Origin of the sequence: Brevibacillus antibioticus, assembly GCF_005217615.1 — a bacterium.
Classification (GTDB): Bacteria; Bacillota; Bacilli; order Brevibacillales; family Brevibacillaceae; genus Brevibacillus; species Brevibacillus antibioticus.
On record NZ_SZNK01000001.1, the window covers coordinates 5,752,501 to 5,867,843 of the forward strand.

106 protein-coding genes and 1 pseudogene (2 of these 107 only partly in view) are annotated in these 115,343 nt (G+C 49.4%); 84 read left to right on the plus strand and 23 right to left on the minus strand.

Features of this window, described 5'->3' with window-relative positions; translation table 11 throughout:
• Positions 1 to 33, plus strand: partial view of a hypothetical protein gene (locus tag E8L90_RS27630; protein ID WP_137032529.1) — the final stretch only. 546 nt of this gene lie to the left of the window's left edge; 33 of the gene's 579 nt are visible here — the last part of the coding sequence; its start codon lies off the left edge, out of view; its stop codon occupies positions 31 to 33.
• Positions 34 to 117: 84 nt separating this feature from the next.
• Here E8L90_RS27630 and E8L90_RS27635 read toward each other — a convergent pair whose 3' ends face one another.
• The 4 genes from E8L90_RS27635 to E8L90_RS27650 form a co-directional block, all read right to left on the minus strand.
• Positions 118 to 1,038 (minus strand): IS3 family transposase, encoded by a 921-nt coding sequence (locus E8L90_RS27635; RefSeq protein ID WP_137032530.1) that lies wholly within the window; start codon positions 1,036 to 1,038, stop codon positions 118 to 120.
• Entirely contained in the window at positions 996 to 1,673 is a 678-nt protein-coding gene (locus E8L90_RS27640) for a helix-turn-helix domain-containing protein (RefSeq protein ID WP_137032532.1), read from the minus strand. The genes E8L90_RS27635 and E8L90_RS27640 overlap by 43 nt, the downstream gene beginning before the upstream one ends.
• Positions 1,674 to 1,784: 111 nt before the next feature.
• Entirely contained in the window at positions 1,785 to 3,062 is a 1,278-nt protein-coding gene (locus E8L90_RS27645) for an erythromycin esterase family protein (RefSeq protein WP_137032534.1), read from the minus strand.
• A 175-nt stretch (positions 3,063 to 3,237) separates the two neighbouring features.
• Positions 3,238 to 3,816: a GNAT family N-acetyltransferase gene (locus E8L90_RS27650; RefSeq protein WP_137032536.1), complete on the minus strand. Its 579-nt coding sequence runs from the start codon at positions 3,814 to 3,816 to the stop codon at positions 3,238 to 3,240.
• Positions 3,817 to 3,931: 115 nt separating this feature from the next.
• Between E8L90_RS27650 and pdxR the strand changes: the two genes are divergently transcribed.
• From pdxR to E8L90_RS27730, 16 genes are all read left to right on the plus strand, one after another.
• Positions 3,932 to 5,353 carry a MocR-like pyridoxine biosynthesis transcription factor PdxR gene (gene pdxR / locus E8L90_RS27655; protein ID WP_137032538.1) on the plus strand — a complete coding sequence of 474 codons (1,422 nt, stop codon included), beginning with the start codon at positions 3,932 to 3,934 and terminating at the stop codon, positions 5,351 to 5,353.
• An 89-nt stretch (positions 5,354 to 5,442) separates the two neighbouring features.
• The gene (locus E8L90_RS27660; RefSeq protein WP_137032540.1) at positions 5,443 to 6,012 is read left to right on the plus strand and encodes a TetR/AcrR family transcriptional regulator; all 570 of its coding nucleotides are present in this window, start codon (positions 5,443 to 5,445) and stop codon (positions 6,010 to 6,012) included.
• 14 nt (positions 6,013 to 6,026) lie between these two features.
• Positions 6,027 to 6,389 (plus strand): DMT family transporter, encoded by a 363-nt coding sequence (locus tag E8L90_RS27665; RefSeq protein WP_137032542.1) that lies wholly within the window; start codon positions 6,027 to 6,029, stop codon positions 6,387 to 6,389.
• Complete coding sequence (locus tag E8L90_RS27670; protein WP_137032544.1) at positions 6,386 to 6,808, plus strand: YvaD family protein; 423 nt, start codon at positions 6,386 to 6,388, stop codon at positions 6,806 to 6,808. The genes E8L90_RS27665 and E8L90_RS27670 overlap by 4 nt, the downstream gene beginning before the upstream one ends.
• A gap of 216 nt (positions 6,809 to 7,024) precedes the next feature.
• Positions 7,025 to 7,855, plus strand: a complete 831-nt coding sequence (locus E8L90_RS27675; protein WP_137032545.1) for an MIP/aquaporin family protein — start codon at positions 7,025 to 7,027, stop codon at positions 7,853 to 7,855.
• A gap of 54 nt (positions 7,856 to 7,909) precedes the next feature.
• Positions 7,910 to 9,409 (plus strand): glycerol kinase GlpK, encoded by a 1,500-nt coding sequence (glpK, locus tag E8L90_RS27680; protein WP_137032547.1) that lies wholly within the window; start codon positions 7,910 to 7,912, stop codon positions 9,407 to 9,409.
• Positions 9,410 to 9,556: 147 nt separating this feature from the next.
• A complete protein-coding gene (locus tag E8L90_RS27685; protein ID WP_137032549.1) occupies positions 9,557 to 11,227 on the plus strand; it encodes a glycerol-3-phosphate dehydrogenase/oxidase in 1,671 nt (556 codons plus the stop codon).
• 13 nt (positions 11,228 to 11,240) lie between these two features.
• Positions 11,241 to 11,795, plus strand: coding sequence for a glycerol-3-phosphate responsive antiterminator (locus E8L90_RS27690; RefSeq protein WP_137032551.1), 555 nt, complete (start codon positions 11,241 to 11,243; stop codon positions 11,793 to 11,795).
• Between the two features lie 570 nt (positions 11,796 to 12,365).
• Positions 12,366 to 14,741, plus strand: a complete 2,376-nt coding sequence (locus E8L90_RS27695) for a DUF7408 domain-containing protein (RefSeq protein WP_244297425.1) — start codon at positions 12,366 to 12,368, stop codon at positions 14,739 to 14,741.
• Positions 14,738 to 15,664 (plus strand): ABC transporter ATP-binding protein, encoded by a 927-nt coding sequence (locus tag E8L90_RS27700; protein WP_047073364.1) that lies wholly within the window; start codon positions 14,738 to 14,740, stop codon positions 15,662 to 15,664. The genes E8L90_RS27695 and E8L90_RS27700 overlap by 4 nt, the downstream gene beginning before the upstream one ends.
• Positions 15,661 to 16,521: an ABC transporter permease gene (locus tag E8L90_RS27705; RefSeq protein WP_137032555.1), complete on the plus strand. Its 861-nt coding sequence runs from the start codon at positions 15,661 to 15,663 to the stop codon at positions 16,519 to 16,521. The genes E8L90_RS27700 and E8L90_RS27705 overlap by 4 nt, the downstream gene beginning before the upstream one ends.
• Positions 16,522 to 16,524: 3 nt before the next feature.
• Positions 16,525 to 18,252: a hypothetical protein gene (locus E8L90_RS27710; protein ID WP_137032557.1), complete on the plus strand. Its 1,728-nt coding sequence runs from the start codon at positions 16,525 to 16,527 to the stop codon at positions 18,250 to 18,252.
• Positions 18,253 to 18,282: 30 nt separating this feature from the next.
• Positions 18,283 to 19,266 (plus strand): AAA family ATPase, encoded by a 984-nt coding sequence (locus tag E8L90_RS27715; protein WP_137032559.1) that lies wholly within the window; start codon positions 18,283 to 18,285, stop codon positions 19,264 to 19,266.
• Positions 19,263 to 20,144 carry a DUF58 domain-containing protein gene (locus E8L90_RS27720; RefSeq protein WP_137032561.1) on the plus strand — a complete coding sequence of 294 codons (882 nt, stop codon included), beginning with the start codon at positions 19,263 to 19,265 and terminating at the stop codon, positions 20,142 to 20,144. Before E8L90_RS27715 ends, E8L90_RS27720 begins: the two co-directional genes overlap by 4 nt.
• Before the next feature lie 16 nt (positions 20,145 to 20,160).
• Positions 20,161 to 22,035, plus strand: coding sequence for a vWA domain-containing protein (locus E8L90_RS27725; protein ID WP_137032563.1), 1,875 nt, complete (start codon positions 20,161 to 20,163; stop codon positions 22,033 to 22,035).
• Positions 22,025 to 24,865 carry a VWA domain-containing protein gene (locus E8L90_RS27730; RefSeq protein WP_137032565.1) on the plus strand — a complete coding sequence of 947 codons (2,841 nt, stop codon included), beginning with the start codon at positions 22,025 to 22,027 and terminating at the stop codon, positions 24,863 to 24,865. Before E8L90_RS27725 ends, E8L90_RS27730 begins: the two co-directional genes overlap by 11 nt.
• Before the next feature lie 36 nt (positions 24,866 to 24,901).
• On the opposite strand, the gene E8L90_RS27735 is transcribed toward E8L90_RS27730, so the two are convergent.
• Positions 24,902 to 27,052, minus strand: coding sequence for a multicopper oxidase family protein (locus tag E8L90_RS27735; RefSeq protein ID WP_137032567.1), 2,151 nt, complete (start codon positions 27,050 to 27,052; stop codon positions 24,902 to 24,904).
• 292 nt (positions 27,053 to 27,344) lie between these two features.
• On the opposite strand from E8L90_RS27735, the gene E8L90_RS27740 reads away from it, so the two are divergent.
• On the plus strand, positions 27,345 to 28,109 hold the full coding sequence (locus tag E8L90_RS27740; RefSeq protein ID WP_137032568.1) for a class I SAM-dependent methyltransferase: 765 nt from the start codon (positions 27,345 to 27,347) through the stop codon (positions 28,107 to 28,109).
• Between the two features lie 209 nt (positions 28,110 to 28,318).
• On the plus strand, positions 28,319 to 30,043 hold the full coding sequence (locus E8L90_RS27745) for a methyl-accepting chemotaxis protein (protein ID WP_137032570.1): 1,725 nt from the start codon (positions 28,319 to 28,321) through the stop codon (positions 30,041 to 30,043).
• Positions 30,044 to 30,366: 323 nt separating this feature from the next.
• Here the strand turns inward: E8L90_RS27745 and E8L90_RS27755 are convergent, their stop codons facing one another.
• Together E8L90_RS27755 and E8L90_RS27760 are read right to left on the minus strand one after the other, a co-directional pair.
• On the minus strand, positions 30,367 to 31,506 hold the full coding sequence (locus E8L90_RS27755) for an ABC transporter permease (protein WP_137032572.1): 1,140 nt from the start codon (positions 31,504 to 31,506) through the stop codon (positions 30,367 to 30,369).
• The gene (locus E8L90_RS27760) at positions 31,503 to 32,246 is read right to left on the minus strand and encodes an ABC transporter ATP-binding protein (RefSeq protein WP_137032574.1); all 744 of its coding nucleotides are present in this window, start codon (positions 32,244 to 32,246) and stop codon (positions 31,503 to 31,505) included. The genes E8L90_RS27755 and E8L90_RS27760 overlap by 4 nt, the downstream gene beginning before the upstream one ends.
• Before the next feature lie 216 nt (positions 32,247 to 32,462).
• Between E8L90_RS27760 and E8L90_RS27765 the strand changes: the two genes are divergently transcribed.
• From E8L90_RS27765 to E8L90_RS27785, 4 genes are all read left to right on the plus strand, one after another.
• The gene (locus E8L90_RS27765) at positions 32,463 to 32,882 is read left to right on the plus strand and encodes a hypothetical protein (RefSeq protein WP_137032576.1); all 420 of its coding nucleotides are present in this window, start codon (positions 32,463 to 32,465) and stop codon (positions 32,880 to 32,882) included.
• A 109-nt stretch (positions 32,883 to 32,991) separates the two neighbouring features.
• A complete protein-coding gene (locus E8L90_RS27770; RefSeq protein WP_137032577.1) occupies positions 32,992 to 33,636 on the plus strand; it encodes a SurA N-terminal domain-containing protein in 645 nt (214 codons plus the stop codon).
• A gap of 416 nt (positions 33,637 to 34,052) precedes the next feature.
• Positions 34,053 to 34,142 carry a Ger(x)C family spore germination C-terminal domain-containing protein gene (locus tag E8L90_RS31025; RefSeq protein ID WP_244297428.1) on the plus strand — a complete coding sequence of 30 codons (90 nt, stop codon included), beginning with the start codon at positions 34,053 to 34,055 and terminating at the stop codon, positions 34,140 to 34,142.
• 275 nt (positions 34,143 to 34,417) lie between these two features.
• Positions 34,418 to 34,768, plus strand: a complete 351-nt coding sequence (locus tag E8L90_RS27785; RefSeq protein ID WP_088909412.1) for a DUF2512 family protein — start codon at positions 34,418 to 34,420, stop codon at positions 34,766 to 34,768.
• A 62-nt stretch (positions 34,769 to 34,830) separates the two neighbouring features.
• Here E8L90_RS27785 and E8L90_RS27790 read toward each other — a convergent pair whose 3' ends face one another.
• On the minus strand, positions 34,831 to 35,667 hold the full coding sequence (locus E8L90_RS27790) for an oxidoreductase (RefSeq protein ID WP_137032581.1): 837 nt from the start codon (positions 35,665 to 35,667) through the stop codon (positions 34,831 to 34,833).
• Positions 35,668 to 36,003: 336 nt separating this feature from the next.
• On the opposite strand from E8L90_RS27790, the gene coxB reads away from it, so the two are divergent.
• The 33 genes from coxB (at position 36,004) to E8L90_RS29995 (ending at position 65,633) form a co-directional block, all read left to right on the plus strand.
• Positions 36,004 to 37,032 carry a cytochrome c oxidase subunit II gene (gene coxB, locus E8L90_RS27795; RefSeq protein WP_137032583.1) on the plus strand — a complete coding sequence of 343 codons (1,029 nt, stop codon included), beginning with the start codon at positions 36,004 to 36,006 and terminating at the stop codon, positions 37,030 to 37,032.
• 71 nt (positions 37,033 to 37,103) lie between these two features.
• Positions 37,104 to 38,948, plus strand: coding sequence for a cytochrome c oxidase subunit I (ctaD, locus tag E8L90_RS27800; protein WP_137032585.1), 1,845 nt, complete (start codon positions 37,104 to 37,106; stop codon positions 38,946 to 38,948).
• Entirely contained in the window at positions 38,948 to 39,574 is a 627-nt protein-coding gene (locus E8L90_RS27805; protein WP_137032587.1) for a cytochrome c oxidase subunit 3, read from the plus strand. Before ctaD ends, E8L90_RS27805 begins: the two co-directional genes overlap by 1 nt.
• 3 nt (positions 39,575 to 39,577) lie before the next feature.
• The gene (locus E8L90_RS27810) at positions 39,578 to 39,895 is read left to right on the plus strand and encodes a cytochrome C oxidase subunit IV family protein (protein WP_137032588.1); all 318 of its coding nucleotides are present in this window, start codon (positions 39,578 to 39,580) and stop codon (positions 39,893 to 39,895) included.
• Positions 39,896 to 40,578: 683 nt separating this feature from the next.
• Positions 40,579 to 40,878 carry an EthD family reductase gene (locus E8L90_RS27820; RefSeq protein WP_137032592.1) on the plus strand — a complete coding sequence of 100 codons (300 nt, stop codon included), beginning with the start codon at positions 40,579 to 40,581 and terminating at the stop codon, positions 40,876 to 40,878.
• A gap of 6 nt (positions 40,879 to 40,884) precedes the next feature.
• A complete protein-coding gene (locus tag E8L90_RS27825; RefSeq protein ID WP_137032594.1) occupies positions 40,885 to 41,346 on the plus strand; it encodes a PaaI family thioesterase in 462 nt (153 codons plus the stop codon).
• 93 nt (positions 41,347 to 41,439) lie between these two features.
• Positions 41,440 to 41,841 (plus strand): PaaI family thioesterase, encoded by a 402-nt coding sequence (locus tag E8L90_RS27830; protein ID WP_016741459.1) that lies wholly within the window; start codon positions 41,440 to 41,442, stop codon positions 41,839 to 41,841.
• Positions 41,841 to 42,626: an enoyl-CoA hydratase-related protein gene (locus tag E8L90_RS27835; RefSeq protein WP_208759448.1), complete on the plus strand. Its 786-nt coding sequence runs from the start codon at positions 41,841 to 41,843 to the stop codon at positions 42,624 to 42,626. The genes E8L90_RS27830 and E8L90_RS27835 overlap by 1 nt, the downstream gene beginning before the upstream one ends.
• A gap of 56 nt (positions 42,627 to 42,682) precedes the next feature.
• On the plus strand, positions 42,683 to 44,011 hold the full coding sequence (paaK, locus tag E8L90_RS27840) for a phenylacetate--CoA ligase PaaK (protein ID WP_137032598.1): 1,329 nt from the start codon (positions 42,683 to 42,685) through the stop codon (positions 44,009 to 44,011).
• A gap of 33 nt (positions 44,012 to 44,044) precedes the next feature.
• Positions 44,045 to 44,818: an enoyl-CoA hydratase-related protein gene (locus tag E8L90_RS27845; RefSeq protein ID WP_137032600.1), complete on the plus strand. Its 774-nt coding sequence runs from the start codon at positions 44,045 to 44,047 to the stop codon at positions 44,816 to 44,818.
• A 9-nt stretch (positions 44,819 to 44,827) separates the two neighbouring features.
• A complete protein-coding gene (locus E8L90_RS27850; protein ID WP_137032602.1) occupies positions 44,828 to 45,604 on the plus strand; it encodes an enoyl-CoA hydratase-related protein in 777 nt (258 codons plus the stop codon).
• Between the two features lie 22 nt (positions 45,605 to 45,626).
• Complete coding sequence (locus tag E8L90_RS27855) at positions 45,627 to 46,484, plus strand: 3-hydroxyacyl-CoA dehydrogenase family protein (RefSeq protein WP_137032603.1); 858 nt, start codon at positions 45,627 to 45,629, stop codon at positions 46,482 to 46,484.
• Positions 46,468 to 47,223 carry a 3-hydroxyacyl-CoA dehydrogenase family protein gene (locus E8L90_RS27860; RefSeq protein ID WP_137032605.1) on the plus strand — a complete coding sequence of 252 codons (756 nt, stop codon included), beginning with the start codon at positions 46,468 to 46,470 and terminating at the stop codon, positions 47,221 to 47,223. The genes E8L90_RS27855 and E8L90_RS27860 overlap by 17 nt, the downstream gene beginning before the upstream one ends.
• Positions 47,220 to 48,419, plus strand: coding sequence for a thiolase family protein (locus E8L90_RS27865; RefSeq protein WP_137032607.1), 1,200 nt, complete (start codon positions 47,220 to 47,222; stop codon positions 48,417 to 48,419). The genes E8L90_RS27860 and E8L90_RS27865 overlap by 4 nt, the downstream gene beginning before the upstream one ends.
• Before the next feature lie 33 nt (positions 48,420 to 48,452).
• On the plus strand, positions 48,453 to 49,652 hold the full coding sequence (locus tag E8L90_RS27870; RefSeq protein WP_137032609.1) for a thiolase family protein: 1,200 nt from the start codon (positions 48,453 to 48,455) through the stop codon (positions 49,650 to 49,652).
• A 27-nt stretch (positions 49,653 to 49,679) separates the two neighbouring features.
• A complete protein-coding gene (locus E8L90_RS27875) occupies positions 49,680 to 50,105 on the plus strand; it encodes a thioesterase family protein (protein WP_137032611.1) in 426 nt (141 codons plus the stop codon).
• A gap of 169 nt (positions 50,106 to 50,274) precedes the next feature.
• Positions 50,275 to 51,102, plus strand: a complete 828-nt coding sequence (paaX, locus tag E8L90_RS27880; RefSeq protein ID WP_137032612.1) for a phenylacetic acid degradation operon negative regulatory protein PaaX — start codon at positions 50,275 to 50,277, stop codon at positions 51,100 to 51,102.
• Positions 51,103 to 51,236: 134 nt separating this feature from the next.
• Positions 51,237 to 52,115, plus strand: coding sequence for a branched-chain amino acid ABC transporter permease (locus E8L90_RS27885; RefSeq protein ID WP_137032614.1), 879 nt, complete (start codon positions 51,237 to 51,239; stop codon positions 52,113 to 52,115).
• Positions 52,115 to 53,143 carry a branched-chain amino acid ABC transporter permease gene (locus E8L90_RS27890; RefSeq protein ID WP_137032616.1) on the plus strand — a complete coding sequence of 343 codons (1,029 nt, stop codon included), beginning with the start codon at positions 52,115 to 52,117 and terminating at the stop codon, positions 53,141 to 53,143. The genes E8L90_RS27885 and E8L90_RS27890 overlap by 1 nt, the downstream gene beginning before the upstream one ends.
• Complete coding sequence (locus E8L90_RS27895) at positions 53,140 to 53,901, plus strand: ABC transporter ATP-binding protein (RefSeq protein ID WP_137032618.1); 762 nt, start codon at positions 53,140 to 53,142, stop codon at positions 53,899 to 53,901. The genes E8L90_RS27890 and E8L90_RS27895 overlap by 4 nt, the downstream gene beginning before the upstream one ends.
• Positions 53,902 to 53,923: 22 nt before the next feature.
• A complete protein-coding gene (locus E8L90_RS27900) occupies positions 53,924 to 54,667 on the plus strand; it encodes an ABC transporter ATP-binding protein (protein WP_137032620.1) in 744 nt (247 codons plus the stop codon).
• Positions 54,668 to 54,718: 51 nt separating this feature from the next.
• Positions 54,719 to 55,906: an ABC transporter substrate-binding protein gene (locus E8L90_RS27905; protein WP_137032622.1), complete on the plus strand. Its 1,188-nt coding sequence runs from the start codon at positions 54,719 to 54,721 to the stop codon at positions 55,904 to 55,906.
• Positions 55,907 to 55,990: 84 nt separating this feature from the next.
• The gene (locus tag E8L90_RS27910; RefSeq protein WP_137032624.1) at positions 55,991 to 56,818 is read left to right on the plus strand and encodes a methyl-accepting chemotaxis protein; all 828 of its coding nucleotides are present in this window, start codon (positions 55,991 to 55,993) and stop codon (positions 56,816 to 56,818) included.
• A gap of 115 nt (positions 56,819 to 56,933) precedes the next feature.
• Entirely contained in the window at positions 56,934 to 57,902 is a 969-nt protein-coding gene (gene paaA, locus E8L90_RS27915; protein ID WP_137032626.1) for a 1,2-phenylacetyl-CoA epoxidase subunit PaaA, read from the plus strand.
• Positions 57,903 to 57,912: 10 nt separating this feature from the next.
• A complete protein-coding gene (gene paaB / locus E8L90_RS27920) occupies positions 57,913 to 58,245 on the plus strand; it encodes a 1,2-phenylacetyl-CoA epoxidase subunit PaaB (protein ID WP_137032628.1) in 333 nt (110 codons plus the stop codon).
• 17 nt (positions 58,246 to 58,262) lie between these two features.
• Positions 58,263 to 59,096 carry a 1,2-phenylacetyl-CoA epoxidase subunit PaaC gene (paaC, locus tag E8L90_RS27925; protein ID WP_137032630.1) on the plus strand — a complete coding sequence of 278 codons (834 nt, stop codon included), beginning with the start codon at positions 58,263 to 58,265 and terminating at the stop codon, positions 59,094 to 59,096.
• Between the two features lie 17 nt (positions 59,097 to 59,113).
• Positions 59,114 to 59,617, plus strand: coding sequence for a 1,2-phenylacetyl-CoA epoxidase subunit PaaD (gene paaD, locus E8L90_RS27930; RefSeq protein WP_137032632.1), 504 nt, complete (start codon positions 59,114 to 59,116; stop codon positions 59,615 to 59,617).
• Between the two features lie 24 nt (positions 59,618 to 59,641).
• Positions 59,642 to 61,084 carry an NAD-dependent succinate-semialdehyde dehydrogenase gene (locus tag E8L90_RS27935; protein WP_137032634.1) on the plus strand — a complete coding sequence of 481 codons (1,443 nt, stop codon included), beginning with the start codon at positions 59,642 to 59,644 and terminating at the stop codon, positions 61,082 to 61,084.
• Positions 61,085 to 61,625: 541 nt separating this feature from the next.
• Entirely contained in the window at positions 61,626 to 62,498 is an 873-nt protein-coding gene (locus E8L90_RS27945) for a cytochrome c oxidase assembly protein (RefSeq protein ID WP_137032635.1), read from the plus strand.
• A gap of 43 nt (positions 62,499 to 62,541) precedes the next feature.
• Positions 62,542 to 63,000, plus strand: a complete 459-nt coding sequence (locus tag E8L90_RS27950) for a DUF420 domain-containing protein (RefSeq protein ID WP_137032637.1) — start codon at positions 62,542 to 62,544, stop codon at positions 62,998 to 63,000.
• Positions 63,001 to 63,087: 87 nt separating this feature from the next.
• Complete coding sequence (gene cyoE, locus E8L90_RS27955) at positions 63,088 to 64,023, plus strand: heme o synthase (RefSeq protein WP_137032639.1); 936 nt, start codon at positions 63,088 to 63,090, stop codon at positions 64,021 to 64,023.
• Positions 64,024 to 64,145: 122 nt separating this feature from the next.
• Positions 64,146 to 65,060, plus strand: a complete 915-nt coding sequence (locus E8L90_RS27960; RefSeq protein WP_137032641.1) for a COX15/CtaA family protein — start codon at positions 64,146 to 64,148, stop codon at positions 65,058 to 65,060.
• 402 nt (positions 65,061 to 65,462) lie between these two features.
• On the plus strand, positions 65,463 to 65,633 hold the full coding sequence (locus tag E8L90_RS29995; protein ID WP_162309020.1) for a hypothetical protein: 171 nt from the start codon (positions 65,463 to 65,465) through the stop codon (positions 65,631 to 65,633).
• Between the two features lie 32 nt (positions 65,634 to 65,665).
• Here E8L90_RS29995 and E8L90_RS27970 read toward each other — a convergent pair whose 3' ends face one another.
• On the minus strand, positions 65,666 to 66,277 hold the full coding sequence (locus E8L90_RS27970) for a hypothetical protein (protein ID WP_244297431.1): 612 nt from the start codon (positions 66,275 to 66,277) through the stop codon (positions 65,666 to 65,668).
• 172 nt (positions 66,278 to 66,449) lie between these two features.
• Between E8L90_RS27970 and E8L90_RS27975 the strand changes: the two genes are divergently transcribed.
• The 8 genes from E8L90_RS27975 (at position 66,450) to pyrH (ending at position 82,746) form a co-directional block, all read left to right on the plus strand.
• On the plus strand, positions 66,450 to 67,691 hold the full coding sequence (locus E8L90_RS27975) for an exonuclease SbcCD subunit D (protein WP_137032643.1): 1,242 nt from the start codon (positions 66,450 to 66,452) through the stop codon (positions 67,689 to 67,691).
• The gene (locus tag E8L90_RS27980; protein WP_137032645.1) at positions 67,688 to 71,338 is read left to right on the plus strand and encodes an AAA family ATPase; all 3,651 of its coding nucleotides are present in this window, start codon (positions 67,688 to 67,690) and stop codon (positions 71,336 to 71,338) included. Before E8L90_RS27975 ends, E8L90_RS27980 begins: the two co-directional genes overlap by 4 nt.
• A 15-nt stretch (positions 71,339 to 71,353) precedes the next feature.
• On the plus strand, positions 71,354 to 74,851 hold the full coding sequence (gene addB / locus E8L90_RS27985; protein WP_137032647.1) for a helicase-exonuclease AddAB subunit AddB: 3,498 nt from the start codon (positions 71,354 to 71,356) through the stop codon (positions 74,849 to 74,851).
• Complete coding sequence (addA, locus tag E8L90_RS27990) at positions 74,820 to 78,647, plus strand: helicase-exonuclease AddAB subunit AddA (protein ID WP_137032649.1); 3,828 nt, start codon at positions 74,820 to 74,822, stop codon at positions 78,645 to 78,647. The genes addB and addA overlap by 32 nt, the downstream gene beginning before the upstream one ends.
• Positions 78,648 to 79,197: 550 nt before the next feature.
• Positions 79,198 to 79,665, plus strand: coding sequence for a DinB family protein (locus tag E8L90_RS27995; protein ID WP_137032651.1), 468 nt, complete (start codon positions 79,198 to 79,200; stop codon positions 79,663 to 79,665).
• Positions 79,666 to 79,782: 117 nt separating this feature from the next.
• Positions 79,783 to 81,204 carry a branched-chain amino acid transporter BcaP gene (gene bcaP / locus E8L90_RS28000; protein ID WP_137032653.1) on the plus strand — a complete coding sequence of 474 codons (1,422 nt, stop codon included), beginning with the start codon at positions 79,783 to 79,785 and terminating at the stop codon, positions 81,202 to 81,204.
• Positions 81,205 to 81,320: 116 nt separating this feature from the next.
• Positions 81,321 to 81,839 (plus strand): ribonuclease FAU-1 family protein, encoded by a 519-nt coding sequence (locus E8L90_RS28005; protein ID WP_137032655.1) that lies wholly within the window; start codon positions 81,321 to 81,323, stop codon positions 81,837 to 81,839.
• Between the two features lie 172 nt (positions 81,840 to 82,011).
• A complete protein-coding gene (gene pyrH / locus E8L90_RS28010; protein WP_137032657.1) occupies positions 82,012 to 82,746 on the plus strand; it encodes a UMP kinase in 735 nt (244 codons plus the stop codon).
• Positions 82,747 to 82,821: 75 nt separating this feature from the next.
• On the opposite strand, the gene E8L90_RS28015 is transcribed toward pyrH, so the two are convergent.
• Entirely contained in the window at positions 82,822 to 83,232 is a 411-nt protein-coding gene (locus tag E8L90_RS28015; RefSeq protein WP_137032659.1) for a hypothetical protein, read from the minus strand.
• A 36-nt stretch (positions 83,233 to 83,268) separates the two neighbouring features.
• On the opposite strand from E8L90_RS28015, the gene E8L90_RS28020 reads away from it, so the two are divergent.
• Positions 83,269 to 83,418 carry a hypothetical protein gene (locus E8L90_RS28020; RefSeq protein ID WP_425267122.1) on the plus strand — a complete coding sequence of 50 codons (150 nt, stop codon included), beginning with the start codon at positions 83,269 to 83,271 and terminating at the stop codon, positions 83,416 to 83,418.
• A gap of 133 nt (positions 83,419 to 83,551) precedes the next feature.
• Here the strand turns inward: E8L90_RS28020 and E8L90_RS28025 are convergent, their stop codons facing one another.
• From E8L90_RS28025 to E8L90_RS28035, 3 genes are read right to left on the minus strand one after another with little or no spacing between them, the layout of a single operon-like run.
• Complete coding sequence (locus E8L90_RS28025; protein WP_137032660.1) at positions 83,552 to 85,099, minus strand: MFS transporter; 1,548 nt, start codon at positions 85,097 to 85,099, stop codon at positions 83,552 to 83,554.
• On the minus strand, positions 85,096 to 85,536 hold the full coding sequence (locus tag E8L90_RS28030; protein WP_137032662.1) for an SRPBCC family protein: 441 nt from the start codon (positions 85,534 to 85,536) through the stop codon (positions 85,096 to 85,098). The genes E8L90_RS28025 and E8L90_RS28030 overlap by 4 nt, the downstream gene beginning before the upstream one ends.
• Before the next feature lie 13 nt (positions 85,537 to 85,549).
• Positions 85,550 to 86,038, minus strand: coding sequence for a MerR family transcriptional regulator (locus E8L90_RS28035; RefSeq protein ID WP_137032664.1), 489 nt, complete (start codon positions 86,036 to 86,038; stop codon positions 85,550 to 85,552).
• A gap of 215 nt (positions 86,039 to 86,253) precedes the next feature.
• Between E8L90_RS28035 and E8L90_RS28040 the strand changes: the two genes are divergently transcribed.
• Entirely contained in the window at positions 86,254 to 88,452 is a 2,199-nt protein-coding gene (locus tag E8L90_RS28040; protein ID WP_137032666.1) for a DNA topoisomerase III, read from the plus strand.
• Positions 88,453 to 88,506: 54 nt separating this feature from the next.
• On the opposite strand, the gene E8L90_RS28045 is transcribed toward E8L90_RS28040, so the two are convergent.
• Positions 88,507 to 88,884: a VOC family protein gene (locus E8L90_RS28045; protein ID WP_208759488.1), complete on the minus strand. Its 378-nt coding sequence runs from the start codon at positions 88,882 to 88,884 to the stop codon at positions 88,507 to 88,509.
• A 327-nt stretch (positions 88,885 to 89,211) separates the two neighbouring features.
• Between E8L90_RS28045 and E8L90_RS28050 the strand changes: the two genes are divergently transcribed.
• The 8 genes and pseudogenes from E8L90_RS28050 (at position 89,212) to E8L90_RS28080 (ending at position 96,484) form a co-directional block, all read left to right on the plus strand.
• Complete coding sequence (locus E8L90_RS28050; RefSeq protein WP_137032667.1) at positions 89,212 to 90,402, plus strand: HlyD family secretion protein; 1,191 nt, start codon at positions 89,212 to 89,214, stop codon at positions 90,400 to 90,402.
• A complete protein-coding gene (locus tag E8L90_RS28055) occupies positions 90,399 to 91,157 on the plus strand; it encodes an ABC transporter ATP-binding protein (RefSeq protein WP_137032669.1) in 759 nt (252 codons plus the stop codon). The genes E8L90_RS28050 and E8L90_RS28055 overlap by 4 nt, the downstream gene beginning before the upstream one ends.
• Positions 91,154 to 92,293 (plus strand): ABC transporter permease, encoded by a 1,140-nt coding sequence (locus E8L90_RS28060; protein WP_137032671.1) that lies wholly within the window; start codon positions 91,154 to 91,156, stop codon positions 92,291 to 92,293. Before E8L90_RS28055 ends, E8L90_RS28060 begins: the two co-directional genes overlap by 4 nt.
• A gap of 17 nt (positions 92,294 to 92,310) precedes the next feature.
• Positions 92,311 to 92,991: a TetR/AcrR family transcriptional regulator gene (locus E8L90_RS28065; protein ID WP_016742878.1), complete on the plus strand. Its 681-nt coding sequence runs from the start codon at positions 92,311 to 92,313 to the stop codon at positions 92,989 to 92,991.
• Between the two features lie 111 nt (positions 92,992 to 93,102).
• Positions 93,103 to 93,999 carry a formyltetrahydrofolate deformylase gene (purU, locus tag E8L90_RS28070; protein ID WP_015893190.1) on the plus strand — a complete coding sequence of 299 codons (897 nt, stop codon included), beginning with the start codon at positions 93,103 to 93,105 and terminating at the stop codon, positions 93,997 to 93,999.
• 161 nt (positions 94,000 to 94,160) lie between these two features.
• Positions 94,161 to 94,706: an RNA polymerase sigma factor gene (locus E8L90_RS28075; protein ID WP_137033642.1), complete on the plus strand. Its 546-nt coding sequence runs from the start codon at positions 94,161 to 94,163 to the stop codon at positions 94,704 to 94,706.
• A 5-nt stretch (positions 94,707 to 94,711) separates the two neighbouring features.
• Positions 94,712 to 94,807, plus strand: a pseudogene (locus E8L90_RS31455) (zf-HC2 domain-containing protein); the annotation flags it as partial.
• Between the two features lie 48 nt (positions 94,808 to 94,855).
• A complete protein-coding gene (locus E8L90_RS28080) occupies positions 94,856 to 96,484 on the plus strand; it encodes a DUF4179 domain-containing protein (RefSeq protein ID WP_162309124.1) in 1,629 nt (542 codons plus the stop codon).
• Positions 96,485 to 96,571: 87 nt separating this feature from the next.
• On the opposite strand, the gene E8L90_RS28085 is transcribed toward E8L90_RS28080, so the two are convergent.
• Complete coding sequence (locus E8L90_RS28085) at positions 96,572 to 97,465, minus strand: LysR family transcriptional regulator (protein ID WP_137032675.1); 894 nt, start codon at positions 97,463 to 97,465, stop codon at positions 96,572 to 96,574.
• A gap of 125 nt (positions 97,466 to 97,590) precedes the next feature.
• Here E8L90_RS28085 and E8L90_RS28090 point away from each other — a divergent pair, with 125 nt between their 5' ends.
• Positions 97,591 to 98,805: an MFS transporter gene (locus E8L90_RS28090; RefSeq protein ID WP_137032677.1), complete on the plus strand. Its 1,215-nt coding sequence runs from the start codon at positions 97,591 to 97,593 to the stop codon at positions 98,803 to 98,805.
• On the opposite strand, the gene E8L90_RS28095 is transcribed toward E8L90_RS28090, so the two are convergent.
• From E8L90_RS28095 to E8L90_RS28105, 3 genes are all read right to left on the minus strand, one after another.
• On the minus strand, positions 98,783 to 99,463 hold the full coding sequence (locus E8L90_RS28095) for an alpha/beta hydrolase (protein WP_167497626.1): 681 nt from the start codon (positions 99,461 to 99,463) through the stop codon (positions 98,783 to 98,785). The two genes, E8L90_RS28090 and E8L90_RS28095, sit on opposite strands and share 23 nt — an antisense overlap.
• A 185-nt stretch (positions 99,464 to 99,648) precedes the next feature.
• Positions 99,649 to 100,305, minus strand: coding sequence for a CoA transferase subunit B (locus E8L90_RS28100; protein WP_137032678.1), 657 nt, complete (start codon positions 100,303 to 100,305; stop codon positions 99,649 to 99,651).
• Between the two features lie 46 nt (positions 100,306 to 100,351).
• On the minus strand, positions 100,352 to 101,044 hold the full coding sequence (locus E8L90_RS28105) for a CoA transferase subunit A (protein ID WP_137032680.1): 693 nt from the start codon (positions 101,042 to 101,044) through the stop codon (positions 100,352 to 100,354).
• Between the two features lie 265 nt (positions 101,045 to 101,309).
• Here E8L90_RS28105 and E8L90_RS28110 point away from each other — a divergent pair, with 265 nt between their 5' ends.
• The 5 genes from E8L90_RS28110 (at position 101,310) to E8L90_RS28130 (ending at position 108,134) form a co-directional block, all read left to right on the plus strand.
• Entirely contained in the window at positions 101,310 to 102,557 is a 1,248-nt protein-coding gene (locus tag E8L90_RS28110) for an efflux RND transporter periplasmic adaptor subunit (protein WP_137032682.1), read from the plus strand.
• A complete protein-coding gene (locus tag E8L90_RS28115; RefSeq protein ID WP_137032684.1) occupies positions 102,550 to 105,798 on the plus strand; it encodes an efflux RND transporter permease subunit in 3,249 nt (1,082 codons plus the stop codon). The genes E8L90_RS28110 and E8L90_RS28115 overlap by 8 nt, the downstream gene beginning before the upstream one ends.
• A gap of 110 nt (positions 105,799 to 105,908) precedes the next feature.
• Entirely contained in the window at positions 105,909 to 106,412 is a 504-nt protein-coding gene (locus tag E8L90_RS28120) for a VanZ family protein (protein ID WP_137032686.1), read from the plus strand.
• A 62-nt stretch (positions 106,413 to 106,474) separates the two neighbouring features.
• Positions 106,475 to 107,611 (plus strand): acetate/propionate family kinase, encoded by a 1,137-nt coding sequence (locus tag E8L90_RS28125; protein WP_137032688.1) that lies wholly within the window; start codon positions 106,475 to 106,477, stop codon positions 107,609 to 107,611.
• A 109-nt stretch (positions 107,612 to 107,720) separates the two neighbouring features.
• On the plus strand, positions 107,721 to 108,134 hold the full coding sequence (locus tag E8L90_RS28130; protein ID WP_048034671.1) for a S1 RNA-binding domain-containing protein: 414 nt from the start codon (positions 107,721 to 107,723) through the stop codon (positions 108,132 to 108,134).
• A gap of 27 nt (positions 108,135 to 108,161) precedes the next feature.
• Here the strand turns inward: E8L90_RS28130 and E8L90_RS28135 are convergent, their stop codons facing one another.
• A complete protein-coding gene (locus E8L90_RS28135; RefSeq protein WP_137032690.1) occupies positions 108,162 to 108,575 on the minus strand; it encodes a rhodanese-like domain-containing protein in 414 nt (137 codons plus the stop codon).
• Positions 108,576 to 108,695: 120 nt separating this feature from the next.
• Between E8L90_RS28135 and E8L90_RS28140 the strand changes: the two genes are divergently transcribed.
• Positions 108,696 to 109,583: a LysR family transcriptional regulator gene (locus E8L90_RS28140; protein ID WP_137032692.1), complete on the plus strand. Its 888-nt coding sequence runs from the start codon at positions 108,696 to 108,698 to the stop codon at positions 109,581 to 109,583.
• 5 nt (positions 109,584 to 109,588) lie between these two features.
• Positions 109,589 to 110,389, plus strand: coding sequence for an alpha/beta hydrolase family protein (locus E8L90_RS28145; protein ID WP_137033646.1), 801 nt, complete (start codon positions 109,589 to 109,591; stop codon positions 110,387 to 110,389).
• On the opposite strand, the gene E8L90_RS28150 is transcribed toward E8L90_RS28145, so the two are convergent.
• Together E8L90_RS28150 and E8L90_RS28155 are read right to left on the minus strand one after the other, a co-directional pair.
• Positions 110,386 to 112,206, minus strand: coding sequence for an ATP-binding protein (locus E8L90_RS28150; RefSeq protein WP_137032694.1), 1,821 nt, complete (start codon positions 112,204 to 112,206; stop codon positions 110,386 to 110,388). The genes E8L90_RS28145 and E8L90_RS28150 overlap by 4 nt on opposite strands.
• 5 nt (positions 112,207 to 112,211) lie before the next feature.
• Positions 112,212 to 113,222 (minus strand): BMP family ABC transporter substrate-binding protein, encoded by a 1,011-nt coding sequence (locus E8L90_RS28155; protein ID WP_137032696.1) that lies wholly within the window; start codon positions 113,220 to 113,222, stop codon positions 112,212 to 112,214.
• 173 nt (positions 113,223 to 113,395) lie between these two features.
• Between E8L90_RS28155 and E8L90_RS28160 the strand changes: the two genes are divergently transcribed.
• Together E8L90_RS28160 and E8L90_RS28165 are read left to right on the plus strand one after the other, a co-directional pair.
• Positions 113,396 to 113,587: a hypothetical protein gene (locus tag E8L90_RS28160; RefSeq protein ID WP_137033648.1), complete on the plus strand. Its 192-nt coding sequence runs from the start codon at positions 113,396 to 113,398 to the stop codon at positions 113,585 to 113,587.
• 116 nt (positions 113,588 to 113,703) lie between these two features.
• Positions 113,704 to 114,057 carry a response regulator gene (locus E8L90_RS28165; protein ID WP_137032698.1) on the plus strand — a complete coding sequence of 118 codons (354 nt, stop codon included), beginning with the start codon at positions 113,704 to 113,706 and terminating at the stop codon, positions 114,055 to 114,057.
• Between the two features lie 66 nt (positions 114,058 to 114,123).
• Here the strand turns inward: E8L90_RS28165 and E8L90_RS28170 are convergent, their stop codons facing one another.
• Positions 114,124 to 115,110 carry an ornithine cyclodeaminase family protein gene (locus E8L90_RS28170; protein WP_137032700.1) on the minus strand — a complete coding sequence of 329 codons (987 nt, stop codon included), beginning with the start codon at positions 115,108 to 115,110 and terminating at the stop codon, positions 114,124 to 114,126.
• 17 nt (positions 115,111 to 115,127) lie between these two features.
• On the minus strand, positions 115,128 to 115,343 hold the end of the coding sequence (locus tag E8L90_RS28175; protein ID WP_137032702.1) for an MFS transporter. The gene runs 1,086 nt beyond the window's last position; the window shows 216 of its 1,302 coding nt (coding positions 1,087-1,302); its start codon lies beyond the right edge, outside the window; the stop codon is at positions 115,128 to 115,130.

Consider the following 115,343-nt stretch of genomic DNA (forward strand, 5'->3'; position numbering starts at 1 on the left):
ATAATAAAAGTATCGGAACTAAAAGCCCAATAGAGCAAAACGTAACGATAGGGACACAAAACGGCAGTCAATTTATGAACTGCACCCCGTCAAGTAGACAGTACAAATAATAAAAATTTAGGCGGCCTTGGTCCTGAACTCCATCGGACTGAGGTCGTTTAGTTTTGCTTGTAATCGTTCGTAATTGTAAAAGTGGATATAGGCCTCAATATCTCTCTCAAGTTCCTCAAAAGTATGGTACGTGTGCAAATAGTACTTCTCACATTTGAGGGTCCCCCAAAAAGATTCCATTGGGCCGTTATCGATACATCGTCCCACACGGGACATGCTCTGGATTATGTTGTTGTCATCCAAAAGTTTCTTAAAGCCAAAGGAGGTGTATTGGTAGCCTCGGTCGCTATGAAGCATGGGGCTACTTCCTGGTGCTGCCTGCAAGGCCCGTTTCAATGTCTGGAATACAAGTGGATTGTTATTGGAACGCCCTAATACATAGGCGACGATGGATTTATCATGAAGGTCGAGAATAGCACTTAAATACGCTTTCTGGCCGTTACCGTACTTGAATTCCGTTACATCGGTGAGCCACTTTTCATTCGGTGCATCGGCATGGAATTTACGGTTTAGTAGGTTTTCCGCCACCTGCTGCGGCGTGGCGTTTGTGTACTTCTTTTTCTTTCTCCGGATAACAGACTGGATTCCCATTACCTTCATTAACCGTTCTACGCGCTTATGGTTAATGGTTTTTCTGGTTTGTTTTCGCATATGGAGGGTTAATTGACGGTATCCAAAGGTGTGCTCCACTTTCTCATAGATGGTCATCATCACCTGGGTAAACTTCTCATTCTCCATCTCTCGAGGACTGGGTTTGCGATTTAGCCACTTGTAATAGCTTGAGCGTGCAATTCCTGCAATTTTACATAGGAGTTGAACGCTAATTGATGCATCCTTTTGAAGCGCTTGGATGGCAAGGTAAATTGTTTCCTGCCGTGTCTGATTTAGCGTCGCCTTCTTTCTAGCTCCTCTAACTTTTTTAAGAATGCATTTTCCGCCCGAAGTCGCTCAATTTCGTACTCCATCTTCTTCATCTTGAGTTTCTGTTGATCGGCCTCTGTTAACTCCTCCGGAGTTTTCTTTCTCCCTCGGCTATCCTTTAACGCATCCTGACCGCCATCTCCGAACTTCTTCACCCATTGGTATACTTGCTGGTAGGAGACCTGAAAATGTTCAGCTGTCTTTTGGTAATTATGTTCATGTGCCAGACAATACTGGACAATCTCAATCCGTTCTTGCCAAGTCGTAGAGCGACTCTTTGTCATAGCTTTTGCTTCCCCTTTATAGGCTTTTAAGCTGCTATGACCATTATACTTGTTGATCCAATTAAAAAGCTGTCTCGTGCTAGCAATCTTGTATTTATCGATGATCTGGTACTGAGACAATCCCCCCTCAAGGTAATCCATTACCGCTCGGAGCTTAAGCTCAGCACTATAGCGTTGAAGATGCGTACGACGCTCTAACCCTTCATATCCATACATCTTGTACCGACGCTGCCATTTCATTAAAGTCGTCTTGTTAATCTCATATTTCTTCGCAGCTGCCAGGAAACCAATTTCCCCATTTGATACTTCTTCGAGAATGGCGAGTTTCTCGAAAGCATTATATTTACCTCTAGACATGAAAAAGCTCCCCTCACAATAGCAAGCTTTTTATTATTTCGCCTGTCTACCGTATGGGGAGCATATCATTAATCGGCTGCCGTTTCTCTATGCCAGGCAAATGTCCACCCGTTAATTCGTTATCATAACCGAAGGAGTAGCAGTTCGCACGAAGATGATTGCATCAAAAGCTTTTGCCGGAATCATCTGCAACGTATACATCTTCTCCATTTTTCCATACCATCCACTAAAAACATCACCAATTGCACTGATGGACTGGGCTTTATTCAGATAGGTGTAAAAATCCGCATGATGCTTTGCCTTGGAAAAATCAAGGAATGCATCCGCCATCCCTGTCTGTGCAAACAAAACAGCTAGCCGATCTTTGCCACTATTCTTCACAGTAAACGCTTTGCGCTCATTGGTAGAGGCGTCATTCGCAAGGAAGGTGCTTTCGTAGAATTCACTTCCGATGGCGTAATACTGGTCTCCCAAAGCTTTTGCGAGATGTGCCCCCATGCAGGTCGTCATTCCTGCGGTAGTGGAGGTCTTTTCTATGTGTCCATTATGTCCGGCGATGAACAGGTTATTGTGACCGTACTGTTTCTTTTCAAACGATAAAATCCACATCACTTTTTCCGCCATATAGCGATCACGGGTGTTGCCATAGTTCGTATTTGTTCCGCGCAGTGTAGCGTTTTGCTTGATGGATTCTGCGAAGGCGAAAGCCAGCTCATATTCTTTCATAGAGCTTTTCGCGATGTAAACAGATTGGTGTTGTTTCATCTGCTCCATCAAGCTTCTTATGTGGGAGAGCGCTTCCTGTACGAGGGCGGTCTTTTGATCATACACCGTCTTATCATTCAGATTCGTAAGCAACTTCTCATACTTGGTTGCGAGTGTCGGATCAACTTTTTTCAAAAAGGAGAATAGCCCGTTTTTGTTATGGTCATAGCGTTGCATGTCAAAGCCATAGAAATGAATTTGATCTTTGGCATCTCGCTTCTCATTAAAGGAGCGCATCCAAGAGAGAAGGGCGGCCATTTCTTCTGTTTGGTAAATCGTAAATCCGATGGCTTTTGCGGCATCCTGCGCAGTTCCGCTGCCGCCTAAAATGTATTCATTGACCTTTTGGCCACCGCCAAAATCGCCTTCAATGGCAAATACGCGATATCCTTGTTTTTCTACCAGATGCTTAAAAATATCTAACTTCAGCGTAGTAAATTGCTTGTTGCCATGCGTGGCTTCTCCAAACCCGATGATGGTTTTGGCAGGAAGCTCCATTTTTGAAACTGGGACAAGGTTAGATTGCAATGACTGCTGCAAGGTGTTGGCTGATGCAGATTGGAAACCCGTCAGTACACTCAGCACGATGAACAAGCTTAGGGTGATCAGGAGTTTTCTTTTCATATCAATCTCTCTTTCTTGAAGGGATTACTGTGAAACGGGTGGATTTTCTTACCATTTACACAATTATACTCCTTCTTGATAGAATTTACCTACAGTGAATTCTTTTCTGTGGAGTCTCAGCCGAAATGTAAAAACGCACCTGGATTGAATTATCCCCCGGTGCGTTTTCCATTTGCTATTTCAAATACTTCGCTCGATACTCGTTTGCCAGCATGGACATGAGAATGGAGTCGTGATAGGCGTGGTTGTAATAAAGCGCTTGTCGCTGTACACCTTCACGCTGGAAGCCGAGCTTTTCATACGTATGGATGGCGCGTTCGTTAAAGGCGAATACGTTTAGCTCGATGCGGTGTAGATTGAGGATGCCAAAACCATAATCGAGCATCAGCAGAAGGGCTTCGCTTCCGTAGCCTTTGCCTTGATAGGCATTTTGATCAATCGAAATTCGAATGAAGGCGTTGCGATTTTTCGAATCGATATCCCCGATTTGGACGTCGCCAATCACCTGATCATTTTCACACAGGCAGATCAATAAGAGGACACTGGAAGAGTCCTGGCCTTTGTTCGCGATGTACTGGTGGATTTGCTCACGCGTGAAATGTTTTTGTGTACCAGTCAGCATCCGCGTTTCCTTGTTGAACAAGGAGCGGAAGTATAATTCGGTATCTTCTGTGCCAATTGGTCGCAAAAAGACACGTTCTCCTTCTAAAAAGCGAACCGCTGCACTTTTATCCTCATGTTGTGTCATAGACATAGTCGTTGTCCTCCTGTTCGTTAAAAACTTCTTTTTCTTAGGATAACGAGCAAGTGTATACTTGAAAATGTGCAGTTTTGTAAAAATGAAAAGGACAGATGGAGGGGGAATCGAGATGCTCTTGACCCCAAACTGGCAGGAAAATGACAACGAGCCGCAGTACGTACAGCTTTATGCTTATTTGAAAAAGGAAATCGTTGCAGGACGCTTGGCGGTGAGTAGCAAGCTGCCGTCCGTTCGCAAGCTGGCTGACCTGCTGGGCTTAAGCACAACGCCCGTGGAGATGGCATACCAGCAGTTGCTTTCGGAAGGTTTTATTCAAAGCAAACCGCGCAGTGGATACTATGTAGAGAAACTGCCTGATCCAGAGGTGAAGCCGGGAGCTGGTGCGAGCATACAAACCATCCAGCGGCCTATGCTGCGTGACGAGCGGGAATACGTCTATGACTTTCATCTCTCCCGCAATGATTTTTCGCTATTTCCAACCATGATTTGGCGGCGTTTGTACAATGAGACGCTTCACATAGAGCAGCAGGAGAATCTCTTTTATGGAGATCCGCAAGGGGAGGCTGGACTCAGGAAGCAAATCGCTGACTACTTGCACAGGTACAGGGGTGTCGCCTGTTCGCCGAATCAAGTGGTGATTGGGGCGGGCCAGTTTGGCTTGCTGTCCTTGATCTGTTTGATGGTAAAGCCACAATTCCACCGCATCGGTGTAGAAAATCCGGGGTATTTGTTGTTTGCCAATACGTTTCGCCAGCATGGATACGACGTGTTGCCGATTTCACTGACAGAGGACGGAATAAGCGTCAGTGAGCTATATGAGTCAGGGGTTAGCTTGGCTGCCGTTTCGTCGGCTCATCAATACCCACGTGGGATGATCATGCCCATATCCAAGCGATTGCAATTGCTCGAATGGGCCAAAAGTGTGGGAGGGTACATCATCGAAGACGATTATGACGGAGAATTTCGTTACCATGGCAGACCGATTCCGTCTATGCAAGGCTTGCTCCCGCATGCGAATGTCATTTATATGGGGAGTTTTGCGCAGGTGTTGGCGCCTGCAGTAGGTATTTGGTACATGGTCTTGCCAGAATCTCTGCTGGATACGTACTACAACCTGCTGCGCGAGACACTGCTGGAACCATCCTCATCCCGACTGCATCAACGGACGATGGAAGCCTTTATGGAAAAAGGATATTTCGAAAAGCATGTCCGCAAAATGCGCAAGCTGTACCGTAAAAAGCATGATGCGCTTCTGCTGGCTGTGCACAAGCATTTTGGCGAAAGAGCGACAGTTATCGGAGCCGATGCGGGCTTTCACGTCCTGCTGCGGGTAAACAGCGAGCGAAGCGAAGAGGAGCTGAAAAAGCTGGCGATTCAGGCAGGTGTGAGAGCCTCGTCCGCATCGTTTACATGGCTGGTGCCACCCAATCCCTTGCCAAAAGAGTTTTTCCTCGGCTTCGCGGGCATTCCTTTGGAAAAAATCGATCCTGGTATCGAGGCACTGAGACAAGCGTGGTTTGGAGATTGTTGACAAGGCATGCGTACGCCGTTATGCTAAAAGTACGTTTTGGAAAATATGAAAAACATAATATTTTCCTTGTTTTCCGAGGGGGCAAGAACATGCAGGAGAGAATCCTACAATGCGCTTATCATGAGATTGAGACTAAGGGCGTCCGTTTTACCATGTCTGATTTAGCTCGGCGCGCGGGTGTTAGCACCAAGACGTTGTATGCGAGCTTTCCATCGAAAGAGGCCTTGATCACCAAAGTCATTGAAGAAAACATCGAGGATTTGCGTAAAGAGGAAGATCGGATTTTGCATGATCCTGACCTCGATTTGGTAGAAAAGATGCGACAGCTTCTGGCACTGATTCCGAACAACTTCTCACGAACCGACCTGCGCGTGTGGTACGAGCTGAAGCGCTACTATCCTGAGCAATGGAAGCTAATCGACGAGTTCAATCAACAGGAATGGGAGCATGTTCGGATCATTCTGGAGCAAGGGATGGAGGAGGGCGTGTTTCGTTGTATCCAGCTTCCGATCTTGATTCAGATGTATACCGGGACACTCAACCAACTGATTGATCAGCAGTTGGCGAACCAGCATCATGTGACGATTGGCGAAGCACTGGATGCGGTCATCGATATTTTACTAGGCGGCATCATAGATTCTTCGTCTTCAAACAAGTAAGTAGGGGGAACATAATGAGTTGGATCTATCTATTAATGGCCATTTTGCTAGAGGTGGCTGGAACAACATCGATGAAGCTGTCTGACGGGCTGAGCAAGCCTGTCCCCAGTGTGATGATGTTTATCTTTTATATTTTGTGCTTCTCGTCGCTGAGTCTGGCGCTCAAGGAAATGGAGGTCGGGACTGCCTATGCCATCTGGTCGGGTCTCGGCACGGCGATCATCGCGGTCATTGGTGTGGTGGTCTTCAAGGACGCCTTCACTGTCAAAAAATTGATTGCTGTCGGACTGATCATCGTGGGCTGTGTGCTGTTGAATCTGGGAGACACTTCTCATGCGCAATCTTCTAAAGATACAGGAGTAGCTGAGGCAAAATGAGTGAGAAAAATGTAAGAGCATTACTAGTGTTCTTCTGGGTTACCGATGTGGTTTTTGTCGTATACTGGCTCGTTACATTTTTGGAGCTTCTCCCTGTGGAATATCTGTATCAGGATTACTATGACCCCAATTTGCTCGCATGGAACCTGTCCTTTTTTCCATTGGATATTTTCATTTCCATCACGGGCTTTGCCAGTCTGTACGCCTACCGCAGAGGACGGCACATCTGGAAGCCGCTGGCCATGCTGTCGCTCGTTTTGACGTCCTGTTCGGGTTTGCAGGCAATCGCTTTTTGGGCGTTCAAGGCAGATTTTGATTGGTCCTGGTGGATTCCGAACCTGTACCTGTTGATTTACCCGTTATTCTTTTTGCCGGGCTTGATGCGAGAACTGGCAAAAGTGAAGGAAAGGGATTATTGACAAATTTTGAAAAGTGGCTATATAGTAGGTCTTAAGTTAATAGTGCTGTGGAGATTGGGAGATCAGCTAATATTTGCAAAATGAGGGCATAGGCTCTTGGTTTGCGAGTATTAGCTTTTTTATTTTCTCTCCAGACAAACCACAAAGGAGTTGGCGGATTGTAAGCGCTTTACGGGAGTAGGTTTACAATTTTTTCAAAAAGGGGGAGGATGGGGCATGTCTATCTATGTAGGGGAACTGATCGGGACAATGATCTTGATCATTTTGGGGGCAGGTGTTTGCGCCGGACAGAACTTGAAAAAGGCGTATTCCCAGAACGGCGGTTGGATTGTGATTACGCTGGGCTGGGGGCTGGCAGTTGCGTGCGGAGCGTATGCAGTCGGAAGCATTAGCGGAGCGCATTTGAATCCGGCACTTACGATTGCACTGGCCAGCATCGGTCAATTTCCGTGGGAGCATGTGCCGGGCTACATAGCGGCTCAACTGATTGGGGCATTTATGGGAGCGACATTTGTCTGGATCTTTTATTACCCGCATTGGCGAGAGACGAATGATGCAGGAGCCAAATTGGGGGTATTTGCAACAGGTCCCGCGATTCCCCATACAGTTGCAAATCTCTTCAGCGAAATTTTAGGTACGTTTTTCTTGGTGCTCGGTCTACTGGCGATCGGAGCGAATAAATTTGCAGAAGGACTCAATCCGTTTATCGTTGGCTTCCTGATTGTCGCAATCGGTTTGTCTCTTGGAGGTACTACCGGCTATGCGATCAATCCAGCCCGTGACCTTGGCCCTCGCCTCGCCCATGCTCTCTTGCCCATCCACGGTAAAGGAAAGTCCAATTGGCGCTATGCATGGATTCCTGTTGTTGGACCAATCATTGGAGCAGTAAGTGGAGCGTTTTTTTACAAATCAACGTTTACAGACCATTCGTTGACAGGTGTAATAGCATTAGCGGCTTTCATGGTGATTGCCATCGTGGTCGGCATGACAACCAAAAAATCAATCGGTAGCAAGGAGCGACTCGCATCCGAAAGTGCGCGTTCCTAGACATAAAGGTAAGAATGAAGGCGATTCCATATGAGTGAAGGAGGAACAGTTGTCATGGACAATAAATATATGCTTTCCCTCGATCAAGGAACCACGAGCTCTCGCGCTATTTTATTCGATAAATCAGGGGCCATTATCGGTGTGGCCCAGAAGGAATTCACGCAAATTTATCCGAAGCCGGGTTGGGTGGAGCACAATGCCGAGGAAATCTGGGAATCACAGCTGGAGGTTTTGAAAGCGGTTTTACTGGAGAATCATGTGAAACCAGAAGAAATCGCAGGGATCGGGATTACCAATCAGCGGGAAACAACCGTGGTATGGGATAAGCACACGGGCAAGCCGATTCACAATGCGATTGTATGGCAAAGCAGACAGTCCATCGATGTTTGCAACCAGTTGAAAGAGCAAGGCCATGAACAAACCGTTCGTGAAAAGACAGGATTGTTGATTGACGCCTATTTTTCTGGCACAAAAGTAAAATGGCTGCTCGATCATGTGGAGGGAGCACGGGATCGAGCCGAGAAAGGCGACCTCTTGTTTGGAACTATTGATACGTGGCTGATTTGGAAGCTGACCAATGGCCTTGTGCATGTGACCGACTATTCCAATGCTTCCCGCACATTGATGTTTAATATTCATTCCCTAGAGTGGGACGACGAGCTGTTGAACATGCTGCAAATCCCGAAAAGCATGCTGCCAGCTGTCCGTCCTTCCAGCGAATTGTACGGCTACACAGACGAGAAGCTCTTCGAATTCCAGATTCCGATTGCCGGGATTGCTGGAGACCAGCAGGCCGCTTTGTTTGGGCAGGCTTGCTTTGCGGAAGGGCAGGCCAAAAACACTTACGGAACAGGTTGCTTCATGCTGATGAATACCGGAGAAAAGGCAGTTGCATCCAAAAACGGGTTGCTTACGACCATTGCCTGGGGAGTGGATGGCAAGGTAGAGTACGCCCTGGAAGGCAGTATTTTTGTAGCTGGTGCGGCGATTCAATGGTTGCGTGACGGGCTCAAGCTGATCGAAAAATCATCGGATTCGGAAAAGCACGCACTCACTGTTGACAGTACAGATGGTGTCTATATGGTTCCAGCCTTTGTTGGACTGGGAGCGCCGTATTGGGATATGGAAGCTAGAGGCGCGATCTTCGGCTTGACCCGCGGAACGACGGAAGATCATTTGATTCGGGCAGCGCTGGAGTCTCTGGCTTATCAGACACGGGATGTGCTTGAAGCGATGGAGGCTGATTCTGGCATCCGGCTGCAAAAGCTGGCGGTAGACGGTGGAGCTGTGGCGAATAACTTTTTAATGCAGTTCCAGTCCGACATCCTGAATACAGAGGTTGAGCGTCCGCGTGTCAATGAAACGACTGCGCTGGGAGCTGCTTACCTCGCAGGGCTTGCCGTCGGGTATTGGGGCAGTAAGGAAGATATTGTGAATAACAAAGTGGTGGAGCGCTCCTTCTCACCGGATATGGCGGAGGAAGTGCGCCTGGGGCTGTACGCAGGTTGGCAGCAAGCAGTTACGGCAACGATGGGTTACAAGATTAGGCATTGATTTTTGTGTAAAAGAGGTCTAAAGTTAAAGATAAGTTAATCATGCTGTGGAGACTACGGAGACAGCCAGTATCAGAAGAGCAATGACATTGCATTGCGTCTTTTGGATATTGGCTGTCTTTTTCTTTTAGAGAGGATGAGAAGAACGATGAACAATCAACATGCATTATCATCAAGTCAACGCCAGGCTTGTCTGGATAAAATGGCAACCAAACAACTCGATCTTTTGGTAATTGGCGGTGGGGTGACGGGAGCAGGTATTGCCCTCGACGCAGCCGCGAGAGGTCTGAGTGTCGGACTCGTGGAAAAACAAGACTTTGCTGCGGGTACCAGCAGTCGTTCTACCAAGCTCGTTCATGGAGGATTGCGCTATTTGAAGCAGGGCGATGTGCAGCTGGTGCGGGAAGTAGGCCGGGAGCGAGCTATTTTGTATCGCAATGCGCCACATATCGTTATCCCGGAAAAAATGATTTTACCCATTGTGAAAAATGGTACTTATGGCAAGCTGGCAACCTCTGTTGGTTTGTATGTTTACGATGTGTTGGCTGGAGTTGAAAGAAAAGAACGACGCATCATGCTGAACAAAGAGAGAACGGTGGAGGCAGAACCGCTTTTGCGCCGAGACATTCTCAAGGGCGGCGGGCTTTATTTCGAATATCGGACAGATGATGCTAGACTTACGGTTGAGGTCATGAAAACAGCAAGCTCGCACGGAGCGCTCTGCGTGAACTATACCGAAGCCACTGGTTTTATTTATGAAAACGGTAAAGTCATCGGGATTAGCGCGAAGGATTTGCTTACGGGCACGGAGTACGCCCTCCATGCCAAAAAAATCGTAAACGCAGCAGGTCCTTGGGTGGATCAGCTTAGAGAAAAGGACCAATCCCTGTACGGCAAGCGCCTCCACCTGACAAAAGGTGTCCACCTGGTCGTGCCATATAACAGACTGCCATTGAAGCAGGCCGTTTATTTCGATGTATCTGATGGGCGTATGCTGTTTGCCATTCCGCGCAATAACAGTACGTATATCGGTACCACTGACACGAATTACAAAGGTGTGCTGGAGCGCCCAACGGTGACGAGAGAAGACATGGAGTATGTATTGAATGCGGCGAACGAGATGTTCCCTTCTGTGAAACTGACGGAACAGGATGTCAGCTCCAGCTGGGCAGGACTCAGACCGCTGATCCATGAAGATGGCAAGTCCCCATCCGAATTGTCACGCAAGGACGAGATTTTTTATTCCAAAAGCGGGCTGATTACAATCGCAGGTGGAAAATTGACGGGCTTCCGCAAAATGGCCGAGCGCATTGTTGATGTGGTGGCCAAGCAGTTGACCGAAGAAGAGGGCAGAGCATTTGGAGCTTGTCGGACAGACAAAATCGTCCTCGCTGGTGGAAAATTTGATTCCGCAGCCAAGATTCCTGTATATGTGAAAGCACAGGCAGAGCGACTTAGCCAATGGGGAATCACCGAGGAACAAATCCGCGTTCTTGTTGGAAAATATGGAAGCAACAGTGAGCAAATCGTAACGATGTGCCAAGAGCTTTTGACACAAAATGCTCAAAATGTGTCTCCGATTGAAGCACTGCTGAAAGCAGAACTGCGCTACGCTGTAAAAGAAGAAATGGTCATGACCTTGAGTGATTTTCTGATTCGTCGCAGTGGCAGACTATTCTTCGAGAGAGATACACTGGAGCCTGTGTATCGAATGGTGGGAGAAGAGCTCGCTCATGAGCTGCAATGGTCAGATGAGAGGAAAGAACATGAAATAAAAGTGTTTGAAGAGGAATATCATCTTGCGAAAACATTTCAATAGGGGTGATTCGTGATTGGCAAACCAGATCAATCAAAAAATACTTCCTGCGGCCCGGACATTAAAAGAATTTGATGAACTCATGGAAAGCGGCTACGAGCGCATTATTTTGCTGAATGCCCATGTAGCGCAAGTAAAGCCACTGGGAAAACGGGCCAGAGCATTCGGGAAAAAACTGCTGATCCATGCTGATCTTATTGACGGCTTGAAGTCTGATGAATATGCGATGGAGTTTCTTGCGCAAGAAGCTCAGCCCGAAGGAATCATCACCACACGGAACAGTGCGGTTCTTGCCGCCAAGAAAAAAGGGCTCATTTCCATCCAAAGACTGTTTCTCATTGATACGATGGCATTAGACAGCAGCCTTACCCAGCTTGCGAGAACCAAACCGGATTACGTCGAGGTTTTGCCAGGAATCATTCCCCACCTGATCGAAGAAATCACTGTACGAACTCAAATTCCGGTTATCGCTGGAGGATTTATTCGTACAAAGGAAGATGTGGATCGCGCTATTCTTGCCGGTGCTATATCTGTAACCACTTCTCGCAGAGAGCTGTGGACGAAATCATAAGGGCATATCAGGGTAGTCAAAAGCCGGTCATTCCTGTTCGTAGGAATACCGGTTTTTTTGATAGGTAGATACCCTTTTACTTGTAGAAAGGTCAGTAGTCTATGCGGATGAACGTCACCATGCATATACACATATAGTCAGCAAAAATAAGAGGAAAGAAGGCGGTTGCGTGAATTTTCAAAGCTCTCAATGGCAATCATCGTATTCTTCACGGGAAGGACATTCTTCTTATTACCCTTGGCAAAGAGATCGGGAACGGCCACCGGGATGGGATCGTGGAGGAGGAGGCTGGCAGAGACCTTTCCGGAGTTGGGAGTTTGATCATAGACGGAGATGCCCGGATCACTGTCGTTGGTGCCCTCCTGGCTGCTGCGGACGCTTTCGCTAACAGATAAATAAGTAGTAGAACGAGAGCCAAATCTTGAGATGGATTCAAGAGATTTGGCTCTGTCTTTTGGGCAATGATTTCATTTTGAAAAAAATGTAGCGATTTGTCTGGAAATAACGTCAATAACTGTATGAGTAGAAAGATAGGAAGAAAAAAGAATGGTCCGTGGAGGTTTTGAACGAATGAAAACGGCGCAGTGCAACCGGTGGCTCCTGGCCTTTTGTGCGTTCCTCCTGTTGGTAGCAAGTGTTCCGTTAGGATTAACGGAAACAGCCTTGGCAGAGGGAAACATTCAGCTAGGAGTAACAGCCGGAATTGAAGGAAAGTACAGGGAGACGGGGATGGTTCCCGTTGTCGTCACGGTGAAAAATGGAGGGGCGGATATCGAAGGGGAGCTGTTTGTCGCCACTGGGGAGCAGGGAGGCGGACGTTTTGAATTTGCCAATTATCAGCCGCTTTCGATTGCAAGCGGAGTGACCAAGCAGGTAACGATTCTTGTTCCTGGATCAGAGCTGCATCGCAGTTCTTTTGTGGCTTTGATGCAAAATGATAAGGTGATCGCGCAAACTCCGATAACAGGTTTTTCATACGACGAGGATACGTTGATGATCGGTGTGTTGGCAGAAAATCCCGACACAGCTAACTTCCTTGGTGTACTGCCGAAAGGCTCTATTCATAACCCTGTCCAGCTCTTGACAATGAAGGCAGACAATATGCCAGTGACAGGTACACAGCTCCAGATGATTAATATGCTCGTCATCAACAATTTTGCTTTGGACTCATTGAATGAACAGCAGATCAAAGCGATTCAGGATTGGACGAAAGCTGGCGGGATGCTGATTTTAGCTGGAGGAGCACAGTACAAGAAATCTGGAGGCGTTTTGGGTGACTTGTCACCAGTAGAAGTGACAGGGGTGACGAGTGTACAGACATTCTCTAGTTTAAAAGTGGATAAGACCAATCCGATTGCACTGACGTCTCCCTTTACTGTAAGCAATGGGACAGTGAAGGCAGGGAAAGTCCTGTACAGCGAAGGAAATATTCCGCTGATGGTTGTACATAACGTGGGAGCAGGAAAAGTATTGTACGTCGCCTATGATTTGGCGGCGGAACCAGTAGCCAGCTGGGCAGGAAACAGCCGCTTTTGGGCAGATACATTTGTAAAGGCTTTTGGTTCTTCCATCAACGCTTCAAATAGTAGCATGATCGACAACGTATGGCCACTTCGCGATGCTGCTGATCGCGTCCCATCCTTGAAAATTCCAGAGGTTGGCTGGTTCGCAGTATTTTTCGGAATTTATGCCCTGGTTGTCGGGCCAGTTCTTTTCTATATGTTGCGGAGAGGCCGCAAGCAAAGCTACATGTGGGTGATTGTCCCCGCCCTTTCGGTGTTGGCGGGAATCGGAATCTTCTCGATTGGTGCCATCCAGCGGGGTGTAGGTGTAAAGCTGCACCAAGTAGGTTATGTTGAACTGCAAAACAACGGACAGGCGAATGCGGTGAGCGTAACCGCATTATTCGTACCGAGTAATGACGACTATCGTTTGACGATAAAGGGAGAGGGCATAACCCAACCCGTTACCGAAAGAGACTATATCGATCAAATTCCGCAAACGTGGATTTCCATACAGCCCGATCAGACTCATATTGATTTCCGAGATGTAGAATTCTGGTCGATGCGCAAGGTTGCGACGGAACAAACCTTATCGGACGTAGGAAAAATAGAATCGAACCTTTCGTATGAGAACGGCGCCCTGAAAGGAACCGTGACGAACCATACGAAGTACTCGCTAAGAGACGTAACGATCTCGACAGGTATGCAGGTACAAGAGTTTCCACAGTTGGCGGCTGGCAGCAGTATCGAAGTGAACCTGCCGTTTGCTCCTCAACAACAAGCAAGACGGAACCAACATCGGATGAATATGGGGCATGCACTGCCGCAGTATATGCAATCGAATGGCTATGATAGTCAAACGCGTGAGCAAGTCATCGTGGACATGCTGGACATGATAGACAGACGTGGGGGGCAGTCTGAAGTGATAAAACTCGTGGGCTGGACCGATGAGCAAGTTGCTGAGGCTGTCGTACCAAACGAAAATACGGAGAACAGCAGCATTGCGATGGTCACTTCGACGCTGCAAGTGAATCCATCCAAGGACGGACACATTTATTATCCGACGGGATCATTTGATGTGACGATGTCGGGCAGCTCTGTTCCGGTAGATGACTACGGAGATGGCTTTAGACTTCCTGCCGGGAATATTACCTTTGACATTAATCTGAATCAGGAAGGACAGGATCTTGCCATCAGCAATTTGTATCTGTACACCTGGTCAGAGGACAATACAACATTTGAAAAAGAGGTTTACAACTGGAAGACAAAAGCTTTCGAACCATTTGAAAAAGCATTCATGAACAACGTCATGACAAGTGAGAAAACCACTACTTATGTTTCGGGCGACGGCATTGTCCGCATCAAATTTGCCCACCAGTTTGAGGATGATCGCCACATTGGGGTTCCAAGTGTCAGTGTGGAAGGGAAGGTGAGAAAGAAGTGATCCAGATCCAAAATTTGCGCAAGCGCTACGGCAAAATGGAAGCGTTAAAAGGACTTTCGCTCGAAATTGACAAGGGTACTGTTTTTGGGTTCGTCGGTCCGAACGGGGCAGGAAAATCGACGACGATGTCCATTTTGGCGACTTTATTGGAGCCGACCAGTGGGAAAGCATACGTAGGCGGCTACGAAGTGACCAAGCATCCAAAGGAAGTACGCAAGCTGATCGGCTACATGCCAGATTTTTTTGGTGTGTACGACAATTTGACAGCAGAAGAGTACCTCGATTTTTACGGTGCGAACTACGATATTCCGGCAGCTGAGCGAAAACAAATCATTCCACAGTTGTTAGAGCTGGTGAATCTTACGCATAAGCGGGATGCCTACGTCGACTCGTTGTCGCGGGGGATGAAGCAGCGCCTTGGACTGGCCCGCTCGTTGGTCCACAATCCGGAAGTGCTCATTTTGGACGAACCGGCTTCTGGTTTGGACCCTCGTGCACGCATAGAGCTGCGGGAGATTTTGAAGGAACTGCGGGACATGGGCAAGACGATTATCATTAGCTCGCATATATTGCCCGAACTGGCGGAGATGTGTGATGTCATCGGGATTGTGGAGGAAGGCAATCTGGTTGCCTTTGGACGAGTCGATGAGATTTACTCGAAAATGCAAGAGCAGCGGGTATTGCGTATCCGCCTGTTAGATCGGGTTGAGGAAGCAATGACGCGCTTGCGTGAGATGCCCGTCATTACAAGAGTGACACGCGAAGGGAACTGGGTCGTTGCAGGCTTTTCAGGTAATGACGAAGAACAGGTTGAGCTGCTGCGGGAGCTTGCGGTGTCAGGTTATCCTGTTGCTGCGTTTAATGAGGCCGTTGGTGATTTGGAAGAAATCTTTCTGGAAATTACGAAAGGGGTGGGCTCATGAGCGACTTGAGACGATTTAGCAACCCTGTCTTGTTCAATGAATGGAAAATGCGGATGCGGACCAATCGGTCACCGTGGATCATCCTGCTCTATTTGCTTGTTTTGGGCGTAATGACGCTCACGATGATTTTCTTTATGACAAACGGAGGGAGCTACTACAATCCGAATGATACACGCCAACTGTTCATGATACTGTCTGTGTTTCAGCTTGGGATGATCGGCTTCGTCGTGCCTGGAATAACGTCAGGTGTGATTTCCGGTGAGCGCGAACGCCAGACGTTGAGTGTGTTGTTGACCACGAATGTCAGCGCCACACGATTGATTTTAGGCAAATGGCTGGCATCGCTCAGCTTCATGACTTTCCTGGTCATTGCGACCATCCCGCTCTATGCCATCGTCTTTTTGTATGGAGGAATTTCACCAGCACAAGTGATCAAGGTGTTTGGCTTTTACGTCATTACGATGTTTGGCATCGGCAGCATTGGTGTGCTCATGTCAACACTGATCAAACGGACTGGTATCGCTACGGTCGTCACTTATGCCGTGGTGTTTGGATTTGCGATCGGGTCGAGTGTACTGGCGGAAATTATCAAAGAGTTCATTCGGTACCAGCGCCGTTCGGGTGCCATGTCATCCGCGACTATGCCAGACTGGCCAGATCTCCTGCATAATTTCAACCCATTGTATGCGATGTTAAACATTTTTGATGAAGGACCGCAGCTCAGGATTGGGAATGTGGACCCGTACGCGGTGTACTGCCTGTTTTTCGGGATCATTACACTGTTCTGCCTGTCACTCTCCATCTATCTCATTCAGCCAGTGAAACCGAGATTTCGCAAAGCAAAAGAGGAGCAATAAGCCATGTTTACCTCTAGAGCAAACGACGAGCTGAAGTCACTGCTTGCACCCATTCGAAAGCAACTGGACTTGCGTGTATGGATACAGCAGCTAACGGTCTATGGTTTGTGGGGAATGGGGGCGAGCCTGGTGCTCCTCCTCCTCGCCCGCATCTGGCCGATTCCGTTTTACCATTGGATCGCGGTTGTGCTGCCAGTGCTTGTTGTTATCACAGGTTTGGTGCGTGCGCTTTGGATGCGCCCTACTTGGCTCCAATGTGCACAAGTGGCAGACGGTAATGGTTTGGCTCAGCGAGTCGTCACAGCATGGGAGAATCAAGAGAATCAGTCGATGGTAGCGAGTATGCAGAGGGAAGACGCCCTGCAGCATTTGCGAAAAAATTTGCCGCAAATTGTTGAGAGCGTCCGCATCTGGTCGCTAGTCCAAAAAAAGGTGTATGTCACAAGTAGCTTGCTAGTGGTGTGCCTGATGCTGTTTCTTTGGCCGAATCCGCAAGACTTGCGACTGGCCCAGATGGCAGAGGAAAAGAAAGCAATCGTGCAGGTTGAGGAAGAAGTAGAGGCAATCAAGCAGGACGTGAAAAAGAATACAGGCTTAACCGACGCGCAGAAAAAGCAGCTGGAGGAAATGCTGGAGCAGGCAAAAAAGGCTCTGGCGAAAGCAGACGACCCAGCAGAACGTCAAAATGCACTGCGCGCTGCGGAAAAACAATTGGAAAAGGTCAGAGATGCAGAGCAGCACAAAGAAAAAGCGCTGCAAGCACTCCAGCGCAGCTTGGGTAATCAAGAAGGGACAAAAGCCTTGGCTGGAGCAATGGAAGCGAAAGATCGACAAGCGATGACCGAGGCCCTGGCACAAATGGCAAAAGCCATGGAAAGCATGCCGCAAAAAGAGCGGGAAGAGATTGCCCGCGAACTCGCTAGTGCAGCAGAGCAATTGAAAAAAGAGGCAGAGTCTGCCGACTCGAAGGAGCTGGAGGATATCGCCAAACAAATGGCGGAGGCAGCCCAGCAAACAGGCCAAGGTCAAGTGCCTCAAGCGATGACTGCGCTTGAGAACAGCTTGATGCAAGCCATGACGGGCATCCAGCAATCTCAGCAAGCCATGCTCGCAGCTATTCATGCCGCTGCTTCGCTCAATCAGTCGCAAATGACGCTTGCCAGTGCAGGAGCACAAGCAGGAAATGCAGGAGCGAGTGAAGCTGGGGCAGGAGCAGCAGCAACTGGACAGGCGACTCCAGCATCTGGATCACCCGGGAATCAGCCAACTGCGGCCACACCGGGAGCAGGTGCCAATCCGAATCAAGGGACGAACCCAGCAAACCAGCCAGGGAATGGAAGTAATGGCTCGGGGCAAGGGAATGGAAACGGCAACGGAAACGGAAACGGCGGTCAAGGAAGCGGACAAGGAAGCGGACAAGGAAGTGGTCAAGGAAGTGGTCAAGGTGGCGGGGCCGGGTTAGGAAAAGGCAAACACGAGCTCGTTACCGTCCCGGAAGAGCGCATAGGTGGAGACAAAGGACCTGCTGATACAGTCGGAGGCACACTCGGGTCAGGACCTTCCCAGTCGCAGCAAAGTGGAAACACACAAGTTTCCTCAGGTGGAACGCTGCCATATGAGGAAGTGTACGGCCAATATGAGCAATTTGCCCGTGAAAGTATGGAAAAGGGCAGCATTCCTGGCGATTATCAACAGATCGTGAAAGATTATTTCAGCAAAATAGAGCCTTAGATCATTCAACAACAGGAAGGAGACACGGCGATGGCGCAGCAAACGCTAGAGGATTGCTTGCAGCGAGTAGAGCTTGTCAGGCAGGAGATTGGAAAGGTATTGGTAGGACAAAAAGACGTGGTAGAGCAACTTCTGTGGGCCGTGTTTGCAGGAGGACATGCGCTTTTGGAAGGCGTACCCGGATTGGGCAAAACGCTGCTTGTTCGGACACTGTCCCAAGCCTTCGAGCTGTCGTTTCAGCGGATACAGTTCACACCGGATCTGATGCCGACAGACATTACTGGAACGAACATCCTGCTGGTTGACGAGAAGGGACAGCAGTCCTTCCAATTCCAACACGGGCCGATCTTCGCTCATGTTGTGTTGGCTGACGAAATTAACCGGGCGACGCCAAAGACGCAAAGCGCCCTATTAGAGGCCATGCAGGAGCGAACAGTTTCAGCTGGAGGAGTGACTCGTCGGCTGCCAGAGCCGTTCTTCGTTCTCGCGACACAGAACCCGCTCGAGCAGGAAGGGACATACCCATTGCCAGAAGCCCAAATGGACCGCTTCTTATTGAAGATCGACGTGCCGTATCCGACAGAAGAAGAACTGAAAATGATTGTGCGCCAAACGACCACGAGCCAGGTGATCACCGTGGAAAAAGTGGCTTCAGCTGAGCAAATTGCCGAGATTCAGCAGGCAGCGCGTGAAGTACTGGTAGCTGATGCGGTACTGGATTACGCCGTGAAGCTGCTTTTAGCGACGCATCCGGGGGAGTTGGCAATTGCTTCGGTAAACAAATATGTGCGCAATGGCGCAGGTCCGCGTGGCGTGCAGTCGATTGTCTCCTTGGCAAAGGTACGTGCGTTATTAGCTGGCCGATACAATCTGGCGTACGAGGACGTGACAGCAGTTGCTCTGCCAGCGTTGCGCCACCGTATTTTCCTCAATTTTGAAGGAGAGGCAAACGGCATCCGACCAGACCGCGTCATTATGGATATTTTGGACGAACTGGGGACGCAGAAGGTATGAATCAACACCTGCTTGATCCGTCATGGCTCGCCAGACTGGAGCGAATGCAGATGGCTAGTCGCAAAGCGGTCAGCGGCAGCCAGGCAGGAAAGCGAAGGGCGAGACAGCTGGGCAGCTCCATGGAGTTCGCAGACTTTCGGGCGTATGTTCCCGGCGATGATTTGCGGCAGCTCGATTGGAACGCGTATGCCCGTTCAGGCAAGCTGTTTTTGAAAAAGTACTTGGATGAAACAGAGCTTCATGTGAACTTGTATATCGATTGCAGTCGTTCGATGAGCTACGGGCAACCGAATAAAATGGCTCGTGCTGTCGAGATTGCCGCGGCCCTTGGCTATTTGTCCCTGTGCCACCTCGATCATGTATCGGTCTATGCATTTGACAGCCGCATTACGGCAGCACTTACCGGGCTGCAAGGAAAGAACCAGGCGCATCGCTTGCTCAGCTTCTTATCTTCCCTGCAAGAAGGGGGAACAGGTGATGTGCAAACGGCAATGCGCCAGCCCGGGGCTGTCAGCGGCAAAGCTGGCACATCCATCGTGCTGTCGGACTTTTTGTTCGAGTCAGGCTATACGGAAGGCATCGCGTATTTGCAGGCGGCCAAACAAGAGGTCACGCTGGTCCAGGTGCTTTCCAAAGAAGAGCTTGCGCCCGAGTATGCGGGAGAGCTGCGATTGATCGATTCAGAGACCGGGCAAGCAAAAGAAGTATCCCTGACCAGCCCGTTGATGGAAGAGTACCACAAGAGTTTGCGAGATTATCAACAAGAACTGTCCGCGTTTGCTTATGGAAGAGGGATCGCCTTCGTGTCTGTAGAGGCGGAACAATCCCTGGAATCGATTGTCTTCCATGTCTTTCGTCAGGCCGGCTTGATTCGCTAGAGAGGAGAGAGACAACATGCAATGGATGGGTTTGGGCAACTTGTGGTTTGCGCTGATTATCCCGGCCATCATCGTCCTCTACCTGCTCAAGCGAAAAGTAGAGGATCGTGTCATACCAAGTACACTCCTGTGGCAGCGTACGATGCAAAACTGGGAAGCGGTGAAACCGTGGGAAAGGCTACGGCGCAACCTGTTGTTGCTGCTGCAACTGCTCGCTGCCTGCTTGCTCGTGCTGGCTTTGATACGTCCAGCTGTTCCCACTGAGGGAATCACAACCGACCATACGATTTTGGTCGTGGATACATCAGGGAGCATGATGACGAAGGAAGGGAACGAGACGCGGCTGGAACGAGCAGTGTCACAGGCAAAAGCCCTCGTAGAGAAGCTGGGAAGCGGCCAGACGATGACGCTCATCGAGGCAGGGCGTGAGCCGAATGTTTTAGTTTCCAAAAGTGCAGACAAAGAGCCACTCTTGCAAGCCATCGAAAAGCTTGCGCCTTTTTCCGGGACATCTGATCAAATCGCAGCCCTGTCTTTGGCAGGAGCCATTGCAGAGAATGAACCAGGCAGTGGAGTGGTTTGGATGGGGGACGGAAGCGGGGAACGCAAGCTGGATGGAGGCTCAGTCCCTGCTTTTTCCGGGAGCTTTCAGTTCATGCAGATGGGAAGCACCCGCGAGAATACCGCAATTGGTGTTTTTGTGACCCAGCCTACGGAAAAAGGGGTAGAGGGACTACTGCGGGTGGACAATCACGGCAGCATGCCTGCGAAAGGAAAAGTCACTGTTTTTGATGAGCATGACAAGCTGCTGGATACCGATTCTTTTGAGATGGGAGCAGGCAGCTCCCAGACATTTTCGTTTCAGAAGCTGGCGATGTCTAGTGTCTATCGTGCCGTCATCGAACCGGAGCAGGACGGACTTTCCCAGGATAATGTCATGTGGAGTGTTCCATTCGCTGCCGGTAGAGGAAAAGCAGCGTTGTATTCGCCAGAGGGGAACCGCTTCCTCCATCAAGTATTGCAGACAGTCGGAAGTCTTGAGGTGGAAACGATTCAGCAGGCACCAGATGCTGTGGCGGCTGCGCGTGACCTGTGGGTTTTTGACGGAGTCGTGCCAGACCAGCTGCCAAAAGGAAACATTCTGTTGATTGCTCCGAACAAGAAAACAGAGTGGTTGCCGCTTGCTGGAGAAAAAGAACTGGATCAACAGCCAAGGCCAGTTTCCCCGGATGACCCGCTGCTCAAGCACGTAGATTGGCGGGATGTGCACGTCGCCAAAGGATACGCATTGGACGAGATGCCTGGTATGAAGCCATTGGTACGCGCCGGTGATGTCGATCTGGTCAGAGCCGGGATCATAGATGGTCGACGAATGGTCATCATCGGATTTGATTTGCATGCATCGGATTTCCCGCTGCGTCCTGCTTTTCCGATTTTTATGCAAAATGTCGTCAACTGGCTGTCACCTGGTCAAACAGCCCCAATCCCCACGGCACATCCGGGAGAGGTCTTGACGATCCCACTCTCACCGGGAGCAACAACACGTACCTTGACGTATCCGAATGGACACCAGGAGTCTCTTACGGAGGACTCCACGTCCAAAACGATGCAGCTACCGGAGCTGACTGGATTGTATCGCCTTGACGAAGGAGTAGATACAGGCACGAAAAGTACGTATTTTACTGTCCAAATGAATGAGGAAGAATCGAATATTACACCAAAGTCTGTGAGCGTTGCCCGGAAAAATGCCGAAGAGCAAAAGGAGAGTGAGGAAGCAACAGCGACTGACACAACAGGAGCACTGGGAACGAAGGAGTTGACCTATTGGTTGGCGGCGTTTGCTCTCTTGGTGTTATTGGTGGAATGGAGGGTGTATCAGCGTGGGTATTAACTTTATACAGCCGCTATTCCTGTTGCTATTGCTTCCCGTTGTGTACGTCATCATCAGCTGGTGGCAACATCAAAAGCAAATGCCAATCGGCAGAAAGGCGACAATTGCAACTATTCGCTCGCTCTTGTTCCTTCTTCTGGTTTTGGCGTTGGCAGGGACACAGCTACTGACACCTGTTCAGGCGAAAACGATTGTGTTTGTTGTAGATCGATCCGCTTCCATGAAGGACGATCCGCGGGTTCTCTCTTTTTTGCGGGAGGCGATCGGGCAAAAGCAAGCAGCGGATAAGTATGCTGTCATTGCAGTAGGTGCGGAGGCGGCGGTCGATCAACCGTTGACGATCCGCCAAGAGTTACAGCCCCTTGGCGTGGATGTCAACCGGAATGCAACCAATTTGGCAGAAGGAATCCGATTGGCGTCTGCCATGATCGCTACCAATGCCAGAGGAAAAGTTGTCTTGCTGACAGATGGTCAGGAAACAAACGGAGATGCGGCACGGCAGACGAGACTGGCGAGGGAGCGAGGAATCGCTGTAGAGGCTGTCTCCTTGCAGCAACCATACGGGGATGAAGTCGTTCTTACATCTGTACAGGTACCGCAAAGACTATATGCGGGAGAGGAATACGGCATCACGGTTGATGTGGAGAGTACAGTAGCAACCGAGGCAACCCTGCGCCTGTATGAAGGCAATCGCGAGGCGGGCCAGCAAACGGTACAAATCAGCAAGGGCAACAACCGCTTCGTTTTTTCGCAAAAAGCGATGCAGCAGGGTTTCCATCGCTATCGTGTGGAAATCGAGCCGCGACAAGATACTGTAGCGGCGAACAATCAGGCTACAGCCTATACACAGGTAGCCGGGGCACCAGTCGTACTCGTAGCCGAAGGGCATCCTGGTGCCGCTAGCAACCTCATTCAAGCGCTGGAAGCGGGTAATATCAAGGTGGAGCTGCGCGATTTCGCACTGCTGCCAAAGGAGCTTGAGGGCTACAAACAATTTGCCTCCATCGTACTGGCAGATGTGCCGGCTACCAGCATGAATGATGCGGATATGGAACGCATGCGGACTGCTGTACGTGATTTGGGCATTGGTTTGATCATGACAGGCGGTAAAGATAGCTTCGGTATGGGTGGTTGGTTTCAGACACCAATCGAAGAGGCATTACCTGTTCACATGGATTTAAAAGGGAAGGAACAACTCCCTTCGCTCGGACTGCAGCTGGTCATCGATAAGTCGGGCAGTATGAGCGCCGATGCCAGAGGTGCGGATAAGATGGCACTGGCTAGGGAAGCTGCGATTCGAGCAACAACCATGATGAATGCACAGGACTACATCGGAGTGATTGCATTTGACGACACGCCATGGGATGTCGTAGCTCCACAATCTGTCACGAAACTGGATGAAATCCAACAGCAGATCGGCAGAATCCAAGCGGATGGCGGAACCGATATTTTCCCTGCCTTACAGCTGGGCTACGAACGTGTAAAGGCGATGAATACCCAGCGCAAGCACGTTATTTTACTCACAGATGGGCAGTCTGCAATTGGCGATGATTACGAGGGCCTGCTACAACAAATGACGGCTGAAAATATTACCGTTTCAACTGTGGCGCTGGGTGATGATTCGGATAGGTCGCTGCTGGAGATGATTGCCGAGTTAGGAAAAGGCAGATACTATTTTGCAAATGATGCCGAATCCATTCCGAAAATCTTCAGTAAAGAAACAGCCTTAGCCAGCCGTACGTTTATTGTGGAGAAGCCCCAGGTACCAGGCTATACAGGATTGGGAGCATGGCCTACGCTGAAGCAGACATTGCCTCCGGTGCGTGCGTATATCGCAACAACACCGAAGCAAACAGCCGAATCATCCTTGATGAGCGCTGACGATGATCCGATTCTCACCCGTTGGCAGTATGGTCTGGGGCGTTCTGTCGCCTGGACGAGTGATCTGGAAGGGAAGTGGTCACCGGACTGGGTGGCTTGGGGAGGAAGCAGCCGTCTGTGGAACGAAATCGTGGCATGGACTTTCCCACAAATTACAGAAGGCGCTTGGAAGACGACCACGAGCATGAAAGGCGCAAAAGGCAATGTGAGGGTTACGATGCCACCCGGTGGAAGCCTGCCTCAAGAGATGGAGGCAGTCGTTCTCAATCAAGAGATGAAGCGAGAGGTCATCAAGCTTAAACCGGTTGCACCAGGCGTCATGGAGGGTGAATTCGAGACTGCTGATCCGGGTACTTACATGATTCAGATCTCACAAAAAAATCAAGGTCGAGTCACGGCGAGCCAAACGACAGGATTGACCGTTTCCTATTCACCCGAATACGGAGTACATTCCGATGGAGAGAAAAAACTTCAAGAGTGGCTAAGTGTCGGTGGAGGGAATCAGATCACCAAGCCGGAAGAAGCTTTTGGTGGCACGCTTCCCGATAAATGGGACACACAGTCGATCAGTGAGTGGTTACTGATGTTGGCGGCTTTTCTGTTGCCGATCGATATCGCTGTTCGCCGCCTGCAGTTGCCGGATCAATGGTGGGCAAGACTATCTAGTCTATGGAGAGTGCGCAAGTCCATGTCTGCCGATTCTGATCAACAGGTAGTATTGTCTCGCCTCGGCGAGAAGCGCTCTGCGACAAGACGGACACGCGAAGAGCGGACAGATGACCAAAAAGTCGTATCTGCTCCTCTCATTCATCCGGTAGGGAGGGCTGGAAATCGGGTGAAGCCAGCAGTCAAGAACGAGCAGGCAAAAGAGAAACAGGAGAAGCAAACACAGCCTGACGAAACGCTAAACAGACTATTGGTGGCCAAGAACCGGAAAAAGTCTCAGTAATAGATAAAAAAGAAAACAGCAGCCTGGCGAATATCGCTACGGATTGCTGTTTTCTTTTTGGAGATGCTCTTCATACACGAGCGGGATTGCTATCCCAAAAGCAGTTTCATCTTTAGGAAGGCTCTCTTCCATCGATACACCAGGATTATTCGCGCGGAAAGCAACTTCATAGGTTTGACCTGGCGCTATCTGGAGAGTGTCCGTCCACCATGGACTTCCTGTAACTTTTTTGCCGTCCCGGCTCAAGATGAGCATGTGATGGCCGTGCAGATACAGCGATTGATCCTGGAAGCTCCGGTTGACGAAGGTCAGCTTTATGAGATCGCCCTCTTCAAGCATCATCCGTGTATCAGGAAGCAAGTCGCCATTTACAGTCGACAATCGCTCGAATTTACCGTCATAAAACCCGTACTGACCATCAATGAGCAGTTGATATTCCCGATCAAAATGGGAAGAGAGATCAAAAGGAAGGGCAGTCGGACTGCCGTAACGTGCAGGGTCAAAGACGGAAAGCTCTGTGTTTAAGAAGGGCACAGCATCTTTGGACCCGTCTGGACGTAGTAGCAGCCCTTTGTCATGCTGGTTTGCAGCTGGAGCAAATAGCACGGGACGATTCGGCATTGTAAACTGAATGTCGTATCGACCGCCGGCCCCAGGCTGCAAGGCTTGATTGGCAATCAAATTCGGTTCGTTTACCTCGGTTCCGTCAATCGCTACTACCTGAAAAGGAGTTCCTTCCAGTAAATAGGTGACAGGAGCATTTTCAGCGTTTATAAAACGAAGGCGAACCGTTGTGCCGGGAGTAACTGTTTCCATTTTTCGCGTATCTGAGCCGTTTAACGTCGCGCCTGCCTTTTCATCCTTGTGATGAATCATGGCAATGTCGCGGATGGGTACGCCTGTAGTTGTAGCTTCGGCTGCCTCGATCACAAGAGCACCCAATAATCCGTTCACTACTTGCTCAGGAATTTGCTGGTGAGAATGATACCAATACGTCCCTGTTTGTTCTGCGCGAAAGCGAAAAACAGATTTTTCTCCTTTTGCAATGCGATCATTGCTTGCGGGAGTCTGCATGCCATGCCAGTGGATGTCTATCCCTTCGGTTATATCCTTGTTCAGAAGGGTGATTTCGACGAGCTCACCTTGCTTCATACGCAGCTCAGGTCCGGGATATTGTCCATTCAGGGTCCATGCTTCTACGGTTTTGCCTGATGCTTGATGGATGGTTTTTTTCTGTACGTTCAGCGAAAACGCTCGATCAGGGTTCCCTTGTTTTAGTTTTGCTGATACATCGACACTTCTAGGTTTCCCTGAGGGAGGCATCGAATGAGCACTTGCCTTTACAGGGAAAACAAAATCGGGGAGAGCGTGATCATCCTGATTCTGATCTCCCAAAGGTGAATGATCAGGAAGGCGGCTCGCTATCATCGCTTGATTTCCCCAGATCATCGCAAGGAAAGCGGTCATCAGGAGAAACGCGGCAAAACGGATAAAGCGGAACATACGGCGCGGCCTTACCCAGTTTTCCGCAGTGGAGTGGTATTGATGCTGCCACGATTGCTGAATCCAAAGCAGGGAGACCCCGGCTAATAATACACCCCAAGCGAGAAACAAAATGGACGGTTCCAACGTAACAGCAGGAAAAAAGACTTGAAGGAAGAGTGCAATCAGACAGCCCAAGACGCTAGCTTGCAGCGGAACGAGCAATTCGGGGCAAGATGCGTCTCCTCGCCACTCTGCATCTAACGTGTCGTCTAGGTCAGGGGAGTTTGCTTTTACAGGCCTAACATTTTTCTCTTGTAGCAAAATTCGGGTATAATCCGTATCTACTTGTGACTGCCTTGACTCTTTGCCCCCTTTCCCGGCCAACTCCCACAGTCGTGGAAAAGTCGAGAGTAGGCAGCAGAGCAATGGAACAAACATAAAAGGTAAAAAGCCAAGCAGCGTATCCTTTATGGAAAGCCAGCCAAAAGATTCAAACATAACCCACGTCATCACCAAATGACCCGCAAATACAAAAAGGGCCGACCATGAAAAACATAAAGTGATGCGAGCATTGCTTATGAAAGCCCGTTTCGTCGGACGGAAAACGAGCTGGTTTGCCATGAGTGTCGGGGCCAGCATGACGATGAGAAGGACCAGAAACAATCCTTGATGAATCCCGGCAAGCACTTCAAAATCAGCCATGATCAGTTCCTCCTGTTTACCAGTTCGATTTTAATGATATAGAGAAATGGTTGAAGACCAAACGTACCGAGGCAGTATTTTCACTCCGTCTTAAGTCGGAGAAGTACACTTGATCTACATGCAGGATATGAATTACAATTTTGGTATTATTTTTCGGTTTATCAGAATATGAGGAGGGGGACTTTTTCTCATGTCCTTTGATTTTGTACAAACATAACAACGCTCTCGAGCTCCTCCTGCCTCGTCTGGTTTGGATGCGAACAGACTGGTATAAACGAGAGGAGAAGCAGACATGGAAAATAAGGAATGGATCAAAAGCTTTCAAGAAGAAGTGGAGGCACCATTCGTTGGATGGGATTTTGCACGACTGACAGCGACAGGCAGGATGCAGGATGCACCACTTGGCTGGAACTATGTAAACATCGTGAAAAAGAACATGCACAAAGTCCGCTCTATGCTGGATATGGGAACTGGCGGTGGAGAACTGTTTTCTACGCTTGCACCATTCCCTTTGGAGACGTATGCGACAGAAGGCTATAAGCCGAATGTAGCCGTGGCAAAAGCCAATCTGGAACCCTTGGGTGTTCGTGTGTTTCCGGTAGACGGGGAAGAATTATTGCCTTTTGAGGATCAATCACTCGACTTGATTATCAATCGACATGAATCATATTTGCCGTCTGAAATGAAGCGCTTGTTGAAGCCGGGGGGCACATTTGTTACCCAGCAAGTAGGCGGTCAAGACAATCTCGAGCTGAATCGATTGCTAGGCGCTCCAATTCCGCCAGATTACTTGCACTGGAATCTTGCCTATGCAGTGAACGAACTGGAGGAAGCCGGTCTTACGATTGTGGACCAAAAAGAGGAAATGAGCTTTTCTCGTTTCTATGACATTGGTGCTATTGTTTACTATGTGAAGGCAATCGAATGGCAGATTCGTGACTTTACTATAGAAAAGTACGCCGATGCCTTGCTCGATCTGCATCAGAAAATCGAAGCGGTTGGATATATCGATATTCCTACCCATCGATTTTTCATGATTACCCAACAAAAGTCCTAATTAAATCACGACCGATTGTCGATAAGACTGGTAGGGAGTGTTTAGGAAAAGCACCCTTTTTTGGGTGTTTTTTTATCGAGTAGCACCTTGTGAGAACAGCAATGCTGATGCTTTTACGAAAAGGCAAAACCTCCCGCAACAAAGCGTCCGCTCCTGGGTGGGTGGTCCACATTACACATATGTAACCGGCGAAGGAGAAGTGAAACAGGATGAGTAAGAGCTTGGCAACACGGGTCGTTGCTCTTGTAGCGGTGATCATTGCCGTTATGATGACAATTAATATTATCATGATGTACGAAAATAGCGTAGCTACTGTTGAAAAGACACTCTCGCGCTCAAGCATTAACACAGCATTGCATATCTCCCAAGGGCTTGATTCAGAGAAGATAGCGAAATTTATATCTCAGCCACAAGAATCTGACGACTACTGGTCTATCAAAAAAACGTTGAGTGAGTACACCGATAAAACAGGTGTCCTTTTTGTTTATATTCTTCATACAGACGGTGAAAAGGTAAAGATTATGGTGGATGGCATGGAGAAAGGAGCAAAGGGAGCATCTACAATGGGTGAAGAGACGACCTCTACCAGCAAGGCTGATATTGCTCCTGCTCTAGAAGGCGGATCGAACAGTACGCCAATCGTCGAAGACCCTGTGTACGGAAACTATCTAAGTGCATTCGTACCGATTGAAGATTCATCTGGTCAAGTAATTGCTGTGCTAGGTGTAGATACTGCGGCAGACAAAGTGGAGCTGATTAATGATCAGGTTTTGGATGAAACCATGCCACGCATCATTCTTGCTATGATTGTTGTAACGATTATTGCTTTGGTTGCTGTATTTTTCTTGATCAAAACGATGCTGCGTCCATTGCAAGTTGTACAAGAGGCGTCTATGCGCATTGCTTCTGGTGATCTCACGTCTACAGGGATCTCTGTTTCCAACAAAAAAGACGAGATTGGCCGAATTGTCGTTGCTTTTGGTGAGATGGCGGCACAGCTACGTCAAATCATTGGTGGAGTAAAAGAGACAACTGAGCATATCGACAGCATGGCGAATTCCATTCGGGAAGGTGCCAACTCTGTCCGCGAGCAAAATAAAAATATCGTGGTCACCAGCCAAGAGATTGCGCAAGGGAATGAGCAAACAGCAACTGCGATGGAGATGACAGTGCAAACGGTTCAAGAATTCTTGAGCGAGCTGTCTGAATTGAATATGGCAATTGACGAGATGGATGCAGTATCCAATCGCGTGTCTGATATCGGAGAGAGCAGCTATAAAGTATTGCAGGAGTTTTTGGCAGATGGAACAGAGACGAACAAACAATTTCATGAAGTGCAAAATACAATGGCGATTCTCGAAGAAAAATCGAGCCGAATTAACGACGTGATTGAAACGATTCAGCAAATCGCCGGACAAACCAATCTGTTGGCATTGAATGCAGCCATCGAGAGTGCCCGTGCTGGAGAAGCGGGCAGAGGCTTCGCTGTGGTAGCAGGAGAAGTTCGCAAGCTGGCTGAACAGACAGGTTCGGCAACCCACGTCATTCAGGAGAGCATCAAAGACATTCAAGATCAGGTGAGACAAGCTACGGAAAAGACAAATGCGACGCTGGATCGCTACAATGCGGGTACAGAGCGTTTGGATTCCGTTACACAAGGCATTACGGCTCTGTCTGACATGACGAATACCTTGAAGACGTCGCTTGCGAACGTTATGGCAAGTGTAGAGACGATGAAGCAAGGTCAGAACAAGGTGAATGAATCCGTGTTGACGGTTACTGCAATTTCGGAACAAACAGCAGCAGCTACCGAAGAAGTATCTGCTACGATGCATGAGGTCAGTAGAAACGTTGATCAGTTCGTGTCTGAAACGGAGCAGGTGACAGACAGCATTCAAGAGCTGCGCAGCAAGGTGGATACGTTCCGACTGTAGACAAATTACTTTAGCTATAAATGAAAAACAGCTCTTCTACTGGCAGGATGATGCCGAGAAGAGCTGTTTTTTTTGTGGCTGTAGTGGGGGAAGAAGCGCATTTCCAGTCTACGCTTCGGCCTCCGCCCCGCAAGAGGTGAAGACTGTCCGCTCCGGGCTTAATGGCGGGAGCCGCTTCAAAAGTTGAAGTTTCGATGAGGAATCCGCAGAGTTGAAGCTAAAACCACTCCCTCCATTCAGCCCTCCGCTTTGTCGGGTTCCAGAGGCGCTTGGACTGGAAATGCGCTTCTTCCACGCGGCTTTTCATGAACAGCAAACCTACACTACAAAATTCCAATGAGCACAAGCACTACACTGTGCACGCCCAATAGCACCATGCGCAGCCAGTTAAATGACTGTTTCAACTGCCCATCCCGAATCGGAAAGATCGAATACCCGTTGCGCTTTTGCTGGTGCCGCCAGAGGGTGCCGATCTGGCTGGCAGTCATGAAGAGAAAGAGCAGACCAGCAATGATTTTTGCATAGGGGCTGGGCAATATGAGAACGACGAAGCCTGACAGCAGGATAAGTCTGAGATAAATGCCCGCAAAGTCACCAGAGCGAATAAATTTTTTGGTAAACAAATGACGTCCTGCTGTTGATTGACGGTAAGGCAGCAGCTTCGTCAGGGTAATGAGCCACGAGCGTGATTTCACTTGGTGCTGCATGGCAGGTACATCCCTGAAGTTGTTCACGAACTGATAAAAGCGGTGACGCAAGCCGCTTTCGATGGCCAACAGGCGATACCATTGTATGGAATGTTTTTTCTTATAGGTCAAGATTCGCGAATGGAGCCAGATCAAGAGCGCAGCGCAGATCAGAACACCTAATGGGACATTACCCAAGCGCAAGAATTGGCCTTCACTCAATACCCAGGCGAGGAGCATATACGAAAACACAAATCGAGCGAGTGTATAGAATCCGATCTTCTTCTGATCTGGCAAACGTAAGAACGTCCAACTGCTGTAAATATTCCAGCCCTTCAAGAGCAGGGGAATGCACCAATAAACCCACAGCTGCACGCCTTGTGCTCCTATGACCTCTGTATACATAGGCATGAGCAACAGCAGGACGACAAACACCATGATGCTCTGAATGACAAAATTGTAAACGAGTGCCTTGCGGAAATAGCGATCTAGCCTTATTTCATGCGGAGTCAAAAAAAGCAAATCTGCTTCCAGCAAAAACGTGCGCAGGGGGCTTCTCACCACGATGATTGCAATCACGAGCGCCATTGCATATGGCAAAGGGAACCAGTCCGGAATCATCGCGATGATGCTGCGGTAGTAGAAGGCGAGCAACCCCATTAAAAAGATCCCGACGAACGCCAACCCGCCATTGGCCATGTACTGGGCATATCGAATGAATTCTACGGAAAAGGCTTGGAACCGTTTGCGAAATAATTGATCTACGTCTATTTTCACTGGCCGTCATCCTCTACGATATGCAAGTATATGTCGTCCAAGGAGCTATCTGGGAGTCCTGTCATATGCCGGAGCTCCTCTAGTGTTCCTTGGGCTCTAATCTCGCCTTTGTGCAAAATGATGAATCGGTCACAATGCTTCTCGGCGGTCGCCAAAATATGTGTGGACATTAGAATGCCCGCCCCTTGCTCCTTGCAGCGGTTCAGCCACGTGAGTAGGGAACGAATTCCCAGAGGGTCCAGACCTAGGATCGGTTCATCCACGATGTACAGAGGCGGTTGTACGAGCAACGCCATCATGATCATGAGCTTTTGTCGCATCCCTTTGGAAAACTGCTGGGGAAATCGATCTTTCATTTCCTCCATGCGGAATTCTTTTAAGAGAGGACGTGCTCGTTCATAAAAAACTTCCTGGTCCAGCCCGTGGCTCATGGCCATTAACTCGATATGCTCCCACAGCGTAAGCTCTTCGTAATAAATGGGAGACTCGGGAATATACCCGTAAGACAAACGATAGTTTTCGGGGTCTGATTGAAAGGTCTTCCCCGCAATGCTGATTTCACCTGCGATTGGTTCCAGGAGTCCTAAAATATGCTTGATTGTCGTGCTTTTGCCTGCGCCATTCAGCCCGATTAGCGCTACAATTTCTTTTTCACGTATGTGAAAGGAGACGTCTTTGATTACAGCGTGGTTGTAAGAGTACCCACCTGTTACCCCTTTTACCTCCAGCAAGGTTGTCATGATATCCTCCTTTATGAATAAACGGTTATGTCCCCGTTTATATGAGAGAAATGATAGATAGTCTTCCCTCTATTTTAGCTGAATTCAGGATTTGGAAATACATTTGTTTACAGCCTTTTTTACACGAGACTGAACAAAGAGGGATAACCGTACAAGCAATGCTCCTCTCCGCTACATAAACAGTAGTATAAAGGACGGACGGAGGAGGTGGAATCTATGACAGCAGGACCGTATGAAAATCAGAAAGATATAAATCAGCATATACAACGTATCTATTTAAAATTAGACAAATTCGAAGAACGAATCGATCAGCTTGAGGGACAAATGATAGTTGTCACGAAGTGGTTGGAACGAATTGAACATCAACTGGGACGCATGGAGGATGTGCGTTATGATGTACTGCAAGTTTTGAACAAGCTACAGACGGATTTTGAAACGAAAGCAGAGAAGACGGAAAAAGACAAAGATATTATCCTGCAATTACTGGCTAACGAAAATCGGGACAAGGAAGCACTTGCTCAATTTATGGAAGTAGAAAAAGACAGGAAACAAGAACGTTTTTTACAGATTTGGGCAGTTTTAGGTCCTGTCATCGCCTCCGTTCTCTCCTCTTTTTTTACCCGATTTTTTATGTAGCGCATAATATGTTTAAAATGTGGAAAAGTTGTGTAATACGCTTTCCATTTTTCTACCATAACTTCTTTCTATACTTGGAGGGCAGATTATAGAAAGAGAGGATACCCAAGTGAAGAAGTTTGATATTTCCATGCTTACGGTTGCCATATTAGTAACGGGGTTAGCTGTTTTAGGTTTTTATCAATCATGGGCAAAAGGCAATGACCCTGTATTGGTAACGGCCGGTGATACCTCCATTACACAAAATCAGCTTTACAGTGAAATGAAGAAAACGTACGGAAAATCAATGATACATGAACTTGTTGCGGAAGCGTTGATCAAGCAGGAAGCCAAGGCGCAAAACGTCGCGGTGACGCAAGAAGATATGAATAAAGAGATTGATTCGATGAAACAACAGGTAGGTTCACCTGAGGCATTCCAAAACTACTTGAAGAGTATGGGGATGACTGAGGCCCAGCTGCGGAATAAATTGAGCGTGCTCATGACACGGGATAAGTTGTTGGATAAAGCATTCCCGGTTACCGAGGAGCAAATCAAAACCTACTACGATACAAATAAAGAACAGCTGGGGTCACCGGCACCTGAGTTTGATAAAGTCAAAGATCAGATCAAGATGATGCTGACTGACCAAAATCGCAGCCAGAACTACGGTACCTGGTTAAATACGCTTCAGGAAAAACACAAAGTAGAATGGCATGACCCGTCTTTTGACGATGCATCAGTGCCAGGTGAAGCACAAATACCGGCTCCATAATGTAGAACTTATACCTAAAGACCTTGTCCTCTTTATAAGAGTGCGAGGTCTTTTTCTATGAAAACGGTCATGACCAATTTGTTTAGTAATACGAAGCTTACTACGGTATCTCCGCGTAAAATATACATGGCGCACACCAGGATGCTCATATATGGCACTGACTTTACTAGCAAAGGGAAACAAGCAGTTTTGACAGGCGTGTGATTAACCGGACCTGCAAGGGAGGGGGACCACGAAAAAATGTCGAGCAAATAGATACCCCTGTGCTTCTTCAATATACGACATTGGCTACCTTCCGGGGAGACAAGATGATCAACTGACTGAGTGAAGCGGACAGCAAAGCGTTTAGTTATATTACAGGCAAAGTAAAAAGCACGGTCGGAAGCATGCCTTGCAAGGGAGGAGGACTTTTGACAATGGAAGCATTGGCTACAAAAGCAATTGCCAATGCTAAGAAACATGGAGTAGACATATATGGATTCAGAGAAGCGATCCATCAAAAATAGCCGAAAGTATGGAAGAAGATAGGGAGCAGTTGGGAAAAGGAATTCACCAAGCTACCCCGATTGATTCGGAAGCGGCAGCGCAAAGAAATCGCTGTCTTTCTCGGGTTGTTTGTCATCAGTATTGGCTTGTACGAAGGAGCCGAAAAAGGGGTTGTCCCTCATCCTGTTTGTTGGATGGAAATGGTTTACAAGCCGTTATACGACGGCGTTATGACATGGCTGAAGTAAACGAGGGGCATACTGAGTACACCCCCAGTAAAGGAGAGTAAATAGACGTGGACGGTCTTTTGATGAAGCTGCTCGTTAGTCCGTTGTTGGTCGTTTTGGCAGATGCTCTCTTTCCAGAAGTGAACTTCGCTAATCTATATCAATCTGTCGGAGTCGGATTTGTCTTGGCAGTCGCCGGATATTTTTTGGATAGGGCCATTCTTACATCAGGGAGCCTTTGGCTTACGACCATGTTTGACTTGATTATCGGCTTTTTGATCGTTTATGGAAGCATTGTGTTTTTACCGACGGCTCAAATCGCTGCAATCGGGGCTGGTTTTGTTGCGATATTTTTTGGCGTAGCAGAATATATCCAGCATGTTTGGTTGATACGCACAGGACGAACGGAAAGTGTATAAGTTGTTCAACGTGAAAACACACTCCTTACGGGGGTGTGTTCTTTTATGCATAAAGTAAAACATCACGATCGCTTTGCCACGATTCGCTCAATCCATGACCACGGAAGCCAATTTTTTGCGGCGATCGTAAGTGCCACGCCTCGGCCAACTGGGTAGCGGAATCGCGGCTTGGGAGTGGTGGCCGCATGGACAATCGTCGAGATGACTGCGTCGGGTGCAGGTGCCTTTTCTATAATTGCTTCTAGGTGACGCATCAGTTGTTTCATTTGGGAGGCGTAAGGAGAGTTTTCATCAAGCTGTTGGTCTTGCATTCCTTTCTCCCAGATTGCTGTACGAAAGGAGCCGGGCTCAATAAGGACGACTTGAACCTGAAAGGGTAGCATTTCAAGGCGAAGCGATTCACTGAAGCCTTCGACTGCATGCTTGGAAGCTGCATACGGTGAGAGACCAGGGAAACCAAAGCGCCCACTGATGCTGCTTACGTTAATAATTCGTCCAGCCCGTTGTTGCCGCATATAAGGCAAGACTGCCCGCGTGACGTCGATCAGCCCGAACACATTTACATCAAACTGCTTGCGCCATTCTTCAGAAGAGACTTCCTCAGCAAAGCCGCCCAACGCATAGCCGGCATTGTTCACCAACAGATCAATGCGCCCATGCCGTGCAATGATGGAAGTGATTGCATCCTGAATTTGTTCGGGATGCGTAACATCAAGGGAAATCACTTCCAGATGCTCAGGATCTATAAGCAAGCTTGCTGATTTGTCAAGAGGGTCTCTTTTTGCTAGATCACGCATAGCAGCAATTACCTGAAAACCGGTCTTGACTAAAGCGACTGAAGCGTGCTTACCAAAGCCACTTGAGGCACCAGTGACTAGTGCAATTGGTCTTTTTTGCATGATATTCTCCTTTTAAATGGATGCAATGGTAGTATTTAACTGCAGTGTTCACAAAATTGTTCATAAATTTGTTAACAAAATCATAACAAATAGCCTTTGTATTAAGGAAAATTTATGTATACTTAAATGGTTACCACGCTAGGGTAGAAGTGTGCAATACTGCCCCTTACTTTCCTGTTTGTTTTTGGAATAGATGCTAATACCTTTCATGTTTGGGTATTATAGTTGTGAATGGTATTGTATGCGATTTCTTCAAGCAGATAGAAAAGTACGAAAACTTCTAGTTGTAGGCGTGGCTAGAACGTTACCAACACGAAGAAAGAGGGGTTCACTGGTATGAAGGGTTGGCAACAGTATTGGCGTCAGTTTTCCCTGTTTGCTCTGCTGGCGCTAGTGTTAACCGGGTGTGGCAAAGATGAGCTTTCAGCGCTCAAGCCCTCTGGTCCGGTAGCTGCGATGCAGTTTGACCTGATGAAGCTGTCCTCCGCTATCATGATCGGCGTCTTCATTGTCGTTATGGCGATCTTTACGTACGTCCTTATCCGTTATCGTAAGCGTCCCGGACAGCAAGGCATTCCTAAGCAGGTCGAAGGAAATCATGCACTTGAAATTCTTTGGACGGTAATTCCTTTCTTGCTCCTTATCATTATGGCGATTCCGACTGTTACTACCGGTTTCGCACTGCACAAGGAGTACCCAAAAGAGGAAGCAGTTCAAGTAAAGGTTACCGCTCACCAATTCTGGTGGGAATTCGAGTATCCTGATCTTGGGGTAGCGACTGCACAAGACTTGGTATTGCCAGTTGGCAAAAAGGTTCAATTCGTATTATCTGCGTCTGATGTTAAGCACGCATTCTGGATTCCTGCATTGGGCGGTAAAATCGATACGAACCCAGGGCAAGAAAACAAAATGTGGCTGCAAGCAGACAAAGCAGGCATTTACTACGGTAAATGTGCGGAGCTCTGTGGAGCGTCCCATGCCTTGATGGACTTCAAGGTAGAAGTAAAGGAACAAGCAGATTTTGACACTTGGGTAGCGAACATGAAGGGCGTTCAGGCAAAAGAACCTGCAACAGCATCTTCTCCACTGGCTGCAGAAGGTCAACAAATCTTCGATAAGAGTTGTTTGGGATGTCATGCTGTGGCAGGTAAAGGCGGTAAGATGGGGCCAAACCTGACTAACTTTGCAGATCGCGAACGTGTAGCAGGTATCAAAGCACATACGCCTGAAAACATTGCAGAGTGGCTGAAAGATCCGCAAAAAATTAAGCCAGGCAACAAAATGCCTAACCTCAACCTCGATGACATCCAAGTGAAAGCGCTTGTAGAGTACATGGGGACATTGAGCGTAAGCGAGAAAAAGTAAAGTAAAACCTCATAAAACTTATTGCATTGACAATCGTCATAGGCAGTGACGCTTAAAAAGGAGGTAAACCCGTGTCTGCACATGCTTCTCATGCACCAAATCGCTCGGGGCTGTGGGATTATCTTACGACAGTGGATCATAAGAAGATTGCGATCCTATATCTGATTGCCGGTGGAATTTTCTTCTTGGCCGGTGGTTTGGAAGCCCTGCTGATTCGTTTGCAGTTGATGTACCCAGAGATTGAATTCGTTGGTGCCAAGACTTTTAACGAATTAATTACGATGCACGGCACTACGATGATTTTCTTGGCAGTTATGCCAATTATTTTTGCTTTGATGAACGCGATTGTTCCTCTTCAAATCGGTGCACGCGACGTAGCATTCCCGTTTGTTAACGCTCTCGGATTCTGGCTATTTTTCTTCGGGGGAGTGCTACTGAACACAAGCTGGTTCTTGGGTGGCGCACCTGATGCTGGTTGGACATCGTATACAACCTTGGCTTTGAATCAATACAGTGGCAGAGGCGTAGACTTCTACGTACTCGGTTTGCAAATTGCCGGTCTCGGAACGCTGATTGGTGGTATTAACTTTCTAGTTACCATTATCAACATGCGTGCTCCAGGTATGACATTCATGCGTATGCCAATGTTCACCTGGGCGTCCTTTATTACATCCGGTTTGATCCTCTTCGCATTCCCTGCGATTACGGTTGGTCTGGTTCTGTTGATGTTTGACCGCTTGTTCGGCGGAAACTTCTTCAACCCTGACGCAGGTGGTAACGTTGTTATCTGGGAGCACTTGTTCTGGATCTTCGGTCACCCCGAAGTATACATTTTGATTCTCCCGGCATTCGGTATCATTTCTGAGGTAGTTTCTACATTCTCAAGAAAGCGTCTGTTTGGTTACAGCTCCATGGTATTTGCAACTGCGCTGATCGGTTTCTTGGGCTTCATGGTGTGGGCTCACCACATGTTCACAACAGGTTTGGGCGCAATTGCCAACACGCTGTTTGGACTTGCAACCATGTTGATTGCTGTTCCTACAGGTATCAAAATCTTTAACTGGCTGTTGACCATGTGGGGCGGTCAAATCCGCTTCCCTACCGCAAACCTGTTTGCAGTAGGATTTATTCCAACGTTTACAATCGGTGGTATGACAGGGGTTATGCTTGCGGTTCCGCCGGCTGACTATCAATACCATGACAGTTATTTCGTAGTTGCTCACTTCCACTACGTAATCGTAGGGGGTCTCGTATTCGGTCTCTTCTCAGGTCTTTACTATTGGTGGCCGAAAATGTTCGGTAAAATGCTGAACGAAACAATCGGTAAATGGAACTTCTGGACGTTCTTCATTGGTTTCCACCTTACCTTCTTCCCGCAACACTTCTTGGGTCTGATGGGGATGCCGCGCCGCGTCTTTACATACCTCAAAGATCAGAACCTGGATATGGGGAACTTTATCAGTACGATCGGTGCATTTGGTATGACGATCGGTACCATCCTATTCATGATCAACGTAGTCGTGGCAGCGAAAAGCTCCAAACGCGCTCCTGCTGATCCATGGGATGGACGTTCACTCGAATGGGCGATTCCTTCGCCGCCGCCGGAGTACAACTTCGTTCAAACCCCTCTCGTTCGCGGTTTGGATGCGTTGTGGGTCGAGAAAATGGCTGGTAACAAAGGCATGACGCCTGCGGAGCCTATTGGCGACATTCACATGCCATCGCCATCGTTCTTGCCGTTCCTGATGTCTCTCGGATTGTTCGTGGCAGGCTATGGTTTTATCTACCACAACTATGTGGTTGTAGTCATTGGAATACTCGCTACACTGGCTTGCATGTTTACCCGTTCAGTGAAAGACGATCCAGGCTATCACATTCATGAAGATGAACTCGAAGAGAAAGGGGTAAAGGCTTAATGGCTAACCATCACGCACATGCAGTATTGCCTGACGAACCGGAAAAAGCCACCCTTGAAGGTAAGAATAAGGTTCTTGGCTTCTGGCTCTTCCTCGGTGGGGAGACAGTTCTCTTCGGTTCCTTGTTTGCAACATTTATCGCTCTTCGTGATCAAGCAAACGGTGGACCAACGTCCCAAGCGTTGTTTGACATGAATCTCGTAGCAGTGGCCACGCTTCTCTTGCTTACCAGCTCGATGACAAGTGTTATGGCTACACTGGCTCTGCACAGGAAAGACCTCAAGAAGATTCAGCTATGGTTGACTATCACAGTAATACTCGGTCTCGGCTTCCTTGCTTTGGAGATATACGAGTTTGTACACTATGTGCATGAAGGACTGAAAATGTCAACGAGTGCATTTTCATCTGCCTTCTACACATTGGTTGGATTCCACGGAGCTCACGTAGCGTTCGGGATTTGCTGGATCACCCTGTTGCAACTATCTGCGACGAAAAAGGGCCTAACGGTAGTAACTGCACCGAAGTTCTACCTGGCATGTCTGTACTGGCACTTTATCGACGTTGTATGGGTATTCATCTTTACCGTGGTATATCTCATGGGTATGATCGGTGGAAAGGTGGGGTAATCTATGGGAGCACATGCTCATAATGAAGAGGTACGCAAACCGAAAGTCAAACATGAAGGTCCGAAAAGACACCTTGTTGCTTTCATTGGATCTCTCGTATTGACCGCACTGGCATTCATTGCAGTGGCGTATGAAGCAATTCCATCAAGTTTTACCGTACCATTCATCGTAGCACTGGCCTTTGTTCAAGCGTTCTTCCAGCTGTATGTCTGGATGCACATGGATCAAAAAGGTCATGAGTTTGCACGGATCAGTATTTTCGCAGGATTGTTTGTAATTATGATGGCGATCATCGTCTTTATTTTCTGGGTCTGGGTCTAGGAAGTGGAGCGATGCGGGAGGACAGACATTGGGTCTGTCCTCTTTTTTTGTGTTTAAAGGAGCTGCTGCGGTGGAAGGGAAGAAGCGAATTTCCAGTCTACGCTTCAGCCTACGCCCCGCAGGGGGGGAACTGTCCGCTCCGAAAAAAATGGCGGGAGCGCTTCAAACGTAGAAGTTTCAATGAAGTAGTTCATAGGTGAAGCTGAAATTCCCCGCCATTTTTTCCGGAGCTAGGTCGGGCTCCAGAGGCGCTTGGACTGGAAATTCGCTTCTTCCCACGCGGCTTTTATTAAATTCCGAAAAAGGACTCCTTGAAATTCCCCAACAAATGTTTTGAAAAATCAAAGGCAACCACAGTTGTTCGAAAGTCCTGTCACATGTTTGGAAGGAGACCGCCCGAACGAAGTGAGGATACAGGCGACTGGAAAACATGTGGCAGGGATTCCCCCGACCACAAAAGATGGGAGACACCCCATCGAAGCATATTCTGTCAGGCTTTTCCCAGTCATAAACATGAAGAGAAGGGGGGATTAAGAGGAGACGGAGTTTTCGCGCTTTTTGAAAAATACTTGCACCTGTCACGAAGGCTTTATATAATAAAAATATTAACATGCGTTTAAATAACGTTATATGAATTAGTCGTCACATATTGCGACTATAATCTGAGGAGAGTAGGGATCAAGATGGTGAAATTGGTAGCAATTTATCGTAAGCCCGAAGATATCGATGCTTTTGACAAACATTATCTCGAGGTACATGGCCCATTGGCAGAGAAAATGCCTGGCTTAATCAAAATGGAAGTGAGCAAAATCTACGGAACACCAATGGGAGAATCCGACCTGCATCTGATGGCAGAAATGTACTTTGAATCAAAAGAAGCTTTGATGGAAGCGTTGTCATCACCTGAAGGTCGCGCAGCAGGAAAAGACCTCCGTGGCTTCGCTGGACCCATTGTGTCCATGCATTTTGCAGAAGTAGTTTAATCAAGCATGACCACGAAAAGATTGATAGACGAAAAAGCGCTTCATCATAAGCATTACGCAGAGATTTGCGAGAAGCTAAAGCAAGATCCATTTGCACAATTTTTGGGCATCAAGCTGATTGAGCTGGGAGAAGGAACAGCAACTGCGGAAGTCACAGTTGCCGAGCATATGCTGAATGCGCACGGCACCGCTCATGGCGCCATCATCTTCTCCCTGGCAGACTTTGTTTTTGCAGCAGCTTGTAATTCCTATGGCAAAACGTCTGTGGCACTGTCGATGAATATCGGATTCTTGGCTGCTGCCATGAAAGGGAATCGCTTGGTGGCAACAGCGACAGAAGAGAAGAAAAACAATCGCACAGCCTGGTATCGCATCCGCGTAGAAACGGAGCATGGCTTGGTAGCGACACTGGATGCACTGGCTTACCGGAAAAGTGATTACTTCGTCGAAATCGACGAAAACGAATAACTGACAGCGAAAATAAAACGGAGAAAGGATGCCAAAAGCCACGTGCTTAGGCTCCTTTCACTGTTTCAAGAAGATACGAGAAAGGGGGCAAAGATGTCAGTGGAGATCCGCAATCGATTCAACCACTACCTGGGCATAGAAGTTGTGCACCGAGATGAACAGGGCTGCAAGGTAGCACTGAAAATTCGCCCCGAGCTGTTCAATAGCATCGAGGGTGTCGTACACGGAGGCGTTACGGCGACATTAGCCGATGTGGCAATGGGGCATGGGGCAGCACCTCATGTGGATGGTGTACAGCAATGTGTGACGGTGGAAAGTAAGATTCAATACCTGCACCCTGCTCGCGGTGAGGTACTCGAGGCACAATCCCATGTATTGAAACAAGGAAAAAGCTTGATCGTGATGGAAGCACGCGTGACTTGTGATGGCAAGCTTGTGGCTTTTGCTACCGGCACGTATGCTCGGGTGAATCCACCTGCACAAGGAGGACGTTGATGATGAAAGAGAGCGTTCGCTTTGAACGTGAAGGACATATAGGACTGATTACGCTAAATCGCCCAGATGAGCTGAATGCGCTGAACTACGATACATTGGAGCGTCTGGGAACCTTGATTGAGCAGGTGCGTCTGGATGCAAAAGAAATTCGCGTGGTCATCGTGAAGGCAGAAGGGCGTGCATTTAGCGCAGGGGCAGATTTGAAGGAGCGCCGTACACTGACGGAACAGCAGGTGCGCCGCAATGTCCGCAAAATCCGCGATGTATTTACTGCGTTGGAGAGGCTTCCGCAGCCGACGATTGCCATGATCAACGGATTTGCTTTTGGCGGGGGTTTTGAGCTGGCGCTGGCCTGTGATTTTCGCTATGCCGTCGCAGATGCCAAGATGGGTCTGACAGAGGTGAGCTTGGGCATCATTCCTGGTGCGGGTGGTACGCAGCGGTTGTCTCGCTTGATCGGACCTTCTAAGGCAAAGGAGCTGATCCTGACTGCCAGGCGCATCCAAGCGCAGGAAGCGTATCAAATTGGTTTTGTAAATGCTGTCGCAAAAGATACAGAGGAGCTGCGTGAGCTGGCAATAGGGCTGGCAAACGAGATTTTGGCAAATGCTCCGCTGGCAGTTTATCAGGCTAAATCAGCCATTGATCGCGGAAGCAGTGTCGATTTGCAGACAGGTCTAGATATCGAAACCATGTGCTATGAAGTGATTATTCCCACGACAGATCGTCTGGAAGCATTGGAAGCCTTTCGCGAAAAGCGAAAACCGGTTTTTAAGGGTGAGTAACATTTTCAAATAAGCACTCCTACTGAGTCATAACGCAAGGGAATGAGGGAAGCGACATGATCTTTAATACAGAAATGGAAACGCTACCAAGAGAGAAAATGACGGAACTACAACTGGCACGCTTGAAAGAAACAGTCAAACGCGTATACGAGCGCGTCCCTTTCCACACAAAAGCATTCAATGAGGCTGGTGTGAAACCGGAGAATATCCAATCGATGGAAGACATACAGAGGCTTCCATTTATGAAAAAGACAGACTTGCGAGAAAATTATCCGTTCAATCTGTTTGCAGTCGATATGAAGGAAGTAGCACGTATTCATGGTTCTTCCGGGACAAAAGGAAAACCGACTGTTGTCGGCTACACCAAAAAAGACTTGGAGAATTGGGCGGAGATCGTGGCGCGCGCCATTTGCTGTGCGGGTGGAGAGCCAGGAGACATTTTCCATAACGCGTATGGCTACGGCCTTTTTACAGGAGGTTTGGGTCTGCACAACGGCATCGAGCACATGGGCGCAGTCGCAGTGCCAGTATCCGGTGGCAATACCTCCCGTCAAATTACGCTGATCGAGGACTTCAAGCCACGTGGCATTGCAGCAACCCCATCCTATGTCCTCAACATTGTGGAAGAAATGAAAAAGCAAGGAATCGATCCACGTGAGACGAGTGTCAAATACGGGATTTTTGGTGCAGAGCCGTGGTCGGAAGAAATGCGCGTACAGCTGGAGCAAGAGCTCGACATTAAAGCGGTGGACATTTACGGGCTGAGCGAAGTGATGGGGCCAGGTGTTTCCATTGAATGTCAGGAAGTGCAGGATGGTCTGCATATTGCAGAAGACCATTTCTACGCAGAAATTATCGATCCGAATACCGGAGAAGTGCTTCCATACGGACAAGAGGGCGAGCTCGTATTCACGTCACTGACGAAAGAAGCATTCCCGGTTGTACGCTACCGTACGGGTGATATCGCTTCCCTCAATCCTGAGCCCTGTAAGTGCGGACGGACAACCATGCGGATGTCGCGCATCAAAGGGCGTGTAGATGACATGCTCATTATTCGCGGGGTCAATGTGTTCCCGACGGAGATCGAGTCCGTTCTGCTTACGTTTAACCAATTGGCTCCACATTATCAGGTCGTCATTGAACGCGACGGTGCCCTCGACCGTTTTGAGGTGCATTGCGAGCTGACACCAGCATATGCAAATGAGATCAGTGGAAAGGACAGCTCTGCTCTCTCGCCATTGGTGAAAGAAATTTGCCATGACATCAAAAATACGTTGGGCGTGTCAGTGGTGCTGCGGGTGCAACCGCCAAATTCCTTGTCGCGCAGCGAAGGAAAAGCGATTCGTGTCGTAGATAACCGGAACAAATCACAGGCAGCTATTTAAACTAGCTCCTGTAAAAAAAGGGTGTGACAGTTCATGGCCTATGAATATATTAGCGTAGCCAGTGAAGATGGTGTCGGTATCATTACGTTGAATCGACCGAAGATTCTAAACGCACTGAATTTGCAGCTCGTCGACGAAGTGGTTGACCAGCTGGAGCGAATGGACCGCGACCCGGATATTCGGGTGATCATCCTGACTGGCAACGCGAGGGCGTTCGCAGCGGGTGCCGACATTAATGAAATGGCGGAAGCATCAGCTATCGACATCATGAAGCGCAATCAGTTTGCGGTTTGGGATCGCATCTCACTCATCTCCAAGCCGATTATTGGTGCCGTCAGCGGCTTTGTGCTTGGTGGTGGCTGTGAATTAATGATGAACTGCGACATTGTGATCGCTTCGGAGACAGCCGTCATTGGTCAACCGGAAATCAAGCTGGGAGTCATGCCTGGGGCTGGTGGTACACAGCGTCTGACGCGTGTGGTGGGTGAGCGAAAAGCACTGGAGATGCTGCTTACAGGTGAACCGATTTCGGCCAAAGAAGCGTTGAAATACGGACTGGTCAATCGGGTAGTGCCAGTGGAGGCCTACTATCAGGAAGCGCTCAAGCTGGCGAAGCAAATCGCCGAGCAGCCGCCGCTCGCGGTACAGGTCATCAAAAAAGCCGTGTACAAAGCTGGTGATCTCCCCCTTCAAGAGGGAATGGATTACGAGCGAAACAGCTTTTATCTTCTTTTGGCAAGCGAAGATCGAAAAGAAGGCATGCAAGCGTTTCTGGAGAAGCGCAAACCCCATTTTACGGGACATTAGGAGGCGGCCATGTACGAAACGATTCTTTATGAAGTGTCAGAAGGCGTAGCAGTAGTGACCTTGAACCGTCCGGACAAATTCAATGCGTTTACAGCCGTTATGAACAAGGAAATCGCCGATGCGTTGAAGCAAGCGCAGAAGGATGCGGACGTGCGTTGCATCGTTCTTACCGGAGCAGGTCGGGCGTTCAATGCGGGTCAGGATCTCAGTGACGTTTCTGGAGGAGATGTGGATTACGGTGGTTTCTTACGGGATCGTTATAATCCAATGATCCTCCAGTTTCAAAAAACAGAGAAGCCAATCATCGCAGCGGTTAACGGTGTAGCAGCAGGTGCAGGCATGAGTGTTGCGCTGGCATGCGATATTCGTCTGGCTTCGGAAAAGGCATCCTTCGTCAACGCTTTTGTCAACATCGGGCTCGTTCCTGATTCAGGAGGCTGCTACTTTTTGCCGCGCATCGTCGGGATCGGCAAGGCGTTGGAGCTGGCGATGACAGGGGAAAAGGTATCCGCTGAGGAAGCACTGCGAATTGGATTGGTCAATCAGGTGTACCCTGCGGAGAGCTTCATAGAAGATGCGTTGGCGTATGCGCGCAAGCTGGCGTTACTGCCGACGAAGGGGATTGGTTTAATCAAGCGCACGATGTACAAAGGGCTTGAGATGGGGTTGGAAGAGACCTTGGAATATGAAGCTTTTGCACAAGAGGCGGCTGGCAGCACAGAGGATCACAAAGAAGGGGTCACCGCTTTCATGGAAAAACGTGCGCCTCGTTTTACAGGCCGTTAGAGGCGAAGGGAGGCAAGCCCAAGTGAGTATAAAAACAGTAGGCGTCATTGGGGCGGGAACGATGGGAGCGGGGATCGCTCTCGTCTGCGCGCGCAAAGGACATCAGGTCATGCTGTTGGATGCAAATCAGGCGGTGCTGGACAAAGCGCTTGTTTATTTGGAATCGATCCTGACAAAAGACGTGGAGAAAAACAAAATCAGCGAGCAAGAAATGACAGAGACGCTAGAGCTGGTCCATCTCGTATCGGAAATAGAGCAGTTGGCAGACTGCGATATCGTTATCGAAGCGGTGCCAGAGCGTCTTGATTTGAAAAAAAGCATTTTCAGTCAGCTTTCTGTGATTTGCAGAGAGGATGCCCTTTTACTAACGAATACTTCCTCCATCTCGATTACAGAGATTGCAGGAGGGCTTTCGCATCCCGAGCGCATTCTCGGATTCCATTTTTTCAATCCGGCACCTGTCATGCCATTGGTTGAGGTGATTCGCGGGAAAAAATCGAGCGAGGAAAATGTGGAGGTGGCGTATCGATTCGCGCAAGAGTTGGGCAAGGTGCCTGTTCTGGTGACGGACACCCCTGGCTTTATCGTCAATCGAATCGCACGGCCTTACTATAATGAAGCATTGCGCGTCCTGGGCGATCATGTGGCAGGTGTGGAGCAGATTGACCGCATCATGAAGCTGGCTGGCGGATTCAAAATGGGACCGTTTGAGCTGCAAGACATGATTGGCATCGACATCAATTTTGCCACGACCAAATCGATCTATACCGACTTCTTCCATGAAGGACGATTTAAGCCTAGTCGGATTCAGCAACAAATGGTTCAATCCGGCAGCTTGGGCAGAAAGACGGGGGAAGGCTTCTATGACTACAACAAATAAGGCTGTATTGCTCGTGGGCACAAGCCCGCTGTACGCAGAGCTGAATCATTTGATGGTAGAAAGAGGCTACCAGGTGCTTTCGCTTGCAGAAGCGATGGCGGAACCGGAGCTGATTGAATTGGCTGTGGAAGTAAATAGCGTCGATATGCAGGCGAAAAAGAGGCAAGTACGCGAGCTGGATGACCTATTGCCGCCAAACGTACCGATCATCACGACTTCGCTCGCGATTACAGCGACAGAGGTAGCTTCTTGGACACAGTATCCTGAACGTGTTTGCGGATTTGGGACGCTCGTACCCTTGATTGAGCGGGAGCTGATCGAGATTGCCCCTGCCTTGCAAACGGAGCTGGATACGATTCAAGCAACAGAAGACTTCTTTCAATCGCTCGGGAAAGAGACGGAAACCGTAAACGACGAGGTAGGTCTCGTGTTCCCGCGCATTTTAACGCTCATTATCAACGAGGCTGTCTTTACGCTGATGGAAAAAACAGCAACAGCTACGGATATCGATATCGCGATGAAAAAAGGCACCAACTACCCATACGGCCCACTTGAATGGGCAGATCGTATCGGCTTGGATGAGATTTTTGCGATATCGAGAGGCTTGCAACGTGATCTGGCCGAGGAGCGTTATCGCACAGCGCCGCTATTACGAAAGCTGGTGCTAGCAGGGCGTGTCGGCGTACGCAGCGGGCAAGGCTTTTACACGTATGAGGACAAAGTGGGTGTAGAGGCATGAGCATGATTAACAAGGAGGTGTACGTAGCAGCAGCAGTACGTACACCGATCGGCAAGCTGGGCGGAAGCCTGAAGAACACCCCCATCGACGACCTGACAGCCATTGTCTTGAATGGAGCGCTTGCGAAGGCAGGACAATCCGGTGAGATTGTTGATGGGGTCATCATGGGGAACGTCATATCGGCCGGACCGTTTATTAACATTGCACGTGTCGGTTTGTTGAGGGCAGGGCTTCCTGACACCATACCTGGACTGACGGTGAATCGGGTGTGTGCATCCGGGCTAGAGGCAGTCAATTTGGCTGCGCAGTCCATTCAGGCAGGACATAGTCAGGTTATGCTGGCTGGCGGTGTAGAGAATTTGACTCGTTCACCCTACATCATGGAAAAATTCGAGCAGCCGTATCAACGCGGGGGACAGACGCTGATCGAGTCTTTTGGCGGACCTCGTTCTGCTCCTGTCTCGCTCTATGGCGATTTGACCATGGGAGATACAGCGGAAAACGTGGCAGAGCAATTCGGCATCAGTCGCGAGGATCAGGATCGTTTTGCAGCAGAGAGCCAGTCTCGGGCTATCAATGCTATCGATGCAGGTCTGTTTCGCGACGAGATCATTCCCATCACGTTAAAAGGAAAAAAAGGGGAAGAGACGCTGTTTGATACGGATGAATTCCCAAGAAGAGATTCCGGTGTGGAGTCATTGTCCAAATTGCGACCTGCCTTCCGAAAAGATGGTAGCGTCACAGCAGGCAACTCCTCCGGTATCAATGACGGCGCAGCGGCCTTGCTCTTGGTGAATGAAGAAACGCTGCAAAAGACAGGCGTCGCTCCTTTGGGGCGCATTGTTCATTTTGTCAGTGCTGGCGTTGATCCGCGCATTATGGGCATTGGTCCGGTCGTCGCGATTCGCAAGCTGCTTGCAGAAACGAACATGACGGTAGAGCAAATCGACCTGTTTGAGTTAAATGAAGCTTTTGCTTCCCAGTCACTCGCTTGCATGAGAGAACTGGGACTAGACCCTCTGAAAACCAATGTAAACGGTGGGGCAATCGCGTTGGGTCATCCACTCGGAATGAGCGGTGCCCGCCTGGCAGGTACGATTCTTTTCGAGCTGAGACGTCGCCGAAAGAAATACGGAATCGTTTCGTTGTGTATAGGCGGCGGGCAAGGATTGGCCACGTTAGTAGAAGCGCTTTAAAAAAAAGCCTTCGTGCATAAGAGGAGTGGAAGAATGAGTACACCTGTCATCATAGATGCTGTGCGCACGCCAATCGGCCGTATTGGTGGTGCGTTGAAGGATGTGCGCCCGGATGACCTGGGCGCATTGGTGATTCAAAAGCTGCTGGAACGTAACTCCATTGATCCGAAAACGATAGATGATGTCATCATGGGCTGTGCCAATCAGGCTGGGGAAGACAACCGCAATGTTGCGCGCATGTCACTTCTGTTGGCGGGATTGCCTGTCGAGGTGCCGGGAGTGACAGTGAACCGCCTGTGCGGTTCAGGTCTGGAGGCTGTGAACCAAAGCGCGAATGCAATCAAAGCCGGTGCAGGTCACGTCTATATCGCGGGCGGGACAGAGAGCATGACACGCTCTCCGCTGGTGATGATGAAGCCTGGCACGGCTTTTCAGCGCGGCAATCAGCAGTTGGTCGATACGACGTTGGGCTGGCGATTGGTTAACGAAAAAATGAAAGAGATGTATCCGCCGATCAGCTTGGGGGAAACAGCGGAGAAGGTAGCGGAGCAATACGGCATAAGCCGTGAAGCGCAGGATGAGTTTGCTTTGCGTAGTCAGCAAAATTACGCACGTGCCTTGGCAGAAGGAAAGTGGGAGGCAGAGATTGTTCCCGTAGAGCTGAAAGGGCGCAAAGGCGAGGTTACGCTGTTTGAACACGATGAGCATGCACGTCCGGAGACGACCATCGAACAGCTCCAAAAGCTGAAACCAGCATTTCAAGCAGATGGCAGCGTCACAGCAGGCAACTCCAGCGGTCTAAACGATGGAGCCTGCGCTCTACTCATCATGGAACAGGAAGCGGCTCTTGCAGTTGGCTTGAAGCCTCGTGCAAGGATTGTCGCATCCGCAGTCGCTGGTGTTGATCCATCCGTGATGGGAATTGGGCCTGTACCTGCTACGCGCAAAGTACTGAAGCAGGCAGGCTTGTCTCTTGCGGAGATAGATTTGTTCGAATTCAACGAGGCTTTTGCGGCGCAGGCAGTGGCAAGTGTACGCGAGCTGGGGGTCAACCCTGATCTGGTCAACGTAAATGGCGGAGCGATTGCTTTGGGCCATCCACTCGGGTGTAGCGGAGCGCGCATCCTTACTACTCTTCTGTATGAAATGGAGCGTCGTGATGCCCGTTACGGGTTGGCCGCGATGTGCATTGGAGTAGGACAGGGAATTGCGACGATTATCGAGCGTGTGTAGCATGGGCAGATAGGGAGGCAGGTACTCTTGATAGATAGACTGCAGCCGGGGACGACGGAAGAATTTACTGTGACAGTGACAAAGGACATGCTGCCTGTTTTTGAAGGCCAAGTCGTGCATCCTGTGATGTCGACAGTCAGCATGATTTATTACATGGAGTGGGCGGGAAGACGCGTCATTTTACCATACCTCGAAGCCGATGAAGAGGGCTCGGGATTTGCTGTAGACATCAAGCATGTCGGCCCAGCAGTGATTGGTCAGGAGGTCACGTTCCGGGCTACCTGTGTGCAGGTTACCGAAAAACGCGTAGTGTGCGAGGTTACGGCGGACACTACGCGTAATCGTGTAGGACTTGGGACGTTCGTCCAAGCCATCTTCAAAAAGGACGAGATCAAGCGTCGTTTTGAGGTCTTGCAAGCAGAGATCAATCGGGAAGTAAATGGGGAATTGTAAATTTAACAGAATAAATTGACTCTTTTAAAATGTTTTACTATAATTACGTTTACATCACGTCATACGATTTTATCGTCATATACTCTCGATCGATTCACGCACTTCCTACAGAATATGGTACAATTTCACACAGCTAATAGGTATGAATCGATTTGGGGGTAGAAGAAACGTGAAGCCACAATCCATGCTTTTTACAATTTACGGGGAATACGTCCGCCATTATGGAAGCGAAATCTGGATTGGTAGTCTGACCAAGCTGATGGGGGAATTCGGACTGTCGGAGCCGGCTGTTCGTGCAGCGATCTCCCGGATGCTTCGCCAAGGCTGGCTGGAATCGCGAAAAGTAGGGAACCGCAGCTACTACTCGGTATCCGAGCGTGGCAAAAAGCGATTGGAAGAGGCAGCGGCACGTATTTATAAGGTCGAGACAGATGTGTGGGACGGCAAGTGGTGCATTGCCAGCTACAACATCCCCGAGGAGCGTAGAGCGCTGCGTGATCAACTGCGCAAGGAGCTGGGCTGGATGGGCTTCGGGATGCTGACGACCAGCACATGGATCAGCCCCAATAACCTTAGTGATCGCGTGAAGGAACTGACGGAAGCGCACGAGATTACAGAATATGTCGAGATTTTTACATCCGAGCATATGGGCTGGAGCAATCCGAAGCAGCTCGTGCAGAAATGCTGGGATATCGATGAAATCAATGAAAAGTACAAGTCCTTCATCGATGCCTACCGAGAAGAATACGAGCAGCTTTCTGCCAAAATGAGCAATGGAGAAGCGGTTCCAGACAGCCATTGCTTCGTGGAAAAGACAAAGCTCGTCCACCAATACCGCAAGTTCTTGTTCATCGATCCTGATTTGCCGCAGGAATTGTTGCCAGAGCTGTGGTTGGGTAAAGAGGCGGATGAGTTGTTCCAAAATTACTACCAGTTATTGAATCCAGGGGCAGTACGATTCTTCGAGACCGTGTATGAAGCTGCGCCATCTGCATAGGCGAAAGCTGCGAAGGAAAGGCCCTAGCACGTCTAGGGTCTTTATTTATCAATTATTTTCCCATTATTTAAAATGTAAGCGTTTTACTTGGGTATGGTTTGGTCGACGAGAAACAAAGGGGGTACAGCACGAATATGACGGAATTGCTGCAGTACGTTGCAAACGGCCTTGTCAGTGGCGGGATTTACGCGATCGTAGCGATTGGTTTCATCACGATTTACAACGTGAGCAAGGTGATTAATCTGGCGCAAGGTGAATTTTTGATGCTGGGCGGAATGGTCACAGTTGCCCTGATTGGCATGAATCTCCCGTATGGATTGGCAGCATTGCTTGCGATCCTCATGGTCACCATGATCGGTGTTTTGATGCAGAAATATGTAATCGCTTACGTCAAAAAAGCTAACCCAATTAGTTTGATTATTTTGACGATAGGGGTATCCACACTAATTCGCGGCATTGCCAGCTTTATTTGGGGAAAAGATGCGTTTGCACTCGAACCGATTACGAGCAATGAGCCGATCTCGATCGGTGGCGTGATGATCGCACAACAAAGTATCTGGATTTTGGCTGCTGTTCTTATCATTCTTTTTCTACTTTGGTACTTGATGGACAAGACGATTCTCGGCAAAAAAATTAATGCCTGTTCGGTCAATCCGATGGCAGCTCGCCTGATGGGGATTAGCCCGACAAAGATGAGTATGCTGGCCTTTGCCATCAGTGGAGCGACAGGAGCGATTGCTGGAATCGTGATCGCGCCGCTTTCCGTAACGTCCTATGATATTGGCGTGCTGCTCGGAATCAAAGGCTTTTCCGCAGCCATTCTTGGCGGACTGGGAAATCCATTGGGTGCAGCCGTAGCTGCCTTTTTACTCGGGATCGTCGAGTCGCTGGGAGCTGGTTACATCAGCTCGGGTATGAAGGACGCGATCGCCTTTCTGGTGTTGATCGGCATGCTGTTGATTAAGCCATCCGGCATCTTTGGAGAACGCAGCGTTGGAAAAGGAGGGCTATGATGAAGCAGATCATTGATAAGTGGGGCAAAAGCATAGGAATCTACCTGTTTTTGCTGATTCTTTTCCCATTCGTTATGCCAGATGAATACTATCGATCCGTCGGAATTATTATCGGTCTTCAAGCAATCGTAACCATTGGGCTATGCCTCGTGATGGGGCTGGCTGGACAAATTTCGCTAGGGCAAGCCTCGTTTTGGGGGATAGGCGCCTATACGTCGGCTGTATTGACGACGAAGTACGGTCTGCCGCCATTTGTTGGACTCATTGCTGCTGCGGTTGTTCCAGGGTTATTCGCCTTTATCCTCGGGCGGGCCATCGCGGGGCTGCAAGGCTACTACCTCGCGATGGCAACTCTCGCATTTGGCTACATCGTCCAGATCGGGATTACGGAATGGGAGTCGGTCACAGGGGGAGCAAACGGGATGATCAGCATTCCACAAATGACTTTCTTCGGTGGAAGCGAGCTGTCCATGTACTTTCTGATTTGGGGAGTCGTCACCTGTGTGCTGCTCTTCTCACTCAATCTCTTGAATTCACGCGTCGGCAGGGCGTTTCGGGCGATTCACAAAAGTGAGATTGCCGCGACCTCGATGGGAATTGATGTCCGCAAGTTCAAGCTGAATGCCTTTGTGGTAAGCGGCATGTTCGCGGGTATTTCCGGTGGCTTGTACGCCCATTACATGGGAATTCTCGATCCGCAGCCGTTCGGGCTGCACGAGTCGATCAAGTTTCTGACGATGGTCGTCATCGGCGGGATGACAAGCATCTGGGGCGCTTTGATCGGGACGATCCTGATTGGTTTTATCAGTGAGGGGCTGGTCCTCTTGAGTGAAGTGGTGCCGGGCTTGCAGGGGGATGTGGACACGATTGTATTCGGTGCGATTCTCGTGCTGTTCATCATGTTCATGCCAGAAGGATTGGTTCCGCGCATTCGGGCTGCTTTCGAAAAAGGGCAGGCGAAAAAGGCAAAGGCCATGGCTGACGAAGCACAGCGAAAGCAGCAGGTGGAAAGGAAGGCTGCAACATGACAACACTTTTGGATGTGCAAAAGCTCTCTCGTGATTTTGGCGGTGTACGGGCAGTGAATCAAGTAGATTTTCAGGTGCGGGAAGGAGAAATCCTCGCGCTGATCGGTCCGAACGGCGCTGGAAAAAGCACCGTGCTCAACATGGTGTCGGGTGTGATCCCGCCTTCGGAAGGTGAGATTCGCTTCAGCAGCCAGCCGTTGATACGTGTGCCAGGCTATGAATATGCCGGATTGGGCATCACGAGAACCTTTCAAAACCTCCAGACCTTTGACGATATGACCGTCTTGGAAAACGTGATGGTCGGCATGCATACCAAGACAAGCGCGAGTCTCTTTTCCTGCGGCATGAATCTGGCAAAATCCCGTAAGGAAGAGAAGCTGATGCAGGAGCAGGCACAGACGTGGATAGAGAATGTAGGACTGGCCGAGGAAGCGTCCTCGCAGGCTGGGAGCTTGCCATACGGGAAGCTGCGGCTGATGGAGATTGCCCGCGCGATGGTAGCCAAGCCGCGGTTGCTCTTGCTGGACGAGCCTGCTGCGGGCCTGAATCATACCGAGACGGCGGAGATGAGCCGCATGTTTTGCGAGATTCGCGACAATGGAACGGCTATTTTGCTAGTGGAGCATGACATGGACATGATCATGACGATTGCGGACCGCATCGTTGTATTGGATCAAGGGTCAAAAATCGCAGAAGGAACCCCGCGTGAGATTCAGGAAAACCCGCGAGTGATTGCGGCGTATCTGGGTGCAGAATGAAGCGCGAAAGAGGTGGACAAACATGGGGAAGGCAGTCCTTACAGTAGACAACATCACGGCTCGCTACGGTCCGGTGGAAGTGCTGCACGGGATTACTCTGCAAGTGAACGAAGGTGAGATCGTCTCTCTATTGGGTGCAAATGGAGCAGGCAAAACGACACTCTTGAACTGTATCTGCGGTCTGCACGGCGACATGGAAGGCAAGATTTGGTTTCGTGGCGCGGACATTACGCGAGTTCCTGCGGAGCTGGTGGTACCTCGGGGCATGGCGCATGTACCGGAGCGCAGACAAATTTTTTCGACGCTGACCGTGGAGGACAATTTGTGGCTGGGTGCTTCGCATCGGATGCCCAAAACGAGTAAAAAGGAAATTGCTAAAGAAATGGAGACGGTGTATGAACGTTTCCCGATTTTGGCAGAGCGGAAATGGCAGCTCGGAGGAACGCTTTCCGGGGGGCAGCAGCAGATGCTCGCCATTGGCAGGGCGCTCTTGTCTCGCCCGCAGCTCCTCTTGTTGGACGAGCCTTCGCTAGGACTAGCTCCGCTGATTGCCAAAGAAATCCTGACGATTGTGCAGGAGATTCGCTCGGAATGGGGCACCACGGTTCTACTAGTCGAGCAAAATGCTCGTGCAGCGCTCGCTATTTCCGACCGGGCATACGTACTCAGTACGGGGACTGTCATGCTGGAAGGGAAGGCAGACGAAATTAGCACTGATCCGCGTGTACAATCCGCTTATTTGGGAAGCTCTCACGAAGCAGTGTAGTAACACTAGCAGTTTGATCTAGATCAACCACATACATGAGGGGGTACATCCATGAAAAAACAAACATTCAAGAAATGGCTATTTCCAGCAGCAGTCGCTTCGCTCGTATTCTTGAGCGCCTGTGGAGGCGGCGCTACGCCAGCAGCGGAATCAGGCACTGGTGGCGCCAGCAAGGACCCGATCAAGGTCGGCGCTATTTTCTCGCTGACTGGTCCGAACAGTCCGCTCGGCGTACCGGAGAAGCAAGCGGTAGAGCTATTGGTAAAAGAAATCAATGGCGCAGGCGGAGTAGATGGCCGACCGTTGGAAGTCATTTTTGAAGACGACAAGTCTGACAATACGGAAGCGGTAAAAGCAATCAAAAAACTCGCTTCGAAAGAAAAGGTCGTAGCCGTCCTCGGTTCCTCAGGCAGTGGTCCGTCTCTCGGGATGGCTGAGTATGCCGCAGCAGAAAAGCTCCCGCTGATCTCGATGGCAGCCGCAGACCAAATCACCAATCCAGTTCGTGCTGGTATCTACAAAACACCGCACACGGACGTACACGGAACGAAGCGTATTTTCAAATATTTGAAGGAAAAAGGTATTACGAAAATTGCTACGCTCAATGACAGCAATCCATACGGAAGTGGCTGGACCACGCAATTGCAAAAACATGCGCCTGAATACGGCATCACGATTGTAGCCGAAGAAAAATACGGCACAAAAGATCCGTCCATGAGCTCCCAATTGACCAAGATCAAAGGGACTGATGCGCAGGCACTGATTGTGGCAGGTACGAACCCAGGACCCGCTACAATTGTGAAGGAAGCCAAGCAACTGAACCTCACTATTCCGATCATTAGCAGCCATGGCTCCGCGAACAGCAAATTCCTCGAATTGATTGGAGACGCAGGCGAGGGTGTCCTGATGGTAGCTGGAAAACTGCTCATTCCTGAACAAGTAGCGGCAGACGATCCGCAATCTGCGATCATCAAAAAATTCGTGGATGGCTATCAAGCTGCCTACAATACACACCCAGACGGCTTCGCGGGATACGGATACGACGGCTTGAATTTGCTCGTGGAAGGCTTGAAGCAAGCAGGCGGTGACACCTCCAAACTGGGTGAAGTATTGGAAAAGGTGAAATACGTAGGGGTAACCGGAGAATTCAAGTTCACGGCTGATGATCATAACGGTCTGACAGAAGATAGCATGATCATGGTTGAGGTGAAGGATGGGAAATTCCAGCTCGTTAAATAAGTGAAACAAGTTCGTTCCCTCCGCGTCGTGAAGAAGAATGCGGAGGGAATCGTTGTTTTCATCACAAGGGTAGGAGGATCATGCATGTCTCAGTTGCTGAATAGCGTCTTAATGGTTGCACCGATTTTACAAAAGGCATTTTTGTCCGAATGTATGGTCGGAGTCACTGACAAAGAGAAGTTTCTCGCCTATTATCCAGCAAAGGGCTTGAACCTGGGGATTCGAGTAGGGGACGAATTGCGCTCGGGGAGCATCAATGCGACAGCTGTAAAAGAGGGCAAGCGGGTCGTGAAGAAGATTTCCAAAGAGATCTACGGCATTCCTTATATTGCAGTCGGTTATCCGCTTGTCGAAAACGGGCAAGTAGTCGGTTGCTTGGCGACAGGCGTGACGACCGATCAAGAGGATCGCTTGCATGGCTTGGCCCAAAACTTGACGGACGCGCTGGAAAATATCGCTCAGCACACAGAAAGTTTGGCAAAGGACGCAGACCATTTGGCACAAGCGAGCCACACGCTGAGTGATGCAGCTGGTCAATTAGGGATGAAAATTGCAGAAACGACCTATATCAACGAATTGATCCGTAATATTTCAACGCGCTCCAATGTACTCGGCTTGAATGCTGTCCTTGAAGCAGCTCGTGCAGGTTCTGCTGGTCGCGGCTTTTCCGTGGTCGCAGAGGAAATCCGTCAGCTTTCCCAGACGACCGCTACTTCAGCGAAGGGTATTTTCAGTCTATTAGATGAAATGAATGCACTCGTAGGGACGGTAACGGGCGAAATGGAGAAGACGATGAATCACAGCATGCAGCAGTCAACGCGAATACAGGAGCTGGACGCAGTCATGCAAGAGCTGCGGCACATGGCCGAGCAGTTGAAAAAGGCAGCAGAAATAACTGGGCGCGGAGAATAGGAGAGTCCTAATGTAAGCGTATTGCAAAAACGTATGACGATATGTTATTATTGCGTTATAAAAACGTATTATAATTTTATCATAATGCATATCTGATAAAAGGAGGGCGTTCTCCATGCAAATGAGGCTCGAACATGCCGATCTGACTGAAAACGAAAAGTTGGAAGCGTTTTTAGCGAGAATCGAACGCGGGGAAAAAATAGAGGCAGACGATTGGATGCCAGACGACTATCGCAACCAGTTGATCAAGCTGATTTCGATGCATGGCATCAGTGAGATCATGGGTGCCTTGCCTGAGAAAGAATGGGTACCAAAGGCGCCGACACTGCGCAGAAAGTTGGCGATTATGGCGAAGGTCCAGGACGAGATGGGGCATGGTCAATTGCTGCTTCGCGTCGCGGAAGACTTGCTTGAGCCATTGGGCAAGACGCGCGAGGATATCATGAACGATTTGTTTTCAAAAAGACTGAAATTTCACAATGTATTCCACATGGAAGCGCCTACCTGGGCTGATGCTGGTGTGATTGGCTGGCTGGTTGACGGAGCGGCTATCATTACGCAAACGATGTCCCTTGATACATCTTATGCACCTTATGCCCGCGCTCTGCATCGGATCTGTGCGGAAGAAAAGTTCCACGCCCAACACGGGGAGAGCATTGTCTTGGAGCTGGCAGAGGGCACCGATGAACAGCGCCAAATGCTGCAAGATGCTATCCATCGCTGGTGGCCAGCGCTCTTGATGTTTTTCGGACCACCGGAAAACGGCAATATAACGAGCAATCAGGAATCCAACATGCGCTACAAGATTCGTACACAGACCAATGAAGAATTGCGCCAAATATTCCTGGAAAAGTATTTGCCGCGTATTTTCCACCTCGGCTTCACAGTGCCAGACGATACGATTTACTTCGACGAGGCAGAAGACAAATGGGTCTACCAACAGCCTGACTGGGAAGAGTTCAAGCAAATCGTCAAGGGGAACGGACCACGCTCCGCTCACCGTCTGAATCTTCGGGTAATGTCTTATGAGGAAACCAAATGGGTGCGCGATGCGATTATGTCGTACGGCCGACAAGTAGGGTAGGTGAATGTGGATGAGCAACGAAAACTTTTTCATATACGAAGTATTTAGCCAAAAAACCGTAAATGCTCCGTTCGTCCAACAGTTCAGTTTGTTGGCACCCAATAAAGAAGTTGCTTTGAGCATGGCGAGGGAGAATTTCCTGCGCCGTGAGCCTTGTTTTAATTTGTGGGTAGTCAAGCGCGACGACATTTTTGGACTGCCGCCAGAGGAGCGTCCTTTCCTGGAAAGACTCGACAACAAGAGCTATCGGGAGACCAAAGGATACGGCGATTTGCAGTCGAGATGGCGCCACCATCGTGAGCAGTACGAAGATAAACAGAAGCATGCAGGCAACGGCAGTTAAGCAGGAGGGATACAATCATGGGCGACCGTTTACATGTAGAAACAGTGGAAGCAGCAAAACAAAACCCGGCATTTGCAAAAGCCTTGACAGACCTGTTGTTCCAGCTTGCTGATGACGATTTTCTATTGGCTTATCGCGGATCGGAATGGCTTGGGCTTGCTCCGCATATTGAAGAAGATGTGGCTTTTTCATCCATGTCTCAGGATATGATGGGCCATGCCGTGATGTTTTATGAAATGCTGGAGCAACTAGGGGTGGGAAAAGCAGACGATCTCGCACAGCTGCGCGAGGCGAAGGCGTTCTCCAATGCGATCTTGGTAGAGCGTAAAAACGGCGAGGGCGAATACAACGATCATCCGCATTACGATTGGGCTTATGCGATTGTTCGCAGCTATGTGTACGGCTTATACAAGCAGGTTCGCTTGGAGGCTCTTACGCAGTCGTCATACGCACCACTCGCGCTGGTCAGTCGCAAAATGATGACAGAGCATCGCTATCATCTGATGCACTGGCAAGTTTGGTTGAAGCAATTGGCGAACAGTACGCCTGATGCGCGTCAGAGGCTTGTGGCAGCCATTGCAGAAGTTTGGAAGGATGCCGGGGAGCTGCCTCATCTAGGACCAAACCAGCTCGATATCGTTCAATTTGGCCTGATTGCAGAAGAAGAGCAACTGAAACAAAAATGGCTGACACTGACCAAAGACATTTTCGAAAAAGCAGGACTTGACTGGCCGGGTGAGCCAGGTGTGCCACAAGAGAGCGGCCGTCACGGTGAACATACTGCTGATCTGGTTCAAGCTTTGGCTACCTTGTCTGAAGTGTATCGCATTGATCCGGCTGCAGGCTGGTAAAAAGGAGTGATTCTCTCATGGCGCAAGAAGAACTGCAACTGCATGAAGGGCTTGAAGCGACATGCTGGGAACTGCTGCAGCAAGTAACGGATCCCGAAATTCCGGTGATCAGCATGGTGGAGATGGGGATGATTCATAAAGTGCGCGTCGAGGCAGACGTCGTACACGTCGAGGTGCTCCCTACCTTTGTCGGCTGTCCGGCACTCGAGATCATGAAGAGGAACATCACAGAAAAGCTGGTGGAGGCAGAAGGAATCAATCAGGTTCAGGTAACGTTCGTTTACGATCCGGCCTGGACATCTGATCGTATTGCTCTGGATGCTCGTGATAAGCTGAAAAGCTTTGGCATCGCGCCGCCACCGCTTGACTTCAAACCGGGAGATACATGGGAAGTGGCCTGTCCCTACTGTGATTCCCCGTATACACGAATGGAAAATTTGTTTGGCCCTGCAGCTTGTCGAAGTATTTTGTATTGCCGGCACTGCAAAAATCCGTTTGAGGCCCTAAAACCAATTTATTGAAAGAGATTGAGAGGAGCGAATGTCATGGGAGAGTACAAGCAAATGTTCATTAATGGAGAATGGGTAACGGCCGAGAGTGGCGAGTCCATTCAGATTACGAATCCTGCTACAGGTGAAACAGTTGGAACAGTAACCTTCGGCGATGGTCGAGATGCCAACAAGGCTATCGACGCTGCTCATCAGGCATTTGCTAGCTGGTCTCGACTGACTGCTCGCGAGCGCGCCAAATATTTGTACAACTTGTCCGAGCTGGTGAAAAACAATCGGGATGAATTGGCGGGCATCATTTCTGCTGAAATGGGCAAGCCTTTGGGCGAGGCAAAAGGCGAAGTGCTGGGTGCCGCTGATAACTTTGTCTGGTACGCAGAAGAAGCCAAGCGTGTCAACGGAGAAACGATCCCATCCTCCGTTGCGAACAAGCGCATCATGGTGCTTCGTCAGCCGGTAGGGGTGGTAGGGGCGATTACCCCGTGGAACTTCCCGGTGAACATGGTTGCACGCAAGATCGCTCCGGCTTTGGCAGCAGGCTGCACGGTGGTTTTAAAGCCAGCAGAAAGCACGCCGCTGTCTGCGATTCGCATGTTTGAGCTGATTGAGCAGGCTGGCTTTCCAAAAGGCGTCGTAAACCTCGTCATTGGAAATCCGGAATCGATTGGGAAGGAATTCATCGACAATCCGAAGCTCTCCAAAATCGGATTTACAGGCTCCACTCGTGTCGGCAAGCTGCTGATGGAAGGCGCGGCGAAGCAAGTGAAGCGCGTCAGCATGGAGCTTGGTGGTCACGCACCGTTCATCGTATTCCCGGATGCCGATCTGGATGCAGCCGTAAAAGGTCTGTTCGAGAGCAAATTCCGCAACTCCGGTCAAATGTGCATTTGTACGAACCGCCTGTATGTCCACGAGGATGTCGCAGATGCGTTTACAGAAAAGCTGGTAGAGCGTCTGAAGCGTGCGAAGGTAGGAGATGGCCGCCAGAAAGAAACTGAGATCGGTCCACTAGTGAACGAGCGTGCTTTGAACAAGGTGCTCGAGCATATCGAGGACGCCAAGGACAAAGGCGGGCAAGTGGTATACGGCGGAAATCGTTTGGTTGAAGGTGATTATGCGAAGGGCTTCTATTGCGAACCGACCTTGATTGCGGGCGTTACAACCGATATGAAAATCTCCTTCGAAGAAACGTTCGGCCCTGTCGTTCCACTCGTGCGTTTTACAGAGGAAGCGGATGTCGTACAGAAAGCAAACGACACACGTTACGGTTTGGCTGCTTATGTATACACCCGCGATAATCAGCGTTGCTTCCGTATGGCTGAGCTCCTCGAATACGGAATCGTTGGGATCAATGACGGATCGCCTACGCAGACACAAGCACCGTTTGGCGGTTTCAAGGAAAGCGGTATCGGTCGTGAGGGTGGCCGCTATGGAATGGATGAGTATTTGGAAACAAAGTTCGTTTCCTTTGGACTGTAAGATATGAAAAGAAAGAAGAGTTCAGACAAGATCTGGACTCTTTTTTCTTTATCATATCGGAAAGGTTTTAAAAGGCATCGATGAACAAATAAAGCTGGTGAGAAGAAAAAGCACAGGTCTCGTAGACCTTGACAAAGCCTGCCCAGTCGGAACTTCAAAAAGGGGACCCGATTGTCGAACACTTCTTCCTTGAGAATCTTCCGCCCGTAGGGTGGCTTTGGCTCGACGGTCCCCTTTTTGAAGTGGAGACGGACAGTCAATCCCCCATTGCGGGCGTGTCAGAGTCGAAGAGAACTGTGCTTTTTCTTCTCCTCCACTATGTTGGTTGAATTGTGTGAAATTTAGGAATTGTTTTGTTCAACAGTTTGTTCATTTTTGTCTTCAAAGAAAAAGGGAATAAACGGTATAATGGAGATTGGATCAAGGGCAACATTTAATAGATAAAAATTGGTATTTCGTATTGACACAAAATGTACATATGACGACGCCCAGCGTATGTGGCAACGTCCAAGATTTTACACTTGGAAGGGAGGGTATAAACTTGGGAAATGTACATCAAATGCACGAGATGTCATCGGCTACCGGATCAGCAACCTTTTCGGATTTATGGAGTCCGGATGTGATGCTTTTGTCGTTGCTCGTGACTACTGCCTACTTTCTCGTAACCGGTCCAATGCATAAACGTTTTGAAAACGCTACACCGGCGACTGGCAAGCAAAGATTGCTTTTTGTGCTGGCAATCGTGTTGTTTTATACCGCACAAGGAAGCCCTATCAGTTATTACGGCCATCATTACATGTTTAGTTTGCACATGCTTCAACAATCGATCTTGTACTTTGCTCTACCACCGCTCATGCTTCTGGCAATGCCTGAATGGCTTTTGGCCAAGATTTTTCGTCCGAAAGCGTTGAAGCTTATCCTAAACTCTTTGACACATCCGTTAGTGGCAGCGCTGTTTTTTAACTCACTGTTTTCGTTTTACCATGTTCCGTTTATTTTTGATGCCGTCGCGATCAACCATGAGTGGATGACGTTTTATCATGTCATTCTCGTGATTGCCGCATTTGCGATGTGGTGGCCGATTGTGAGTCCGTTGTCTGATAACAAGCGACAACTGGCCGGATTGAAAAAACTGTCGTATGTTTTTGCAAACGGTGTCTTGATTACGCCAGCCTGTGCGCTGATTATTTTTGCCTCGGAACCCCTGTATGCTACGTATATAGCTTCTCCACAGCTATTCCAAAGCCTCGACGCGTTTAACGATCAGCGACTTGGCGGAATCATTATGAAGCTAGTACAGGAGCTTGTTTACGGCTGTGTGCTGGCCTATGTCTTCTACCATTGGTACAAGGCAGAGAAGCAGGATGACATGCCAATGGATCAATCTTTTGGTGCTGAAAAGCCGACTTTTTAAATACGCGTGAACAGCAGAAACGTTTGTTGAATGAGGTGAAAAAATGGGGCTCCTATTGCCTACGGTAAGTACGGCTTTTATCGTCATTAGTGGCATTCTCGTTGCGATTGGCTGGTACGCCATTGCGAAAAAACAAGTAGAAAAGCATATGAAGATTATGAAATGGGCTGCGATCTGTGCCACGATCTTTTTTATCACGTACGTTTCCAGAACGGCTTTTATCGGAAACACGCATTTTGGCGGACCAGACAGCATCAAGCCAATCTATCAGACATTCTTGTTCTTCCACATCGTTCTGGCAACAGTCGGTGGTGTGATGGGTCTGATTACACTCAGATACGCTTACACGAAAAACTATGCTTCTCATCGTAAGATTGGTCCTTGGACGTCCATTGTTTGGTTTGTCACTTCCATTACAGGAGCCGTGGTTTATCTGCTGCTGTACTGGATTTATCCAGGTGGCGAGACGTCTGACGTGTTGGATGTAATTTTTGGTAAGTAAGTAGATTTATTGGCATTGGATACAATGTAGGTAGTTATCCAGTCATGATTTGGACGTTCAGATAGAAGGAAACAGGAGGTACAAAACGTGGACCAGCAAATGACCGTGCAGGAATCGCTTGATGCCGATGCTTCTTTGCAGACACAGCCGGTAGCACCTGCTACCTTTCGGGATTACGTACAACTGACAAAGCCTGGCATTACCCTGTCAAACTTGATGACCACTTTTGCTGCTTTATGGTTAGCGTCCTACGGTTATCCGAACTGGAAACTGGCTTTTTTTACCATGCTAGGAACCGCTTTGGTCATTATGTCGGGTGCGGCTTTAAACAATTTCTACGACCGTGATCTGGACAAAAAAATGAAGCGGACGCAACATCGGGCGGTAGCGACCGGAAGAATTTCTGCACGTAACGCGATCCTCTTAGGAATTGGCCTGCTGTTGGCAGGGGTTACTGTGTTGGCTGTATATGCGAATCCATTGGCGGCGGTTTGGGGATTGATTGGCCACATTTTTTACGTGCTGATTTACACGCCGCTGAAACGAGTGACAACTCTGAATACGGTGATTGGCGGTATTTCAGGTGCAGCTCCTCCGGTAATTGGGTGGGTAGCAGTAACAGAGACCATGGACATGACTGCTTGGCTGCTGTTCCTGGTTTTGTTTTTGTGGCAGCCTCCCCATTTTTTGGCGCTGGCCATGCTGAAAACAGAAGAATACCGTGCAGGAAATCTGCCGATGCTACCGGTAGTAAAAGGCTTTGCCGAGACGAAGCGACAAATGGTGTTGTGGGGTTCAGTGTTGTTACCGGCTTCTTTGCTGCTGTTTGTCCATGCTAGTCTAGGCTATGTGTATTTGCTCGTCATGGGTGTAATGGGGATTGTGTACATGGTTCTGCTTTTACAAGGCTTCAAGACCAAGGATGATCTTGCTTGGGCACGCAAACTGTTCGGCTATTCCATTCTTTATTTAACCGTGTTTTGTGCAGCGATCGTCATTAGTACCATGGTTAACTATTATTGACACGAAACACTCACTAAATGTTCACGGAACATCCCTTGCTTAGCAGGGGATGTTTCATTATCGTAAAAGAGGACATAGAACGAGGGGTTGTTTGATCCTCACAAGAAACAGGGTGACTTACTATGGGAAAATGGCTGAAGCCATTAGCTTTTCTTGCTACCTTGATCATGTTTATCGTGATGGTAGCCGGATCGCTTGTTACAAAGACAGATTCAGCACTTGGCTGTGGAAATGACTGGCCACTGTGCAACGGTAAATGGGTTCCGGAATACACGTTGGCATCCATTATTGAATATTCTCATCGCCTGATTACAGGTGTTGCCGGTATTGTTGTCGCGATTTTTTCTGTACTTTGCTGGCGCTATTACAAAGACAACCAAGAAGTTCGCAATCTCGCTATTTTTGGGTTGTTTTTCATCGTAGTGGAGTCCATTCTTGGCGCTTCTGCCGTTATTTGGCCACAGTCCTCATCTGTTTTGGCTCTGCACTTTGGATTCTCCTTGCTTGCTTATACAGGCGTGTTCTTGTTGAGTGTGTTCGTTTATCAACGAGAAAAAACGCAAAGCTTGGTGAAAACGACCGTCTCAAAAGGCTTCCGCAACTGGATGTGGTTCGTCGCCATTTATACGTACGCTGTCGTTTATCTGGGAGCGTATGTCAGACATACGGGTTCAAGTATGGCATGCAGTGACTGGCCACTGTGTCAGGGACAGGTCATCCCAGAGTTGTACGGACAGACAGGTATTCATTTTGCCCACAGAATCGCTGCGATGGTGTTGGGATTCTTGTTGTTGGGGACAATGATTTACTGCATACGTCATTTCAAGGAAAAACGGCGTGACTTGTACGGTGCGAGTATCTTGAGCTTTATTCTTTGCATCGCGCAGGTGTTCAGCGGGGGCTTCGTTATTATTTACAAGCTTCACTTGTACGCTACGCTGACTCACTCCATGATTATCACGATTTTGTTCGGGATCATCTGCTACATGTGCTTGCAGACGTTGAAGTCGCCGACAAATGAAAAGCTGAGAAGATAAGAGAAAGCTGCGCTCCTGATTCGTGGGAGTGCAGCTATTTTTATATTAAGTGGCTGTGGTGGGGGAAGAAGTGCATTTCCAGTCTACGCTTCGGCCTACGCCCCACAAGGGGGATTCACCGTCCGCTCCGAAATAAATGGCGGGAGCGCTTCAAACGTAGAAGTTTCGGAGAAGGATCTCATAAGTGAAGCTGAAATTCCCCGCCATTTATTTCTGCGCTGGGTAGGGCTCCAGAGGCGCTTGGACTGGAAATGCACTTCTTCCAACGCGACTTTCGATAAAACCATTTGCGAGTGGATTCAAAGATGCTTCATGTCCTACTTTCACGATGGTGTAAACGTAGCGGAGCAGATACAAAGCTGTTGGAAAGCCCTGTCACATGTTCGGAAGGAGACCGCCCGAATGCAGAGAGGAAAAAGGCGACTGGAGAACATGTGGCAGGGCTTCGACTCCACCACAACAGTCACGATAGAAGACAGCGAATTTACAAACCGTCAGGCTATTGCCCAGACGGTTTTTCAACATTCAAAGGAGCAAAAACACCATTTTCCCAACGATACATTTGCAATGTAGTCTTAGGCTTGCCCGGCAGTATTTCACCTGTATCAGGATTTAGCTCCTGCTTCGTCATCTTGTACGATTTGATAACTGCCGATCGTCTGGAATAGTTGACCACCCGGTACCGAAACCGTTTCCCGTAGCAGTCCTTCCCATGCCTTGACCAAATGACCTTTGTCTAAATACCACAGATTCGCCTCGTAGACCGATATGCCTGATCCGCCAGTATGCTGGACGGTTTCAAATACTCGTTTTTCTGCGAGCAAACGTGGTTTGGCGTCGTCATTTTTGTCGATCTCGGAGTGATTCACTTCACGCGTATAGTCCCAATGATCCAATTGCAGGCGCGGGGGATTCCATTCCTCTTCTGCGATGAGGGCGTACGTACGATCAGGCTTTTGATCAAGGATGTAAAAATTCCCGATATGTACGCTGCCGTTATGCTTGGCGACAATTTCTAGTTCCGGGTCATCATCGAGATTGACAAGCTGAAAATCAAAGTTGTCGGTAACAATTGGATCTTTGGCTTGCTTGTTAATCCATTCCATTACTTGGGTTCTGGTAGGCTCCTTGGAGGCAAGGGAAGAGGGGGCAGTGAGGACGAGACTGGAGGCGGCAAGTCCTACTGTCAGGGTGAGAAACAGGCGGGAATTACGCAACGGTAACGAGCTCCTTTCCGGGATGAGATCGATCAATGGCGACCTTTTCAGTTGGACGACGAGCAGTCAGGAGTAAAAGTTACGGGGAAGTGGAGTAAATTTCAACCGCGAACGGCGCTGTCTTTTGTTACAATGAAAAGCAAACACATGATCGTGGAGAGTGATAGTAGTCATGCGGATATTGCATACAGCCGACTGGCATTTCGGGAGGCAGCTGGAAGGGCGGGACCGACGGATAGAACAAACAGCTTTTGTGGACGAGCTTTGTCACATCGCTGATGAGCGGGAAGTAGATTTGGTTCTCATTGCTGGAGATGTATACGATTCGGTCAATCCGCCTGCTTGGGCGGAAGAGCTTTTTTATGATGCATTGGAGCGCTTGTCCTCGGAAGGCAGGCGAGGTGTTGTCGTGATCGCGGGGAACCATGACCAGCCTGAGCGGGTGCGAGCAGCAGCGCCGCTTGCCACAAAGCACGGGATCGTTTTGTTGGGGTTACCAAAGGAAGCACCACTGCTGACGCAGGAAGCATCGTCTGATCGCGTGCAAATTGTGCAGGGAGGCCCTTCTTGGCTGGAAATGAAGATTCCTGGCTGCGCTGCGAATGCAGTCATTTTGGCTTTGCCTTATCCTTCTGAATCGCGATTAAAGGAGCTGCTGAGCGAAAGCTTTACCCAGGAGCAGATGCAGCTTGCTTTTTCCGAGCGCATTGCACAATTGCTTGCTGATCTGTCTGTTCATTTTCGCGAGGATACGGTTAACCTGGTCACAAGTCACTTATTTGTCATGGGCGGTAAAGAAACGGATTCCGAGCGACCGATTCAAATTGGGGGAGCGTTGACTGTATCGCCGCAGGCTTTTCCGAAGAACGCTGATTATGTGGCACTCGGCCATCTCCATCGACTGCAAAAGCTCAGTGACAAGCCGTTGGTGCGTTACAGCGGCTCACCGATTTCGTACAGCTTTTCCGAAGCAGGTCAGAGCAAGGCAGTCGTACTCGTCGAGGTGGAGCCAGGGCAAGAAGTGCGTGAGGAGATCATTTATTTGACGAGCGCACGACCATTGGCACGTTGGAGGGCGACAGAGGGAATCGAGCAAGTCGAGCGCTGGTTGGAAGAGGGGCGCGATGCAGGGGCGTGGATTGACTTGGAGCTGCATGTATCTGGCGTGATCGACCCGGCAGAATTTCAGCGTGTCCGCAAGCTATCGGATGATTTCTTGAAAATACAGCGTGTTGTCGTGAGGGAAGATCGTGAGGAGGAAGAGGAACAGCGGGTCGAGCTGACAGAGCTTACGTCCGATCAATTGTTCAAGCGCTTCTATGAACGAAAGAGGGGAGCAGAGCCGGATGAGCAGCTCGTGACCTTGTTCCAGCGTCTATTGGCAGAAAACGGAGGAGAGGGGGAAGAAGAGTGAGACCGATACGATTGAAGCTGGCAGGGATGCACAGCTATCGAGAAATGCAAGAGGTCGATTTCGAAATGCTATGTCAGGCGGGATTGTTTGGGATATTCGGCCCGACTGGAAGCGGGAAATCGACGATCTTGGACGCGATCACACTAGCGTTGTATGGGCAGGTCGTCCGACTGGGCGGGGGTAACCATCCGAAAGAAGTACTGAACCAGCTGGAGCAGCGCATTTTCGTTTCCTTTACCTTTGAGCTGGGGACTGGCGATGAGCGCAAGCAATATACGGTGGAACGGGAATTTGGCCTGGATAAAAAGGGGAACAAGCGACAGCCGGAAGTGAGGTTGATTCAGTCGGGAGCCTTGACCGGAGAGCCGGATGTCGTATTGGAGTCCAAGGCCACGTCCGCGACTGCCGCGATTGAGGCACTGATTGGTCTCACTTTGCAGGACTTTACCCGGGCGGTCGTTTTGCCACAGGGTCAATTTTCCCGATTCTTGACGCTGAAGGGCAGTGAGCGCAATGAGATGCTGCAGCGAATGTTCCGCTTACATATTTATGGGGAAAAGCTGAGTGAGCGGGTACGGCACGCGTTGGAGCAGGTCAAGGAACAGATGCATCGTTTGCAACTGGCGAGTGCAGCTCTGGGTGACGCAGGTCCGGAAGCCTTGGAGCTGGCGAGACAAACGTGGGAGGAAGCTGCGCAAAAAGAGCAGGAATTCACTCAGCAAAAACAGGAGCTAGCCGGGAAGCTCAAGGAGCTGGAGCAGCTTAACCAGTGGCATCAGGAGCTATTGCAAGTCCAGGCCCAACTACAGCAGCAGGAAGCAAATGAAGCGGAAATGGCATCCCTAATGGCGAAGATTCGCGAGTGGGAATCGAGTATTCGACTGTGGCCATTACTCCAGCAATATGAGCGGATGGATCAGGAATGGCATGCGACTGGTACGGCATTGGAACGCAGCCGCGAACAACAGGAGAGTGCTCGTTTGGCTGTAGATGAGGCAGAGCAGGCGTATCAGAAGGTCCATGCCGAGTTGGCTGTACAGGAGCCGTTACTAATTCAGCAAAAGGGCAGGCTGGTACAGGCACAGGAGTGGGAAGAGGAGCTAAAGGCGATCCGGGAAGAGTGGACAGGTCTGGAGCGAGAGTGGAATGAAGTCTCAGTCGCCTTGACCAACATAGAACAACAGCTGGAAAAGGATGAAGCCGAATTAAAAAACTGGGAGCTTGCGTGGGCGGATCTGCAAGAACAGATGAAACAGGTCACGATTTCTCCTGAATGGCGAGCACAAATAGGGGCAGCCAGAGAAGCGAAACAGCAGTGGGAACGGGACCATGCCAAGGTACGTGAGCTGGAAAAAGAACAACTCACTGCACAGGAGCACATTCATGCGGCGACCCATACTGCCGATGAGCACAAGCGCAGCTGGGAAGCGTGTGCGAATCGCTTGGCACAAAAAAGAGAAGAGCTGGCAGCACCAGCCGACTCGGCTTTGATGAGCGAAGCAGAATGGGAGAAAGCAAGAAATGTACTGGCAGACATGAAGCAGGTAGGTCGCCAGTGGCGGGAAGTATTGCAGGCTTTCTCATCCTGGCAGGAGAAGTCGCAACAAATCGTCCAGGAGCGTAAGCAGTTGGATGAGCGCAATCAAGAGCTGACGCGGGCAGTAGAGACAAGCGAAGCACTTGTGAAAAGTCAACTGACCCAGCGAGATGAGCTGCGCCAAGAATGGGAACGCTGGCAGCAGGAAAACATGGCGCGATTTTTGCGCGAACGTTTAGAGGAAGGCAGAGAGTGTCCGGTATGTGGTTCCGAACACCACCCACACGGCCACCAGAACCATACAAAAGCGTCTGAAGCGGGGACGGAGGGTGATGCCCTGCGTGCTCGAATCAAAGCGTCAGAAGAGGCATTGCGTGCGGCTGAACAAGAAGCAGGCAAGACCAAGGAAGCTTGGTTGGCAGCAAAGGGAGCGCTTGCTGCTTTTGATGAGCGCCTAGCAAGCGTAAAGGCTGAACAGGAACAGCTGGAAGCGCGCTTGGAAGCGATCAAGGCAGAGTGTCGCGGGTACGGACAGCCTTGGATCGTGGATTCTTTCGAAGAGCTGATCGCCGTCTATCAGCGCGAGGAAAAAGAACTGATCACCAAGCAAGCGGAAAGAGAGCGGCTAAAAGCAGAGCGTGAGCAATTGCAGCAGCAGCTGGAGACCTTGCGTGAGGAAGAAGCGGAAAAGAAACGCTTGATGGAGCGGAGCACGCTGTTGCTCGAGCAGGCACAGAAGGCAATCCATGACAATAAAGCTCGTTTGGACGCTGCAACCATGCAAGAAAAGCATGCGAGAGAAGAACTGGACGCGAAGCGCAATGAGCTTCCCATCGAGGAAATCGAACAGCGCTACGAGGAAATCGGAAAATCAGATCGCCGTTTAGCAGAGCTGCAGCAGGTTCGATCAGAGAAAGAAACGCTGCGTGGAAAGCTGACGATGCAGGTAGAAGCAGCCAAATCGCGCAAGGTAGAGGGCAAATCGCGGGAAGCGGCGCTAAAGGAAAAGCTTGAAGATAGAAAGCGCATGTGGGAACAAAAGCATGCCCAATGGCTGGAACGCACGGGGGGACTTACTGCGCAGGAGTGTTTGATAAGGGTAGAGGATTCTCTCCTCGGCTTGCGTCAGGCAGTTACGCTGGCAGAGGCAAAGCGCAAAGAGACCGCCGAAGCGCGGGAAACGGTGCAAAACAATCTAGTCAAATATTCGGAGACGCTGGCCATCCTCACGCGGCAACGCACGGAAGCTCACGAGACATTGTACCAAGGCTTGCAGGAAACAGGTCTTGGTACTATTGAGTACGTACGGGAACGGTACGCAGAGCGCGAGCAATTGCCACAGGCACAGGAAAAAGTCGAGGCTTACACGCGAATCGCAGGGCAGCTTCGTTACGAGGAAGAAAGGCTACAGCAAGCAGTAGCAGGCCGTTCGTTTACGCAAGAAGAGCTCACCACTGCAAAAGAGGCGTGGGAGCAATGGGAGCAAGCCTTCCAAGAGGCGCAAAAGCAAGTCGCTGTCGCCAAAGAGCATGTGGATCGCATGGAAAAAAATCATGACAAATGGCAAGAGCTTCACAAAGAGATGGTACAGCAGCAGGATGAGCAGAGCCGCTTGGAAGAGTTGAAAAAGTTGTTTGAAGCCAAGGCGTTTGTCCAGTTCATTGCGGAGGAAAAACTGGTATCAATCGCAAGAGACGCTTCTTATCACTTGAAGCGGATGACCGCCAATCGTTACGGGCTGGAAATCGGCGACGAGGGCGAATTTGTTTTGCGGGATGAGGGAGCTGGAGGAATGCGCCGTCCAGTAAGCACATTGTCTGGCGGGGAAACATTCCTGACCTCCTTGTCGCTGGCTCTTGCCTTGTCGATGGAGATTCAAATGCGTGGCGGACGCTTGGAGTTTTTCTTCCTGGACGAAGGCTTTGGAACACTCGATCCGGAGCTTTTGGAAGTCGTTATGGATGCGCTTGAGCGACTGCGCATGGACGATTTTACCATCGGGGTCATTAGCCACGTCCCGGAAATACGTGTGCGCATGCCGCGTCGTCTGGTCGTGACACCAGCAGAACCGATGGGAAAAGGAAGCATGCTGCATCTGGAAATGGAGTAGGGAAGGGGAAAAATCATGGCAGTCCAATTTATACTGGGACGGGCAGGAACGGGGAAGACAGAATCGATCCATCGGCAGATACAAGCCCGGCTGCGGGAAAAGCCGTTGGGTTCGCCTATGATTTTGCTCGTGCCGGAACAGGCCAGCTTTCAGGAAGAGTATGCGCTAGCTACACTGCCAGAGCTGGGCGGTGTGATGGGGACGCAAGTGCTCAGCTTCGGTCGATTGGCTCACAGGCTTATGCAGGAGCTGGGCGATCTGACTACCGTGCCTGTCGACGATCTGGGTAAGCATATGGTTTTACGCATGCTTTTGGAGCGACACAAAGAAGAGCTGAACGTATTTGGGCGCTCGGCGACGCAGCCTGGGTTTGCTTCTCAGCTCGGTCGTTTGATTAGCGAGTGCAAATCGTATGGGGTATCCTTCACCCATTCCGAGAATGTGGAATGGGGAGGAGCCAATCTCAATCAAAAAGTACATGACCTTCGCTTGATTATGAATGCGTACGAGGCTTACTTGTCAGAGGGATATTGTGATGCAGACGACATCCTGAACCGAGTGGCCACGATGGTGCGTGATTCCATGTACATCAAGCAGGCTGAAATATTTATCGATGGCTTCACCGGGTTTACGAATCAAGAGCTGCGCTTGATCGATCAGCTGATGCAGCACGCCAAGCAGGTGACAATTGCGCTGACGCTTGACCCGAATGAACGTGACGCTTCTGTGGATGAACTAGGGCTGTTTCACCCTACACTGCGAACATATCAAGCCTTGACACTGATGGCGCGTGAATCGAGTGTATCAATCGCCAAGCCGCTTTTATTGACCGAGGCACAGCGATTCAAGAGCAGTCCATGGCTGCGTCAGGTCGAACAAGTGTATTTCCAATGGGGAGACCCCCCGATCCCGGATCAGCCCGGACGAGCGGACGAAGTGACGATGCTCTCAGCAGTGAACAGGCGGGCAGAGGTGGAGGCTGTGGCGCTGAAGCTCCTGACTCTGTCGAGAGAAGAGGGGTACCGCTGGAAGGACATGGCGATTTTGCTTCGGGAAATCGGGACGTACGCTGATGAGATATCGGCTGTGTTTACCGAATACGGCATCCCGCACTTCTTGGACCAGAAGCGTTCTGTCATGCATCATCCCTTGGTCGAGCTAGTTCGCTCGGCATTGGAGGTCATTGTTACGAGGTGGCGGTACGACGCTGTTTTCCGCTGCTTGAAAACAGACCTGCTTCTGCTGGATATCACCGATGAGCATACAGCTCGCAAGGAAATCGACAGATTGGAAAACTACGTGCTGGCTCATGGTGTCTTTGGCTATCAATGGGCAGAAGAATCTGCTTGGCATTTCCGCGGGCAAGCTGGCGCTGAGGAAGACGCGAAAATCGATGAGTTGAGACGCAAATACGCAGCGCCGCTCCTGTCCTTTGAAAAAGAGATGAAGCAAGCAACGGGTAAAAACGTACAGGAAATGACCCTTGCCCTGTACAACCTTCTGATCGCGCTGGATGTGCCAAACAAGCTGGAGAATTGGCAGCGACAGGCAGAAAATGACGGTGATCTCGATGCAGCACAGGTGCACGGACAAGTATGGACGGGATTGATCGAGCTGATGGATCAGGTCGTGGAGGTCATGGGCGACGAGAGCATGGACCTGGCGACATTTGCCCGTGTGCTCGACAGCGGTCTGGAGACGATTGAATTGGGACTCGTTCCCCCGGCACTGGATCAGGTGCTGATCGGGGCCATGGAGCGCTCCCGTCAACCGGATGTCAAAGCTCTGTTTTTGCTTGGGGTAAACGAGGGCATTATTCCGTTGCGTCCAAAAGAAGAAGGAATTCTGGATGAGGCGGAACGTGAGCGACTGGCTGAAATGGGCATGTCTCTGGCACCGAGTGCGAAGCAACGGCTGATGGCTGAGCCTTACCTGCTGTACCAGGCGATGACGAGACCGTCGGAGAGGCTGATCCTGAGCTGTGCGTTGGCGGATGAAGAGGGCAAGGCACTGCTGCCTTCCTCTGTGTTCACCCGCATCCGGGAAGTGCTGCCGGATATCCCGCATCAGGTGTTTTATAACGAACCGACGGGGCAGTACGAGACCGATGCATTCTTGCTCGGTCATCCGAGACGTGTGTTCCGCCATCTATTGACGCTATTGCGATCGATGAAGAAAACAGGAGAGCTGCCAGACTTTTGGTGGGAGGTATACGACTGGTATATTCGCGCTTCTCCCGATGTCAAACGGGAGCAATGGCTGTTGTCCGGCTTGCGCTACTTCAATCGCCCGCAGGAGCTGGATTTGGAAACGAGCACGACCTTGTACGGCAAACAACTAAAAATGAGTGTATCTCGTCTGGAACGGTTCCAGTCATGTCCGTTCTCGCATTTTTCTTCCCACGGTCTCAGATTGGCGGAGAGAACGATGTACAAGCTGGAGCGTTTCGATGTGGGAGAGCTGTTCCATGCTTCACTCAAGCTAGCCGTTGAAAAAATGAATGAAGACAATCTGGAGTGGAGCAAGCTGACGGAAGACAATAGCATGCAGCTTGCAAATGTGGTTGTAGAAGAACTGGTTCCTGCGACTCGCAGCAGCATTTTGACGCGGACAGCCCGGTATCGTTATTTGTCCGGCAAACTAAAGCGGGCAGTTGGCCGCGCGATTTACGTACTCGGAGAGCATGCGAAGCGCAGCCGCTTTGCTCCAGTAGGACTGGAGGTTTCGTTTGGGCCGAATTCAGATTTGCCAGGATTGGCTTTAACACTTGAAAATGGCGTGGACCTTCAGCTAATCGGACGGATTGACCGCGTTGACCAATCACTGGATAGTGAGGTCCCATATTTGCGCGTGATTGACTACAAGTCCAGTCCCAAGCAGCTGTCTCTCTCCGACGTTTGGAATGGCCTGAACTTGCAACTGCTCGTCTATCTCGATGTTGTCGTGGCGAATGCGGAGGAATGGCTAGGGAAAAAAGCCGAAATGGGGGGCGTTTTCTACTATCAGGTAGCCGATCCTTTTGTGACAGCAAAACGATTGTTAACGGCAGACGAAGCAGCAAAGGAGCGGGCAAAGCGCTTGCGCATGAAAGGCTTAATGCTCGCAGACCCAGAGCTGGCTCGAATGATGGATGGCTATGTAGAACAAGGGGCGTCAGAGCTGGTGCCATTTGAAATCAAAAAGGACGGAACGCTTTCATCGCGATCATCTGTGGCAACAGCCGAGCAGTTCCAAGCCTTGACCTCCTATGTTCGCGATACCGTGAAGCAAATCAGTACGCGCATGACCAACGGGGAAATCCAGATCGAACCGTACACAAACGGGACGATGACTGCTTGCGATTACTGCTCGTACAAGCCAGTATGTAAATTCGACGGAGATGCAGGCGGGAATGAGCACCGACAGCTTGCCAAATGGAACAACAAGCAAATATGGAGCATGCTGGCAGAGCAGCAGATGGCAGGAGAAGGAGGAATGACCGATGGCGGATCAACAATTGCAGGCCAAGCCTGAACAATGGACGGACGAGCAATGGCAAGCGATTATCCAGCGCGGGAATAATCTCCTGGTGGCAGCTGCGGCAGGCTCTGGGAAAACCTCCGTCCTGGTTGAGCGGATTATCCGACGCATCATGGACGAGAAGGACCCGGTTGGAGTGGATCAGCTGTTGGTGGTGACCTTTACCAATGCGGCAGCGGCAGAGATGCGTCACCGGATTGGCGATGCCTTGCGAAAAGCATTGAAAGATGACCCGCACTCTTCTCATCTGCGTCGACAACTGGCGCTGCTTCAGCGGGCGACGATTACGACGCTTCACTCGTTTTGCTTGGGGATTTTGCGCCAGTATTACTATCTGATTGACCTCGATCCTGATTTTCGCATTGCTGATCAGATGGAAGGAGAGCTTTTGCGTCAGGATGTCTTGGAGGAACAGCTGGAGAGCTGGTACGAGAATGATGCGGATTTTCATGCATTGGCTGATGTGATGCTGGATGGTCAAGACGATCATACCCTCACCATACTACTACTCCGGCTGTATGAGTTTTCACGCAGTCATCCGGCACCAGAACAATGGCTCGGGGAAGCGGCCGGAATGTTTGCGGTCCACGATAAAAATGGTCTAGACGGACTGGAGTGGACCAGAAGCGTGCTGCGTTCTGTGGAGCTGGCACTCGGTGGAATGACTGCTAAGATGCAAAGGGCAATTCTGTTGGCGGGCTCACCGGAAGGGCCTGCTGGTTATTTGCCTTTGCTTGAGGCGGAAGCGGCTGCCCTTCAGCGTGCCGGAGCGGCTTGCAGAGATGGCTGGGAAGTAACCGTCGAAGCTGTCCGAGGGGTTGTATTTGCCAGGCTGCCTCCAGTGAAAGGCACAGATCCGCTCGTGAAGGAACAGGTGCAAGACCTGCGAAACAGCGTGAAAAAAGAACTGGCAGAACAAATCGAGCAGTACTTTTCTACGACAGCCGAGCAGTACGTTGCGGATTTGCAGCGGATTGCTCCTCACATGCAGACATTGGCAAGGCTGGTGACAGCATTTTCGGACGCATTTCAATTGGAGAAGCGCTCACGTGGCTTGGTCGATTTTGGCGACTTGGAGCATCTCGCTCTGCGCGTTTTAACCGAAACGAATGAGTCCGGGGAGACTATTCCTTCGTCTATCTCAACCCAATTGCGTGAACAGTTCGCTGAAGTGCTGGTAGACGAATACCAGGATATTAACCTCGTGCAGGAGACAATCTTGCAAATGGTTTCCCGAGATGGAGAGAATGGTCAGCCAGCGAATCGCTTCATGGTGGGTGACGTGAAGCAGAGTATTTATCGGTTCCGCTTGGCAGAGCCGAAGCTGTTTCTCGAAAAATATGTGACCTATCAAAAAGATGGTGATGCCGACGAAGCTTGCATCGGACGGCGTATCGATCTGGCAGCGAACTTCCGCAGTAGAAGGGAAGTCGTAGATGCCGTTAACTTTTTGTTTCGCCAGATCATGTCTCACGGGGTAGGTGAGATTGGTTATGATCCTTCGGCGGAGCTGATTAACCGCGCGTCTTATCCAGAAGCACAGCCGAACCGTTTGCAGACAGAAATGCATCTGATCGACCGGAATACAGCGATAGCAGAAGAAGGTCAGGCGGTAGTTGCAGAGGCGACAGATGAGGGCGAAGCAGGTATTCCCGAGGGAGAGTCCGTAGAGGAAGCGAGTGTTGCACAGCTGGAAGCACGACTAGTCGCCAGCCGTATTCGCCGCTGGATGGAGCCGGGAGAGGGAGAAGAGCCCCTGCTCGTTTTCGATAAAAAGGCAGGGGGAATGCGCCCGCTGGCCTATCGCGATATCGTTATTTTGCTTCGTGCGACCTCAGGCTGGGGGCAGACGATGCAAGAGGAGCTGCACGCGGCAGGAATTCCCGTCTATGCGGAGCAGACTGCGGGTTATTTCGCGGCGACAGAGGTAGAAACGATGCTCTCCTTGCTGCGTGTCATTGACAACCCGCTCCAAGACATTCCATTGGCAGCTGTATTGCGGTCTCCTATCGTCGGCTTGCGGGAGGAGCAACTTGCTCAAATCCGCATTCACTACGCGACAGGGCCGTTTCACCAAGCTGTTCTCCAATATGCAGAAGAACGCCCGCCCCAAGAATCGTGGGAGAAAAGGCTGCGACAGTTCTTTGGCCGATTGGATCTATGGCGGACAGAGGCTCGCAGAGGTGCTTTATCGGAGCTGCTGACGATGCTGTACCGGGAGACAGGCTATCTCGATTATGTCGCGGCTCTGGAAAACGGTCAGCAGCGACAGGCCAACTTGCGTGCGCTCTATGATCGTGCCAGACAATATGAAGCTGGTTCCTATCGTGGCTTGTTCCGCTTTTTGCGCTTTGTTGACCGTCTGCAAGAAGCGGGTAATGATATGGGCGAAGCAAGAACCATCGGGGAAAACGAGGATGTCGTACGCATCATGACAATCCACAAAAGTAAGGGGCTGGAGTTCCCTGTTGTATTTGTAGCGGGCATGGGCAAGCAGTTTAATACGATGGATTTGAAAAGCCAGTTTTTGCTGCATAAAGATTTGGGCTTTGGCCCAATGGCTGTTGAGCCCTCCATGCAGCTGCGCTATCCGAGTCTGGCTGCGCTGGGCATCCGGCAAAAGCTACGTCGGGATATGCTGGCAGAGGAAATGCGTGTGCTTTATGTGGCTTTGACGCGTGCACGCGAGAAGCTCATTCTTGTTGGTTCATCCAAGGATCTCGGAAAAAGTGTGACGGACTGGGGCAGACAAGATGACAGCGAGCGGCTCAGTGACGAAGATTTGATTCAGGCAAAGGGATATCTGGACTGGGTGGGGCGTGCGATGTTGAGACATCCTGGGGCAGGATTGCTGCGGGCGTATCCAGAGCAACAAGGCTCGGGGGACGTCGTGAGAGTCAGAAGTGTGCCGGATGATTCGGTTTGGTCGTTTCACTTCTATCAGGCAGATGAGCTCCGTGCCCAAGGAGAGTCAGCCAACGACGAGGCATCTCTGTGGGAGCGCATGACCATGCGAGAAGCGATCGCGGAACGACCGTCTGATGATACTTTGCGAGAGATTGTCGCCAAGAGATTAGGATGGCAGGACCCGCATCCCATTGCGCCTCGAGTCGCTGCGAAATGGAGTGTCAGCGAACTCAAGCGACATGCCAAAGTCAGCAAAGGCGGACAGCCACTCACACTACCGTCGATTACGGGAAAGCCAAAGTTTTTGTCTGAGCAAAAATCCAATCGACTGACAGCAGCAGAAAAAGGGACAATCACGCACTTAGTGTTCCAGCACCTCGATTTGAAGCGTCCGCTGGATGAAGCGGATATTCGGGAGCAGGTGACGTCACTCGCGGCACGCCGCTTTTTGACTGACGAGCAGGTACAAGCAGTAGATGTTCCCCAGATCGCCCGATTCTTCGCAGATCCTTTGGGACAGCGAATGAAGTCGGCGGCGTTCGTGCATCGTGAATTGCCATTTACCCTCGTGCTTCCCGCATATGAAGTAGAAGCGGAGTTAGGTGAAGAGAGCAACGAGCAGGTTGTCGTCCAAGGGGTCATTGATTGCTTGTTGGAGGAACAGGATGGAAGCCTCGTCCTGATCGATTTCAAGACAGATTGGATGGCAAAAGAGGCGACTGCCGTAGCCATCGAAGAGATGAAGAGAAGATACGAAGGCCAGATCAGGCTATATGTCCGGGCGATCAAGCAGATCATCAAGCCAAAAGGGAACGTGTCTAGTTATCTTTATTTACTCTCAGGTGGATTCTCTTTATCGTTTTCGGATGAAAGCATGGAATAGTATGTTGGACCGTTAGAGTTATTAGCTCTGGCGGTCTTTTTAGTAGAGCTGCTGTGGTAGGGGAAGAAGCGCATTTCCAGTCTACGCTTCGGCCTACGCCCAGCAAGGGGGGATTGACTGTCCGCTTCGAAATAAATGGCGGGAGCGCTTCAAACGTAGAAGTTTCGATGAAGAATTTCATAGGTGAAGCTGAAATTCCCCGCCATTCATTTCGAAGCTAGGATGGGCTCCAGAGGCGCTTGGACTGGAAATGCGCTTCTTCCTACGTGGTTTTAGCTAACTGCTTGAAGATAGATTCAAGGAAGTGTCCCTCATTAATGTTTTAAAAGCCGGAAGAAATCAAAGCCATACGAAAGCACTGTCACATGTTTGGAAGGAGACCGCCCGAACGAAGAGAGGATACAGGCGACTGGAAAACATGTGGCAGGGCTTCTCCCGACCACTACTGTCAGAAGACCACCACTAAAAATCTCACACAATAAGAACGTATGTGCTATCATTAGTTAGAATTTTCCTACTCATCTACTCAAATAGATAAGGAGTGAACTCAATGAAGATGCTTTTCCAGTATAACTGGCAGGTACGGGACGAATGGATGGAGTGGTGCAAGCAGCTTCCATCAGAAGAATTGCTACGCGAGCGTACAGGTGGGGCTGGCACGATTTTGTACACCTTGTTTCACATTGCTGACGTCGAGTATAGCTGGCTTCGGGGTGTGCAAGGAAAGCCGGATGTTCAGGTGACATTCGAAGCGTACAAGACGCTAGAAAAGGTAAAGGAGCTATCAGATGCCTGGCGCCCAGAATTGCGTGATTTCATCGAAAATTGGTCAGACGAGAGGGGAAGCGAATCGGTAAAGGTCGCCTGGGATGATGAAGTGTACACGAAGGGGGAGCTGCTTCGTCATGTCATCGCCCACGAGATTCATCACATGGGGCAGTTGTCTGTTTGGGCGAGAGAGCTCGGTATTGCGCCTGTTTCCGCCAATGTCATTGGGCGCGGGTTAGCGCGCAGCTAGCCCTGACAAAAGCAGATCCAAACTGCACATGTGCATAATTTTCCTCCAAACGGATCATACTCCAACTGATTTCAATCACGGTTGGAAGTGAATGACCCGCTTGGGAGGTCGCACAAGATGTCATGGAAAAATCAATTGCTAAGGAAAAAGTCAGTTGCGCAAATGCTGAAGCAGGTGGATAAAAACGAAGGCTCTCTCAAAAAGTCATTAGGTGCTTTTGACCTGACAATGCTGGGCATTGGCGCGATCATGGGAACAGGGATTTTTGTGTTAACGGGCGTTGCCGCTGCCTTGCATGCTGGACCGGCACTTGTTTTGTCTTTTGTTATTGCGGCACTTGCCTGTGTGTTTGCCGCACTCTGCTATGCAGAATTTGCTTCGACTGTTCCGGTGTCAGGAAGCGCTTATACATACAGCTATGCGGCATTTGGCGAGCTTGTCGCCTGGATGATTGGGTGGGACTTGATTCTCGAATACGGGGTGGCTTGTGCTGCGGTGGCAAGCGGATGGTCGGGGTATGCCCAAGGATTGCTAGCCGGGTTTAACATCCACCTGCCGCATGCGCTTACGAGTGCGTTTGATACATCGAAAGGAACGATCATCGATCTACCTGCGGTCCTCATTATTGTCATCATTACAGCTTTGTTGATGAAGGGAACGAGAGAGTCAGCGAGCTTGAATACCATCATGGTGTTAATAAAAATAACGGTAGTTGTCCTGTTCCTCGTCGTTGGGGTCATGTATGTCAAGCCGGAAAATTGGCGTCCATTTATGCCGTTTGGTTTTGCAGGAGTAGCGACTGGTGCCGCAACGGTGTTTTTTGCTTTTATCGGGTTTGATGCGGTGTCTTCTGCCGCCGAAGAAGTGCGCAATCCCCAGCGCGACATGCCAATCGGAATCATCTCTTCCTTACTCGTCTGCACGATTTTGTATATTGCAGTCTCACTGACATTGACAGGGATTGTTCCGTACAAATTGTTAAATGTCAAAAATCCGGTCGCGTTTGCGCTCACCTATGTCAATCAGGACTGGGTAGCAGGCTTCATTTCGTTGGGAGCTATCGTCGGGATCACGACCGTTTTGTTAGTCATGATGTATGGACAAGCCCGGATGTTTTTTGCGATGAGCCGAGATGGCTTGCTCCCTGAGCTCTTCTCGCACGTACATCCCCGCACACAGGTACCACAAAAGAGCACGCTCGTCGTGGCTACATTAGTAGCAACCTTCGGTGGATTATTGCCCCTCTCTAGCTTGGCCCAGCTCACCAACATCGGAACGCTGTTTGCTTTTATTTTGGTCTCAATTGGACTGGTTGTACTGCGTCGCACTCATCCACAAATACCGCGGGCTTTTCGCGTCCCATTTGTTCCGCTTGTTCCCTTTCTCTCGGTTCTTTTTTGCGGATATCTCGTTTTCAACCTGCCTACGCTGACCAAGATCGGTTTTCTCAGTTGGCTGTCAGTCGGAGCGATTGTTTATTTTCTTTATGGGCGCAAACACAGTCGCTTGGCAAGAAAAGACGACTCCTCCCAAACATAAAGGGCAGGTTCATCCGTTTAGGCATGTTCTACGTGAGCATGTCTTTGTTTGCTATCTGACAAGCGATCCCATTCATGGTAGAGTAAAAGCAACCAAAACGGCGAGGAGAGCAGGCTATGAAGCGAAAACGAGCAGATCGACCTGGTTGGAAACGCGTGAAGCGATTGGGCTACCAGCAAAAATGGGTAGAAGCTTTATCTTTCTCTGGGTACACTGTCCGTCTGACCCTGGACGAAGTAAGTGAGCCTGCTTACATGCCTGTCGGGGATCAAACACTGTGTGTGGGCGATAGAGGATATGTTTACTTGCAGTATTTTCCCCATGGTCAAGCTTATGCCGTTACGAAAATGATCGATGAGGTAGGGAATACCGTGCAATGGTATATTGATATTTGCCGGGGACATGGTAAAGATGAGAACGGGCATATCTGGTATGACGATTTGTACCTCGACATCGTGGTACTGCCGACAGGAGAGGTATACCTGCTTGATCAGGATGAACTCGATGAGGCGCTCATAAAAGGAGCCATTACGAAAGAGGATCATCAGTTTGCCACAAAGATGGCTGATGGCATGCTACAGGATATTTTAGCGGGGAAACGCGATGCCTTTGACTTTCCCAATTTCTTTGCATAGAATGGTGAGGAGTTTTCTATAGTGAAAAAAAGGAGGGGATGGGAATGAATAAAAAGAACGGAATGTTCCCAATCTACTCTTTTTGCTTCGAAGAACGAAGGCGATGTTTGCTTTCGTTCTTTTTTTGTTGAGCGTGATCCATTCCAAAGAAAAGAACGTAGGGGGAGGCGCCATGCGGTATAAACGAGTTCTGGTCAAGTTAAGCGGTGGAGCGGTAGCTAAGGAAAACGGATTTGGTTTTGATCCTGTGCAGCTGGAGCATATCGCGGGGGAGATTCTGGCTTTGCTGGATATGGGCGTAGAAGTAGCCATCGTGATCGGCGGAGGCAATATTTTTCGCGGAAACATGGCCGATCAATGGGGAATCGAGCGGGTAGAGGCGGACAACATCGGTACATTGGCCACTGTCATCAACAGCTTGATGCTGCGTGGCGTTTTGAAGGCCCGCGTAAACCGGGAAGTCCGAGTCATGACTGCCGTTCCCATCAACGCAGTCGCCGAACCATACATTCGTCTACGGGCCGTTCATCATTTGGAAAAGGGGCATGTGGTCATTTTCGCTGGGGGAAATGGTCAACCGTATGTGACCACTGACTATCCGGCTGTCCAGCGGGCGCTCGAGGTAGGCGCTAACGCCCTTTTGGTCGCGAAGCACGGCGTAGATGGCGTATACACTGCCGATCCGCGCAAGGATTCTACCGCGAAGCAGTATGTGGAGGTTTCTTTTGACGAGGTGGTCAGAAGAGATTTGAGAGTCATGGATCAGGCCGCAATGATTTTGGCCAGAGACCACCAATTGCCGCTGCATGTGTTTAACTTTGACCAGCCGGGAGCCATGGCGCAGATTTGTCGTGGGGAGCAGGTAGGTACGTACATTAGCACAGAGCTTGCGGCATTGTATAAGTAGGCTTATGCATTGACAAAACGGTTGTCTCGCATCCAAGAGGCAGCCTTTTGTATGACTAAGCCAGGGTTTTGTATATTACTGGGATTGCAGTAAACCACCATACATATCTACTGTCCAAATATTATTATTATCTGGCCATTGTTTTAAGCTCACTCTATATAACCACCGATCTTTTGTTATAACTAGAATGTGTCGTTCATGTTCGCTTTTATTAATAGTTTGAAATGACTCCATCTCTTTTTGCAAATGTTGTGTAAAGAAATCATCGAGCACTTTTTTATAATCTTGCCGATTTGAATCATTTTGTATTTCTTTTAGCTTTTGTGTGTCGAACTCCTCACCAGAATTAAAATCGTGAATTATAAGAAATTGATCTACAAGTTTATCACGGTCTACGACGGAGGAAGAAGACAAGGAATGAATGCTATCTTTAGTTTCACATCCAATTAAACAGAGTAATACTAGACAAAAAATTTGAAATTTCATCAATATACCCTTTTTTGTTTTGTAGATTTGAGAGTCATGGATCAGGCTGCAATGATTTTGGCTAGAGACCACGAATTGCCGCTGCATGTGTTTAACTTTGACCAGCCGGGAGCCATGGCGCAGATTTGTCATGGGGAGCAGGTAGGTACGTACATTAGCACAGAGCTTGCGGCATTGTATAAGTAGGAGGCAAAGGTTGGTGCGCTTGCGTTTGTTAAGCGGTTGTCTCGCAACCATGATATAAGTTTTAGACAGATTCAGATGAAAGAGACAGCGGCACCTAGGACGAGAAAATAAAGTCCTAGACTACCGCGAATAATTACATCTCTCCTGGCGTTTTCTGCCCGATGGGGGGGATATGCCGAAGCTTGATTACGGTGAGTATGGCGATAGCGATCATGAGCCCGCCACTAATGGCCACTACAGCATGCATGCCGTCGGTAAAAGCTATCTGGGCGCCATGAAGCAGTGTTGAACCAATAGGTTCGGGTAAAGCTTTAGCAGCCGTGACTGCCCCGGCCAGACTTTCGCGGGAGGCTCCAGCTGTTAACGGCGTAACATCTCTCGGTATGAAGCCGGCAATTTGCATGCGGTACACGTATGTTCCGATGCTGCCTAATACAGCGATACCCAGTGCGAATGCGAATTCACCGCTCGTTTGCAGCAAGGACGCCGCCGAACCCGCTTTTGCAGGCGGGGCTGAGCCGATAATGATATCGCTGGACAAGCTCGCAAAAGGGGCTGCTCCCACATTAAAAAAGAGATAACCGACGATCAGGGTAGAGAGTCCGGAGCCCGCTTCTACCTGGGACAGTAGAATACAACCAGTCGCCGAGACGACAAGGCCTGCCCCGATCAGGAGCGACGGTCGGACCCACCGGGCAATGATCGGCGACAACAACATGCCTGCCATCGACGCAACTACTCCCGGGAGCATGCACATCGCTGCCGCAAGCGGCGATAGTCCTTCCACGAATTGAAGATGCTGTGCGATGAAGAGCATGGAAGCACCTGTCAAAGTGATGCCGAACAAGCCACCCAGTGCTGTGCTGAAGGCGGGGTTTGCAAATAGGCGCAAGTCCAATAGTGGACTGTCCAAACGTTGCTGCCGTCTTACGAATAACGTCCCGAAAACAACGCCAGCTACGATGGCAATGAGCGGCAAGATCTGTAGACCTTGCTTAGCGGTTTCCTTAAGGCCGTATATTGCCGGTAGAATGGTACACATCGACAGCATGACGCTAGTTATATCCAAATGACCAGGTGCGGGATCTCGGTATTCGGGCAGAAGATGGGGCGCAGTCAACAACAGCAGCGCCATGACTGGAACGCCGAGTAGAAAAATCGAACCCCATGAAAAATGCTCCAGCATCATCCCGCCGACTACTGGGCCAAGCGCCATGCCTCCCATGGAGCACATGAACCATATGCCTATGGCGAGGGAACGCTGCTTATGATCGCGGAACATATTGCTGATCAATGCCAAGGAGGAAGGCGATACCGTCGCCCCGGCTATGCCGAGCAGCGCCCGTGCTGTAATCAGCATTCCAGAGGTGGTGGAATAAGCGGCCAACACGGAAGCCGAACCGAATGCCGCTGCGCCGAACATCAGCAGCTTACGGCGTCCGAGCCGATCTCCGAGTGAGCCCATTGTGATCAGAAACCCCGAAAGCATGAAGCCGTAAATGTCCATGATCCAGAGCTGTTCTGTACTGTCAGCGCCGATAGAGACGCTTATGTGAGGAAGTGCGAGAATCATTACGGACAAGTCTATCGAAACGAGCAGTGCAGGCAATGAAAGCACGGCAAGTCCGATCCATTCGTTCAAACCGGCCCGGTTACTCGATTCAAACACAGCATCTATCATTGCTCGTCCAGAGCCTTTCCGAGCTGATCCAACATCACCTTTGTTCCGTGCTCACGCTGTTCAGGCGTATCGAGACCGTCCAGAAAAACGCCCTGCTCGGTATAGATCAAGCGCGTGCCGCCGTCCACAGAGTCGAATTCTACCGTCGTCACAGAGACAGACATCCGCTTGTCTTCCATGTCCAGCGAGTAAGAGTATACAATTCGCGTATTCTGAACGATTTCCTGATAGCAGGCATCGAATGTGTAAACGGGTCCCCCAGGAGGACCACCACGATTGAATTCGCGGCCACCTACGCGAAAGTCGAACTCTTCGGCTTTAGGAAACCAACTGGCTTTGGCTGCTTGACCCGCCCATGCAGCGAATACATGAGCAGGGGAATGCTTATAGTTCCTTTCGATGACAAATGTGGAATGTTTGGCAGATCTTTCACTCACAGTCAAAACCTCCTTATCCGGGCTCTTCCGGATGCTCATCTAAATATTCACCAAGTCGGTCGAGGTGGCAATCCATACTCGATTTTCTCTCGGCGAAAAATTTCTCATGCTTCATTCTCATCGTCCGTATGATGTTCATGAAATGCTCAACGGTAAACGGTTCGTTCCTTTGCATCCGACTCGATACATTCTCAAGCTCATGCAAGAGTTTCTGCTGCATGAGGATACTTTCTTTCAGGCTATCTATTTGAATGGTAACAATGTCTGACAGGCTGAGCTGGTCTCCGGCCATAACGGCTTTAATCTGCTCCAGTGATAGCCCCAACTCCTTTAAGGACAAAATTTGCTGTAGGCGTGAAATGTCCTTTTCAGTGTAGAGTCTGTATCCGGATGGCGAATAGCCGGATGGAGAAAACAAGCCTATCTGATCGTAAAAACGTAAAGTCCGTATCGTAATTCCCGCTATTTTCGCAAGTTCTCCGACTTTCCAATGACTTTTCATGATCAGCCCCTTTCTTGATCGCTAGCGTTTCACCGGTACCTTCACTATAAACGGTTACGTTACGTAATGGTCAAGGCGTCATTTGAAGTTTCTTCCAATGGGAAACCCTAAGAGTCTAAAACTTTATGATCTCGAAACATTTCTAAGCCCTTCTTCCTGCTTTTTTGTTTACAATAGATAACAGATTGTTGAATTGGTTTGAAAGGATGTCGTACATGAGTAAAACAGTTGTACTGGCAGAAAAGCCTTCGGTTGGACGCGACATTGCCAAAGTATTGCAGTGTCACAAAAAAGGAAACGGCTTTTTTGAAGGAGATAAATATATTGTCACGTGGGCGCTCGGGCATTTGGTCACCCTCGCTGATCCCGAAGCGTACGGGCAGCAATTCAGCTCGTGGCGAATCGAGGATTTGCCGATTATGCCGTCCCCATTGCGCTTGGTCGTAATCAAGGAAAGCAACAGGCAATTCCAGGTCGTCAAACAACAATTGCGACGCAACGATGTCGGGCAGATCGTCATTGCAACCGATGCAGGGCGTGAAGGAGAGCTCGTTGCCCGGTGGATTCTCGAGCTGGTTCACGTGAATAAACCAATCAAGCGTCTGTGGATTTCCTCGGTGACAGATAAGGCGATCCGCGAAGGCTTCCGCAATCTGAAGGAAGGCAAAAATTATGAAAACTTGTTTGCCTCCGCTGCTGCTCGTGCAGAAGCAGATTGGCTCGTAGGAATCAATGCCACCCGCGCCTTGACGTGCAAGCATAACGCCCAGCTCTCATGCGGTCGTGTCCAGACGCCAACACTCGCCATTGTGGCAACGAGAGAAGAGGAGATTCGTCGCTTTACGCCCAAGCCATTTTACGGACTGTCTGCGGTGGCCCAAGGTCCGATTCAGCTCCAATGGCAAGATCAGCAAACGAAGGAAGTCAAAACGTTTTCCAAAGAGAAAGCGGATCAGCTCACAGCTTCGCTCAAACAGGAGAAAAATGCAGAAGTCATCGAGATTACTCGTGCGCACAAAAAGACGTATGCACCGCAGCTGTACGATTTGACGGAGCTGCAACGGGATGCCAACCGGATGTTTGGCTACTCGCCAAAGCAGACGCTGTCCATCATGCAGGGGCTATATGAGCATCACAAGGCAGTGACGTACCCACGAACGGACTCTCGCTATCTCTCTGCTGATATCGTCGAGACGCTGCCGGATCGAATCAAGGCTGTCCAAATGAAGCCATATGCACCCCTCGCCGCCAGAATCCTACGTGCGCCGATCAAAGCAAACAAATCGTTCGTGGATGACAGCAAAGTATCGGATCACCATGCGATCATCCCGACGGAGCAAGCTGTTTTTCTCGGTGATTTGAGCGATAAGGAACGCAAGATTTTCGACCTCATCGTGAAGCGCTTCCTGGCTGTTTTGCTGCCTGCCTTCGAATATGAGCAAACAACTATCCAGGCGAAAATCGGGACTGAAACATTCCTCGCAAAAGGAAAAACCGTGCTCTCCCAAGGCTGGAGAGAGGCGTATGACCACGATGTAGAAGAAGACGATGCGAAGGACGGCGTAAAGGAACAAATCCTGCCTTCTCTTGCCAAAGGAGATCGCTTGCAACTCCAGTCGATATCCCAGACCAAGGGCGAGACGAAGCCGCCAGAGCCATTTACAGAAGCGAGTCTGCTATCTGCGATGGAAAACCCGGCGAAATACATGGCAAACGAGAGCAAGGATTTGATCAAAACGATTGGGGAAACGGGCGGACTTGGTACGGTAGCAACCCGCGCAGATGTGATTGAGAAGCTGTTCAACAGCTTTTTGCTAGAGAAGCGCGGCAAGCATATTTTTGTCACCGCAAAAGCCAAGCAATTGCTAGAGCTCGTCCCAGATGAAATGCAATCGCCGACCTTGACCGCCCAATGGGAGCAAAAGCTCGGTGCCATCGCCAAGGGAAGCTTGAACAAGCGAGCGTTTATCGAAGAGATGAAAACGTATGCCAAAGAAGTCGTCCATCAGATCAAGAACAGCGATCAGACTTTCCGGCACGACAACCTGACCAGAAGCAGGTGCCCGGAGTGCAATAAGTTTTTGCTCGAGGTAAACGGAAAGCGCGGCAAAATGCAGGTGTGCCAGGATCGGGAATGCGGTTATCGCAAAAGCATTGCCAAGCAGACCAATGCCAGATGTCCAAAATGCCACAAAAGATTGGAGCTACGCGGAGAAGGGGAAGGACAAACCTTTGTCTGCGGTTGTGGTCACAAAGAAAAACTGAAGACCTTCCAGGAGCGACGCGATAAGGAAAAGGGCAGCAAGGTTTCGAAGAAAGAAGTAGCCAAGTATTTGAAGGGGCAGGACAAGGAGCCGGACGAAGGTATCAACTCAGCGTTGAAAGACGCACTGTCCAAATTAAAGTTCGACTAAATAGGCATGAAACAAAAAGGCGGCCGACCATTCAAGTCAGCCGCCTCCTTCTGTTTACTTTTTCTCCAGAATAGCAAAGTAATTTTCTTCATCGTCTGCGAAGTTAAAGACACGGCCCGAAGGCATTGTAACAATGTCTCCAACCTTCACATTTTTATTCATAAGGTTGTTACGCAATTCCTCGATATTTTCCGAAAAGAACAGGAGCGAAGGAGTGCCAAGATTCATTCCGGGCGACATTTTCGCAACGAATTCCTTATTGTGCAGAACGATGCTTGTTTCAGCACCTTGTGCGGGAGCAATTTCAATCCATCTCATCTCCCCGTTCTTCTCTTCTGAAACCACACGAAATCCTAGTTTTTCGGTCCAAAAGTTCACTGCTTGATCCTGGTTATTGACATACAACATGATTTGACCGACTTTGCTAATCATCATAGACATGTTCCACTCCCTACATGGTAGTTAAAAACCCGACGCTCCTAATCCTTTCCATCCCGACGGTATCTGATACACGATGCCAACGGACGTGGTCTAGCTTGTCTTCATCATAGCATGAATAATCAGATAGGATTTCTTTTCAATTGCGCATTTAAGAAAAAGGAATTGCATTTCGTAAAAGAGGAGCATATACTCACAATTAAAAGTGAGTAATCACTCGCTAATCAAAAAAGTCATCTTTAGCCTGGTTCTGTGGGTTCTTGTTTTAAATCAAAAAGAAAGTGATTACTCACTCTATTATGAAGGTGGGGGGAAGCGTTTATGAAACCAGTTGTTCGCTCCATATGTATCGGGGGACTGTTACTGGCATTGTCGGGCTGCAATTGGACATCGGAAAATCATTCGACTCTGTCCGGCACAATCGAGGCCATTGAGCTGCCGATCGTAGCGGAAGTAGGCGGATTGGTGACAAATGTTACGGCAGAAGAGGGAGATCCAATAAAAAAAGGACAAGTGCTGGCCCAAATCGATAAACGAAGCTACCAAATGACTGTGGCAGAAGCACAGGCAGCATTGGACCAAGCAACAGCCAAATTAGAAGAGGCGAGAGCGGGTTCACGTGACACGACAATCCAAAGAAGCTTGGCCAACGTCCAGCAAGCAAATGCGAATATCCAACTGGCCCAAGCGAGAAAAAATCAGGCAGAAGCAGGAAAGGCACGTGCTGCTGAGCAGATGGCGCAGGCAGAATTGCAATGGCAGGGGGCGCAGCAGACCCTTTTGTATCAACAAAAACGACTCGAGGAAGCAACAGCGCTCTTCGAAAAAGGAGCGATCTCTGCCAAAGACCTCGACACGCAAAAAGAAGCAGTGAATCAGGCGAAAACGCAGGCAGATCAATGGGCGGCACAAGTAGCGCAGACACAGGCACAGTACCATTCTGCACAAGAAGACATCGCCGCTACTGTGGCCCAAATCGGTACAGCACAAGCCGCGCAAGCTGGAGCGCAGGCGGATCTCGATCAGGTGAAGGAAGGGAGTACCGATTACGCGATTCGGGCACTGCTTGCCAGCCAGCAGCAGGCGAGGGCGAAACTGGATCAAGCCTTATTGCAGTTGGAAAAGTCCAAGATTACAGCAACAGACGATGGTACTCTCTTGCGCTCCTCTATCGAACAGGGGGAAGTAGCCAAAACAGGTACCACCTTGTTTACGATGATGAAGTCAGACCAGCTCGAGCTCGTCGTGTACATCCCGGAAGCACAATTGAATCGGGTGAAAAAGGGGCAAGAGGTTGGCATCAAGGTGGATGCCTATCCGGAAGAGACGTTTACGGGAACGATCAGTCGCATCTCGGAAAAAGCAGAATTCACGCCGAAGAATGTACAAACATCTGATGAGCGCACCAAGCTTGTGTTCGCTGTTACGATACACATCACGGATGGACTCGACAAAATCAAACCAGGTATGCCTGCCGATGTGCTGCTGGCAGACGAGGAGGGAGGTCAATGAACGCCGCTATCCAATGCGAGCATTTGACGAAGCGTTTTGGAGATCGAGTAGCTGTGAACAGCTTGACGCTGACAGTTCCGCGAGGTTCGATTTACGGTTTTTTGGGTCCGAATGGCTCAGGGAAATCGACCACAATCCGGATGCTTTGTGGTTTGCTAACCCCGACGACGGGAAAGGGGACGGTTCTTGGCTTCGATGTCATGACACAGAGCGAGGAAATTAAGCAGCGGATCGGATATATGTCGCAAAAGTTCAGCCTGTATGAAGATTTGACAGTGGAAGAGAATCTCGATTTTTATGCCGGAGTATATCAATTAAACAGTGCAGAACGTAAGCAGCGGAAGGCGGAACTGATTGAGATGGCAGGCCTGACAGGCAGGGAAAAGCAGCTTGCCGGTTCGCTGTCAGGGGGATGGAAGCAACGCCTCGCGCTCTCCTGCGCTCTTTTGCACAAGCCGGAGCTGTTGATTTTGGACGAACCGACAGCAGGAGTCGATCCTGTTTCCCGCCGGATTTTTTGGGACGTGATTCATGAGCTGGCGAGACAGGGGATCACCGTGCTGGTGACCACACATTACATGGATGAGGCGCAGACTTGCGATTGGATCGGCTTTATCTTTTTCGGCAATCTGCTGGCGGAAGGCACTCCACAAGTGCTGATTGATCGTATGGGAGTAGGCAATTTGGAGGATGTCTTCATCGATCTGGTTAGGCGGGAGGAAGCCAGACAGGCGGCGGAGGAGGGAGTCCAATGAGGCATTTTGTCTGGGAGCGTTACTGGTCTGTTGTGAAGAAGGAAGTCATCCAAATCAAACGGGACCGTCCCAGTCTAGCGATTGCACTGGTCATGCCGCTGATGCTGTTGTTTTTGTTCGGATATGCTGTCAATACAGACGTGAATGACATCCAGATGGCCGTCTGGAATCAAAGCCCTTCTGCTGCCAGTCGAGAGCTGGTAGATCAATTCGTCCATACGCATGTATTCGAAGTGGCAGCCCATGTAAATAGCTACAAGGAGATCGAAGCCATGTTAGACGATGGCTCCGTAAATGTAGGGCTCATTATCGGACCTGACTACACCCGCAAGCGTGATCGCAACGAACCGGTAGACGTGCAAATGCTCATTAATGGCTCCGATCCGAATATCGCCCGCACTGCGACCTCTCAAGCGCAGTTGATCGTCCAGCACAAAGCGATCACGTTGCAGGAAATGAAGCTGCAAAAACAAGGCTTGGGGGAGCTGGAACAGCCACTCGGCTTGGATACACGCGTGCTGTTTAACCCCAATATGGAGAGTATCGTCTTCAATATTCCCGGCTTGATCGGCTTGATTATGCAAAACGTCACGATGATTCTGACGGCGTTTTCCCTCGTACGAGAGAAGGAGCGGGGAACGATGGAACAGTTAATCGTGACGCCGATACGCCCATTGGAGCTGATGCTCGGAAAAATTACCCCCTATGTAGGTGTAGGTCTCTTCTCGTTTTGTCTGGTCCTATTGGTTGGAACGTATTGGTTCGGAGTCCCGGTCAAAGGCAGCATTTCGCTTTTGGTGACTTTGTCTGTCTTGTTTTTGGTGACGACGCTTCTCTTGGGCATTTTCATTTCTACGGTGGCAAAGACCCAGCTTCAAGCAATGCAAATGGCATTCGCCTTTATCCTGCCTAGCGTGCTTCTCTCCGGCTTTATGTTCCCGCGCGATTCGATGCCGCTCGTGATACAATGGGTAGGCGGGCTCGTCCCGTTGACCTATTTTCTGGAAATCCTGCGGGGAATTTTCTTAAAGGGCGTGGGCATCGATGCGCTCTGGAAGGATGTCGTCGGAATGAGCGGCTTTTGTCTCTTGATCCTGACCGTCGCTATCCTGCGATTCCGCAAGAAGATCGAATAAGAGGAGCGTAATGGGTGATGAACAAGCCGCCAACATTTGTAGAAGGCCTGTTGCAATATGTAGAAGAGTTGAAAGATGAGAGTGAGATGACGGAGAAGCAGCGCAATATTTTGCGTGCATCAGTGAAGTTGTTCGCTGAAAAAGGCTTCCATGCCAGCTCCACCTCTGAAATTGCCAAAGAAGCAGGAGTGGCAGAGGGAACGATTTTTCGCCACTATAAATCGAAAAAGGATATTTTACTTGCCGTCGTTGCACCTGTATTGGTCAAATTCGCGGCGCCGTTTATCTTGAAAGATGTCCGTGAGATCTTCAAAGAGCAGAATCATAAAACATTCTCTCAAATCGTGACAGAGCTGTACCGAAACCGGATCGATTTGGTGCTGGCGAATGAAAAGCATATTCGGATCTTGCTGCAAGAAGCTTTTTTCCATGACGAAATCAGGGAAGCACTGATCGCTACCGTTTTCACGGGTGTGAAGGAGATGGCAAACAAGCTGATCGAAGCAAAGGTAGAGGTCGGCGAATTGCGTCCGCTCCCGACACAGGCTGTCTTTCGGGCGATCCTGTCCTCGATGATCGGGCTCGTTTTGTTCCGGCAAGTTTTAGATACCGATGAATTTACGCAGTTCAGCGACGACGAGCAAATCGCCCTGACCGTAGATATTTTGCTTAACGGGATTGGAAATCACTCTATCTAAAATTTTTTATCGATAAGTGAACATTTTTCTCTCTATTTGGGTATAGAAATCCCTTCTGGGAATGGTATAATTGCAAACAACTTTTTGCTGTTTTTTGGAGGAGAGTAAACCATGCAATTGTTATCAGAGAGAGAATGGCTCGCGTATCGAGAGAAAAACAAAGATCGTGCACGCATGCTGATTTCTTGCCCGGATCGCGCGGGTATCGTCGCGGCGGTGTCGAACTTCTTGTTCCAACAAGGAGCAAACATCGTTCAATCTGACCAGTACACGACCGATCCGGAAACAGGCCGCTTCTTTATGCGCATTGAATTCGATCTCATCAATCTTGACGAGCGCTGCGAAGAGATCAAGCAAGCATTCAGCCCAGTAGCCGAGAGCTTTGGCATGGAATGGTCGCTGGTCGAAGCGAACAAGCGCAAAAAGGTTGCGTTGTTTGTTTCCAAAGAGGATCACTGTCTTTTGGAGCTCTTGTGGCGCTGGAAGTCCGGGGAGCTGTTCGCGGATATCGCGGTTGTCGTCAGCAACCATCCTGACATGCAGGAGACTGTCGAGTCCTTCGGTATTCCGTATCGTTGTATTCCAGTCACGAAGGATAACAAGCCGCAGGCAGAAGAAGAGCAGATTGCGGCAGCAGAGGGCGTCGATCTGATCGTGCTGGCTCGCTACATGCAGATTTTGTCCCCGCGCTTTTTGGAGGACTACGCGATGCGGATTATCAATATCCACCATTCCTTCCTCCCAGCCTTTGTCGGAGCGAAGCCTTACGAGCAGGCGTATCGCCGCGGCGTGAAGCTGATCGGAGCGACTGCGCATTACGTCACGGAAGAGCTGGATGCAGGACCGATTATCGAGCAAGACGTTCAACGTGTATCGCATCAGGAAGATGTCGAGACACTGAAGCAGCTGGGACGTCAGGTAGAGCGTACGGTGCTGGCACGTGCAGTTCGTTGGCATCTGGAGGATCGGGTGCTGGTGTACGGCAATAAGACAATTGTGTTTCCATAAGCATTGCATATAAAAAGAGGCCTTCCTTTTTGAGGAAGAGCCTCTTTTTTGCATTTTTTTCCATAAGAAGAGATTTTCCATTTTTTGATTCGTCATAGTAGGTGTACGACAAAAAGGCAAAAGCTGCGCAGCAACCTTTTTGGCTGGAGGGGAGCAACCACATGGAGGACGACAAAGAGATTATCGAGCAGGTGCTTCAAGGCAACAAAGAAGCATACGAGCAGATCATTCTCAAATATCAGGGTAGAGTACTTTCGCTGATTCATAAAATGCTTGGTTATCCGCAAGAGAAGCAGGATATCGTTCAAGAGATATTTATGAAGGCTTATTACCATTTACCTCAGTATAAGCCGCAACACAAATTCTCGTCCTGGCTCTATCGCATCACAGCGAATCACTGTCTGGACGAGATTCGCAGAAGGAAGCGAACGCCCTATGTCGGGGAAATGGATTTTGACGTGAGTGATCCTGCTACGCCAGAAACGGTCTATTTGGAAAAAGAGCAAAAGACGATTCTTCAGCAGCGGATGAAGAGCTTGGAGAGAAACTACCGGGTTGTTCTCGAAATGCGTTATCTCCAGTCCCTCACCTATGAAGAGATTGGTAAATCATTGGGCATACCGCTCAGTACTGTGCGAACACGTATTGCTCATGGGAAAAAGAAGCTTCGGAAGATCATTCAGCAATCGGGTAAAGGAGGGAAATAGTATCTATGGGATGTCTGAAAACGAAACAACTCATTGATTATTTGGAAGATCATCTGTCCAGTGTTGAGCGGCAAGAATTCGAAGCGCATCTGGAGAAGTGCCTTCACTGCCACGAGGCGTTAGACAGTTTTGTTGAAGATGTATATCGCATGGAAGTAGCTACGAAAGAAGAGCTACAGAAGGAGCGGATAGCCGGAACAATCATAGAGAAGCTACCTGATTATCCCCTTGGCATCCTGAAGCTAAAACCTCTGGAAGAAGCCCAGCTACAAATCGGATGGAAGAGAAGGGGGAACAATCTGATGAAAAAATCAGCATTGGCCGTAGCGAGTATCACCGCTGTAGTAGCGATAGGGATAGCAATATTACCTTTGTTTACTACGTATGTGAGCGGTCTGTATGCACATCAACTTGCAAATGAAAGCAAAGTTACGAGTCAAGGTATCTTTTCCACGATCAAAGGTTTGGACGCAGGTGTGAAGCAAGCGGCCAACAATGGATTTGCGCAACCGCTTAGTTTGTCTGCTATAGATCAGGGAATAGCACTGGAAATCAAAGAAGTTTTGGCTGATCCATTGCGGATCATGATTGCTGGTGTAGCGAAGGATAAAGAAGGGAAGTACCTCAAGGAAAAAATGCAAACTTGGGACGGCGAAATCACATTGAAGGACAAAGATGGTAAAATATTGAAACCCTTTTATTCGACAGATTTTAAGGGGGATTTACCAGCAAAGCAAGAGAGTTCCATACCGGAAAATTTAAATTGGTATACAGAAAGCCTTGATAACTACCAAATTTTCCAACGGGAGTTAAACAACTTTTTCAACGACGATCATCCACTGCCGGATGAAATTATCGTAGAATATAACGTTACTGAGATTAAGTGTCGTGAGAACGGAAAGATAACCAGAACGATCCAAGGAAACTGGAACTTTCAAATTCCTGTCGATATGAAAAAAGCAAAACAAGCCACGGAAACTGTCCATATCAATCAGCAATATACCAGCCCGCAGGGGACTGTTTTTGCTATCAAAGAAATGAAGTTCGCACCGAGCGGAACTGTACTTGTCATAGAGACAAATATCAAAGGCGGTTACGATCGGGATATGTACACCTTCCAGATTCTTGACGAAAAAGGAGCCGTTGTCGCAAGTTGGGAAGATGTGAGAGGGAGATATCCTGATGGCAATAACGGGTATACAATGGGAAAGAACGTCATAGCATTCGCGAGTGTCGTTCAATACAACACAAAAGACAAAACAACTTTTTTTTCGGTTTTCTCCCCCCTTGATCCAAATAAAAAATATACGTTGAAGCTTGGTGAAATCAACAAGTTGGAGAAAGCAAATTTTAAAACGCCAAAGCTCACTCTTGCAAGTCTAGTAGAGAAACCGGTAACAGTAGATCAAAATGGGAGTACCATTATGTTCGGTAAAGCGGAGTTGAAGAAGGATAAATTTGGGATTGATAGAATCGAGATAGACATCAAGGGTATGCTGGGAAAAGATATTGTAGAGGTTGAAGGCTGGGAAGCTGAAGACGAGCATGGAACAGAACGGAGTATAGATTACATTGGGGAAAAAAGTAAGGATAAAAATGGGAATGTCGTAATGGAGGGCAAACTTTCTATGAAAACTGCCGATTTTAAAATAAAACCTGGAAAATCAGTAGCAGCACCTCCAGACAAGGAAATTAAGGAACTGACGATTCAATACCTCTATGAGCGAAAAATTCAGCCTGATGTTAGCTGGGAAGTACCTTTACAAGCCAAAAAGTAAGAATGGGATTGTTGTAGAAAAGGGCGCGTCTCAATAGCCGAAATAATGGCTATGCGAGCGCCCTTTTTCATATATTCTCTCCTACACTCACGAAGACCTCTCACGCTTTACCAATTCCAGAAACTGAGCGACAACAGGCCGCTGCTCTGTCCCATCGTCACGCGTGCAGACATACAAGGGACGCTTGACCTCTACCCCTGGCACAGTTACACGCCCGACCTCCCCACGCTCTACCATATCCCTAACGGCCAGAGCAGGAGCCAACATCGTCCCATATCCCGCGCGAACGGATTGGATAGATTCGACCAGACCGTGATACTGAATACCGACCTGTGGACGTTTCACACCATGTTCGCGACAGAGGGCAAAAAGCCAATCGCGGGTAGAACTGCCTTGCTCCCGCAACAAAAAGGGTTCCTCTACGAGCTGCTCTATACGGATCTCTTTTCCTGCAAGAGGATGATGGGCGGGCAAAATAAACCAATAGGGTACATCCATCAAATGCTGCCGATTGATAGGCAGCACATCCCATGATTCCTTGAGAATAACGGCTACATCGACCTCACAGCTAAGAAGCAGTTCAATGGATTGCATGGAATTACGCGTGCGAATTTCCACATCGACTCCTTCATAATCACGCTTGTACTGAGCCAGCCACTGTGGCACGAGATAATGGGAGGGGAGATAGGTAGAGGCAATCCTTAGTCGTCCTTTCTTCCCTTGTTTGATTTCTGTCAGATGTGATTCGATTTCGCGTTCCCAGTCGTAAATACGGCGTGCTTTTTCAAAAAGAAAGCGCCCCTCATAGGTGAGAGAAATGCCGCGACCATCCGGGATGAGCAAGGTCATGTCCAATTCACTTTCGAGCTTGCGGATTTGGGCACTTACGGCAGGTTGGCTGATCGAGAGTGAGATTGCTGCTTCGGTGACACTGCCTCGTGACGCGACTTCTACGAAAATACGGAGAGCATGTAAGTTCATCCTGTACCTCGATTCATAACGTTTGTTTATGAGTGATAGATAAAGATGTATTAGAAATGATGAATCATTGCGCGTAAGGTATAACTCAGAAAGACGTAAAAACGAGTTGAGAGAAGGATCAGGAGATGAGAGAAATCAGTGGAAAGACACAAGTCGTAGCAGTCGCACTGGTGACAGCATTATGCATGATAGGAGATTCGATGCTGTACGTCGTGCTTCCTCTTTTCTGGAAAGAGGCGGGGTTAACATCGCTGTGGGAAGTGGGGGTATTGCTTGCGGTGAACCGTTTCATCCGTGTACCACTCGGCCCTCTTGTTGGAAAATGGTATGAGCGCTCGGGCGGACGCACGGGTTTGATTGTGGCAGTGGTGCTGGCTTTTCTGACGACACTTTCGTACAGCTTGGAAGGCTTTTGGCTGTGGCTTGTGATGCGATGCTTGTGGGGAGTGGCTTGGACATTTTTAAGATTAGGTGCGTTTTCCTTGATCGTGGGTGTTTCCAAAGGGCATAATCGCGGGCAGCTCATGGGCTTGTACAACGGACTGTATCGATTGGGCAGCCTTGGCGGCATGCTGGTCGGAGCGCTGCTGGCCTCTTGGTATGGGCTTTCTGTTGCCTCCATCGCACTTGCGGTGCCTTCCTTGTTAGCATTCATTCTTATTTTTCGCTATATACGGCCTTCCTTTACCAGTCAGCATCCGACAGACGTGAAGCAGATGGATACAGGAAAACGCTTGTGGAGTCAGACGCAGGTGCTGTTGACGCTGATGACGGGATTGCTCGTCACGATGGTGTACCAGGGGGTGTTTACCTCCACATTAAGTAGAGTGATCGAAGTACGCGAACCGCTCATCATGATGGGCGGAGTCGTGCTCGGGGCAGCGGTGATTGCAAGTGTCATCCAAGGCATTCGCTGGGGGTGGGAGCCGTGGGCTGCCCCATTGGTAGGCAAATTGTCGGACAGGTATGGCCGGACAAAACTATTCATCGGGACGTTGCTAGTCGCGTCCGTTCTGTTTGCCTCGTTGCAGGCAACGTCTTCGCTAGTGCTATGGTTTGCGATTTTATTCGGCATCCAGTCGACCGCGACGATTATTACGACCGTGATGGATACCCTTGCGGCAGATGAAGCTGCCAGACATGCCAACAGCCACGCGGTAATGACGCAATACTCAGTCACGAGTGATCTGGGCGCGGCGTTGGGGCCGCTCCTTGCTTTCTGGCTGGATGAACACGTAGGGCTGAGTCTGGTGTACATCGGAATAGCGATGATTTTGCTTCTGGTTGGTCTTGTATGGCTGTGGCGACCAAAGCTGGTCAAGATGGAAAGCGCTTCTTGATGGTTGTCATGACGTGAGCAATGGCTGCCTCCTTGTCCGGACCGTGCAACAGCATATGATTGGAATTCTCGTACCAAGAAATGTGCGGAGAAGCTGCTTCATCCACACTGGTCGCGAGTATTTGTGCACTCACAGCGTGCACAGTATCGTCTCGCCTTGCTTGTAGCAGGAAGTAAGGGGTGGTAATTTGAGGCAACAGCGTCTTCGTTTCTGCCAACAGCCTGCGAAATTGTAGCATGCTGCTAAAAGGGATTCTGCCGATGCCATGAATGTAGCGTTTGGAGTGGGTAGAGAAATCCTCACGCAAATAGTGCATCGCCTCTTTGACATCCCAATATTTATAAGGAGTGTTGATGGTAATCAGCAGGGCGACGGGGTATTTCGTCGTCAAGTGAAAGGCGAGCAGTCCCCCCATGGAAAATCCGATGACCACGATGGTGTCAGCGCGCATGACCAGTCGCTTGTAGCCTTCTTCTGCCGAGCGGAGCCAGTCGTGGCGGGTGCTTTTTGCCATGTGACGACGAGTAGTCCCATGACCCTCCAAGGTAGGGCATTCCACCTGATAGCCAGCCTCGCGGAGCTTTTTGGCGAGCGGGAGTATGTCGTTGATGTCTCCGGCAAATCCATGGATGAGTAAGCAACCGACTGTTCCTGACATGGAATCTCTTCCTCTCAGATACTGGGAAATTTGATGGATCATCCATATTATATACGAATAGGGGAGAAGAAGGCGACCGCACAAGTGTGCCCACACCAAGCAAAAAAAGGAAAGAAAAAGCGACTTCACGCAGCTGCGATGAAGTCGGCTATTTTACTAACGGGGTTCTATACCTGAAAAATAGGTTACAGCCCAATGGTTTTCAGTTCTGGAGAGATAAGGAGCGTAGGCTCTGTGCAGGCTTGGATATCTTCCGCTGTATAGCCTTCTGCCACTTCGACGAGGACGAGCCCGTCTGGTGTCACGTCCATGACAGCTCTGTCCGTAATGATACGGTTGACAACCTTCTTGCCGGTAAGTGGGAGGGCACATTCATTCAAGATTTTTGTCTCACCATGCTTGTTGACATGATCCATGATGACGACGATTTTTTTTGCGCCGTGGACGAGATCCATGGCACCGCCCATGCCCTTGACCATTTTTCCAGGAATCATCCAGTTTGCGAGATCACCCGCAGCCGAAACCTCCATCGCCCCTAAAATAGCGAGATCGATATGGCCGCCGCGAATCATTGCAAACGATTCAGCACTGGAGAAGTAGGCTGCACCTGGAATAGCCGTAACGGTTTCTTTTCCGGCGTTGATGAGATCAGGATCGAGATCTTCCTCCGTCGGGTAAGGGCCAATTCCGAGCAAGCCGTTTTCCGATTGCAGAACGACCGTTTTTCCTTCCGGGATGTAGTTGGCGACGAGCGTGGGCATTCCAATCCCCAAGTTTACGTAAAAGCCATCTTCTATTTCTCCGGCGGCACGAGTGGCGATTTGCTCACGTGTAAGTGACATCTGTGTTTTCCTCCCTTGAATGTAATCCGATTCTCTCTGTTGCTCTCTATGAGCGGACTGTGCGTCGTTCGATGCGTTTCTCGAACGAAGGTGCCTGTATCACACGTTGCACATAAACACTTGGTGTGTGGATATGCTCAGGGTCTAGTTCACCTGTTTCTACGATTTCTTCCACTTCGACGATGGTGATTTTTCCGGCTGTTGCCATCATCGGATTGAAGTTTTGGGCTGTTTTGCGGAAGACGAGATTGCCCATCTTGTCAGCTTTCCACGCCTTGATCAGTGCGAAATCGCCCGTGATGCCATACTCAAGCAGGTACTCTTTCCCTGCGAAATCACGCGTTTCCCGTCCTTCGGCGATAGGTGTGCCGACTCCAGCTGGGGTATAGAATGCTGGTATACCAGCTCCACCTGCACGAATTCTCTCCGCCAGCGTACCTTGTGGTGTCAACTCGACTTCGAGCTCACCCGACAAAAATTGACGTTCGAATTCCTTATTTTCTCCCACATAAGAGGAGACCATTTTTTTGATTTGCTTTTCGCGTAAAAGGAGACCGAGTCCCCAATCATCTACTCCACAGTTATTTGAGACGACAGTCAAGTTTTTCACTGCTTTGTCTCGCAGGGCGATAATCAGATTCTCCGGAATTCCTACCAATCCGAAGCCGCCCACTAATAAAGTGGCTCCATCGTGAATATCAGCCACGATGTCCGTGTAAGAAGTGTAAATTTTGGCCATGACGATCACTCCCACCATGAAAAAATAAAAGATTTGTGTAAGCGTTAACAATTAGGGCGATGCAATTGCCCCGTTTTCCTACCCTTCTATCATACTAGATACGAGTTACAAACAAGTGACGAGACATTTGGATTATAAAAAATAATGTAAAATGACAGAAAAGTAGTACAACTATGCCGTGTTTTTCTGTAAAATATATTTTGTCAATAATCGTCGATTCTTTGTCAGTATAGGAAGATTCAGGGGGAAATGTGGGGTTGCAGGAATGAAAAATACGAAAAAATGGATAAGTCTCACGGTTGTGGTCCTGCTGCTCGTGGGGTGCGAAAAGCTAAATGAGAATGTCTCAAGTCTGAAACGAACGAAAGAAGAAATGGTCATCAAGGTGAAAACGGTAAGTGCGTATACGGTGGGAAATAGTAAGGATGAGCGACTGATGCAAGTGTCAGGTGTAGTGGCACCGCGTCAGGAGCTGGCTTTATCGTTTGGTGCCTCAGGCAAAATTTCAGGCATTCTCGTTGAAAAAGGAGCCACTGTCAAGGCGGGGCAGACGTTGGCGACATTAGATGGAACGACCCTGCAGCAAGGAATTCACGCAGCCCAAGGACAGGTAGCAAGTGCTGCGATCAAACGGGAAAAGGCCGCCAAGGGACCGGAGAGTCATGAGGTGCAGACCAAGAAGCTACAGGTAGAAAAAGCGAGAGAACAGATGCAAAAAGCTCGCGACGAGCTCTCCAAAGCGGCGATTCTGTATGCGAATGGAGCCATCTCGAAAGATGAAAAAGACAAGCTGGCCTCGGCTCTGCGACAGGCCGAGCTGAGTCTGGAAGAAGAGCAAGTGGCGTACAACAACCTGCTGAAGGGCGCCGATCCACTGGATATCGAAGAAGCGAATGCAAGTGTCCAGCAGGCCAATGTTCAATTGAGCCGCGCGAAGCAGGAAGCGGCTGATGCGGTGATCAAAGCTCCGTTTACAGGTGTGGTAGCTGCGATCTCCAAGACAGCGTCGGAGCAAGCTGGACCTGGGACAGAGGTCATTCGAATGGTCGATACGAGCTCCTGGCTTGTCAAGCTGCAGGTAGAAAGGGAGCAAATCGCCCATTGGCAGGCAGGTAAAGTAGTAAAGGTGAAAGCTCCTGACGGCAGTGAAGCAGAAGGAAAAGTGACGTTTGTTTCACCTGTTATGGATACCAGCTTGGGGTCTTATCCAGTCGAGGTGACCGTAGACGGTAAGAATGTAGCGTGGAAGGGTGGCATGACGGTCACTTGTCAGTATCCGTTGCCAGCGTCAAATGTTGCGCTCGTTCCTGTTAGCAGCATTGGTGTCTCTGATGAAGAATATTACGTCATGAAAATCAATGAAAATTCCGTGGAAAAGACGTTTGTCAAAGTGGGAGCATTGCAAGGAACTTTCTATGAGGTAGTGGAAGGTCTCGTGCCTGGTGACCAGATTGTTGCTGCAGGCTTGTCGTATGTAGTGGATGGTGAGGCGGTGAAGGTGGCGGATGAATAACAAGACATTTCTAGCGATTGTCCCCTCCTTTGCCCGCATTCTGGCGGTCATTTGCTGTCTACTTGCGGTAGGCGCTTGGTTCGGGCTGGATATTAAGACGTTTCCGGATCGGTCTGTGCCTGAATATACAATCAGTCTCTCGGCACCCAAACTCTCTTCTGCGGAAGTAGACGAATCGGTCGCGAGAAAAGTAGAGGAATCGGTACGTTCACTAGGCAGTGTGCTTACGATTGCTTCCGAATCTCGGACGGGGTCGGCGGTTATTACTGTAAAAACATCGGAACAAATCGGTTCGAATTACAAGGAACGGTTGGAAAAGAAGCTGGGAGAGATCACGAAGCAGCTGCCAGTGCAGGAGTGGAGCGTCAGTCAAAGCAATCTGGCAGATAGCAAAATTGGCTTTTATGTCCTGTACGGCACGGACTTGCAGACCTTGTCTGACATTGCCCAAAATACCGTCTATGACAAATTGATCAATCTGCCAGGAATCGCTCGCATCGAAATGGACAAGCAAGCCTTGAAGGAGCAGGTAGATATCATTTTCCGACCGTCCATGCTACTCGCGTACGGGCTTACACCTTCTGATGTTTTGTCACAACTGCCGACAGATGTGGTTGGGGAAGAGGTAGGCTCGGTTGGAGCTGATAAGGATCGAACCAGGATTCAATGGACGAGTAAATCGGAAGGGCTGCAGGATCTGGGTAAGCACTTGATCTCCTCCGATAAAGGATACGTCCCATTACATACGTTGGCTGACATTCGTGACCGACGCGGGAGCAAAGGTGAAAAAATCGGGATGTATCGTGGCTCGCCTGCATTAGGTATCACGGTGTACGCAGCAGATGTCGGGCAATTGCCTGTAATCAGCAAGCAAGTAAAGGAAGCGGTTGCCGAGTTGAATCAGGCTTCAGGAGGAAAATACCGACTCGATTTGTTTCGTGATGACGCGCAAACAATCACCGCTGCATTAAGACAGCTTGGAATACTGGCTGTTCTAACCGCTGTCATCTGTTCGCTCTTTTTGTACCTGACCCGAAAACAATGGGCAGGGGCTGTACTCGCGCTTTTGGCAAACGTTCTTGCGGTCGGCAGTGTACTTGGAGGCATGTGGCTGTGGGGAATCCCATTGACGCTCTCCACGCTGGGACCACTCGTAATGTTTTCGCTCTTGTTCACAGGAGCAGGCTCTGCGTTGTTTCATTCGTTTTCAGGGCTGCCCTCGTACTCGTTTGTTCGTTGTTTACAAGTGGCCTGGGGGTTGCTGAAGCCGTTTTTGCTCACGGTTGTCGTAGTGGGAGCCTGTTGGACAGGTGTCGTTTTCACTGATTTCCTCAAGGCAGAAGATAAGGTTGTCTTGTACGATGCTTGGCCCGTTCTTTTGCTGGGGATGTTTGCTCTTATTCTCGTCTATGGATTTATCACGCCAGTCCTGACAGGTACGTGGCTGGAAGCTTCCGAACGAGCAGAGATGGAAACACCACGGGCCGCCAATAAAGTGACCAGTTATTTTCAAAATCGCTGGGAACGACTGGTGGAACAAGGGTATTTGCCTTATGGAATTACACTGGTTGCCTCGCTTGTCTTTGTCTTTTTGCTGAAGTCATTTATTCTTGTAGATCCGTACGCCAAGCTAGATTATGGCGACAAGTCGCTTTCTTTGCCAATGGTGCAGGGAAGTAGCATCGATGAAGCCATGCGGGCAGCACAAATAGCTGAGGAGCGTTTGCTCGCCATTGACGAAGTCCGAGATGTCTACACGATTGCTTCCGAAGAAAAACTGAGCTTTCAACTAAAACTCGTGGACAAATACGATTGGACCCAATCAGTCTCGGAGTTGGAAAAAGTACTGGACAAAGAGCTACGAGATATTCCGCAGACAGATCCGTTTGCGCTGGTCATTAATAAAGATAAGGCAACTCGTCTCGTCTTGACGATCATGGGGCCATCCTTGCAAACGACGCAGAACATTGCCAATGAAGTATTGGCATTCATGGAAAAACAGAGTGCGAAGGATAAAGAAGGGCGAGAACTTGTAACAGATGAACGAATCGGTGCAGGTGCAGAGGGGACCTTTATCAACATTCGTCCGAAACAAGAGATGCTGGCGCGCTACCGGATTACGCAAGAGGAGATCAAGAGACAACTGGAGAGCTATTTGGGAGAAAAAACAGCTGGCAGTGTCTATTGGAATGAACGTCAGGTACCGATCCACGTCCGATTCCCTGACGGGTGGATGGACTATCCGGATCAAGTGAAACATACTTTGATTCGAACATCACAAGGTAATGTACGACTATCTGAGCTGGTAGATTGGTCAATCGGCAGCGAGCCGCCCGTTTATCAACGGGAAGATGGACTGTATGTCTTCAAGGTAAGCAGTGCCGTCTCAGACCCAAGTCGAATTGAGCTGTGGTCTTACATCATTCCTTATTCTATGCAAGAAAAGGTGACGATCCCCGAAGGCTACACGGTATATAACGACGATGAGCTGGAGAAATTGGAGGAGAAAAAGCTCAACAAGGTTGATTGGAGCAGCCGATTCTTGACGATTGGCAGTCTGGTTGCCCTCGTACTCATCATGAGCTTGCTTTTGCAACGCAGAACGCGCGATGGATTATTTGCCCTCATTCTCTTGCCAGTCTTGTCTGGAGGCTTTGCGCTGGGATTGCTATGGTTGGATCGACCCATGAACGTTATGAGCTTCTACGGTATGGTTGCTGCCATTGCCGTCATCGTTTTGCAGGCACTTCTTGCGATGGATGAGCTGTACAAGGCCCAAGCCGAACAGGAGCGAATTTGGGACGGTATCAAGCTGGGGGCCAAACGCACCATGGTCAATCAAGCAGGGATATATTTGCCGATCGCGTTAGCCAGCCTTCCGCTAGCTGGGGGCTTGGGGAGTGGAAATGATTCGTTTGCGTCCTTTGCTGGCGTATTGTTGTTTGGCATTCTAATGGGGGCTTTTGCTACCCTGGCACTTCTCCCTGGTGTGCAGTATGCAGTTATGCAAAGACAGGCTGCCCATTCTGAGATGTCCTTGCCGATTCTCGCTCGTCATTTGCGGATTTGGTGGGAAAACAACCAAGTACGTCGTCGCGATTTCAAAGAAAGAAAACGGGAACAGGGCCGCTCACAAAAAACAGGGCAAGCCGAAGCCTCGAATCACGATTCCCGGGAGTATGTGCCTGTACAAGAGGACTTCCTGCCTCTTTCTTCTTCTACACATGACGCCAACCGCTAAAATAGGTTGGCGTTTTTCTTTTTCAATCGTTCACGTAGCTGTAACCGACTAACCCGGCATGCGTCATGGTAAGATAGGAAAGAGAATCGAAAGCAGGGGGTAACAAATACGTGCGTCGGTATCGAAAAGTATGGGATTACTTGCTTTTGATTGCCATTCTGCTCGGGTTGTTCATTTCTTCTTCACAGCCATACGCCAAGCAAGACATGCGGGGGACGATTGACAAGCTAGTGGATGAACAGAGCCTACAGAACCGGATAGGCGACATATCGATTCCTTACGGAGGTAAGGATGTGAGCCTGGAAGAAAAGGGAGCCGCTGGTTTTATAGAGTTCTTTTTACGGAAAGGGATACACTTTACTGTTTTTGCCCTCTTGGCTTTTAGCTGGTATCGTGTGTTTTCGCATCATCTCTCGTTTGGGCAAGCACTGCCCTGGAGCGCTTTTTGCAGTGTGATGACGGCTGTTTTGGATGAATGGCACCAGACGTTTACACCGGATCGAACCGGAATGGTGCAGGATGTTTTGCTCGATGCATCTGGATCTGTCACGATGTTGTTGATAATTGCTCTCAATTACCTGTATTCACGAAGGGCATATCGTTATAAAATGTAGGAAGCCTATCCATCCTATGGGAAGAGAAGGCTGTGATGAACGATTGGGGAGTGGATTAGATCGTGGTAGATAAAAAAAATGTCCTTGTACTGAACTGCGGAAGCTCTTCGGTGAAGTACAAGCTTTATGAAATGCCCTCCAAAACATTGATTGCGCATGATTATTTGGAGCAAATCCAGCGTGACCAATATGAAGATACTATTCGGGGAGTGTTTGAATCCCTCAAACCATATTCGATAGATATCGTTTCCCATCGTGTTGTCCACGGAGGGGAAGCATTTAAGCAGTCCGTTATTGTCAATGACCAAGTAAAAGAAGAAATTCGTAACCTGTCACGTTTCGCCCCGCTTCATAACCCTATTAACCTAGCCGGGATTGAAGTTGCTCAAAGTCTGCTTCCTGATTTAATTCACGTAGCTGTTTTTGATACAGCATTCCATCAAACAATGCCACCATCCTCGTATTTGTACGCACTGCCTTATGAATACTACGAGCAATACGGTATTCGCAAATACGGTTTCCATGGAACGTCTCATCGCTATGTAATGGGCCGTGCAGCAGAAATGATGGGGCGCCCGAAAGAGCAGCTTCGTCTGATTAGCTGCCACATCGGAAGCGGGGTAAGTATCACAGCGATCCGAAATGGTGAATCATATGATACGTCGATGGGTATGACACCGTTGGCTGGGTTGTCTATGGGTACGCGCAGCGGAAACATTGACCCAGGTATCATCCCGTATATTGAGGAAATTGAAAAGACCGACACGGCTGGCGCTATTAAGATTCTGAATAATAAGAGCGGTCTCATGGGCGTATCGGGTGTATCCAATGATTTGCGCGACGTTATGAAAAAAGCAGAAGAGGGACATCTTCGCAGCAAGCTCGCTCTGGAATTATTTACTACCATTCTACATAAGCATGTGGGACTGTACCTTGCTCGACTGAATGGTGTCGACGGTATTATCTTTACGGCAGGTGTTGGAGAAAATAGTGCTGCCGTGCGTGATTTGGTGTGCGCTGGTCTGGAATTTGCTGGGGTAAATCTGGATCGCGAGGTAAACCGTACCATAAAAGGGGAGGCATTCATCAGCACGAAGTACTCTCCGGTAAAAGTCATGGTAATCCCGACAAATGAAGAAATTGTAATGGCAATAGATGCATTTGAACTGGGGCATAACGAGCTTGGAGTATGTACCTAGAAAGAATAGGCTTTTCAGTATTGGAATTTCTCTGCTATACTAAGAGAATGAGGCTTCTGGTTTGAGGTTCTCACCATTTTTCTGAAAAAATAAAAGGAGTGCAAACTGGATGGCAGTACAAGTGGGAAGCATCATCGAAGGAAAAGTGACAGCGATTAAACCGTTTGGGATGTTCGTAGCAGTCAGCGAAACCGAGCAGGGGCTGGTCCACATTTCCCAAGTAGCAAACGGTTTTGTTAAGGATATCAATGATCACTTTACCGTGGGGGCACAAGTAAAGGTAAAAGTACTCTCCATTGATGATGCAGGTAAAATCTCGCTTTCGGTTCGCGCAGCACTCCCAGCGCCTGAGCGTCCGGAACGTGAAGAACGCCGTGGTGGTGGATATCGTGGAGGCGACCGCGGAGGGAATGCAAAACGAGATAGCGGAGCTTCTTTCGAAGACAAGATGAAAAAATGGATGAAGCACAGCGAAGAGAACCTAGCGACAATCAACAAAAAGAACGCAAAACGCGGCTACTAAGCCTTGCGATAACTAAGAAGGACGGGATCAAGCTCCCGTCCTTTTTTGCGTTTCCTGTTCGAAAGGATTCCCCTCTTTTTCCCAGTATTCCATCCCGCCAAGCATCTCTTTTACTCGAAAGCCGAGAGCGGCCAGTTTCGCGCAAGCCTTTGCAGCACCGTTGCAGTTGGGGCCCCAGCAGTAGACGACCAGGAGCTTGGTCGGGTCTAGAGTAGCCGTGGTTTCAGCGGTAATAAGCGAATGGGGGAGATTCAGAGCCCCGGGAACGTGACCATCCCGATACGCTTTCTCGCTGCGAGCATCCAGGATGTAGAAGCCTTCCACACGGTTTTGGATGTCATTCCACACATCAGAGACATCTGTCTCAAGAGAAAGCTTGTGGAGAAAATGAGTGCGAGCTACTTCAGGTGATGCGGTGGGTGTTTGCAAAACAAGGGACATATCAAAATCCTCCTCGTTACGTGTGATGGTGATGTACAAAGCATAGCATTGAAGCAATCATTACAGTTATCTATACTATTCAATAAGAATCATTACTCATTTCTATGGGAGGAAGCTTGGATGGAGCTGGTCTATCTACATACTTTTCGCGAAGTAGCCCGGTATGGGAGCTTTACACGGGCAGCAGAAGAACTGGGCTATGCTCAACCGACGGTAACGGCCCAAATGCAAAAGCTGGAGCAGTCGTATGGAGCGCCGCTATTTGAAAGATACGGACGCAAGCTGCGACTGACGCAAGCAGGTGAAGCCTTGCTGCCGTACGCACGGGAATTGATTCGTCTATATGGGGAATCTAAAGAAGTGATTAAGCAACAGACGACAGGTCCCATTGCCATTGGAACGATCGATACACTGGCGGCGTTCTTTCTACCACCGTATTTGCAGGCTTTTTGTCAGCAATATCCTCAGGTTGATTTAGTATTGCGGACGGCTGGGGAAGCAGAAATTGTGCAACAGATCAGGGATGGTTATCTCGATTTCGGGATCATTTTCGATCGCCCTTGTACAGATCCTGAGTTAATCACCCACGTCATTCGCGAGGAAGAATTGGTGATCGTCATGCCACCCGCCCATCGATTCACAACAGCAACTGCACTCACTGTCCATGATTTGGAAGGGGAGCCGCTTGTATTGACAGAAGAAGGCTGTACGTATCGGGGCATGCTGCTGGAGGCTTTTGGTGAGGCGGGGATGACGCAGCGAAGCGCCTGCCAATTCAGCAATCCGGAAGCGATCAAGCAGTGTGTACGCTGTGGCTTGGGTGTGGCATTGCTGCCGCACATGGCGGTCAAGAGAGAGCTCGCAGAAGGGGTGCTTACAGCCATCCCGTTTCAGTCGGATAAGCCGCCGTTTTCCATTCAGCTTGTCTATCATAAAAAGAAATGGCTATCACCTTCGATGGTGACGCTTGTGGATACGATTACGAGATCACAGAGAGAGGAATCGTGAGCAGGATGCAGCTAGATATTTCGCCATTTGTCGCATGTACTCCTGAGGAGACAATTTATCCTGGAGTGCGGTTGTATACCGTCAGCTACTACAGTCAAGACTTGCTGGTAAAAGCTGCATTGGCTGTGCCGGAGGTTTATTTTCAGGAGGGAGCATGTCTACCGGCTCTCCTGTATTGCCGAGGCGGGATAAAAGGAGTGGGACGCGTCAGACCCGAGAGAATCAGTCAGATGGCTGCTTTTGGCTACGTGATCCTCGCTCCTCATTACCGCGGCAACGAAGGCGGAGAGGGCCGAGATGAATTCGGTGGGGCAGACAGGCATGATGTGTTTGCCGCATTTGAATTGCTCCGCAGCCTAGAGAAGGTGGACAAGGGGCGAATCAGCGTCTATGGCTTTTCACGCGGTGGCTTCATGGCCTTGTTTGCCGCAATGGAGTGCAAGGGCGTGCTGTCTTGCGTCGTATGGAGTGGGGTCAGCGACATGTTTTTGACCTATGAAGAGCGGGTTGATCTGAGAAGGATGCTGCGCAGAATCATCGGTCATCCGCGTAAGCAGGAGGATGCTTACCGCGATCGGACGCCTTTGTATCGGATGGACGAGATTTCTTGCCCGGTGCTGATCATACATGGAACGGAAGATGAGAATGTGGGAGTGGAGCATGCTCATAAATTGGCAGATGCGCTGACGCGGGCAGGCAAACCGTATGAAAAATGGCTGGCGCAAGGGGCCAGCCATCTGTTTATCGGGGAGGATATGGAGATGTATACGCGCAAGATGTTCGCTTGGCTGGATGCGCAAGTCTAATCTTCTTTTGGTGTAAGCGGCAGCGTAATGATGATTTCCGTTCCTTTCCCCAGCTTGCTGTTCACGTGCAGCTCCCCACCGTGGTTTTCGACCATTCGCCGCGAAATCGGCAGCCCCAGTCCTGTCCCATCCTCTTTTAAGGAGAAGAACGGATCGAATATACGCACCAGATATTCTTGGGGAATGCCTTCACCCGTGTCTTTGACATGAATATGGACAGCTTGATCATCCAGGCGGCTTTCAATGGAGAGAACGCCGCCGTCTTTCATGGCTTCAATGCTGTTTTTCATTAAATTCAACAGGATTTGCTTTAATTGCTCGACATCAACGTGAATGCGAACGCTCGGATCGCAGCGGTCTACGATTTGGATTCCATGCAGCATCGCCTCGGCATTCATCAAGGGAAGAATCGAATGAATGACTCCAGTTAGCGCAACCTCGCGATAATCGGGCTTAGATGGTTTGGAGAGCATCAACAACTCCGTAACGATGCGGTTGACCCGTTCAATTTCCTGCAAGATTAAAGGCAAGTAGTACAAATCACGCTCTTGATTCGATAAACGTTGTTCCAATAGCTGGATAAAGCCGTAGATGACCGTGAGAGGATTGCGAATCTCATGGGCGGCTCCCGCTGCCAGCTGACCAACCATGGCCAGCTTTTCGGATTGATTCAAGTACTCTTGAATTTGCTCTTGCTCCGTAATATCCAAGAAGGCGACCATCCACCCTGTTTCCTGATCGTGGTGATGATTGTGCAAAGGGATGTAGGAGACCAAGGCAATGAATGGTGTGTCGTCTTTTTTGTACAAGGTCATTTTGCGATTGACGAACCAGGGAGTCGGTTCATTGGGTGTAGGTGCTGCAAAGGAATCCTTGGACACCGGGTAACCGTGATCATCGAGCTTGACCAAATGCTGTGCCAGCTGGTTAACATGACGTCCGACTGTCGCATGGGAATGGGTAATAATCCCGACAGGCAGGGAGTTTAAGATTTGCTCCCGGATGTTTTTTTCTTCGGTCAAAATTTGCCGCTGTCTTTCATCTTGTGCAAATAGATTGGCGATGCTACTCGACATTTTGTTGAACTCCTGCGCCAACTCGAGGAATTCATCTTGATGGGTATAGACGATTTGTTGACCGAATGTCCCTTTGGATACTTCACGGGCTTGCTGCATCAGAGACTGGATCGGACGCAACAGCTCATTGCGGAAGTAGAACGTGCAGAACAGCCCAAACAAGATAGAGGCCACGGAAACCGAATATGTCAGGATCAACGAGACTTTGATGCTCTCACTCGAATTCTGGAACTCTTTGTTCGTCTGATACTCCAGCTGGTTGAGTGAAAAAGACAGATCTCGATCCAAGCGATCGAGCAATGGTTGTACTTCGTTGGTAAGTACATAGCTGACGGCTGGAACGTTCCCTGCTTGCAGCAAGGGATTGATTTTGTTCAAAAAGATAAAGTCCAGTTGGGATATCGATTCAATAATGGTAAATAAGCCACTGTTCGCCTCGGTTTTGGGAAGCGAGGAAAAGCGAGCCGTATCGATCAGATTTGTATAGTACTGATCCAGGTAAGACTCGTTGCGTGTCAAAGTATACATGTTCAGCGCATACGTCTTGGTGTATATCTGGTTTTTGACTTCTAGTAAGGCGCTCGTCTGCGGCAAGAGGTTTTGTGTCAAATACACTTCATCAGAGGTGACCTTGGTCATTTGATAGCTGAACAGGGTCGTCACGCAACCGATGAGAAGCATCATTACGAGATAGCTGAGCATGATTTTTTTCTGAAATCCGAGATTGCTGAAAAGGGGCATGCTGATTAACCTCCATACGAGCCACGGGAAGGAATGAAATTTTGCAATTCCCGTTCTAAATCTTTACGCACATTTGCTGGCACCATGTGACCGAATTGACTGAGATGGTTGACTCCTTCGGTAAGTCCGTACATGACTTTTCCATTGGGGAGTTTCCCTTGAATAAACTGTTCCGTGATGATGCGGTAGCATTGGCGAACATCCTGCATCATGGAGACCAGCACGTAATCTGGAGCGATGTAGCGCTGGTCGGCAATGTATCCGATGGTAAATACTCCTGCGCGCTGTGCTTCTGTAATCACCTCGAGATTGAAGCTGTCGCCAGTGGTGTAGATGACATCCACACCTTGTGAAATCATGTCGCGAGTCTTGCGAATGGCTCCCTCAATATCATTGAAATCAGGAACCTTTCCCACGACGATAGAGGTTTTGGGCGATGCCTTTTTTACTCCTTCGATAAAGCCTTCTACTTGAAGGAGCTCAGTTGGCTTGTCTACCATGATGTATCCGACTTTATCCGATTTCGTCATTTTGGCGGCGAGGATACCGACGAGCTTGCCCGCAGGCTTCATATCGTAACGAATCGTCGTCTGATTCGGATGCGGAGCCTCTCCATTAAAGGAAACAAAGTGTGATTTCGGATAGCGAAAGGCCACGTCTGTAAAAGGATCAGAGAAGATGAGGCCATGACCGAGGATGAGATCATAGTCGTTGGCTGCATATTTCTCAGCCAACTTTTTGATCTGCTCCGGTTTTATATTATTGGCGATTTCGAGTGAGAAGTTAAATCTTTTTTGCAATTCTGTCATACTCTCCAGTGCACTGCTGTTCCAGCCCTGATCATAAGTGGGGCCCTCCAGTAATAGGGCGACACGCACTTTGTCAGAAGAATGGCTGCTTTTATTTATGACTTTATCGAGATGCTTCATGCTTGTAACGAATTGACTGGTAATGAGCAGTAGCAGCCCGACTACCAAACCGGTAAATAAGACGGGAAATGGCAGCAGCTTTGGCATGCGGGATTCCTCCATAGAAAAAAAGCATAATCCACTTAATATGATAGATACACGTCATGCCTATTATATAGGTTCTCTGAGGGTTGTGCATGGAAAAAAGGGATACGGACAGGCTAATCAAATGGAGAACATATCTCCTTGCCAAGAGGGAACAGAAGGGAGGCGTACACGTGATGGAAAACGATATGGTGGAAATCCCACAGATTCATATTCCTGATGAGGTTACACAGGTCGATCGACCGGAGATTGGAGAGACCACTCCACACCCGAAACCAGATAGCCCTCTGGCGTCGAGCCGGACAGTCGAACTCGCCAGCGACAGCGATTCGAATGAGAGCAGCGAGCGAATCGGATTTATTTCATAATGCCGATCGGAGTGCCTATTCGACAAAAGAAGTCATTTTCTCTCGTGGACAAGGCTTGCAATTTCTGCAAAAGTAGGAAGTAGAATAGCAAGCGAGATGCGAGGGGATAAGATTGCATGGCCCGATTGCTGATAGTAGATGACGCAGCCTTCACGAGAAGGGTGCTGACGGATATGTTAGGCGAACAACATGAAGTTTGTGGAGAAGCGTGCAATGGTTTGGAGGCAATTGAAAAGTACAAAGAGCTCAAGCCAGATATTGTCACGATGGATATTACCATGCCGCACATGCACGGGATTGAAGCTATGCGTCACATCTTGGATTTTGACCGTGATGCCAAAATTTTGATCTGCTCAGCAGTTGGGCACCGGCAGAAGGTGCTAGAAGCGATGAGGACAGGCGCGAGTGATTTCGTCGTAAAGCCTTTTCAAAAAGAGCAGATTCTCGATGCAATCGCACGGCTTTTGTAAACAGGAAAAAGCAAACAGCCGCCAAAACCCGGGTGGGAAGGCGGCTGTTTTTCTATAAAAGAAGATTTACAAGCGGATTTCTATTCCAATGCCGTTTGCTTTCGCCCGTTCATAAACCGTTTTGGCGACGGCTGTGTCTAAATAGGCAACACCCACGGATTTGTACAGCGTGATTTCTTCATCATTTTCTCGGCCAGGCTTTTTCCCGATCAGAATGTTTCCTAGCTCCGCGTGCATTTGTTCGAAGCTCCATTCTCCGCGTTCAATCGGAATGAGCAGATCGCCTGCCTCATGCCGGGCTCCCTCCAGTGTATCAACCACGACTTTGCTGTTTTGTACGGTAGTCAAGTCGACCTCCTGCATATGAGGAAGAAAAGCACCGATGGCATTGATATGCGTACCAGGTCGTAAGCGTGTTCCATCAAACAACGGGCTGGTAGCCTTGGTGCTGCAAATCACGATTTCGGCATTCGCCACCGCTTCATTGGCATCATCCATAACTGTGATTTCACCTTGCCACTCCGGGTAGAGGGATAGCAGTGTTTGTTTCATTTTGTCTGCTTTCTCACGTGTGCGGTTATAGAGATAAAGGTTTGTCAGCGGACGGACTTCCATGACGGCTTGAATTTGTCCGATGGATTGTGCCCCGCAGCCCAGTACAGCGCAGCTTTGCGCATTTTCTTTTGCCAAGTATTTGGTTGCAACACCACTGCTTGCACCTGTGCGCATAATTGTCAAAAGGCTCGCGTCCATCATCGCTACATGCTGTCCCGTTTTTGCTTCGGTCAACACGATCACACTTTGGAGTGCTTTGATATCATGCTTGTGATTCTCTGGGAAAATGCTGATGATTTTGACCGCTACGTAATCGTCCGTTTCCAAATAGGACGGCATGTATAGACTGGTTGCTCCGTATTTCGGATGGTCAATGGCAGTACGAACAGGGGTGGTGACGTTTCCTAGCATATGCTCACGGAAGACATGCTCCACATCTTCCAAACAATCTTTCATTGTGTAGATTTGTTCAATGTTTTCACGGCTTAATAGTAGCATCTCATTCTTCCTTTCCATCAGGATTCGTCCAAATCCAAATCCTTTGTTTCCTTCGTAGCAGAAACTGCAATGAGAGAAATAACCCCGGAAATTACAATGTACAAAGCGATTGGCACCCAGGAGTTAAAGGAACTTAACAAGGCAGTAGCGATCAGCGGAGCAGTACCCCCCGCCAAAGCTGCACCGAGCTGATAGCCAATAGTAACCCCAGTATAGCGTACATTCGTGCTGAA

Bases quoted from the DNA above. Each gene is read 5' to 3' on its own strand.
- E8L90_RS27935 (WP_137032634.1), top strand. From the start codon at position 59,642: ATGGGAGAGTACAAGCAAATGTTCATTAATGGAGAATGGGTAACGGCC.
- E8L90_RS28060 (WP_137032671.1), top strand. From the start codon at position 91,154: ATGAGGCATTTTGTCTGGGAGCGTTACTGGTCTGTTGTGAAGAAGGAA.
- E8L90_RS28035 (WP_137032664.1), bottom strand. From the start codon at position 86,038: ATGAAAAGTCATTGGAAAGTCGGAGAACTTGCGAAAATAGCGGGAATT.
- E8L90_RS28015 (WP_137032659.1), bottom strand. From the start codon at position 83,232: ATGAAATTTCAAATTTTTTGTCTAGTATTACTCTGTTTAATTGGATGT.
- E8L90_RS31025 (WP_244297428.1), top strand. From the start codon at position 34,053: ATGGAAGCATTGGCTACAAAAGCAATTGCCAATGCTAAGAAACATGGA.
- E8L90_RS28020 (WP_425267122.1), top strand. From the start codon at position 83,269: ATGGATCAGGCTGCAATGATTTTGGCTAGAGACCACGAATTGCCGCTG.
- E8L90_RS27740 (WP_137032568.1), top strand. From the start codon at position 27,345: ATGGAAAATAAGGAATGGATCAAAAGCTTTCAAGAAGAAGTGGAGGCA.
- addB (WP_137032647.1), top strand. From the start codon at position 71,354: ATGGCAGTCCAATTTATACTGGGACGGGCAGGAACGGGGAAGACAGAA.
- E8L90_RS27995 (WP_137032651.1), top strand. From the start codon at position 79,198: ATGAAGATGCTTTTCCAGTATAACTGGCAGGTACGGGACGAATGGATG.
- bcaP (WP_137032653.1), top strand. From the start codon at position 79,783: ATGTCATGGAAAAATCAATTGCTAAGGAAAAAGTCAGTTGCGCAAATG.
- paaD (WP_137032632.1), top strand. From the start codon at position 59,114: ATGGCGCAAGAAGAACTGCAACTGCATGAAGGGCTTGAAGCGACATGC.
- pdxR (WP_137032538.1), top strand. From the start codon at position 3,932: ATGCTCTTGACCCCAAACTGGCAGGAAAATGACAACGAGCCGCAGTAC.
- E8L90_RS27895 (WP_137032618.1), top strand. From the start codon at position 53,140: ATGACAACACTTTTGGATGTGCAAAAGCTCTCTCGTGATTTTGGCGGT.
- glpK (WP_137032547.1), top strand. From the start codon at position 7,910: ATGGACAATAAATATATGCTTTCCCTCGATCAAGGAACCACGAGCTCT.
- E8L90_RS27695 (WP_244297425.1), top strand. From the start codon at position 12,366: ATGAAAACGGCGCAGTGCAACCGGTGGCTCCTGGCCTTTTGTGCGTTC.
- E8L90_RS27640 (WP_137032532.1), bottom strand. From the start codon at position 1,673: ATGTCTAGAGGTAAATATAATGCTTTCGAGAAACTCGCCATTCTCGAA.
- E8L90_RS27760 (WP_137032574.1), bottom strand. From the start codon at position 32,246: ATGACAACCTTGCTGGAGGTAAAAGGGGTAACAGGTGGGTACTCTTAC.
- E8L90_RS28115 (WP_137032684.1), top strand. From the start codon at position 102,550: ATGAATAACAAGACATTTCTAGCGATTGTCCCCTCCTTTGCCCGCATT.
- paaA (WP_137032626.1), top strand. From the start codon at position 56,934: ATGCAAATGAGGCTCGAACATGCCGATCTGACTGAAAACGAAAAGTTG.
- E8L90_RS27905 (WP_137032622.1), top strand. From the start codon at position 54,719: ATGAAAAAACAAACATTCAAGAAATGGCTATTTCCAGCAGCAGTCGCT.
- E8L90_RS27660 (WP_137032540.1), top strand. From the start codon at position 5,443: ATGCAGGAGAGAATCCTACAATGCGCTTATCATGAGATTGAGACTAAG.
- purU (WP_015893190.1), top strand. From the start codon at position 93,103: ATGCAATTGTTATCAGAGAGAGAATGGCTCGCGTATCGAGAGAAAAAC.
- E8L90_RS28150 (WP_137032694.1), bottom strand. From the start codon at position 112,206: ATGCCCCTTTTCAGCAATCTCGGATTTCAGAAAAAAATCATGCTCAGC.
- E8L90_RS27665 (WP_137032542.1), top strand. From the start codon at position 6,027: ATGAGTTGGATCTATCTATTAATGGCCATTTTGCTAGAGGTGGCTGGA.
- E8L90_RS27710 (WP_137032557.1), top strand. From the start codon at position 16,525: ATGTTTACCTCTAGAGCAAACGACGAGCTGAAGTCACTGCTTGCACCC.
- E8L90_RS28055 (WP_137032669.1), top strand. From the start codon at position 90,399: ATGAACGCCGCTATCCAATGCGAGCATTTGACGAAGCGTTTTGGAGAT.
- pyrH (WP_137032657.1), top strand. From the start codon at position 82,012: ATGCGGTATAAACGAGTTCTGGTCAAGTTAAGCGGTGGAGCGGTAGCT.
- E8L90_RS27845 (WP_137032600.1), top strand. From the start codon at position 44,045: ATGGCCTATGAATATATTAGCGTAGCCAGTGAAGATGGTGTCGGTATC.
- E8L90_RS27675 (WP_137032545.1), top strand. From the start codon at position 7,025: ATGTCTATCTATGTAGGGGAACTGATCGGGACAATGATCTTGATCATT.
- E8L90_RS28140 (WP_137032692.1), top strand. From the start codon at position 108,696: ATGGAGCTGGTCTATCTACATACTTTTCGCGAAGTAGCCCGGTATGGG.
- E8L90_RS28100 (WP_137032678.1), bottom strand. From the start codon at position 100,305: ATGTCACTTACACGTGAGCAAATCGCCACTCGTGCCGCCGGAGAAATA.
- E8L90_RS28025 (WP_137032660.1), bottom strand. From the start codon at position 85,099: ATGATAGATGCTGTGTTTGAATCGAGTAACCGGGCCGGTTTGAACGAA.
- E8L90_RS27765 (WP_137032576.1), top strand. From the start codon at position 32,463: ATGACAGCAGGACCGTATGAAAATCAGAAAGATATAAATCAGCATATA.
- paaK (WP_137032598.1), top strand. From the start codon at position 42,683: ATGATCTTTAATACAGAAATGGAAACGCTACCAAGAGAGAAAATGACG.
- E8L90_RS27715 (WP_137032559.1), top strand. From the start codon at position 18,283: ATGGCGCAGCAAACGCTAGAGGATTGCTTGCAGCGAGTAGAGCTTGTC.
- E8L90_RS28145 (WP_137033646.1), top strand. From the start codon at position 109,589: ATGCAGCTAGATATTTCGCCATTTGTCGCATGTACTCCTGAGGAGACA.
- E8L90_RS27670 (WP_137032544.1), top strand. From the start codon at position 6,386: ATGAGTGAGAAAAATGTAAGAGCATTACTAGTGTTCTTCTGGGTTACC.
- E8L90_RS28005 (WP_137032655.1), top strand. From the start codon at position 81,321: ATGAAGCGAAAACGAGCAGATCGACCTGGTTGGAAACGCGTGAAGCGA.
- E8L90_RS28090 (WP_137032677.1), top strand. From the start codon at position 97,591: ATGAGAGAAATCAGTGGAAAGACACAAGTCGTAGCAGTCGCACTGGTG.
- E8L90_RS27975 (WP_137032643.1), top strand. From the start codon at position 66,450: ATGCGGATATTGCATACAGCCGACTGGCATTTCGGGAGGCAGCTGGAA.
- E8L90_RS28080 (WP_162309124.1), top strand. From the start codon at position 94,856: ATGGAAGTAGCTACGAAAGAAGAGCTACAGAAGGAGCGGATAGCCGGA.
- E8L90_RS29995 (WP_162309020.1), top strand. From the start codon at position 65,463: ATGCAGAGAGGAAAAAGGCGACTGGAGAACATGTGGCAGGGCTTCGAC.
- E8L90_RS28045 (WP_208759488.1), bottom strand. From the start codon at position 88,884: ATGATTAGCAAAGTCGGTCAAATCATGTTGTATGTCAATAACCAGGAT.
- E8L90_RS28165 (WP_137032698.1), top strand. From the start codon at position 113,704: ATGGCCCGATTGCTGATAGTAGATGACGCAGCCTTCACGAGAAGGGTG.
- E8L90_RS27890 (WP_137032616.1), top strand. From the start codon at position 52,115: ATGAAGCAGATCATTGATAAGTGGGGCAAAAGCATAGGAATCTACCTG.
- E8L90_RS27720 (WP_137032561.1), top strand. From the start codon at position 19,263: ATGAATCAACACCTGCTTGATCCGTCATGGCTCGCCAGACTGGAGCGA.
- E8L90_RS27805 (WP_137032587.1), top strand. From the start codon at position 38,948: ATGGCTAACCATCACGCACATGCAGTATTGCCTGACGAACCGGAAAAA.
- E8L90_RS27810 (WP_137032588.1), top strand. From the start codon at position 39,578: ATGGGAGCACATGCTCATAATGAAGAGGTACGCAAACCGAAAGTCAAA.
- paaB (WP_137032628.1), top strand. From the start codon at position 57,913: ATGAGCAACGAAAACTTTTTCATATACGAAGTATTTAGCCAAAAAACC.
- E8L90_RS27820 (WP_137032592.1), top strand. From the start codon at position 40,579: ATGGTGAAATTGGTAGCAATTTATCGTAAGCCCGAAGATATCGATGCT.
- addA (WP_137032649.1), top strand. From the start codon at position 74,820: ATGGCGGATCAACAATTGCAGGCCAAGCCTGAACAATGGACGGACGAG.
- E8L90_RS27745 (WP_137032570.1), top strand. From the start codon at position 28,319: ATGAGTAAGAGCTTGGCAACACGGGTCGTTGCTCTTGTAGCGGTGATC.
- E8L90_RS28135 (WP_137032690.1), bottom strand. From the start codon at position 108,575: ATGTCCCTTGTTTTGCAAACACCCACCGCATCACCTGAAGTAGCTCGC.
- E8L90_RS27705 (WP_137032555.1), top strand. From the start codon at position 15,661: ATGAGCGACTTGAGACGATTTAGCAACCCTGTCTTGTTCAATGAATGG.
- E8L90_RS27835 (WP_208759448.1), top strand. From the start codon at position 41,841: ATGATGAAAGAGAGCGTTCGCTTTGAACGTGAAGGACATATAGGACTG.
- E8L90_RS27725 (WP_137032563.1), top strand. From the start codon at position 20,161: ATGCAATGGATGGGTTTGGGCAACTTGTGGTTTGCGCTGATTATCCCG.
- coxB (WP_137032583.1), top strand. From the start codon at position 36,004: ATGAAGGGTTGGCAACAGTATTGGCGTCAGTTTTCCCTGTTTGCTCTG.
- paaC (WP_137032630.1), top strand. From the start codon at position 58,263: ATGGGCGACCGTTTACATGTAGAAACAGTGGAAGCAGCAAAACAAAAC.
- E8L90_RS27870 (WP_137032609.1), top strand. From the start codon at position 48,453: ATGAGTACACCTGTCATCATAGATGCTGTGCGCACGCCAATCGGCCGT.
- E8L90_RS27910 (WP_137032624.1), top strand. From the start codon at position 55,991: ATGTCTCAGTTGCTGAATAGCGTCTTAATGGTTGCACCGATTTTACAA.
- E8L90_RS28155 (WP_137032696.1), bottom strand. From the start codon at position 113,222: ATGCCAAAGCTGCTGCCATTTCCCGTCTTATTTACCGGTTTGGTAGTC.
- E8L90_RS27830 (WP_016741459.1), top strand. From the start codon at position 41,440: ATGTCAGTGGAGATCCGCAATCGATTCAACCACTACCTGGGCATAGAA.
- E8L90_RS28110 (WP_137032682.1), top strand. From the start codon at position 101,310: ATGAAAAATACGAAAAAATGGATAAGTCTCACGGTTGTGGTCCTGCTG.
- E8L90_RS27900 (WP_137032620.1), top strand. From the start codon at position 53,924: ATGGGGAAGGCAGTCCTTACAGTAGACAACATCACGGCTCGCTACGGT.
- E8L90_RS27735 (WP_137032567.1), bottom strand. From the start codon at position 27,052: ATGGCTGATTTTGAAGTGCTTGCCGGGATTCATCAAGGATTGTTTCTG.
- E8L90_RS28085 (WP_137032675.1), bottom strand. From the start codon at position 97,465: ATGAACTTACATGCTCTCCGTATTTTCGTAGAAGTCGCGTCACGAGGC.
- E8L90_RS27960 (WP_137032641.1), top strand. From the start codon at position 64,146: ATGGGAAAATGGCTGAAGCCATTAGCTTTTCTTGCTACCTTGATCATG.
- E8L90_RS28095 (WP_167497626.1), bottom strand. From the start codon at position 99,463: ATGTCAGGAACAGTCGGTTGCTTACTCATCCATGGATTTGCCGGAGAC.
- E8L90_RS28075 (WP_137033642.1), top strand. From the start codon at position 94,161: ATGGAGGACGACAAAGAGATTATCGAGCAGGTGCTTCAAGGCAACAAA.
- E8L90_RS27860 (WP_137032605.1), top strand. From the start codon at position 46,468: ATGACTACAACAAATAAGGCTGTATTGCTCGTGGGCACAAGCCCGCTG.
- E8L90_RS28065 (WP_016742878.1), top strand. From the start codon at position 92,311: ATGAACAAGCCGCCAACATTTGTAGAAGGCCTGTTGCAATATGTAGAA.
- E8L90_RS27850 (WP_137032602.1), top strand. From the start codon at position 44,828: ATGTACGAAACGATTCTTTATGAAGTGTCAGAAGGCGTAGCAGTAGTG.
- E8L90_RS28130 (WP_048034671.1), top strand. From the start codon at position 107,721: ATGGCAGTACAAGTGGGAAGCATCATCGAAGGAAAAGTGACAGCGATT.
- E8L90_RS27645 (WP_137032534.1), bottom strand. From the start codon at position 3,062: ATGAAAAGAAAACTCCTGATCACCCTAAGCTTGTTCATCGTGCTGAGT.
- E8L90_RS28160 (WP_137033648.1), top strand. From the start codon at position 113,396: ATGGAAAACGATATGGTGGAAATCCCACAGATTCATATTCCTGATGAG.
- E8L90_RS28040 (WP_137032666.1), top strand. From the start codon at position 86,254: ATGAGTAAAACAGTTGTACTGGCAGAAAAGCCTTCGGTTGGACGCGAC.
- E8L90_RS27825 (WP_137032594.1), top strand. From the start codon at position 40,885: ATGACCACGAAAAGATTGATAGACGAAAAAGCGCTTCATCATAAGCAT.
- E8L90_RS27650 (WP_137032536.1), bottom strand. From the start codon at position 3,816: ATGTCTATGACACAACATGAGGATAAAAGTGCAGCGGTTCGCTTTTTA.
- E8L90_RS28105 (WP_137032680.1), bottom strand. From the start codon at position 101,044: ATGGCCAAAATTTACACTTCTTACACGGACATCGTGGCTGATATTCAC.
- E8L90_RS28050 (WP_137032667.1), top strand. From the start codon at position 89,212: ATGAAACCAGTTGTTCGCTCCATATGTATCGGGGGACTGTTACTGGCA.
- E8L90_RS27685 (WP_137032549.1), top strand. From the start codon at position 9,557: ATGAACAATCAACATGCATTATCATCAAGTCAACGCCAGGCTTGTCTG.
- E8L90_RS27790 (WP_137032581.1), bottom strand. From the start codon at position 35,667: ATGCAAAAAAGACCAATTGCACTAGTCACTGGTGCCTCAAGTGGCTTT.
- E8L90_RS27885 (WP_137032614.1), top strand. From the start codon at position 51,237: ATGACGGAATTGCTGCAGTACGTTGCAAACGGCCTTGTCAGTGGCGGG.
- E8L90_RS27950 (WP_137032637.1), top strand. From the start codon at position 62,542: ATGGGGCTCCTATTGCCTACGGTAAGTACGGCTTTTATCGTCATTAGT.
- E8L90_RS28170 (WP_137032700.1), bottom strand. From the start codon at position 115,110: ATGCTACTATTAAGCCGTGAAAACATTGAACAAATCTACACAATGAAA.
- E8L90_RS27865 (WP_137032607.1), top strand. From the start codon at position 47,220: ATGAGCATGATTAACAAGGAGGTGTACGTAGCAGCAGCAGTACGTACA.